Below are 87221 nucleotides of genomic sequence, written 5' to 3'. Positions count from 1 at the left end.
TGAAAGCGGATTGCGAATGTCCGCTTTACTCTAAGTATGGGAATAGAGGGTAAGGAGAATTATTCAGAAATGGATGAGAATGTAACAAATACAGAAGAAACAGTACATGAAAAAGAAAACGAACAAACGGGTAAAGCTGCCGGGAGTTGTCTGCCGCTGGCAGCGGATCAGCTGGATCTGGCAAAACAATACAAGCAGATGATGCTGATCTATGAAGCCGGAATTCGTCAGCTTACCACAAAATTACAGATTCTGAATAGAGAGTTTGAGCAGAGCAATGATCGTAATCCCATTGAGAATATTAAAAGCCGCATCAAATCCGCGGAGAGTATTGCAAAGAAGATGGAGCGGAAAGGTCTTCCTATGACATTAAGCTGTCTGACAAACAATATTTTTGATATTGCAGGAATTCGTGTGATTTGTCCATTTATTACAGATGTATACGAAGTGGCACGGATGCTGCTCAGTCAGACAGATGTGGAACTGGTGCAGGTGAAAGATTATATCCGGGAACCGAAGGAGAATGGTTATCGCAGTCTGCATCTGATTGTAAAAATTAATGTATTTTTTTCCGATGGAATGCGCCAGGTTCCGGTGGAAGTGCAGATGCGTACCATTGCCATGAATTTCTGGGCAAGTACCGAGCATCAGCTACGCTATAAAAAGGACAAGGCGATCACACCGGAAATGCATGCACGGTTGAAAAAGTGTGCAGATATCATGGCAGATGCAGATTATCAGATGCAGAAACTTGCAGAAGAGATACATTTCTGATATGATGTGCGTCAGAAAACAGGGAGAATTTAAGTAGCGTATTATGAAGGAAGAAAAGAAAAATAGAATCGCAGCCTGTAAGGCTGCTAAGAAATGCGGAGGATGCCAGTATCAGGGTATTCCCTATGAAAAGCAGCTGCAGGATAAGCAAAAAGCAGTCCGGCAGCTGATGCAGTCATTTTGTAAAACTACCGAGATTACCGGCATGAAAGATCCGTATCATTATCGTAACAAAGTGCATGCCGTGTTTGCACGGAAAAAGGACGGTACCATCATTTCCGGAGTTTATGAAGAGGGAACGCACCGGGTGGTTCCGGTGGAAGCCTGTCAGATTGAAGATGAAAAGGCAGATGCCATTATCAATGATATCCGTGGCTTATTAAAGTCTTTCAAAATAAAAATTTACAATGAGGATACCGGTTATGGCCTGTTGCGTCATGTGCTGATTCGGCGGGGATTTTCCACAGGTGAGATCATGGTGGTTCTTGTGTTGGGATCTCCGGTGATGCCATCCAAAAATAATTTTGTGAAGGCATTGCGCAAATTGCATCCAGAGATTACAACGGTTGTACTGAACGTGAATGATAAACGCACCAGTATGGTGCTTGGAGATCGGGAGACTACAATTTACGGAAAAGGGTATATTGAAGATGTGCTGTGTGGTTTAAAATTCCGTATTTCATCAAAATCTTTTTATCAGATCAATCCGGTTCAGACAGAGAAATTGTATGGAAAAGCAATGGAACTGGCGGGTTTGAGCGGAACAGAACGTGTGATTGATGCATATTGTGGGATCGGTACTATCGGTATGGTGGCCGCAAAATCCGCGAAAGAAGTGATCGGTGTGGAGCTGAATCCGGATGCAGTGCGGGATGCCGTGAAAAATGCAAAGCATAATCAGATGAAAAATATCCGTTTTTATCAGGAGGATGCCGGACGTTTTATGGAGAAAATGGCAGCTCTGGGAGAGAAAGCGGATGTAGTGTTTATGGATCCGCCAAGAAGTGGCAGCACCGAGCAGTTTATGAAATCTGTTGTGACGCTGGCACCCAAAAAGATTGTATATATTTCCTGTGATCCGCAGACACAGGCAAGGGATTTGAAATATCTGACCAGGCATGGGTATAAAGCGATGGGAGCTTATCCTTATGATATGTTCCCGTTCACTAAGCATGCGGAAAATATCGTACTTTTGACGAAAAATTGATATAATGATGCGAAGATTGCACAAATGTGCAGCAAAGGAGTAATCCGGGAACATGAGCAAATAGCGAAAGCGGATTGCGAATGTCCGCTTTAATGAATTTGTGATTGGGAGAAGAGATTTGGTGAAACAGACGGGTAAAACAGATAAACGTGGAAAGCGTATTTTTTATATATTGATGTTTATCGTTTTTTTCTGGTTTATTGCAGCGCAATTACTGGGAAATAGCGAGCAAAGCAGTGGAATGTCTCAGGCGGATTATGCGTATCAGGGACAAATTTTATGGGAGAAACCGGATGGGAGCAGTGAGCCGATTACTGTTCCGGGAAAGTATGATGTTGCAGAAAATGAGACAATGGTGCTTACTTTGCAACTTCCGGAAACTTACAGAGAACAGAACCTGATGATACGTTCTTCCCTTCAGGATATCCGGTTTTATGTGGATGGAAAACTCCGGATAGAATATGACACATCCGATACACGGATAGTCGGAAAAAATTCTGCCAGTCAGTATGTATTTTGTCCGACATCAGCAGCTGATGCCGGGAAAGAAGTCAGAATTGAACTGACAACCCATACTGGAAAATATGCCGGTGTTGTGAATGAAATATACTGTGGCGATAAGTCAGAACTTTGGGAATACATTTTTGAAAAATATGGAATTACAATGATAATTGCATTTTTTCTGTTATTTGCCGGGGCAGTGACGGTTATATTCAGTATTGCACTTGGAATTGTGTATCATTTGAAATTTGATATGGAATATTTGGGATGGTGTATTCTGCTGGCCGCAGCATGGATGCTAGGAGAGTCCAAACTGCGGCAGCTTTTGGTTCCGAATGCTTCTGCATTGTCACAGCTGTGCTTTCTTATGATCATGCTTGGACCGCTGCCAATTATTTACTATATTGATAGTATACAGAATAAACGGCATTGGAAACTGCTGCGTTGGATGGAGTGTGTGGCAATCCTGGATTTTGTGGTGTGTTGTATGTTGCATCTGACCGGTATGGCCGATTTTATACAGACACTTCCGGTGTCGCAGGGAATTCTGGCAGCAATACTGATTCTTGTGACGGGAACTGTCTGTTACGACCTGTATCACGGTTATATCAGAAAAAATCGTTATATTCTGGTCGGATTGTTTGTGGCAGTCGCATCTGTGGTAGTTGAATCGCTAGCGGTGTATTTTGTGCTTTCCATTTCAGGAATTTTCATTGGAATTGGAATGCTGGTGCTGTTTTTTGTAAATCTGGTCAGAACCATCAGTCAGGTCCGGGATTTGGAGCGCACACGTCAGCAACAGGAAATAAGAAAGCGCAGAAAGCAGATGGAAACCATGTCTCTGCAGATGATTCAGACACTGGTAACAAGCATTGAGGCGAAAGATGAATACACCCGTGGACATTCTCATCGTGTGGCGGAATATTCGGCACTGATCGCAAAGGAGCTTGGATGGAAGCAGAAAGATATTTTCCACCTTCGCAATGCTGCGCATTTGCATGATATTGGAAACATAGGTATTCCGGATGCAATTTTGAACAAACCGGCCAGACTGACGGATGAGGAATATGCAGTAATCAAAGAGCATACAATTATTGGTGCGGAAATTTTGAAGAATATCACGCTGGTAAAACATGTGGTGGAGGTCGCCAGATTCCATCATGAATGTTATGATGGAACTGGCTATCCGGATGGACGGAAAGGGGAGGAAATCCCAATAGAGGCAAGAATTATAGCTGTCGCTGACAGTTATGATGCAATGCGGTCAAGACGCATTTATCGCAATACGCTGAAACCGGAAGCGATTTATGAGCAGTTTCAGAAAAACCGAGGTGTTCAGTTTGATCCGGAGATAACGGATACGTTTTTGCGGTTACTGGACGAAGGGCGCCTGGTGATTGAGGACGAGTATGCCGGTACGAATGCGGAATATGGATTGACGGAAGCAGAAACAGAAATTGAAAAATTTATTACGAATGTCATAAGCACCATGTGTACGCTGGAAGACAGTGAAGGATTTGATTTCCTGACAGGTCTTCCGATGCGGAACCGGGGTGAAAAGCTGGCAGCACAGTTTATGCAGCGCTACAGTGGATTTCTGGTATTTCTGGATATGGATAACCTGAAAAAAATTAATGATATCTATGGGCATAAAGCCGGTGACCGGGCATTGAAACTACTTGGAACCTTGTTATCAGAATATACGCATCAGGCAGTGGTCTGTCGCCTGGGCGGAGATGAATTCCTGATGTTTATGCCGGAATGCGGCCGGGAGGAACTGACAGAAATTGTCAGTGGAATTCTGAGACAGTTCAATGAAAACAAAGAAAAAGATCCTGAAATCCGTTATGCATCTATTTCAGCAGGTATTTGTGAAACTGCTAAAGGTGCTCCTTTTGAGGAGTCTTATACGAAGGCTGATAAGGCACTGTATTATGTAAAACAGAACGGAAAGGGAGATTTATTCTTCTATGATCAGATAGAAAAAGAGCTTATTGCAGAGTGCGGTACAGGAAAAGATCTGGGAATGATTGCAAAAGCTCTACGGGAAAGTGGTAATCATAGTGGGGCATTGAATTATCGTGAATTTTCTATGCTCTACGAATATATAAACAGCCTGGGAGAACGGCACAACTATCAGTGCTATCTGGTAATGATAACTATGGACATACTACCGGAGGGTGCTATACATATTGAAAGCATCGAAGAAGCTCTGGCGTGTATGGAACAGTCCATCCAGCAGAAAATCAGAAAAGTGGATATCTGTACCAGATACAGTGCTATGCAGTATCTGATTGTTTTGTTTGAACCGGATGAAAGTCAGATTCCAATGGTTATGGATCGTATTTTTATGGAATATTATAAAAAATGTGATAGGCGGAATTTTATTCCGCGATATGAGTATAGATCAATACTGGAAGATAAAGACGGGGATGTAAAAAAACTTTCCTGACAGAAAAATCGCTTAGACCGTGAGGCTTAAGCGATTTTTTTATCTTGCTTGGCGTGGAGTAATGCCATATTTGTCTTTGAACTTCCGATTGAAATAAGAAGCATTTTCAAAACCGGATTTCTGTGCGATTTCCAGAATAGACAGATTTGTTGAAACCAGCAGATTTCTGGCATGTGCCAGTCGGACATCATTCAGATAATGGATATAGCTGATGCCCATATGTGTCTTAAAAAATTTCATGAAGTGTGATTCACTGAAATAGCAGGCAGAGGCAATCTGGCGAATGGAAATAGATTCTTCCAGGTGTTCATTCGTGAAAGTGATGATGAATTTCAACTTGTCCAGTGACCGTTGCTGTATGTTGGATAATTCTTTTTTTTCGTCCAGAGAAAGAAGCTGGAACATGAAAAGAAACAGAGAGCCTTTGAGCGCAAGTTGATATCCGGCAGGTTTTTTACTGCATAATTGATCCATTGTCCGGATCAGATCGTGAATTTTCGGATAGTAGGACAGACGTGGATGAATGTGGACGACTGTGTGAATTTGCCCTAAGAACAATGGATACAAAAATTTTTCAAAACAGACGTCGTGGTTATCGGAGGAAAGTAATTCCGGACGAAAAATGATATTTTCATATTCCATTTTCTGACCTGGAATTTCCCTGATGGCATGCAGGTGTTCCGGAAGAACAATAATGATATCTCCGGCTGCGACATGATAGTGCGTCAGGTCTACAAGAACTGTGCCAGATCCCTTCTGAATGACGATAAGTTCTGCTTCTTCATGCCAGTGAACAGGTACTTCCGTAAAATCATCCGGTATCGTGCACAGATAAGTGTTATACGGAAATTGATCTTCCGTATGACGTTTTTTTTCGTGGTATTGTTCTGGTTTTGGCTGTTTCATGCTGGACTCCATTCTGTTTTTGATAGAATTGTACTATAAAAGGATATTATGCTGCAAGAAAAAAAGAACAATGCTGTATAAAATATAAGCAGAAACGCACGAACAGGAAAAAATATGATACAATGAATCAAATGGTTCCTGCGTATCAGATTTTTTTGAAAGAATAGACTATAAGGTCGGGAAGGAATTTTATTATGAAACTGGAAATGTTAGTATCGGAAAAATTAGGAAAAGCAATTTCAGAAAGCAGTAATCAGGAGATTTACCAGGCACTGATGGCTGTTGTGCAGGATATGGCAGAACAGAAGGAATCTAATGCAGGGAAAAAGAAAGTATATTATGTATCTGCAGAGTTTTTGATCGGAAAACTTTTGTCTAATAATATGATCAATCTCGGAATATATGAGGATGTCCGCAAAATGCTTGCTGCAAATGGAAAAGATATCTGTGAAATCGAGGAAATAGAGGCAGAGCCATCTCTTGGAAACGGAGGACTTGGCCGGCTGGCAGCCTGTTTCTTGGATTCGATTGCAACACTTGGTTATAACGGAGCCGGTATTGGACTGAATTATCATCTTGGATTATTTCAGCAGAAATTTGCAGATCACATGCAGAAAGAAACAAAAAATCCGTGGATGGACCGGAGTGGCTGGTTAAAACGTACGGATGTCGGTTTTCCGGTGTCTTTTGGAAATATGACATTGCAGTCTGTCATGTACGAAATTCTGGTAACCGGATATGGCAACCGTACCAATAAATTACAACTTTTTGATATAGATTCTGTGGATGAGAGCATTGTACAGGATGGGATTTCTTTCGATAAAAAAGAAATTGCCAAAAATCTGACCTTATTCCTCTATCCGGATGACAGTGATGAAGATGGTCGCAAGCTTCGTATTTATCAGCAGTATTTCATGGTAAGTAATGGCGCACAGCTGATTTTGAAAGAATGTGAAGCGCGGGGATGTAACCTCTATGATTTGCCGGATTATGCGGTCATCCAGATTAATGATACACATCCAACGATGATCATCCCAGAGCTGATCCGTTTATTAATTGCGCGGGGACTTTCTGTGGATGATGCGATTGATGTGGTAAGCCGCACCTGTGCATATACCAACCATACAATTTTAGCGGAAGCATTGGAAAAATGGCCATTGCATTATCTGCAGGAAATCGTACCACAGCTGGTGCCGATTATTGAAATTTTAGATGATAAAGTACGACGAAAATATGCGGATGAAAGTGTGGCTGTCATTGACCGTAACGATGTGGTTCATATGGCACACATCGATATCCATTACGGATTCAGCGTAAATGGCGTTGCAGCTTTGCATACACAAATACTGAAAGAGACAGAACTTCATCATTTTTATCAGCTTTATCCGGAGAAATTTAATAATAAGACAAACGGAATTACGTTTCGCCGCTGGCTGTTCCATTGTAATCCATTGCTTGCAGATCAGATTACGGAGTGGATTGGTGATGGATACAAAAAAGATGCAGCAGAGTTAAAGAAGCTGGAGAAGTTTGCATCGGATGAACAATCACTGCAGAATCTTTTACAGATAAAAAAAGAAAATAAACATCAATTGTCAGAGTATCTGAAACGGACACAGGGAATAGAACTGAATGAGGATTCAGTGTTTGACATTCAGATCAAACGGCTTCATGAGTATAAACGACAGCAGATGAACGCATTGTATGTGATTTATAAATATCTGGAAATAAAAAGCGGAAAATTGCCAAAGACTCCGATTACGGTGATTTTTGGCGCAAAAGCAGCACCGGCTTATGTGATCGCCAAAGATATCATTCATCTGATCCTCTGCCTGCAGGAACTGGTCAATCAGGATCCGGAAGTGAGCCCGTATCTGAATGTGGTTATGGTAGAAAATTATAACGTTACATTAGCAGAAAAACTAATCCCGGCATGTGATATTTCAGAACAGATTTCACTTGCATCCAAAGAGGCAAGCGGAACCGGAAACATGAAATTTATGCTGAACGGAGCAGTGACACTTGGGACAGAAGATGGTGCAAATGTAGAAATCCATCAGTTTGTCGGAGATGACAATATCTATATCTTTGGTGCAAAGAGTGATGAAGTAATTGCACATTATGAAAAAAGTGATTACAGACCATCCGATTATTATACAAAAAATCCGATGATTCAAAAGGCTGTGGAATTTATCACCGGTCCACAGATGATGGAAATTGGAAAGAAAGAAAATTTAGAGCGTTTAAGCAGTGAATTGAAAAAGAAAGATTGGTTTATGACATTCCTGGATCTGGAAGATTATATCCGAACAAAAGAGCGGGCACTGGAAGATTATACAGACCGAAAAACATGGGCAAAGAAAATGCTGGCGAATATCAGTAATGCGGGGTTCTTTTCTTCTGATCGTACCATCCGGGAATACAATCGGGATATATGGAAATTGGGGGATTAATGTATGTTGACAATTCTGGTAGTAGATGATGAAAAACTGGAGCGGAAGGGGATTCGTTTTCTGCTGAACCGGCGCAGTGAAGAGATGGAAATTTTGGAGGCCGCCAACGGAAAGGCGGCCTGCGAAATTTTGCAGCATCGGACAGTGGATATTATGCTGACAGATATAAAAATGCCGTTTATGGATGGGATTGAGCTGGTTTCTGTGGCTCACAAATTACAGCCGGATCTGCAAATGGTAATTTTTTCCGGATATGGTGAATTTGAATATGCGAAAAAGGCAATGGCTTCCGGCGTTTCAAACTATGTGTTGAAGCCGGTGGATCCTGCCGAGTTCGAAAACACGCTGAATCTTCTGGTGGAGAAAATTACCGAGCGGAGAAACGAAGCGCAGCGCAGTCAGTGGAATCAGGATTCTCTGGAAAATTATTTTCTTTTCAGATACCTTTGTCAGGGAAATGCCGATCTGTTAAATAAAATCAGTGGAAAGATCAATATTGACCGTTGGGATCAGATCAGAGGTTTGTTTTTAATTGAGAGTGAAGATAATTTTTTTGAAGAATCAGAAGAAGTTTTTATTCAAAAACTGACAGAATATAGCAAGCAGAAATTATCTTTTTTAAATTTGGCACAGAATCAGGAACTCTGTGTCCTTTTTGGCGTATGTGAGCAGAAAGTTTTTGCAACAGATTTAGCTGAATGGATGAATCACACGTTTGGAAATCGTTTTTATGTGGCAGTCGGTCAGCCGGTTACGGATCGAAGTGAACTGCCGGATCGTTTTCAGATGCTTGAAAGTCTGATAGAAAATAAATTTTATCAGAAGGAAACAAGAGTATTTTTACCGGATCATGTATCGGAAGATACCGGGAGTGAGCAGTTCCTGGATGAAACGATTAGCCGGATGATATGACTCATCTGTGGGAACATTTTCACCTTTTGAAAAATGGTATGGGAGATATGGGCAGCTATTCGCAGATTTACACGAGATTTTTGTTTTCCAATCTGGTAAAAGAATTTTTCACGCATCAGCATCAGGATAGAAAAAAACTGGAAACAGCGGTTCAGAAAGTATACGAAATGCAATCTGTGCAGGAAGTGATAAGTCTTGTGGAAACACTCATCCAGAATATGGAAGAACGTCTGGCAGCCAGTAAGGATGGTGCCAGAAATGAAGTCGCACAGGCAAAAAGTTATATTTATGAACATTACAGTGAGGATATCAGTGTAGAAAAATTATCCGAACTGGTGTATTTGTCACCGGGATATTTCAGTTATATATTTAAGAAAGAAACCGGGGATACGGTCAGCCGTTTTATTCGGAATTACCGGATGGAACAGGCAAAAAAACTGCTTTCCGATACCTCTATGAAGATTGTGCAGATATGTAAAGAAACTGGTTTTTCAAATGTATCTTATTTTTGTAAAAATTTCCGTGAGTATTGTGGATGCAGTCCGGAACAGTATCGAAAGGGTGGAATGACAGATGCGCAGACTGAAACAGTTCTTTCATAAACTATCCATTCGAAAAAAGATGCTGACCATTCTGTGTCTGGTCGGCATGCTCCCGGTTTTGGTACTGGGCATTTCACTTGGAATTAATTCCTATCGCACCGTGCTCAAGTACAGGGAAAAAGATATGACGAATACACTGCAGCAGGCTTGTGGGATTGTAGATTATCAGATGTATACCTGCCAGCAGATGATGAATTATTTTGTATACAACCAGGATGTCATCAATTTTCTGGAGTGCGATCCGACAAAGAAGACACAGCGTTATGAACTGTATCAGGAAGTATCCAATACCATCGGTGCGTTGAAGTATCAGAATCTGATCATGGAATCTGTTACAATCTACTCCGAGGGCATTCGGCAGTCTTTCGGAAATGAAACGCATCCGCTGAAGGATCTGTATAAAGAGTCCTGGTATCGGGATGGAATCAGGGATAAGGAATGGGTGTTTGACGAGAACACATTAGACCTGATTTCAATATACAAAATCCCAAGTTATTCCGGAATTGAAAGTTATGTGGCAGTACGTACGGATATTCCGACATTATTTGAATCATTAAACCAGCTTGCAGTGGAACAGTATGGTGTTCATGTGCAGACGCAGAACGATGAAATATGGAATTTTTCGGGGAAAAAATGTACAGATAAAAATGGAATATATGTAAGTTTTAGAGAGAATAAAAAGGATTATTTATGGGTGCAGCAGGATCTGAATCAGATGGATGCGACAGTTACTTATTTTCAAAAGAAATCCAACATAAGTCCATTTTCCGGAAGAGCATTTCTAATGATCGCTGTGCAGGTGAGTGCCTGTCTGATCTGCATTATTCTGCTGGGAAGAAGATTTGCAAAATATTTGTCCAGACCATTAGAAGAACTGACAGAAGAAATCCAGTCTATGGATGAAATGAACATTCAGGCAACGGTTCACAGCAACCGTGAGGACGAGATGGGAATCCTGATCAACAGCTATAATCATATGATGCGGCGGATCCAGGAACTGATCCGGGAAAATTATGAAACACAGATTGCCCGGAAAGAATTTGAAATGAAAGCACTGCAGGCTCAGATCAATCCACATTTCCTGTATAATTCCCTGTCGATGATCAACTGGAAAGCGATTGAAGCCGGAGAAGAGGAAATCAGTCAGGTGACGCTTGCACTTTCTGCATTTTACCGGACAACTTTAAATAAAGGAAGAACCTGGATCAGTTTGCGGCTGGCACTTCAGAATATTCAGGCTTATGTACAGTTGCAACTCTGGATGCATGATAATGATTTTAACGTGCATTATGATGTAGATGAAAAATTGCTGGATTATGAACTTCCTTCACTTATTTTCCAGCCGTTCGTAGAAAATGCGTTAGAGCATGGCCTTGATATTAAGGAGGATCCGGATCATCAGATCTGGTTCCGTATCTGGGAGGATCCGCAGACTGATCTGATTTATGTCAGTATCCGTGACAATGGTATTGGAATGGATACAGATACGCTTGCACATGTTTTGGAATATCATGCGACGGGATATGGTGTCAAAAACGTAAACGACAGAATGAAACTGAGCTTCGGGGAAGCTTATACCATTCAGATCAAAAGTGAACAGGGAAAAGGTACGGAGGTATTACTGCATTTCCCAAAGGTACAGAAGGGAGAAAGCAATGAGTCATAGCAAAAGAGGAGCACAGGCTATCGCCATCGGAATGATATGTGTACTTCTCGGTGTGATATCATTTGAAATTGACAGTGGTGTGGCAGAACAGGAAGCGAATGAAAAGGCAGCCACCTCCTGGGAGAAGGCAGAGAGATCACCATTGATACCCTATCCGGAGACAGTGACCTATACACTGGCAAAAATGACGGCTTCCGGCAATTCCGGTATGCCGGATGGCGATACTTATGAGGATAATGCCTATACACGATATTTGAAAAAAACACTTAATGTACAAAATGAAGATGTTCTGGAAGTGTCGGGGGATGAAAATTATTATCTGTATATTCAGCGGATGATTGCTGAAAATAATCTGCCGGATGTGATGTTGGTATCTGGTCCGGAGGAGGTAGAGGAACTGGCAGAATATGGCATGATTGAAGATTTATCAGATGCCTATCAGGAGGCAACTTCCAGTAGGATTAAATCCATGTACAGTAGTTATGGAAAAGAATTACTGGAATCTGTGACCATTGATGGAAAATTGATGGCACTTCCTTCCACGCAGGTTTATTATGGATGCAACCTGTTCTGGGTGAGGGAAGACTGGCGGAAAGAATTGGGACTTCCGGAACCTTCGACGCTTGCTGATGTGGAGCAGATCATCCAGGCATTCCGGGAAAATGATCCGGGAGGAAATGGAAATATCGGGCTGCCCTGTGTGGCAACACTGTATGGAGACGGTTCTTCAAATTTTTCTGTAGATCCTGTTTTTGCCGCATTTCATGCATATCCGGGTATATGGCTACAGGATGGGGATGACAGTTATGTCTATGGATCATTAACGGAAGAGACTAGGCAGGCACTGGAATATCTTCATGGATGGTATGAAAATGGTATTCTGGATCAGGATTATATGATGCGGACACCGGGAGAAATCGGAGAACTGATACGTGATAACCGCTGTGGAGCTTTTTTTGGCTGGTGGTGGGCACCGAATAATCCGCTGATAGAAGCGGTGGAGGCAAATCCGGGGGCAGAGTGGAAACCATATGTGATCGCTGATGAGTATGGAGAAGTTCATTCTTACATATATGGAAAAACATCTCCCTGTATCGTGGTGCGAAAAGGATATGAGCATTCAGAGATTGTCATGAAGATTATGACCGCACTTTTTGACAATGCGCGATACCGTCACGATGGAAGCGAAGAAATTGACCTGTACCAGAAACGTGGGGTTGATATCACGGCACGTCCGCTTGTGGCAAACTGTGATTTCAGCAATGCTGTGTTTACAACAACAGATCATATCTGGCTGGCTTTGCATTATCCGCGACAGACAGATTCCATGAATTCTCTGGAATCGGCTTATTATGACAGTTGCCGCAGATTCCTTGATGGAGACAGAGATCCTGTTTACTGGGCTGCCTATGCTTCACGGATTCAGGCAGTACGGCTGATTGAAGAGGCAGATGTGTCTTATGTTAATGAAGACTATGTACCGTATTCACATCGGGAGTTACCGCAGGATATGACAGATATGGAGACACTGGCTTTTATGAAGATCATTACAGGAGAAGAACCAATCTCTTATTTTGATATTTTTACAGAATCGTGGAAAAAGAACATGATTCTGGAAAATCTTTTGTATTAAATATGACTCTCTTTCTATAAAATTATAAGTATCAAAGAGGTACGCACTTGATACGATAATGAAAAGGAAAGAGGGTATTTTTTATGAAAATGAAAAAATTTTTGGCAGTGTGTCTGTCCGCATTGACAGTAACCGGTATGTTAGCAGGCTGCGGTGGAGCGAAAGATGGAGATACGTCTTCCGCAGGAGCTGAGAAAAAAGGAAGCAGTGCAGAAGGATCTGTATATTACCTGAATTTCAAACCGGAGATTGCAGATCAGTGGGAAGAAATTGCAGCAAAATATACGGAGGAGACAGGTGTTCCGGTAAAAGTAAAGACAGCAGCATCCAATCAGTATGAGCAGACATTGAAATCAGAGATGGCAAAAAGCGATGCACCTACGTTATTCCAGATCAACGGACCGGTTGGATATCAGTCCTGGAAAGAGTATTGTGCAGATCTGAAAGATACTGAATTTTACAATATGCTGGTAGATAAAGACCTTGCGATCACAGAAGGGGATGGCGTATACGGCATTCCGTTTGCAGAAGAAGGTTACGGCATTATCTATAATAAAGAAATCATGGATAAGTACTTTGCACTTCCGGGCGCAAAAGCAACATCCATGGATGATATCAAAAACTTTGATACATTAAAGGCTGTTGTAGAAGATATGACAGCGCACAAAGCTGATCTTGGCATTGATGGTGTATTTGCTTCCACATCCTTTGCACCAGGTGAAGACTGGAGATGGCAGACACATCTGATGAATCTTCCAATTTACTATGAGTACAAAGATGCAGATGTAAAAGATGAGGACGAGATTTCTTTCAAATATAATGAGAACTTTAAAAATATTTTTGACCTGTATCTGAACAACTCCACGGTTGAGCCTACAATGGTTGGTTCCAAGACAGTAGATGATTCTATGGCAGAGTTTGCATTAGGAAAAGCTGCTATGGTTCAGAATGGTAACTGGGCATGGTCTCAGATCAGCAAAGTAAGTGGTAACGTAGTAAAAGAAGAAAACGTGAAATTTATGCCGATCTATACAGGTGTAGAAGGCGAAGAGACACAGGGACTGTGCATCGGTACAGAAAACTACATGTGTGTAAACAGCAATGCATCTGAGGCAGATCAGAAAGCATCCCTGGATTTCCTGAAATGGGTGTTCAGTTCTGATGAAGGAAAAGAGATGGTAACAAATAATCTTCAGTTTATCACACCGTTCAGCACATTTGGCGATGATGAGATTTCTTCTGACCCGTTAGCACAGGAAGTAGTAAGATACATGAAGGAGGATTCCCTTACAACGGTACCGTGGAACTTTACAACATTCCCAAGCCAGACATTCAAAGATGATTATGGTGCATCTCTTCTTGAGTATGCAAACGGTAACAAAAAATGGGATGCTGTAGTATCCGATACAGTGGCTGAATGGGCATCTGAAAAAGAAGCAACAGCTGAGTAATCATATTACATAGAATTCTCAAAGGGAAGGAGGCGGTCATTGGCCGTCTCCTCTTCTGTTTTAGGAAGAAAACATTTGTATCCGTAGGGAGGGAGATTTATGCAAAAGACATATAAAAAATATTTTGCTCTTTTTGTATTACCTACATTGATTGCATTTACCCTGTTTTTTATTGTCCCATTTATTATGGGAATCGTGCTTTCATTCTGTAAATTTACGACAGTTACAAATGCACACTGGGTTGGAATTGCAAACTATGTAAAGGCATTTTCGAACAAAGATTTTATGAATGCACTGTTATTTACCGTGAAATTTACGGTTGTATCCGTAATTACAATTAATGTGATTTCTTTTGCCCTGGCATATGGACTGACACGGGGATTAAAAGGAACCAATATTTTTCGAACCATTTTCTTTATGCCAAACCTTATCGGAGGAATTGTACTTGGCTATATCTGGCAATTACTGATCAACGGCGTGCTGGCACATTTTAATGTAACGATCACAGCAGACCCGAAATATGGTTTCTGGGGCATGGTCATTCTGACAAACTGGCAGCTGATCGGTTATATGATGATCATTTACATTGCCGGTATTCAAAATATACCGACAGAATTGATTGAAGCAGCTGAAATTGATGGTGCCAATAAATTCCAGACATTGTACAAGATTATTATTCCGATGACAATGCCATCTGTTACCATCTGTCTGTTCCTGACACTTACGAACTGCTTCAAACTGTTCGATCAGAACCTGGCATTAACAGCAGGCGGACCGGCAAAGAAAACCGCAATGCTGGCATACGATATTTATACGACATTCTACAACAGGAACGGCTGGGAAGGTGTCGGTCAGGCAAAAGCGGTTATTTTCTTTATTATCGTAGCAGCAATCTCACTGACACAGTTATACTTTACAAGACGTAAGGAGGTTGAGAACTAATGCTGAAAAAGAGAAAACAAAACAAAAATGAGATCATTGAAAATCCGGCAGTATCAAAAGGTACCGGTATTGTGATCACGATTGTGATGACACTTTTAGCTGTGGCTTTCCTGTTCCCGATTTTCCTTGTATTGATGAATTCTTTTAAAAACAAACTTTATATCAGTGATGCACCGTTCGCATTGCCAAATTCGGATACTTTTTCCGGAATGTACAATTATGTGAATGGTATTCAGAAAACAGGACTGCTGGTAGCAGCAGGCAGATCTGCTTTTATTACCATCTGCTCTGTAATCGTGATCGTGCTTTTGACATCCATGGCCGCATGGTGGATCACAAGAGTTACATGCAAATTATCTACAGTATTGTATTATCTGTTTGTATTTGCAATGATCGTTCCATTTCAGATGGTTATGTTTACACTGTCTAAAGTGACAGATTTTCTTCACCTTGGCAATATGTTTGGTATCATACCGGTTTACCTGGGGTTTGGTGCCGGGTTGTCGCTATTTATGTTCTGTGGATTTATCAAGGCGATTCCGATTTCCTTGGAAGAAGCAGCAATGATCGATGGCTGTACACCGGTTCAGACTTATTTTAAAGTAATAGTTCCGATGCTCCGTCCAACCATGATCACAGTTGCGATCTTAAATGCAATGTGGATCTGGAACGATTACCTGCTTCCGACATTGGTACTTGACAGTGAGAAACCGACCATACCAATGGCAGTTCAGTATCTGCGCGGTGGCTATGGATCCATTGATATGGGCGCAATGATGGCAATGCTTGTACTTGCAATTTTACCGATCATTGTATTTTATCTGACCTGTCAGAAATATATTATCAAAGGCGTAGCTGCCGGAGCAGTCAAAGGTTAACAAACGCTCAAAAGTCCTTTTTGTTACAACAGTGCGGCAAAAAGGACTTTTTATAAGTATAAATGAGTAGAACGTGAGGATATAAACTATGAGAACAAGTGGAATTCTGATGCCGGTATTTTCTCTTCCATCCAAATATGGCATAGGATGTTTTTCAAAAGAGGCTTATCAATTTGTAGATTTTTTAAAAGAGTCAGGTCAAAAAAACTGGCAGGTACTGCCCCTTGGACAGACAAGTTATGGGGATTCCCCGTATCAGTCTTTTTCATCTTTTGCCGGAAATCCGTATTTCATCGATCTGGAGCAGCTTGTGGAGCAGCAGCTTCTGACGAAAGCGGAGTGTGACAGTTTTGATTTTGGAAAGAATCCGGAATCCATTGATTATGCAAAGCTATACCAGAACCGATATAAAATTTTGCGTATGGCCTGTGATCGTTTCCTAAAGCAACCGTCAGATGATTTTTTTGCTTTTTGTCAGGAAAATGACTGGTGGCTTGGAAATTATGCATTGTTTATGGTAATAAAAAATATGCATAAAGGAGCAAGCTGGCTTCAATGGGAAGAAAAATATAAAAGACGCGATTTTGCAGCTCTGGACCAGGTATGGCATGGGCAGCATGATGAAATACAGTTTTATCAGTTTCAGCAGTATCTGTTTTTCTGTCAATGGAAAAAACTGCATGCGTATGCGGCACAGGCGGGCATTCAGATTATCGGGGACATTCCGATTTATGTGGCTCTGGACAGCGCAGATGCCTGGGCAGAACCACAGCTGTTTCAATTTGATGAGGAGTTAAATCCTGTGGCAGTGGCAGGATGCCCACCGGATGCATTTTCTGCGACCGGACAGTTATGGGGCAATCCGTTGTACCGCTGGGAGTATCATCGCCAGACCGGTTATGCGTGGTGGATTCGGAGAATCGCACAGTGTCTGAACTTGTATGACTGCATCCGTATTGATCATTTTCGCGGATTTGACGAATATTACAGCATTCCGGCGGGGGATGAGACGGCAGAACACGGACACTGGGAGCCGGGACCGGGCATGAGCCTGATGCAGGCTTTGAAAGGTGCTCTGGGAAATGTAAATGTAATTGCAGAAGACCTTGGATTTTTAACGGACGGTGTACGCCGGTTGTTACATGATTCGGGTTTTCCGGGAATGAAAGTGATTCAATTTGCTTTTGATTCCAGAGAAGAGAGTGATTATCTGCCACATAATTATGAGAAAAATTGTGTGGTGTATACAGGAACGCATGATAATGATACCCTTTGCGGCTGGTATAAAGTTTTAGATCCGGAAGATCTGAAATTATCCCAGAAATATATGAATAATGCAAATACATCAAAATCGGAAATTCACTGGGATTTTATCCGTCTGGCTCTGGCGAGTGTGGCAGATCTGTGCATTATTCCATTGCAAGATTATCTGGGGCTTGGAAGTGAGGCAAGAATTAATACACCATCTACGCTCGGGAATAACTGGCGGTGGCGAATGAAGCAGGGATGTCTGACAAAAGAATTAGCAGATCAGATCAGAGAGTTGACAACATTATATGGGCGATAAATGGGCATCATAGGTAATGTGAACGCAGAATAAGCAATCCCCCGCTTCAAGTGCGTAGAGCACTAAGCGGTGGGTAAGGGGGATGCTTATGTCAGTGGGAGTTAAAAGCTCCCACTGACAGGTCGCAAAGCGACTGCGTTCATGAGCAAGTAGCGAAAGCGGATTGCGAATGTCCGCTTTACGCGTAATATTGTAAAAAACAAGGGCATTTGTAAAATAAATTACAAATGCCCTTGTCGAAATATGAGTCAAAACAAATGCAGTTATTTGCGAAACGATGTACTAGAAGATAACTTTTCCGGCATTGATCCGGTAGGAGCGATTCATCCAGATAAATGTTCCGTTATAAGCAAAGTCCAGTTTACCGTTCTGCAGATACCACCATCCGTAATCATTGTCTGCAAGGCCGGTAAAGGTAAAATCAACGGCACCGTTTACGATGCGCCACCATCCGTAAGCATTCGGAGCGATACCGGTATAAGAGAAATCAACTTTTCCGTTGGATAAGTAGAACCATCCGTATTCGTTCGCTTCCACACTGTTGCAGCTGAAGTCGACAGCGCCATTTACAATACGCCACCATCCGTATTCATTCGGAGCGATGCCGGTGTAGGAAAAATCGACTTGTCCGTTGCGGACATACCACCATCCATAATCGTTTGGAATCAGTGTTGTTACGTCGGTTGCAACAGATCCGTTTTTATAATAATACCAGTTGCCGTCAGCTGCCTGCGCAAGTCCATCAGAAACCGGATCAGGTGTGATGCCAGATGCTTTGGCTGTCAGCTGGTAAGCGGCGACGGTACCGGATACTTCGCAGGCTGCAAGCAGATAGGAGTTTCCGTCAAAACTGTTATCTGCGGAGACAAAACAGAGTCCTTCCGGTGAATCATCGCCGGAAATAGCAGTATTGAAATTACGGGAGTTGATGTAATTGACATAGGTGCTCTGTGTCGGATCTGTAATATCATATACCATGATTCCGCCGATGCGTTCCAGTCCGACGAAGGCATATGTTTTTTTACCAACAGTTCCGATAGTTACACTTTCTGCCTCCGGACCTTTTTTGCCGGAGCGGTTGTCGAGGTCGGTATTGTCGTTGGAACAGTTAAAGAAATTCGGTAAGTAAGCAGCTGTGGCAGATTCAAAATTGCTGCCGCTGTCAAATACTTCTGTTAGTCCATTCGTATCTGCTTTGAAAATCGTGAAGGAACGTCCACCAAAGAGATAGTCAGAATCTGAATCCAGACCGTCGTAATCTTTTGTATCAAAAAATACAACTTTACCATTTAATCCACTGTTTTCGGCAGTGATTTTTCCGGAGGGAGAAGTCTTTCCTTTTCCAAAGTTACGTTCATCTTCATTGGTGTAGCTGCCCCATTCTCTGGAGTCACCCTCATTTGCGATCACAATATAATCGGTTCCATTTACGGTGTAAGTAGCAATACCGTCCGGCATACGGATTCCTTTTAAGGAATCATAGGTCTTGGCATTGTAGCTGCTATTCTTTTTGTCAATATCGACAGCTGTTTTGCTGTAATCTTCAAAACCTGCAGAGTAGATACCAGTAAATTCTTTTTTGTTAAGATCCAGAACAGCAATGGCATTTGCTTCCTGAAGTGTGATGTAGGCAGTGGAATTGTCCGCTGCAATATATTCCGGTTCCAGATCGACAGACGGTACGGTATTTTTTTTCAGGACAATTCCTGCATCGGTAAGCTGTTTGCGATTCGCTTCGCTGTCATAAGCAGTAAAATCTGCTTTTGTGACAGTGTCTGAAGCAAGATCAACAATTGTTACGGTACCTTGTGGATCGGTACTGTTTGTGGAATATCCTTCTCTCGGTTCGCCTTCATCAGCTGTGAGCAGTTTGCTTCCGTCTGGAGTAAAGGTGATCATATCCGGCTGGATACCGGTCTCATAAAGCTTTTTCAGGGAGAGTGTTCCATCTGCATTGCAGTCAAACAGGGCGATGCGGCCATTGGCAGCATAATTTTCAGCCTGGAGTGCTGCTGCGAGACAGGTACCGTCTTCGGAGATGGTTACGGACGTCATATCACCATACTGGAAAGAAGTGTCTGCGGCTTTCACAATGGATTTGATGTCAATCGCATTAGCATCCAGCAGATCAACGGTGTCTTTATATTCCAGAGTTTTCAGTGGGATAGCAGCCAGGGTACCATTCTGACCGTTTATTGCATAAGCCCATCCTGTTTTGGTATTATATTCTACGATTTCCATAACGCCGCCGTCTGCGTTGCTGATACCGGAATCATATCGTGCAGCCTGTGTCAGAGCCAGAGAGGAGACAGTGTTCTGATTTTCAAATCCTTCTGTTTTGGTCCCTGCATCGGTCTGCTTGCTGACGGAAAAGGTATCGATCAGTTTGCTGGTCGGATTGGAACTGTCGCCGTCCAGATTGTATACTTTTACGGAAATCTGCTGATCACTGACATCAAAGATCGCATAACTTGGACTGTAATCCTGATTCCATTCCTGATTTCCATATGGAAGATATTCAGATGGATGTTCAGCAGTCTGCCCTTTCAGATAAGCAGCAGAACCGGTTTCACCATTAGCCAGGACCGGGAAATCGGTGTTGTTGGCTTTGTCTACTTTTGCAAATGGGGTATAGTATTGCATGTCGGACGCACAGTTACCGGTCAGGTAGATCGTGCCGTCCGGATCATGATAACTGCTCAGTCGCTCAGCGTTTCGTTTACCGTCTTTTAATACATAACTTCTGGAGTATACATGATCGTGTCCGCCAAGTACGAAGTCCACATCAAAGTCATCCATTACTTTTTCAAATCCGGCATCGACATAGTTTTCAATATCAGAGTCTGCAGCATGTTTGGCAACCGTCTGTGTTGATTTGTGATGTGTGACTACCAGCCACTGATACTGTCCCTGATATTCTGTGGTAGCAGATGTCAGGACTGTGCGGAAGTTATTTACAATAGCTTCTGCCTCAGAATTATCTTTGGAAGCGCTGGGAACGGAGGCATTATCTGCATTTTCATCATCATTGCCACCCGGATAAGCACCGGTATTTAATGTGACAAACAAAACATTGTCATACAGGTAATAGTAGTTGCCTTTAGTTTCCATTTCACGGCGTTCAGTAAAATCATACTGACCATCAGCATTCGGTGTTACACCGTTGGAAGCGGAATTGTTTCTGATTTCATTTGCAGTAGCCTGGATGTAGTTGCCATGGCTCTGGCTGGTGCCGTTGTTTTGCCCGCGGAAGGTGGTTTTTACCTGGGTCAGAGCACCTTCGCTCCCATCAATGGCAAGTTCATTGGGCAGATTAAAATGATCTTCGAACATGTAGTGTCTGTCATGATTGCCGACAGCAGGTGCATATAAGATCGAAGACATTTCTTCCGGTGCAAAAAAGGAAGTATATTCGCTGGATTTTCCCCAACTCTGATCCTCCACCTGATCACCGGCGGACACAACGAGATTTACATGATTGTCTGCAAGTGTGTTCATCATGGAAGCCCATCCAGTCTGGTTTTTGTCATCAGATGAATTCCATCCACGCTTGTCTGTTTCTCCGTTTTCTTTGATCTGTGGGTCGCTGGTAAAAGCGAAGGTAAAAGAATCCGCGGACGGTGTAGTGTAAGTATGTGCTTCAGACCAGGTCTGACCATTATCATAGGAAATCTGATACTGATAATTGGTATCTGCTGCAAGGTTTTCAATGGTTGCTTTGCAGACCAATTTACCGCTGTCTGTGTATTTGGATGTCATGGCAGTAGGCAGATGGAGAGCACTGATGCTGGCTGTGATAATCTGGTCACCAAATTTCACAAGCGCAGTTTTTGTACCTTCCGGTGCATACCAGTTCAGATTTACGCTGGACTGTGTTTCGCCCGGCTGCAATGTCAGATATTCTGTAGTAACAGCAGAAGATGCTTTTAATGTTGTAATCTGTTCCGCAGAAGCGAAGATGCTCTGAGAACAGGTAAGTGCTGCGATCAGCGAAAGTGCAGCAATCTGTTTCAATCGTTTTTTCATAAGACACTCCTTTTTAAGTAGATTTTGCGCAAGTGTGTATGTGCAATTCTGTTAATTTGCAATTATGCAGTGCTTACTCTAACAGGCAAATGTAAAATCTGAAAGGAAGAAAAATTGAAATGTAGGTAAAATTTCAGATGATATAAGAAAAGAATATAAAGAAAAAGAGGAGTAAAAGTAGACAAGGTTAGTAGGAAGATGCGAATTTCAGGCAGATTTACACTGGTGATTCACATATCAGAAATATTCCGGATCTTCAGTTAGAAAAAGGATGAATTCCTATCTTTACAGTATGATATAAAGGTGCTAGACTAACCCTTAACATCGTCATAAGAGTATTACACAATATGGAAGTGATGATATTTTTGGAAAGAGGGAATGAGCATGACATTTGTACAATTAAAATATATATTGACCATTGCGGAAACGAAATCATTAAATAAAGCAGCAGAGCAGTTGTATGTTTCACAGCCATCGCTGACCAATGCATTAAAAGAACTGGAAAAAGAAGTAGGAATTACCATTTTCTTCCGTACCGGACGAGGCGTGACGTTGACAAATGATGGTGTGGAATTTCTGGCGTATGCCCGGGAACTTTATCGGGAGTATGAACAGCTGTTGCAGCGTTATGGAGAGGGCGGTTCTTATAAAAAGAAATTTGCGGTATCCACCCAGCACTACTCTTTTGCGGTAAAGGCATTTGTTGATGTGGCAAAAAAACTGGATATGTCAAAATATGAACTGGCAATCCGCGAGACAAAGACAATGGAAGTTATTCAGGAAGTAAGCACTATGAAAAGTGAGATCGGCGTGTTGTATCTGAGTGAATTTAACCGAAAATCTATGGAAAAACTGTTAAAATCGGCAAATCTGGAGTTTCATCCATTGATTTCCTGCAAAGCCTATGTATATTTATGGAAAGGACATCCGTTGGCGGATGAACCATTTTTGACAATGGAGCAATTGGAAAAATATCCCTGCCTGTCTTTTGAGCAGGGAGATAACAGTTCTTTTTATCTGTCGGAAGAATTGCTTCCTACCAATGAATACAGTCAGATCATTCATGCAAATGACCGTGCAACGATGTTGAATCTGATGATTGGACTGAATGGATATACGTTGTGTTCCGGTCTGATTTGTGAAGAATTAAACGGCAGTGATTATCGTGCAGTACCGTTTCGGAATGATGGACAGTTTGACGATTCGCAGGAAGAAAATCAGATGGAGATTGGGTATGTGACCAGAAAAAATCTGATTTTGAGCAAACTTGGTCAGGAATATGTGACTGCATTGCGGCAATATCTGGCGGAATAGTAATAGTTTCGGGTAATTGTGTGGTTAAAGAAGTGTGGAAAATTTACAAATATCATTGTGTAGATTAAGACCTTCTGTATTTTTTCTCAAGGAGCGATTATTAGCGACTGAGACAAAATACAGAAGGTCTTATTTTTTTAAACTTAAATCATAAACTTTAAGCCACCCAAATATGCAAGATATAGCAAAAAACTATAACTGGTTATTTTTTTTGTGTATTAGACAGTCACTATTTGATGTGATAGTATCAATGGCATGCAAAACCTATTAAGTAAGTATGAATAATAGGAAATATAAAAAACGGGAGGAAAAACAAATGACAGATGTTCTGATCATCGGAAGTGGACCGGCGGGTATGACCGCAGCGATTTATGCAAAACGGGCAAATCTGAATGTACTGATCGTGGAAAAAGAATATGAAGGAACCGGTCAGATGGCAGAGAGCAGCCGCATTGACAACTATCCCGGTTTTTACGGAATCAACGGTTATGAATTAGGGGAAAAGATCCGGGAACATGCTGAAGCACTTGGAATCAAATTTTTGGAAGCCGAAGTGACCGGTATTCAGAAAACGGAAGAAAGCTTTGATATCACATTGGAAAGCGGTGAAGTACAAAGTAGCAAAACAGTGATCTACACTGCGGGAGCCGCTCATCGGAAACTTGCAGTTCCGGGAAGTGAGAAATTCGAAAACAGAGGAATTTCCTACTGTGCATCCTGTGATGGAGCCTTTTATCACGGCAAAGATGTAGCGGTGATCGGTGGAGGCAACAGCGCACTGGATGATGCGTTACTGCTTTCGGAAATCTGTAACAAAGTATATCTGATCCACCGCAGAGCAGAATTTCGTGGGGATGCATCCACACTTGCAAAACTGGAGCAGAAAGAAAATGTGGAGATTATCCGAAATGCGAAGGTACAGGAGATTACCGGTAATGGAAAAGTGAAAATCCTTCTGTTGGATACGGGAACTGCATTGAATATCCAGGGCGTTTTCGTGGCGATCGGAATGATCCCACAGACAGAAGCAGTCAAAAAACTGGTGGCATTGGATGAGAGTGGTTACATCAAAGCGGGCGAAGACGGGGTGACATTGGTTCCGGGATTTTTCGTGGCAGGTGATGTGAGAACAAAAGAACTCAGACAGATCATTACGGCGGCAGCAGACGGCGCAAATGCAGCGAATTCAGCAATACAATATATCATCAGAAAGTAAAAACAACCCAGTCCGAATATAGGGTGGAGAAATAGAAAGGAAACAACCGTATGGTAAACGAACTGACGAGAGAAAATTTTGACAAAGCAATAAAAAAACACAGCATCGCCGTTGTAGAATTCTATTCTGCAACCTGTAAGCACTGTAAGAAGCTGGAGGCAGGCATTACGGAACTTTCCGAGGAAGCAGGAAATGAAGTATACTTCGGAAAAGTATTGATTCCGGCTCAGCTGTCTCTGGCAGAGGAATATGAGATTAGTTCCGTACCGACATTGCTGTATTTTAAGGATGGAGAAATCAGAGAAAAATCCGTAGGATTTACACACAAATTAATCATTGCGGAGAATATTAAGAAGTTATAGACCGAACTGATTTGAACGCAGAATAAGCATTCCCCCGCTTCAAGTGCGTAGAGCACTAAGCGGTGGGTAAGGGGGGATGCTTATGTCAGTGTGAGTTAAAAACTCCCACTGACAGGTCGCAAAGCGACTGCGTTCATGAGCAAGTAGCGAAAGCGGATTGCGAATGTCCGCTTTACTAAAAGAATTCAGATAAGAACAGGAGACAACATCATGGGATATCCAAGTATTTTTCCAACAGGAACATTAATTTATGATAAAGACAAAACATTCAACGGCTACACCGTTTTTCCATCCGCAAAAGGAGCACTTCTCATCGACATGAACGGCCGTGAAGTTCAGCTCTGGGCAGGACTTGGCGGATTTCCGAATAAAATCCTTCCGGGCGGATATGTAATGGGAACCACAGGAACCAGACCCGGTAAAAAAGCATATCAGGATCAGATCGATCTGGTGCAGGTAGACTGGGACGGCAATATTGTATGGAAGTTTGATAAAACAGAGCTGATCGCGGACGGCGACAAAGATCCGGTTTATATGGCCAGACAGCATCATGATTTCCAGCGAGAAGGATCTACCGTCGGATATTATTATCCGGGCGGTGAGCCGAAGACAGACAGTGGAAATACATTGATCCTGACACATGAAAATTTATACAATCATGACATTTCCGATAAACGGCTGATCGATGACAAGATCATTGAGGTAGACTGGGAAGGAAACATTTTATGGAGCTGGCGGGCGAGTGATCATTTTGAACAGCTTGGATTTGACGAGGCAGCAAAAAACGCACTGTTCCGTAATCCATGCCTGCAGGGCGAAGCCGGTGGCGACTGGATGCACATTAACAGCATGTCTGTGTTAGGCGAGAACAAATGGTACGATCAGGGAGATGAGCGTTTCCATCCGGACAACGTCATCATCGATGCACGTAACTCCAACATTCTTGCCATCATCAGCAAAGAGACAGGCGATATTGTATGGCGTGTGGGACCGGATTTCAACGAGAGTGAAGCAACCAAAAAACTTGGTTGGATCATCGGACAGCATCATTTACATATGATTCCGAAAGGACTTCCGGGCGAAGGCGATCTGCTTGTATTTGATAACGGTGGCGAAGGCGGTTACGGAACCCCGAATCCTGGTGCACTGACTGGTGTTAACAACGCGAGAAGAGATTATTCCAGAGTATTACAGTTCAATCCGGTCACACTGGAGATCACCTGGCAGTACACACCATTGGAAGCAGGCAACCTGTTATTCACAGATGCATCCAAATTTTACAGCTCTTATATCAGTAGTGCACAGAGACTGCCAAACGGAAATACACTGATCACAGAGGGATCTGACGGACGCCTGATCGAGGTAACACCGGATCACGAGATCGTATGGGAGTACATCAATCCGTATTTCAATACCATTCTCGGTCAGTTCACCAACAACATGGTATATCGTGCTTACCGTGTACCGTATGAGTGGATTCCACAGGTGAAAAAACCGGAAGAAATTTCCGTGGAGCCAATCGATGTAGAAACCTTCCGTGTACCGGGATCCTTGGTAGGAAACGGACTTGGAAAAGTGACAACCATTGCTGGTGTAGATCCGAATGCCCGTCTGATGACAGGCGGTGGAGCGTCCGAGGATGAGGACGAGGAAATAAACTTCTGCGTCGCAACCGTAAAGAAAAGTGATCTGATCAAGAAATAGGAGAGTTACCTGTTTTACGAAGAAAGAAATAAGGTAGAAACAATAGAGAAGCAATGCAGACAGGTGTCGAAAGAAATCTGCCTGCAGAGCAAAGAAGAGTTGAAAAAGTAGAATTCCGTGGAAAGGGAGTGAAGAAAAATGAGAAGCAAAAAAATTACTGCAGCAGTTTTAGGTATCGTTCTTACATTAGGTCTGGTGGTCAGCGGTTGTGGAAACAGTGGCACATCATCTGATGGAAGTGCGAAAGCAGAGACAAAAAAAGACGGTTATCAAGTAGTCAACATTGGTTTTCCAAGTGCCGGCTATCAGTGGGCAGAAGGTGCACTGGCAGTGGCAGAGGAAAAAGGATATCTGGATGAATATCTGAATCCACTGGGTTACGATGCAGACCTGATTCCGTTTACAGGAGCAGCACCGGCGATTCATGAGGCGTTAGTATCCGGAGATCTGGATTACGCATATTATGCGGGGTTTGCAGGTATCATGGCAAAATCAAACGGCATTGATACGAAGCTGCTGACCGTGACAAACTTTGGTTCGGTATGGCAGCTGGCAGTCAGCACAGATTCCGGTATCACATCCTTGCAGGATTTAAAGGGAAAAACCATTTCCTATCAGCGTGGCGCAACGCCACAGATGTATATTTTAAAAGTGTTGCAGGAAGCAGGACTGACTGCCGATGACGTACAGCTTGTCAACAGCACGATCCCGGAAGGATTGTCCAGTCTTTCTACCGGAGCAGTAGATGCGGCAGTGGTTACATACGGACAGGCAGACAGCCTGGTGGAACAGGGAAAAGCAACCATTTTACATAAAGGTGTAGAGGCAGATCCGGATACGTTCTATGAGCCAAATGTCCTGACTGGAAGAAGTGATTATATCAGTGCAAATTCGGATGTGACGGTAGCAATCATCAAAGCAATGCTGAATGCATCCAATGATATCATATCCGATCCGGAGGCATTTTATGAGCTGTCTGCCGAGAAGAGTGGAAGAACCTTAGAGCAGGTGAAATCCGTAGCAGTATCTGATGTACAGCTTGGTTATTCCATCAGTCTGGATGATCGCTATGTATCTTCTTTGAAAAACATTGAACAGTTTGAACTTGACAATGGTATCATCACCAATCAGGTAGATTTTGATTCCTGGATTGATTCCTCCTATCTGGAAAAAGCAGTGCAGGAGTATCAGGAAAGCGCACAGTAAGGAGGCTACGTGAGCATGTACAAAGGAAATAACGTATTTATACAAAAACTGCTGATCTTCATCAACATGATCATATTGCCGGTTATCATTGTGCTGGCGTGGCATTTTGCCACATCCACCGGAGCAATGTCCACACTGATCCTGCCCAAGATCAGTACCGTCCTTGAAACTTTAAAAGAGCAGCTTGGAAACGGTACACTGTCAGGAGATATTGGAATCAGTTTGAGCCGTATTGCAAAAGGATATGCACTGGCAGTGGTGGTAGGTATCCTGCTTGGCGTGCTCATGGGAATGAATAAATTTGCAAACCGCTTTTTTATGCTGACATTTACTGCAATCCGTCAGATTCCGATGATCGCATGGGTTCCGATTCTGATCATCTGGTTTGGTATCGGTGAGGAATCCAAAGTAGCCGTTATCTTTCTGGCAGCATATTTTCCGGTTCTGGTCAACACCGTCAGTGGTATTGAGCGCACGGATCCAAAGCTCATCGAAGTTGGAAAAATGTATCATCTGAACTGCTGGCAGCAGTTTACAAAAATCTATCTGCCATCTGCACTTCCGTCCATTTTCGTCGGATTAAAACTGGGGCTGAGTGTATCCTGGATGGCAGTGGTCGGTGCAGAGATGATCGCAGCCACATCCGGTATCGGTTTTCGTATCAACGATGCACGAAGCCTGATGCAGTATCCGGTTGTATTTGCCGGAATCATTGCCATCGCAGTCGTTGGTGTGATCATGGATCTGGCCATTTCACTGATTGGAAAATTATGCACACCTTGGGAAAAAGGCAGGTAAGCACAAATGGGAAAGACATTATCAATTCAGAACGTAAAGAAAAGTTTTACTGTCGATGGACAGAAAGTGGATGTATTAAAAGATATTAACCTGGAGGTTCAGGAAGGTGAATTTATTGCCATTGTCGGTCACAGTGGTTGTGGAAAAAGTACCCTGTTAAAAATCATTGCCGGACTTGAAAAAAACGACACGGGTCTGGTAACTGTGGATGGAAAAGAAGTCAACGGACCAGGCATGGATCGTGGCATGATTTTTCAGGAACACCGCCTGTTTCCGTGGATGAGCATTGAGAAAAATGTACAGCTTGGATTAAAGGGATTGAGTAAGGAAGAAAAAACAAAACTTTCGGATCAATATCTGGAGCTTGTAAAATTGAGTGAATTTAAAAAAGCATATCCTAGTCAGCTTTCCGGTGGTATGTCACAGCGTGCAGCCATTGCCAGATCGTTGGTGAGTCAGCCGGAGGTTCTGCTGCTGGATGAACCATTCGGAGCGCTGGATGCATTGACCAAGATCGAGTTACAGGAAGAATTACTGAAAATCCGGGAACGGTTTCATAACACCATGCTCATGGTTACACACGATATTGAAGAGGCAGTATATCTGGCTGACCGTATTGTGGTTATGTCTGCAAGACCGGGACGCATTAAAGATGTCATCAAAGTAGAACTTGGAACATACCGTGACCGTGGTGGCAGTGACTTTGCCCACTACAAAAAGAAAATCTTTGATTATTTCTTCGAAGAGAAAACTGTGGTACCGGAGTATAACATTTAAATATAATGATGCCAGGGGCAAAAGCATGAAACCACGATGTGCTTGCACAGGAGTGGTTTCATGCTTTTGCTTCTTGCATATTCATAGGAAAAAAGATACGATGTAACTATGCTATTTTTTATAAATAAAGATTTTTTAAGGAAATGTGGAGAGAAAAATGGAGCAGGAAAGAAAACGAGCAGATGATATTGTAAAAAAACTGATAGACACACATACAACGATTTCCACCATGGAGAGTTGTACTTCCGGTCTGATCGCATCCATGATCACAGACACCGAAGGTGCATCTGCGATTTTTCCGGGAGGATACGTTACTTATCTGAATGAAACAAAGATTCTGAACGGTGTGGATGCAAACGTGATTGAAAAATATGGTGTGTATTCCAGGGAATGTGCGAATGCCATGGCAGAAACTGCACAGAAAAAACTGCACACAGACATTGCCATCGGTATCACCGGAACGACCGGGAATGTGGATCCGAACAATGCGGACAGTGTACAGGGACAGGTATATTTCTGTATCCGGATGGGGAAGGAGAATCATACATATGAACTGGAGACTGTTGTGTCAGAAATGAACCGTCATGAGATTAAGCAGATGTATGCAGATTATGTATTTGAAAAATTGGAATTGTTGTTGAAAAAAGAATGATTTTTGCGGCTTGCTATTTGGAACATGTTGGCTTTCTGGTGATCACATGGGCAATATAGAAACTGGCTTTTGTAAAAAAAGTATAAATTCCGGCAAAGCGGTTGAGCTGAAATTGAGTTTACGGTAAAATATTTTGTTAGAATGGATAACTGTTTCTGTGAGAATCTTTCATCAAAACAGGTAATCAGTGATGATTTTTTTGCAGAACGGTTTTGCATGAAAAACGGAAAGATAGAGCTGGAAAGAAGGAAAGAAATGTCAAAATTTAGTGTTAAGAAACCGTACACAGTGTTCGTTGCGGTGGTAATCTGTCTGATTCTGGGGGTAGTAAGTTTTACCAGGATGTCGACAGATCTGCTGCCGGAATTTTCTTTGCCGTATGTGGTAGTAGTAACGACTTATCCGGGAGCATCTCCGGACAAGGTGGAAAGTACTGTGACGGAACCTCTGGAATCCGGTCTTGGAACAGTCAATGGTGTGGAGAATGTCACCAGTACCTCTAATGAGAATTACTGTACGGTTATGCTGGAATTTGCAGAGGAGACGAACATGGATAGTGCCATGGTCAAACTGTCCAATGCACTGGATCTGATCACATTGCCGGATGGTGCCGGTAAACCGATGATCATGGAAGTATCCATGGACATGATGCCGGTGATTTATGCCAGCGTGGATTACGAAGGAAAAGATATCTACGAGCTTAGTGATTTTGTGGAAAATACGGTTGTGCCGACGATGGAACGTCAGAATGGTGTAGCAAGTGTCAATACCACAGGTGCGATTGAAAAAACAGTAGAAATCCGGTTGAACCAGGAAAAAATCGATGCAGTGAATGACCGGCTGGCGGGCTATGTGGATGAACAGCTGGCAGATGCAAAAGCGCAGATTGATGATGCAAAGAGTCAGTTGAACAGTGCAAAATCCCAGCTGGAGAGTTCACAAAAAGCGTTGCAGGATCAGCAGAGTTCTACTGCCAGTGAACTGGCGCAGACCAGCAAAGCGGTGGATGCAGCCGTAGCGACACAGTCTGCATATAATGCACAGTTAGCAGGGCTTCAGGCATCCAAACTGGCACTGGAAACAGAGAAAAAAGCGTATATAGATGCCGGGATTGAGGCACAGTATGAGCAGATCAACGAAAGCTTTGCGTCTGTTCGAAATATGGCATCCGGTTATGGCATGGATGCTTCTGCCTATCCGGCAGATATTTCGGATGCTTTGAAAAGTCCAAAGAAACTGGAAGCTCTGACTGCATTTATGAAACAGATCGGTCAGTCGGATGCAGCAGCATCACTGACCACGGATAACCTGAAACAACTGGATCAGATCGTGAATACCCGGCTGCCGCAGATTGATACAGAACTTGCCAATCTGGCTGTTGAGATCCAGGCGGCACAGGCGATTGCGGATCAGGTGAATGAACAGGTCAAAGCAGCTACAGATAATTACGAAGCACTGGAATCCGGCAAGATTTCCGCTGCGGTTGGTTTCAGTACCGGCGCGGCACAGATTGCGGATGGTCAGGCGGCCCTCAGCAACAGTGAAGAACAGCTGGCGGATGCTCAGTCTTCCTATGAGCAGGGAAGAGATACGGCACTGAAAAATGCAAATCTGGATACACTGCTGAGTCTGGATACCTTATCCCAACTGCTGGCAGCGCAGAATTTTGCAATGCCGGCAGGCTATATTTATCAGGGAGAGGATCAGTATCTGCTGAAAGTCGGTGATGAGTATGCTTCTGATGGAGAACTGGAATCCTCGGTATTATGCAATATCGATGGAATCGGAGATATCCGGGTGTCTGATGTGGCAGATGTGACCTGGATCGATAATTCCGGAGATGCTTATGCAAAAGTAAATGGACGGGATGGAATCGTTCTTTCTATTTCAAAATCCAGTACAGCGGGAACTGCGGATGTATCGGATACCTGTGGCGCAGCTATCCGTCAGCTGGAACAGGATCATGACGGACTGCATATTACAAGCCTGATGGATCAGGGCGATTATATCGATCTGATCGTGAATAATGTACTGTCTAATCTGATCATGGGTGCAGTGCTGGCAATTATTGTGCTTGCAATTTTTCTGCGTTCCGTCAAACCGACGATTGTGGTCGCTTTCAGCATTCCGCTGAGTGTTCTGGTGGCAATCGTACTGATGTACTTCAGTGGTGTGACACTGAATCTGATCTCATTGTCCGGACTGGCTCTTGGAATCGGTATGCTGGTGGATAACTCCATTGTTGTGATCGAAAATATTTACCGTCTGCGTGGATTGGGCGTATCATCTGCGAGAGCGGCGGTCATGGGAGCAAAACAGGTGGCTGGTGCCATTGCATCTTCTACATTGACGACCATCTGTGTATTTTTACCGATTATCTTTGTGAATGGTATGGTGCGGGAACTGTTTGTGGATCTGGCACTGACCATTGCATATAGCCTGGTGGCGAGTCTTCTGATTGCGCTGACTGTAGTTCCGGCGATGAGTTCTACCATGTTGCGTAATACGGAGCCGAAACCGCAAAAATTGCTGGATAAAGTGTTGAAGGTATATGAAACAGCGCTTCGTTTCTGTCTGCGGAAAAAATTTGTACCACTGCTGATCGCAGTTGGACTGTTGGCAGGCTGTGCATACAAGGCAGTAAATACCGGAATGATCCTGTTTCCGACGATGGGCGGTGATCAGATGTCCGTGACACTGGAAGCAGATGAAACATTAACCGATGAGGAGACCTTTGCACTGGCAGATCAGGCAATGGAGAAAATGACATCCATTGATGGTGTGACTTACGTCGGTATGATCTCCGGTTCCTCCAGTGCTTCCGGCAACGCATCTTCCATGATGATGAGCAGCGGCGGTACACATAATCTGAATGTGTTTGTATTATTGGATGAAGACACAGCCAGGGATAACGGCCCGGTGGCAAAACAGCTGGAAAAAATCTGCAAAGAGCTGAAGTTCAAGGATTACAGTGTTTCGACTTCGAATATGGACCTGTCTTCTTATATGGCAAGCGGTCTGACTGTGAATATCTATGGAAGCGATACAGACAAGTTGCTGGAGATCAGCAATGATGTCATGGACATGGTCTCTGATGTGAAAGGATTTACCAAAGTTTCCAATGGACAGGAGAGCGGTGATAAGACAATCCAGCTCACCATTGACAAGGAGAAAGCTATGGAACAGGGGCTGACAGTGGCGCAGATCTATCAGGAGCTGGCAGGCAGTCTCACGACAGAAAAGACAGCAACGACACTGACGATGGATGGTAAGCAGTATGATGTGAAAATTGTAAACGAGAATGATACTGTAGATGTGGATGCTCTGATGGATTACGAGTTTTCCGTAGACAAACAGAAAGCAGATGGTACGACAGAGACAGAGATCCATAAACTCAGTGAGTTTGCAACTATGCAGGAAGGTGTCGGTCTTGCTTCTATAAAAAGAGAAAATCAGAAAACATATATCAGTGTGACTGCGGAAACAGAAGACGGATATAATACCACTTTATTATCCCGCACGCTTCAGGATAAATTGGATGGTTATGAACTGCCGGATGGTTATACCCTTGAGATTGCCGGCGAAAGTACGGAAGTGATGAATGCCATGAGTGATATTTTCCTGATGATCGGTCTGGCCATTGCTTTTATCTATCTGATCATGGTGGCGCAGTTCCAGAGTCTGCTGTCTCCGTTTATCGTAATCTTTACGATTCCACTGGCTTTTACCGGCGGTCTGCTTGGACTGTTTATCGGAAGACAGGAGATCTCATTGACAGCCATGATGGGATTTTTGATGCTGGCGGGTGTTGTCGTAAACAATGGTATCGTATTTGTGGATTACGCTAATCAGCTGCGGCTTGCCGGTATGGAAAAACAGGAGGCACTAGTGGAGACCGGAAGAACCCGTATGCGCCCGATCCTGATGACCATGTTGACAACGGTACTGGCAATGTGTACCATGGTATTCAGTACAGATGCCGCAGCAGAGATGAGTCGCGGGATGGCGATTGTTGTGATCGGCGGTCTGCTGTATGCAACATTGATGACCTTGTTCGTAGTACCGGTACTTTATGATATTCTGTTCCGCAGGGAAGTGAAAACAGTAGAGATCGGTGACGAAGAATTACTGGATGAAAAATGATAAGCAAAATTGTTTAAAAAAATAAAACAAGATATCAGAATGCTTCTGTATCTTTTACAGAAAGAAGGAATTGGTTTGGGAAAAGAAGCAAAAACAAATGCTATGCGTATGTTGGATAAAAAGAAAATTGCATACGAAGCACTGACCTATGAAGTGGATACCTTTATTGATGGAATGCATTGCGCAGAGCTCACCGGTGCACCGGTGGATGCTTCTTACAAGACGCTGGTCATGCAGGGAAAAAGCAAACAATACTATGTGTTTGTAATTCCGATTGCGTGTGAGGTGGATCTGAAAAAGGCGGCGCGCTCCGTGGGTGAAAAATCTGTGGAAATGATCCATGTGAAAGATATCACAAAAATTACCGGATATGTCCGGGGCGGATGTTCACCGCTTGGTATGAAAAAAATGTTTCCGACGGTGATTGACGAGAGTGCGAAAAATTTTGCAGAAATCTATGTGAGCGGCGGTCGCATCGGTCTTACTTTAAAAATGAAACCACAGGATTTGGTTGCTGTGACAAATGCGCAGCTGGTTGATATTCAGGCAGAATAAATTGCCGGAAATAATCATTTGTTTAAAAAATCTGAGTGTACATTAGACTGGAAGGAGTACAAAATGTCTGATTTATTTCAAAAAATCAAAAAAGAGTCTATGATCACATCCATCATCTGTATTGTGTTTGGTGTGATGTTCTGCATCTGGCCGGGAACCATTCTGGTGACGTTGTGCCGCATTGCCGGTTTGGTGTTGCTGGCAGCAGGAATCGTTCTGTTGGTTCAGGGAATTCGGATTCGTGAAATGCTGGGCCGGTCCGTGCGTATGCTTCCGGCTGTCGTATGCGTGGTCATTGGTATCTGGATCCTTGCACGTCCGGGTGTATTCGTATCATTGATCCCGATTCTGATCGGTGTGATGCTGGCATATCACGGATTTAAAGATCTGGTGTTCTGTCTCGAAGTGAAGAAAGCAAGCAGCCCGCGTTGGTGGATCGGACTTCTGGTGGCAATCGCAACCATTATTATCGGTGTGATCCTGATGCTGCATACCTGGCTGGCATTGGAAATCGGTATGATGGCAGTCGGACTTATCCTGATCTATGATGGCATCAGCGGACTGTGGCTGAATGGCCGTGCCGGAAGAGCCTATAAAAGCTACCATAACCCGGAAGATGATATCATTGACGTAGATTATAAGGAAGAAGATTAGGCACTATGCGGAGAATGGAATTTAAAATGGAGCGGACAGGTCTGCTGGAAGTGGGAGATGTCCTTCCGGTAACCGAGAGCAAACTGCCAAATTCCTGGTATTATACACTGGGAAAAGCCTATGCCATGTCTGCCAACTACGAATTTCGTGAGCGGTTAAAAACACGGGAAGGTACTGTCGTGGAAGTCAAAGAGACACCCAAAGGCTACTACGTGATCGTGGAGTTTGACGAGTAGATACAGAGTAAAAAAATTGACACAAGATAAGTAAAAGAGGAATCATTATGTCTGTTGTGGCCACAAGTGTATTTTTGTTGTTCGCTTTGATCGTGCTGGGATTTATATTAGGAAAAAGAAATATCATTCATAAAGAAAGTATACCGGACTTGTCTGCATTGGTATTGCAGGTTACTATGCCGGTCACTGTTTTTTGCTCTATCATTGATCAGGAACGTTCACAGCTGGTATCTTATGGCGTACAGACATTTCTTTTTATTATTCTTTTGCATTTGTGTGCTTTGTTGGTGGGTCTGATTCTGATTCATGCGGTAAAGGTGCAGGATCTGGATCAGGGCGTCTGGATCTACAGTATGCTGTTTTCAAATAATGGATTTATGGGCATTCCGCTGGCATTGTCCGTATTTGGCGGCAAAGGCATGTTTTTGATGGCTCTTGGCAATGTGGTAGGAAATTTTCTGATCTTCTCTGTGGGAGTTAAACTTCTGACCTGGAAATATCCGATGAAAGAGAAGCTGAATATCCGGAAAATGATATGGAACAATATCAATATAGCTGTATTGCTTGGGCTGGTAGTTTGTATCCTGCAGATTCCTGTTCCGGATGTGTTGGGACAGCTGCTGGCGTATCTGTCCAATATTACCAGTGGATTATCCATGCTGGTGGTGGGGCTGTCTATCTCAAGGCTTCCGGTGAAAGCAGTTTTTCAGGATTGGAAAATGCTGTTTCTGACGCTGACCAGACTGCTGATATTTCCATTGCTTATGATAGGATTTCTGCGATTGCTTCCGACAAATCTGGACGAGACATTGAAAAATGTGCTGATCCTGACGGCAGCATTGCCGGTTTCTTCCGCGCAGTCCATGATTACGGAACAATATGGCACCAATACGGCAGCGGCGGGGCGATCGGTGTTTATGACAACGTTGTTTAGTGTGATCACGGTTCCTCTTATCATGATGATCGCATTTGCGTGAAACAATGCGGAAGAAAAAATATGTCTGTCGAAAGAAAAAAAAGTAGATTTCTTTTCACGGAGGTTGTATAATGAAATCTGTATGTAAATTTATCGCTGCTTGGAAATGTTATTCCCTAAAAAGGAAAAGAGAAAGATCGGGCTGCGAAAACACCATGATATCAGTAGAATAACCCCCCGCACTGGGGATAAAAAATAAACACAGGAGGAAGAAACAATGGCAGTAAAATATGTATTTGTTACCGGCGGAGTAGTATCCGGACTTGGAAAGGGAATCACTGCCGCATCACTTGGACGTCTGCTGAAAGCACGCGGCTACAAAGTGACCATGCAGAAATTTGACCCTTATATCAATATTGACCCGGGAACTATGAACCCGATTCAGCATGGGGAGGTCTTCGTAACAGAAGATGGTGCTGAGACAGATCTGGATCTGGGACACTATGAGCGTTTTATCGATGAAAACCTGAGCAAGAGCTCAAATGTGACAACCGGAAAGGTGTACTGGTCCGTATTACAGAAAGAGCGCCGCGGTGATTATGGCGGAGGAACTGTGCAGGTAATCCCGCACATCACAAATGAGATCAAGAGCCGTTTCTTCCGTGATTTTACAACAGAAGAGACACAGATCGCTATTATTGAAGTGGGTGGAACTGTTGGTGATATCGAAAGTCAGCCGTTCCTGGAGGCAATCCGTCAGTTCCAGCATGAAGTGGGACACGATAATGCAATCCTGATCCATGTTACACTGATTCCATATCTGTCTGCTTCCGGAGAATTGAAGACAAAACCTACCCAGGCAAGCGTAAAAGAACTTCAGGGAATGGGTATCCAGCCAGATATTATCGTATGCCGTACCGAGCATGAACTGGACCGCCAGATCCGTGACAAGATTGCATTGTTCTGTAATGTACCGAAGAAATGTGTGCTGCAGAACCTGGATGTAGAATACTTATATGAAGCACCGCTTGCAATGGAAAAAGAAAATCTTGCCCAGGTTGCATGTGAATGCCTGAAACTGGATTGTCCGGAACCGGATCTGACAGATTGGATCGATATGGTACAGGCACTGCGTAATCCGAATAAAGAAGTAGAAATCGCACTGGTTGGAAAATATATCCAGCTGCATGATGCATATATCTCTGTTGTAGAGGCTTTAAAACATGGTGGAATCTTCCAGCATGCTACTGTAAATATCAAATGGGTTGATTCTGAGGAACTGAACGAGGACAACGTAGCAGAAGTGCTTGGTGATGTACAGGGAATTCTTGTTCCGGGTGGATTCGGTGACCGTGGAATCGACGGAAAGATCACAGCTATTAAATATGCACGTGAAAATAATGTACCGTTCCTTGGCCTCTGCCTTGGTATGCAGCTTTCCATCGTTGAGTATGCACGTCATATCTGTGGTCTGGAAGATGCACACAGTATTGAGCTGGATCCGAACACAACAGCGCCGGTTATCGCTCTGATGCCGGATCAGAATGGTGTGGAGGATATCGGAGGTACCCTGCGTCTCGGTTCATATCCTTGTGTACTTGCCAAAGACAGCAAAGCCTATGAGTTATACGGCACAGAGACGATCCATGAGCGTCATCGTCACCGGTATGAGGTAAATAATGATTACCGTGCAATCCTGACAGAGAATGGCATGAAACTCAGCGGACTTTCTCCGGATGGAAGAATCATCGAGATGATCGAGATTCCGGCTCATCCGTGGTTTGTGGCTACCCAGGCACATCCGGAATTGAAATCCAGACCGAATCGTCCACATCCGTTATTCAAAGGATTTGTGGAGGCAGCCATCGAATACAAAAATAAATAATAAAACGAACAGGAAAAGAAGAAATCCTGTGATTAAAAATCAAAAGAACCCTCGGATGAAACAGAAATATCCGGGGGTTCTTTTATAAAGATTTTATAAAAATCAGGAAAAGTTCACGATTAGATTATTGATTTCTATACAAAATAACCATATAATAAAACAATGCAGATTGAGTTCGGAATGAAATGAGTTTCAGAATGGCTGGATCTGACATAGGGGAAACCAAGAGAAAGGATTGTGTGTCGTTACAGTCAGTGAAGGGGAAAACGAAGAATAGGTTGACTGTTGTGATACACAGGAATGAGAGTTTAGTATGGACGAAAACAGAGGAAACAACAGGGGCGGCAATAACAATAATGGACGCAGGAACGGACAGAATATGCTCTGGTTCGTGATCGCAACCGTTGTAGTGCTGTTACTTGTTACAATGATTACCAATGGAATAGGAAGTCTTACCAATCAGGAGATCACATACAGCGAATTCCAGAAGATGGTTAAGAATAATCAGGTGAAAAGTGTTGTCATCACAAATAGTGAGATTCAGATCCAGCCGGTAGAGGATAAAAAGAGCCTGTATCAGGTGACCTATTATACGGTTAATCTGAAAGATGACCGTATGTATGAAATGCTGGATCAGTACAATGTAGATTATACCGGAAAGAACCAGACTACATCCGCATGGATCTATCAGATTCTTAGCTTTGTAATCCCGATCGCCATCGTGTGGATCCTGCTTGGTGCTGCCATGAAACGGATGGGCGGCGGAGGCGGCGTCATGGGTGTCGGCAAGAGCAATGCCAAGATGTATGTGGAGAAATCTACCGGTGTTACCTTTAAGGATGTAGCCGGACAGGATGAGGCAAAAGAATCTTTGCAGGAAGTGGTAGATTTCCTGCATAATCCACAGAAATATACTGCCATCGGTGCGAAGCTTCCGAAAGGAGCCTTATTAGTAGGCCCTCCGGGAACAGGTAAGACGTTACTGGCAAAAGCGGTTGCAGGTGAGGCAGGAGTACCGTTTTTCTCACTGGCAGGTTCTGACTTTGTAGAAATGTTTGTCGGTGTGGGTGCATCCCGCGTGCGTGATCTGTTCAAAGAAGCACAGAAACAGGCACCGTGTATTATTTTTATTGATGAGATCGACGCCATCGGAAAAAGCCGTGACAGCCATTATGGCGGCGGAAACGACGAGCGTGAACAGACATTGAACCAGCTGCTGGCAGAGATGGATGGTTTTGACACATCCAAAGGACTTCTGATCCTGGCAGCAACCAACCGTCCGGAAGTTCTGGATAAAGCATTATTGAGACCGGGACGTTTTGACCGTCGTATTATCGTAGACAAACCGGATCTGAAAGGCCGTGTGGAGACTCTGCGTGTACATTCCAAAGATGTCAAGATGGATGATTCCGTTGATCTGGATGCAATCGCACTTGCAACCGCAGGCTGTGTGGGATCTGATCTTGCAAATATGATCAACGAGGCTGCTATCAATGCAGTTAAGAACGGCAGACAGTATGTGACACAGGCAGATCTGTTCGAATCCGTAGAGGTAGTCATCGCGGGTAAAGAGAAAAAAGACCGTATCATGGGACCGAAAGAGAAAAGACTGGTGGCGTACCATGAAGTTGGTCATGCACTGGTTACAGCATTACAGAAAGATGCAGAGCCGGTACAGAAAATCACAATCGTACCGCGTACCATGGGATCTCTGGGTTACACCCTGCAGATGCCGGAGGAAGAGAAATATCTGGAGACCAAAGCTGAGCTGGAAGCACGTCTGGTTACTTATATGGGAGGTCGTGCCGCAGAGGAGATCATGTGCGATTCTGTGACAACCGGTGCATCCAATGATATCGAGATGGCTACCAGAATTGCTCGTGCCATGGTTACCCAGTTTGGTATGTCAGAAGAATTTGGTCTGATGGGCGTAGAATCTGTGGAGAACAGATATCTGGACGGACGTGCAGTGACAAATTGTGGTGACGATACCATCGCCAAAGTCGATGAGGTTGTAAAAGTAATGTTGCAGAAAGCATACGATACAGCAAAAGAGATGTTGTTGACTCACCGTGATGTGCTGGAACGTATTGCAGGGTATCTGTATGAACATGAAACCATCACAGGTAAAGAGTTTATGGATATCTTCAATGAGATGGCAGAAGCGAAACAGCCAATCGATGTAGACGCGGAAGATGTTACCGTACAGACAGAGGAGCAGACTGCTGAGATGTCAGAGAATGAGACAGAACTTTCCGGAAATGAGCCGGTTGCACCGGAAGAAGCTTTTGAAGAATAAGAAAGCACGGAGCAATCCGTATAATCAAGACAGAAACGGTCAGAGTGGAGAAGTAATTTTCTGCCCTGACCGTTTGGAAATTTCAAGAGGATTACGAAACATATATGGGAACAGAAAAACTATTTGACATTCGGGAGGAACTGAAGAAGCTTCCGGACCATCCGGGAGTTTATATTATGCATGACGACCGGGATGCGATCATTTATATCGGAAAGGCCATCAGCCTGAAAAACCGGGTGCGGCAGTATTTTCAGACTAGCCGGAACAAGGGACCAAAGATTGAAAAAATGGTGACGCATATTGATCATTTTGAATATATCCTGACAGATTCTGAACTGGAAGCACTGGTGCTGGAGTGTAACCTGATCAAAGAACACCGCCCCAAATATAATACGATGCTGAAAGATGACAAGACGTATCCGTATATCAAGGTGACTCTTGGGGAAGCCTATCCGCGGGTGCTGTTTTCCAGACAGATGAAGAAGGACAAATCAAAATATTATGGTCCCTATACCAGTGCCGGAGCTGTGAAAGATACCATTGAACTGGTGCAGAAGCTTTTTCAGATCCGTACCTGTAACCGGACACTGCCGCGGGATATCGGAAAAGAGCGTCCATGTCTGAATTATCACATCCATCAGTGTCAGGCTCCCTGCCAGGGATATATTTCCAAAGAGGATTATCGGACACAGATCCGCAGTGCAATGGAATTGTTAAACGGAAATTTTAATCCTGTGATCCGGGATCTGGAGGAAAAGATGCAGGCGGCTTCCGAGGCACTGGAGTTTGAAAAAGCCATGGAGTTCCGGGATCTGCTGACCAGTGTGCGTCAGGTGGCGCAGAAGCAGAAAATCACAAGTTTTGACGGAGAAGATCGTGATATACTGGCTCTTGCCATGGATGATCGTGATGCGGTAGTGCAGGTGTTTTTTGTCCGGGAGGGAAGGCTGATCGGACGGGAGCATTTTCATGTCACCATCGGAGCAGAGGATACGAAGAAAGAAGTGCTGTCTACTTTTATCAGTCAGTATTATGCGGGAACTCCGTTTGTCCCAAAGGAGATCATGCTCCCTATGGAAATCGAAGATGCAGATGTAGTGGCACAGTGGTTGTCTGCAAAACGAGGACAGAAAGTATATATCCGTGTGCCTAAAAAGGGACAGCGGGAAAAATTGGTGGAACTTGCCGAACAGAATGCCGTCATGGTGCTGACACAGGATAAGGAAAAAATCCGTCGGGAGGAAGGACGTACCATCGGAGCTGTCAAAGAGATTGCAGATCTGCTGGAGCTCGGTTATGTCAAGCGGATGGAAGCGTATGATATTTCCAATACCAACGGTTTTGAATCCGTAGGTTCCATGGTGGTTTACGAACGGGGAAAACCCTGCAGGAGTGATTATCGCAAGTTCAAGTTAAAAACGGTGACGGGACCGGACGATTATGCTTCCATGCGGGAAATGCTGACCCGCCGGTTTACGCATGGAATGGAGGAACGGGTGCAGAACCGGCAAAAAGATCTGGCCCCGGAGTATGGCAGCTTTACAAAGTTTCCGGATCTGATCCTGATGGATGGTGGAAAGGGGCAGGTCAATATTGCACTGGAAGTGCTGGATGAACTGAAACTGGCGATTCCGGTGTGCGGTATGGTAAAGGATGATCATCATAGAACCAGAGGATTGTATTTTAATAATGAGGAAATTCCCATTGACCGGCATTCCGAAGGTTTCCGGTTGATCACCCGGATCCAGGACGAGGCACATCGGTTTGCTATCGAGTATCATCGTTCCCTGCGCAGCAAACAGCAGGTTCATTCTGTGCTGGATGATATCCCGAATATCGGCCAGACCAGGAGAAAAGCACTGATGCGTCAGTTCCAGTCTTTGGAGAAAATCCGGGAGGCAACGGTGGAACAACTGCGGGAAGTAGACGGGATGAATGAGAAAGCGGCACGGTCCGTATACGAGTTCTTCCATAAGCAGTAAAAACGTGCTATACTGTAGCTGTTAAAAAAATAATGTACGTTCGGAGTCTTTTCCATCAAGGATTCTGCGTGTACATATTACAGAAATGGAGAAAATACAATGCAGGGAGTCAGTGTACAACAGTTAGCAGAGAGAATGAAATTTAAATGCTTCACCCCGTGTGTGGATATGTCAAAACGAATGATCGTTTCTTCTGAAATCAACCGTCCGGCTTTGGAGCTGGCAGGCTATTTTGAACATTTTGCAGAAGAACGGATTCAGATTATCGGTATGGTGGAATATTCTTATCTGGAAAGTCTGGAAGATGAGGTGCGGACAGAGCGTTACCGCAAGCTTCTTGGATTTAACGTGCCATGTGTCATTATGTGCAGGGACTACGAGCCGGATGAAGAAGTGTTGCGTATCGCTGGTGAGCGTGGTATCCCAATCCTTGGATCTCCGGATGCGACATCCAATGTGGCAGCGGAAGCCATCTATTTTCTGACCGGCAAGCTGGCACCGTGCATTTCCATTCATGGTGTACTGGTAGATATCTACGGTGAAGGTGTATTGATCATGGGTGAGAGCGGTATTGGAAAGAGTGAGGCTGCACTGGAACTGATCCGTCGGGGACATCGTCTTGTTACAGATGATGTGGTGGAAATCCGTAAGATCAACAACAATACGCTTATTGGTACCTCGCCGGATATTACCCGTTACTTTATTGAATTACGGGGAATCGGGATCATTGATGTAAAGACACTGTTCGGTGTAGAATGTGTCAAAGAGCAGCAGACCATTGATCTTGTCATCAAACTGGAAGACTGGAAGAAGGATAAGGAATATGACCGTCTGGGGCTGGAGGAAGAATATGCAGAGATTTTGGGCAATAATATTGTCTGCCATTCCATCCCAATCCGTCCGGGACGAAATCTGGCTGTTATCTGTGAGGCGGCAGCAGCAAACCACCGGCAGAAGAAAATGGGTTATAACGCAGCGAAAGAGTTGTATCGCAGAGTAGAAAATAATCTGAGGAATGGAAATTCCACAGAAATTTAATAAATTGAGGAGAATGAATATTATGGAACGTAAAAACGCATGGAAAAAGTATACAGAAGAAGAGAAAGCAGCCGTATTCGCTTATGGCGATGAATACCGTCAGTTTATTTCTGACTGTAAGACAGAGCGCGAGTGCGTGACAGAATTAAAGAAACGTGCAATAGCAGCCGGTTTTCAGGATATGGAAGCAGTGATCGCAAAAGGAATCACGTTGAAAGCCGGTGACCGCGTATTTGCAGATAACAAAGGGAAAAGTTTTGCCATGTACATCATTGGTCAGAAACCGATGGAGGAAGGTATGAATATCCTTGGCGCACATATCGATTCCCCGCGTCTGGATCTGAAACAGAATCCGTTGTATGAGGATACGGATATGGCATTGCTGGATACGCATTATTATGGCGGTGTCAAAAAATATCAGTGGGTGACACTTCCACTGGCTATGCACGGTGTCATTGCGAAAAAAGATGGTTCTGTGGTAACTATCAACATCGGTGAAAAACCGGAAGATCCGGTTTTTGGTGTCAGCGATCTTCTGATCCATCTGTCTGCTGATCAGTTGGAGAAAAAGGCCGCAAAAGTGATCGAGGGCGAGGCACTGGATATTCTTGTCGGCAGTATGCCGTTAGAGGCCAAAACAGAGGAAGAGAAGAAAACAAAAGAACTGGTACAGGCAAATGTTCTGAAAATTTTAAAAGATGCTTACGGTGTGGAGGAAGAAGATTTCCTGTCCGCTGAAATCGAGATTGTTCCGGCCGGACCGGCTAGAGATTACGGTTTTGACCGCAGTATGATCATGGGTTACGGACATGACGACCGTGTATGTGCTTATCCTTCTTTCTCAGCAATCGTTGAGATGGAAAAACCGGAGCGCACCAGCGTATGCCTTCTGGTGGATAAAGAAGAAATCGGTAGTGTGGGAGCAACCGGTATGGAGTCCCGTTTCTTTGAAAACATGACAGCAGAAGTAATGAATGCCTGCGGTGATTACAATGAATTAAAATTGCGTCGTGCCCTGCAGAATTCCAAAGTGCTTTCTTCTGATGTAAGTGCTGCTTTTGATCCGAATTACCCAGGGGTTATGGAGAAGAAAAATGCAGCATATTTTGGACGGGGACTTGTATTCAATAAATACACCGGTTCCAGAGGAAAATCAGGTTCTAATGATGCCGGAGCAGAATATGTGGCAGAAATCCGCAGAATCATGGATGATAATCAGGTATATTTCCAGACAGCAGAACTTGGTAAAGTAGACCAGGGAGGCGGCGGAACCATCGCTTATATCCTTGGAAATTATAATATGCAGGTTATCGACAGCGGCGTTGCAGTGCTGAATATGCATGCACCGTGGGAAATCATCAGTAAAGCAGATCTGTATGAAGCAAAATGCGGATATAAAGCATTTTTGAAGGATGCATAATAGAGTGGAGCAGAATATGAAGCAGATATATGAGACATTATGCGGCATCTGTGGTGCAGCGCATGTACTGGTCCGGGAACCAATGAGCAGACATACCACGTTTCGCACCGGTGGACCGGCTGACCTTCTGGTGCAGCCGGAAGCAGAGCAGATTGCACCGATTCTCGAAGTATGTCGCAATGAAGAGATTCCGTGGACCGTCATCGGAAATGGCAGTAACCTGTTGGTGGGAGATGGCGGCATCCGCGGTGTTGTCCTGGAAATTGGAAAACAAATGTCAGACGTTGTAATAGAAGGAACGGTGATTACAGCCGGTGCAGGAGCGATGCTTTCCAGCATCGCTTCCAGAGCCGCTGCGGCAGAATTGACAGGAATGGAATTCGCTTCCGGAATTCCGGGGAGTCTCGGCGGAGCTGTCGTGATGAATGCCGGTGCTTATGGTGGTGAGATGAAGGATATTTTGCAGAAAGTGACAGTACTGACTCCGGATGGAACCGTGCAGACACTTTCTGTGGAAGAACTGGAATTGTCCTACCGTCATAGTATCATCCCGGAGAAAGGATATCTGGTAATCAGCGCAGTATTGAAGCTGCAGCCGGGCAACGCAGATGAAATACAGAGCATTATGGACGACCTGAAAGAAAAACGTGTGAGTAAACAGCCATTGGAATATCCAAGTGCCGGAAGTACGTTCAAACGTCCGGAGGGTTATTTTGCCGGAAAATTGATTCAGGATGCCGGTTTGCGTGGATTCCGGGTAGGCGGGGCACAGGTGTCGGAAAAACATTGTGGATTTATCATCAATCGTGACCAGGCAACGTCCACTGATATCTGTCAGCTGATGCAACAAGTATCTGAAATCGTATATGAAAAATTTGGTGTCCGGCTGGAGCCGGAAGTAAAGAAAATTGGCGAGTTTTAGCAGGAGTGAGTGACGGAATGGAATATGTGATCGTAACAGGAATGTCAGGAGCGGGCAAATCAACAGCGTTAAAAATCATGGAGGATATCGGATATTTTTGTGTCGATAATTTCCCGATTCCGCTGCTGGAAAAATTTGTGGAGTTTGCGGATTCCGGTGAAACTCAGTATCAGAAGATTGCGTTCGGTCTGGATATCCGCAGTGGTGAATCCTTGAAATATCTGGATCAGATCATTACAAATCTAAGGATGAATGGACATATGATCCGAATTCTGTTTATGGATGCTTCCGATCAGGTGCTGGTAAAACGGTACAAAGAAACGAGGCGTGCACATCCGCTGGCCGGAACAGATCGCGTGGAAAAAGGCATTGAGCAGGAACGCAGACAGATTTCTTTTCTGAAAGAGATGGCTGATTATATCATTGATACAAGCCAGCTTCTGACCAGGGAACTGCATGCCGCACTGGGTAATATTTTTCTGGGAAAACAGGAGTATGACAATATCTATGTGACGGTACTGTCATTTGGATTCAAATATGGCATTCCGTCAGATGCAGATCTGGTATTTGATGTTCGTTTTCTGCCCAATCCTTATTATCTGGAAGCGTTGCGGCCGAAAACCGGAAATGATCCGGAGATTCAGCAGTTTGTGCTGAAAGCGCCGGAGGCAAATATCTTTCTGGATAAACTGGAAGATATGATCCGGTTTCTGATTCCGAATTATATCCGGGAGGGCAAGAACCAGCTTGTCATTGCCATCGGATGCACCGGCGGCAAACACCGGTCGGTCACATTGACCAATGCAATCTATCAGAGATTGAAGAAAAATCAGAAATATGGTCTGCGTGTGGAGCACCGGGATATTGATAAAGATGCAAAACGTGGAAAGTAGTTGAGGAAACAGTATGTCTTTTTCAGGTGAAATGAAAGAAGAAATTGCCCGCCTGATCCCGGAAAAGGAAGAAGAGGTCCGGGCAGAACTGATGGCGATCATCCGCTTCTGCGGAAGAATCCTCAGGCAGGAAGAGAGCGTGGCAGTTTTCATGGAAACAGAGAATGTCGTGCTGGCAAAGACGTATGTCAAATTAATAAAAAGAGCATTTGATCTTCAGGTACAGTTGGAGATCCGGCGGCATGGAACCGGAAAATACAATCAGTATTTTATTCTGCTGTCAGAACGGCCGGAGGACATGCTGTATTCGGAAGAACGGCCGGAACGACAGAAACTGCAGCAGGCATTGCAGGCTATCTGTATGTGGAGTGCCCAGGCTGATCCCCGGGGATTCTTAAAGACGCCGGGAAGTATGCGTGCCTATATCCGGGGGGCGTTTCTGTGTACCGGATCCATGAGTGATCCGGGAAAATCCTATCATTTTGAGATGGTATGCGAGGATGAACAGACGGCACAGATTTTAAAGGAACTGATGGCAGGATTTTTTGTGCATGCGAAGGTGATTTTACGCAAACAGCGGTATATCGTGTATCTGAAGGACAGTGAGGAGATCATCCAGATCCTGAATGTCATGGAGGCGCACAGATCTCTGATGGAACTGGAGAATATCCGTATCATCAAGGATATGAGAAACAGCGCAAACCGGCAGTCAAACTGTGATTCTGCTAATATTAACAAAATGGTTCGGACAGCAGCCAGACAGGTGGATGATATCCGATACATAGAAGAGCATTTCGGATTTGAACAGCTGCCGCCGCAGCTGCGGGAGATGGCGCAGGTGCGGCTGGAAAATCCGGATGTATCACTGCAGGAACTGGGAACATATCTGGATCCGCCGGTTGGAAAATCCGGTGTGAATCACAGACTAAGGAAGTTGAAAGAAATAGCAGAAAGCTTGAGAGCCGGGAAGGAGAAATAAAAATGGATAAGAAAAAGTTATTATTTATCTTTAATCCAAAATCCGGAAAGGGTCAGATTCGAAATCAGCTGCTGGCAATTGTGGATACTTTCGTTAAAAGTGGATATGAAGTGACAATTTACCCGACACAGGCAAAAGCAGATGCTGTCCGGAAAGTAGCAGAAGCAGCAGATGAATATGATCTGGTTGTGTGCAGTGGCGGAGACGGTACGCTGGATGAGGTGGTAACCGGTATGATGCAGTGTGACGGTATCGTTCCGATCGGATATATTCCGGCAGGCAGTACCAATGACTTTGCACAGTCGCTGAAAATACCGAAAAATATGCTGCAAGCGGCCGATGTGGCTGTGAACGGACAGGCATTTCCATGTGATGTGGGTGTGTTTAATGAAGATTATTTTGTATATATTGCAGCTTTCGGTCTCTTTACAGATGTATCTTATATGACAAACCAGAAGCTGAAGAATATTTTTGGCCATGTGGCATATATTCTGGAAAGTGCAAAAAGGTTGTATGATATTCCATCCTATTATCTGGAAGTCGAAGTGAATGGCAAGACGATCCGGGACGAATTTATCTATGGCATGATCACAAACTCGGTTTCTGTAGGCGGTATGAAAAATATGACCGGCAGCAATGTGAAGCTGGATGACGGGGAATTTGAAGTGACATTGATCAAGATGCCGCAGAATCCAATTCAGTTAAACGAGATTCTGACAAATCTGGTGATGCCAAAGGATATCGAAACGCCGTATATCTATACGTTTAAGACGGATCACATCCGTATCCACTGCGATGATTATGTACCATGGACACTGGATGGAGAGTTCGGTGGAGAGCATAAAAACGTGGAAATTTATAATCGCTGCAGGCGAATAAGTTTCATGGTTGAAAAATAGTACTTTCTTTTTTGGAAAGATACGGTTATAATGTTATTATATTAACAATATTTTTAAAACAAATGGAGGATCTCATTATGTTAGTTTCAGCAAAAGAAATGCTTGAAAAAGCAAAAGCAGGTCACTATGCAGTTGGTCAGTTCAATATCAATAACCTTGAGTGGACAAAAGCAATCCTGTTAACCGCTCAGGAGAATAATTCCCCGGTTATTCTTGGTGTTTCCGAAGGTGCCGGCAAATACATGACTGGTTACAAAACGGTTGTTGGTATGGTAAATGGTATGCTGGAAGAGTTAAATATCACTGTTCCGGTTGCATTACATCTGGATCACGGCAGCTATGATGCCTGCTACAAATGTATCGAAGCTGGTTTTTCTTCTGTAATGTTTGATGGCTCTCATTATCCGATCGAAGAGAATGTTGCAAAAACAAAAGAACTTGTTGCTGTATGCAAAGAGAAAGGATTATCTCTTGAGGCAGAAGTTGGTTCCATCGGCGGTGAGGAAGACGGCGTTATCGGAATGGGCGAATGTGCAGATCCGGACGAGTGTAAATCTATCGCTGATCTTGGAGTAACAATGCTTGCAGCTGGTATCGGTAATATTCATGGTAAATATCCGGAAAACTGGGCAGGATTAAGCTTTGAGACTCTGGATGCGATCCAGCAGAAGACCGGTGATATGCCATTAGTTCTTCACGGTGGTACAGGTATTCCGGATGATATGATCAAGAAAGCAATCTCTCTCGGTGTTGCAAAAATCAACGTAAATACAGAGTGTCAGCTTGTATTTGCTGAAGCTACAAGAAAATATATCGAAGAGGGCAAAGATCTGGCAGGTAAGGGATTCGATCCTAGAAAATTACTTGCTCCTGGTTTTGAAGCAATCAAAGCAAAAGTAAAAGAGAAAATGGAAATTTTCGGTTCTATTGACAAAGCCTGAGAATTTGTAAAAAATCACGAAAATGTAACTTTTTACAACTCAGAATTGTTGAAATGGACAAAAATGTTTTCGACCTCTTGCAATTTTCAGAAATTTGTACTATGTTAATTGCAAGACATGAATACATGCTGAACAAGGGTGTTCCAACAAAAGGTGGAATACCCTTTTCTGCTATAAAGAGATAACCTTGATCGGTTAATCAAATATTTGCTAGGATATGGCAGAATTGCTCCGGATACATAGAAAAATGAAGAAGGAAGCAGATCAGTATATACTCAGGGGACTGTAAAAATTTGAGAAAAGAGAGGAATCAAGAAGATGAGTGAATATTTCAAAGTCGTTGATATTTTTGGCGAATATGTATTCAATGATACTGTGATGAAGGAAAGACTTCCGAAAAAAGTATATCAGAAATTGCAGGAGACCATCAAAGAGGGAACAGATCTGGATCTTGCAACAGCAGATATCATTGCACATGAGATGAAGGAATGGGCAATTGAGCAGGGTGCGACCCACTATACCCACTGGTTCCAGCCGCTGACCGGCGTGACAGCTGAAAAACATGATTCCTTTATCACTGCTCCGAATGAGCAGGGAAAAGTACTGATGAGTTTCTCCGGCAAAGAATTGATCAAAGGTGAACCGGATGCATCTTCTTTCCCGTCAGGCGGACTTCGTGCAACCTGTGAGGCGAGAGGATATACAGCATGGGATTGTACTTCTTACGCTTTTGTAAGACATGACGCAGCAGGTGCAACGCTTTGTATCCCAACAGCATTCTGTTCTTATAAAGGTGAAGCACTGGATCAGAAGACGCCGCTGCTTCGTTCCATGCAGGCAATCGATACACAGGCACTGCGTCTGTTAAGATTATTTGGAAACACAACTTCCAGAAAAGTCACTCCATCTGTAGGTTCCGAGCAGGAATATTTCCTGGTAGATAAAGAAAAATATTTAAAGAGAAAAGATCTGATCTATACCGGACGTACATTATTCGGCTCTATGCCTGCAAAAGGACAGGAAATGGATGATCATTACTTCGGAAGCATCCGTCCACGTATTGCTGCATTTATGAAAGATGTCAATGAAGAACTGTGGAAACTGGGAGTTCCGGCAAAGACACAGCACAATGAGGTAGCTCCGGCACAGCATGAGCTGGCTCCAATCTATGAGACATGTAACCTGGCACTGGATCACAACCATCTGGTTATGGAAGTTCTGAAAAAGAAAGCAAACGAGCATGGACTGCAGTGTCTGCTTCATGAGAAACCATTTGACGGTGTCAATGGTTCCGGTAAACATGACAACTGGTCCATCACAACCGATGACGGTATCAATCTGTTAGAGCCGGGCAAAACACCGCATGAAAATATTCAGTTCCTTCTGGTACTGGCCTGCATCCTGAAAGCAGTAGATGATCATGCAGATCTTCTCCGCTGGTCCGCAGCTGATGTCGGAAATGATCACAGACTGGGCGCAAATGAAGCACCTCCGGCAATCATCTCCGTATTCCTTGGTGAGCAGCTTGATGATGTGATTACACAGCTGATCAGCACAGGTTCTGCAACACATTCCTTAAAGGGGGGTGTATTACAGACAGGTGTGGCTTCTCTTCCGGATCTGGCAAAAGATGCAACAGACCGAAACAGAACATCACCGTTTGCATTTACCGGAAATAAATTCGAGTTCCGTATGGTTGGCTCCCAGGATTCCATTTCTGCACCAAATGTTGTATTAAATACAATCGTTGCAGAAGCTTTTGAGGAAGCATGCGATGAGCTGGAGAAAGCAGAAGATATAAATGAAAAAGCACATGATCTGATTAAAAAATATCTGACTGAGCATCAGAGAATTATCTTCAATGGTGACGGATATTCAGATGCATGGGTAGAAGAGGCAGAACGCAGAGGGTTACCGAATATCAGATCTATGGTAGACGCAATTCCGGCACTGACTACTGATAAAGCAATCGCTATGTTTGAGAAATTCGGCGTATTTACAAAAGCTGAATTAGAGTCCCGCGAAGAGATTCAGTACGAGATTTATGCAAAAGAGATCAATATCGAAGCAAGAGCCATGATCAATATCACAAACAAGACATTGATTCCGGCTGTAATCAAAGATATTACTGCTTTGGCACAGTCTATCAATGCTGTGAAAGCTGCCTGCGATTGTGACGTAAGTGTACAGACAGAGTTACTGCAGGAGTCATCCGCACTGTTATCTGATGCGAAGGTTGCTCTGGCAAAACTGGAAGAGGTAACAGACAAAGGTCTGACCATGGGTGACGGTGCTGCGCGTGCTGCTTACTATCGTGATGAAGTGACAACTGCTATGGCTGAACTTCGAGCACCGATCGATAAACTTGAGATTATTGTAGATAAGAAAGTATGGCCGATGCCATCTTACGGCGATCTCATCTTTGAGGTTTAAAAAACGGTATTATCTAATCCCCTTAGTTAGTATATACATCAAAAAAGAAAAAGAACCGGAAGAAAATCCGGTTCTTTTTCACGTTATAAAATGTTTGGTTCGTTTGAGCGAAAGTAATCATTCTGGAAATCCAACCGCCGCAGGATTGAAATTATATCCGGCGAATGCCTCTGTCCGTGAATTCGATCAGGCGTTCTTTGTAGAGATGGCCTACAGCACGTTTGAAAGCATTTTTACTCATATGAGCCTCACGTTTGATAATATCCGGGGAAGCTTTGTCATTAAACGGAAGCACTCCGCCGTATTCATCGATGATCCGTAACACTTCTTCTGCGTCTGCATTCATCTGGACATAGGCTTTGGCGCGGATAGTCAGATCGAGTTTTCCATCCGGTTTGCGGTTTGTGACATTTGCTTCAATGATATCGCCTATCTTTAATGTCGTTGTATTTTCGAATCCCGGGATACGGGCAGAATATTTGTCGTCTACGGCAACAAAAGTACCAAAGTTCTCGCTGAATTCGTAAACACGACCGGTTACGGTATCTCCCTTTTTGTAAGGAGAGTCCGTAGAAAGCAGATGGTAAATGCCTTCCATGGTGGCACAGAGACGGTTGCTTTTGTCGATATACAGTGTAACTAATACTTCATCCCCCTCATGTACTTTGCGGAGCTGTTCTTTAAAAGGAAGCAGCAGATCTTTTTCCAGTCCCCAGTCCAGGAATGCACCGATTTTGGTGACCTGTAGCACTTTTAGTACTGCGAAGCCGCCAAGCGTCAGTTTCGGTTCGTTTGTGGTGGCGATCAGACGATCCTTGGAATCTTTATATAAGAAGACTTCCAACTTGTCGTGCAGTTTTGTTCCTTCCGGAACCTGTTTCGCCGGGAGCAGGACACGTGTTTCATCCTCCGGTTGTTCTGCAAGATAGACACCGAAGTCTACCTGTTTTACTACGGTAAGTGTTTGCTTTTCTCCTAATTTCATTTGTGTTTCCGTCCTTTCTTGTTTTGTGTTTTTTTTAATCAGCCTGATCCGAAAGCGGTGCAAGCTGAAATTCAACAATAGCATATGGTTTTCCGTCACTGTCGTTCAGAGACACTTTCAATAGATCTTCTTCCTGGTGGTATACCGGATAGATCGTGTCGCCGTATACGGCAGAATTGCGGTATTCTACCCGCAGCTGACGAATCTGTGCTCCTTCCGGCAGACATTCCATGGCCATAGGTACATAGCGTTCGTTATTGACATGGTTGTTGGAGTCGATATCATAGCGGTGTACCTGAATCGGCGTAATGCCTGTGCCTTTTGCCGGTGGTGTGATCTTGCGGGAGGATTCCTCCATAGGAAGCGCAGGTTCACATTTATAAAGATCGCATATTTCTTTCGGAATCCGCTCCGGATGTCCGGTTCGGATATTCATATAGATCCAGTTTGTATTTGCATAGGCCAGAAGATTACCTTCTGTGTCCTCCAGTTTAAAATTACGATAGCCGAAAAATGCTTTCCAACCGTGTGCCCAAGTGCTGACTGTGATTTCTTCCCCGAACTTTGGATAACGGTTGATGATGATCTGCCAGGAAGAGAGAATCCAGGCATATCCCTGTTCCATCATAACTTCTATCCCATATCCAATGGAATCAGAGTGGAAGGTGCTGCAGTCCTGAAAATAATTGATGATGGAGGGAAGGGTCATATGAAGCTGACTGTCCACTTCGCTGAATCTGACACGGCTTTTAAATTGATACATATCATCGTCCTCCTTAAAAATACTGGGATTACGTAATTTCCTGTGTAACAAAAAAGCACCATTTGCATGGTGCTTTCTAAAGAACTGGCCCACAAGGATTCGAACCTTGAAATGACGGAGTCAGAGTCCGTTGCCTTACCATTTGGCGATGGGCCATTACTTATCGTCGAAGCTCTTTGTTGAGGTGTTTTCCTCAGTGCCTGTCGACAAGTGTTATTATAGGGCAATGTTCCAAAGATTGCAACCCCTTTTTTGAAAAAACTGCGTTTGAATTTTTGGCTGTTTTTACTTAAAATTCAGATAATTAATGTATATACAGCAAAAAACTGTAAATAACAATTAAAAAATAATTTCGCCATTCACAATGCCGAATTCCTCCAAATCTTCAGAATCCATCTGTGCCTGCCCGCTGGTTGCTTCCGTGACCTGTGCACAGAAATCTGCAAATTTCTCTTCCGGAACCATCAGATCAATGGTAACGGAGTCAGTATAACGGGTGTCCAGCGTGAAAACCTGGTTTTGGGCGATCAGATATTGCAATTTCCCGATGCCGGTATAGTCTGTGGTAAGGTGCAGCTTTTTCCCAAACTGTTTTTCTATGATGTAGCTGGCAGCGAGCCCGGCCTGTGTGGCAGCCTGATATGCACGGACGAGCCCCCCGGTGCCGAGCAGGGTACCGCCGAAATAACGTGTGACTACCACGATGCAGTTGTGGATTTCTTCCCGGAGCAGTACGTCCAGGATTGGACGGCCGGCAGTGCCGGATGGTTCTCCGTCATCGCTGCAGCGGGTACATTCATTGTTGCGTCCGATGGTGTATGCGTAGCAGTTGTGTCGTGCATCCCAGTATTCTTTTTTGATCTTATTTAAGAAGGCAACCGCTTCGTCCTCGGAATTGACCGGAAGCGTATGGGCAATGAAACGGGATTTTTTCTCTTCAATTTCATCTTCGCCGGCCTGATAAAGTACTTTATAACTCATAATGACTCCTTTTCGCAGGGCTTTTTTGAACAAGTCTCATGTGTGTTTTATACATCTTTTATAAATGAGCCTGGTTCTGAATATAGACAGTATATCGCATTAATGGTAAGATAGGCAATATAGGAACTCAATTTGGAGGTTTTTTATGAATTATGGTAAAAAGAATGCTGCAAAAATAAAATGGCAGCTGACTTCCCGGGGAACCGTAATGCGGCGGAAGGTAAAATCACTGACGTTGCTGATCATATTGTTATGTTTTGTGCTTGTGCTTGGCTATGGCGGTTACCGCGGATATCAGTATGTGGAACAGATAATCGCGGAAGCACCGGATATCAATGAGATTGATGCGACGCCTTCTGGGTATATGTCTACCGTGCTGGATGCAAAAGGAAATGTGACGGCACAGCTGGTGGGAACCGGTTCTAACAGGGTCTATGTTACTTTGGATGAGATTCCGGAGGAACTTCAGAAAGCTTTTGTGGCAATTGAAGATGAACGGTTTTACGATCACAATGGCATTGATCTGCGGGGGATTGTCCGGGCAGGGATCAAAGGAGTGACTACCGGGCATTTCAGCGAAGGTGCAAGTACCATTACGCAGCAGCTTCTGAAAAATAATGTGTTTGACGGATGGACAACGGAGAATTCCTCTCAGCGTGTCAAACGAAAACTGCAGGAACAATATCTGGCATTACAGCTGGAAAAAAAGGTTTCCAAAGACTGGATCATGGAGAATTATCTGAATACCATCAATCTGGGACAGAATACGCTGGGTGTCCAGGCGGCCTCCAGACGTTATTTTGGCAAGGATGTATCAGAACTCAATCTCTCTGAATGTGCTGTGATTGCAGGAATCACGCAAAATCCGTCCAAATATAATCCAATTTCCCATCCGGAGGACAACGCAGTCCGGAGAGAGAAAGTACTGACGAATATGCGGGATCAGGGTTATATCGATGATGTGCAGTATGAAGCAGCCATGCAGGATAATGTATATGACCGGATCCAGGAGACAAATACCAAGTGGCAGAGCAACGACAGCAATGCGACCTCTTATTTTGTAGATGCACTGACGGAAGAAATCATTGATGATCTGCAGAAGGAACTGGATTATTCAGAAGCACAGGCTTATAAGGCACTGTACAGCGGCGGGCTGACGATTTATTCCACCCAGGATCCGCAGATCCAGGAAATCTGTGATACACAGGTGAATGACGACAACAATTATAATATAGAAAAGAAAATCTCTTTTTCCTATGCACTGTCCGTACAACAGCCGGATGGTTCCGTAAACCATTATAGCGAACAGAGTCTTCTTTCCTATTATAAAAGAAACAATGCGGGTTATAATCTGAATTATAAAAATGAAGCTGCAGCACAGGCTGCTATCGATGCATATCGGGAAGCAATGGTTTCCGATGGAGGAGTTGTAGTGGGCGAGTCTGTAACCTTTACGATTCAGCCTCAGGCTTCCGTAACCATTATTGATCAGAGTACCGGACAGGTGAAGGCACTGGTGGGGGGCCGTGGAGAAAAAACCGCCAGCAAGACATTAAACCGTGCCGCAGATGTGACGAGACAGCCGGGTTCTACATTTAAGATCCTGACAGCTTATGCACCGGCTCTGGACAGCGGTTCCTATACATTGGCAACGACGGTGCTGGACGAGCCGATCACATACAGTTCCGGCCAGGAAATTCATAATGCGGATGGAAAATACCGTGGTTATACCAGCATCCGGGAAGCAATACAGGATTCTGTGAATGTAGTGGCGGTGAAGACAGTACAGGATATTACACCGCAGGCAGGATATGAGATGGCAAAAAAATTCGGTATTTCGACACTGACGAAGGATGATATTGTGGAATCACTTCCGCTTGGTGTCGGAGGTGTGACAAACCTGGAGCTGGCAGCCGCATTTGAAGTTATGCCGAATCAGGGAGTATACAAAGAGCCGGTGATGTACACAAAAATTCTTGACCAGGATGGTAATGTGCTGCTGGAGAAGAAACCGAAGAAACACCGGGTTATCAATGACAGTACGGCGTTTTTACTGACTTCAGCCATGCAGGATGTTGTGCTTTACGGAACCGGTAAACTGGCAGATTTCGGTACAATGCCAATTGCAGGAAAGACCGGAACCGCAGGAACATCTGAGGCTGCCAGAGATGCGTGGTTTGCAGGATATACGCCGTATTATACCTGTGTGGTCTGGGGGGGATACGATGATTACTCCAGATTGGAATCCAGCCGCTATCCCAAGATACTGTGGAATCATATTATGAAACAGCTTCATGAAGGTCTTGCATATAAGGAATTCGAGATGCCTGAAGATGTGGAAGTAAGCAGCGTTTGCAAGACTTCCGGTAAGATTGCCATTGCCGGTGTATGTCCGGAGACAGAGACAGAGTATTTTGCAGAAGGTACAGAACCTTCGGAAAAATGCGATCTGCATCAGACGGCAGTGATCTGCAAAGATTCCGGCCTGCTTGCCGGGGAATATTGTCCGGAGAGCAGCAAAGAGACAAAGACATTTATGAAAAAAGGATCCGGTGAAGATAAGATGCCGACAGAGGTGTGCAATGTGCATACTGGTGAGGGGTGGCTGAACCAGCTCATTCAGGCACTGACTCCGGAAAACAACCATACCGGACAATAAAATAATTTGAATGCGTTCAAGAGCAGGCAGCGAAAGCAGATTGCGAGTGTCCGCTTTACAAAAGAAACAGAATTGTTACAATTCTGTTTCTTTTTTTGCCCAAAATCTTGTGTGAAACATTGACATATTGCGGTTTCGTTGCTATAATGAATTTCGTTGGTGTAACAAAAATGTAACAATTTAAAAATAAAAGTAATATTTATAAAGAGTTTGACTTGAAGGAGTAACAGAACGGATGAAATACAGAAATAAAAAGGCAATCGCAACCTTAATCGTAACAACCTTGATCTTTACCTGCGGAGCGACCGGAGTACAGGCTGCACCGGCAGCAGATCTGAACATTGTGGGCAACGTGGCGGCAGCACCGATTTCCGGTGTATCCCTGGCAGTGGCACAGGCAAATACACAGACAGCAGCAGAGCAGGCTGCATTGGTACAGAATATGGGGGTCGCTCAGATTGATAATTATCTGAATGTCCGCAGTGAAGCGTCCACAGACAGTGAGGTAGTCGGAATTATGAAAAATAACGCAGTGGCTGAAATCACAGGTGCTGTGGATGGCTGGTACCAGATCACATCCGGATCAGTCAGTGGTTATGTTAAGGCAGAGTATCTGGCAGTTGGAAATCAGGATTTACTGAATTCCGTAAAAACAAGAATGGCACAGGTCAATACAGAAACATTAAAAGTCCGCAGTGAGGCATCTACAGAGGCAGCAGTTGTGACATTAGTAGGTCAGGATCAGCAGTTGAAAGTTTTGGATGAGCAGATTCCGGGATGGGTAAAAGTTGAGACAGCAGATGGCGAAGGTTATATTTCCACGGAGTTCGCTTCTGTGGCAGATATGTATCAGTATGCAGAAAAACCACAGGTATCTGAACAGAAGGAAAGTTCCTCCGGTGGTTCTGTTACTTCCTATGCATTACAGTTTCTTGGTAATCCGTATGTGTGGGGTGGTACAAGCCTGACAAAAGGTGTGGATTGTTCCGGATTTGTTATGCAGGTATATGCACATTATGGAATTTCCCTTCCACATTCTTCTTCTGCACTGCGTGGAGTCGGTCGTGGAGTAAGTTATTCCGAGGCACAGCCGGGAGATATCATCTGTTATAGCGGTCATGTGGCAATTTATCTTGGCGGCGGTAAGATCGTTCACGCAAGCAATCCAAAAGATGGTATCAAAGTATCTACTGCGACTTATAAAAAAATTCTTGCAGTCCGCAGAGTGATGTAGTATTTCCAAATTCAAGTCGAACGCAGGTGAGACTTGGTGCGGGATTCTGGTCAGCGAAAGCTGAGATAATCAGATCAGAAAATAGAAGTGTGTGCTGTTTACAAACTGAAACTGAAATGATAAGTTTGTGATAGCACACTTTCTTGTTGATATTGTGCATAACTTTGTGCATAAGTGCGAAAAAAGGCAATGAATGTCCACATTTTTTGAATAAAGAGGGAAATTACTTGACGTATGAGACCAATTATTGTATAAAGGTTCAATGGAGAATAATTCCTGAAATAATATTGGAAGAAATGGGACAAAATGAGTAGTAGAAAAGAACTGGCAGGTGTGCGTATTGATATTTGCAGCCTGCGGGAAGCACTTCATAAAATAGAACATTATATACAGGAAGACGGTCTGCATGCAGTGGAGGCAGTATCTATGAAAACGGTTGTGACGGCAGGGGAAGAGGAAGAAGTCCGTCAGTGTCTGGAGGATATAGATCTGGTTATTCCATCAGATAAGGAGATTTTGATGGAATTGGGAGTGACATCCCACAAATGGCTGGAGGAAGCAAGGGAACACCGATTTGCCAGTGAGGCACTGCGTAATATTGCCAGAGACCGTCATAGCATTTATCTGCTGACAGATACGAGAGCGCAGATGGATGAACTGTGTTCCTTTCTGGATCATACCTATGGCGATGTGGCAAGGATCTGTGGAGATGCAGTCTGGGAAGAATGTGAAGAGGATACAGAACAAATTGTAAATGAAATCAATGCAGTAGCACCACATCTGCTGTTGGTTATGCTTCCGACGCCGCAGCAGGAGATTTTTCTGGCACAGCACAGGAAAATGCTGAATGTACGGCTTTGGTTCGGTGTCGGCACAGAGAATACATTTACAGAAAAAAAGAAAAAAACGGCAGGTCTCTGCAAGAGACTGCTGGCGCGGCGTAAAATGAAGCGCCAGATACAATCTTATGAAGCAGAGGGAGAAGAAAAAGTAAACTGATCATCTCAGCCTGAGATAAGACTCCCACTTCTGCAAGGACGCCACTGAACGGTGATGGTTACAGAATGGGGATAGAGGGGATTTACAGTTATGAAAGACAGAACAAAAAAAGGTCTGCAGGATTTGCTTCTGCTTCTGGCAGGAACATTGCTGCTTGCTTTTGCGGTAAAATGTATTTATGAACCGTTGGATATGGTTACCGGAGGATTTTCAGGTCTTGCAATTCTGATCAAAGCGGTTACAGAACATATGGTACCGGGCGGTATCCCGCTGGGAGTATCGTCATTGCTGCTGAATATACCGGTATTTCTGTGGGCATTTTGGAAGAAAGGAAAGACATTTGCCGGAAAGTCTTTTGCTGCGATGATCCTGTTGTCACTTTGGCTGTCTATCCTGCCGGCATGGAATCTGGCAGGGGATGACATGGTCATCGGTTGTGCCTTTGGTGGCGGTATCATGGGATTTGGTATCGGTCTGGTGCTGCGCACCCGGAGTACTACCGGCGGAACCGATATGCTGGCGGCGTTGCTCCACATGAAATTTCAACAGTATTCGATTGTGCGTATCATGCAGGTCATCGATGCAGTGATCGTGCTGGCGGGATTATCACTGTTTGGATTGAAGAGCGGACTTTATGCGATCATAGCCATCGTGATTACGACAAAAGTGTCGGATCTAACAGTAGAAGGATTCAAAATGTCCAAAGCAGTGTATATTTTGTCAGAGAAGAGCGAGGAGATTGCACAGGCTACTATGATGGAACTGGACCGTGGTATGACCGGTCTGCATGCAAAAGGCATGTATACCCGGCAGGAAAAATGTATGCTCCTGTGTGTGGTATCAAGAAAAGAGATTGTCTGGCTGAAGGAAATCGTCATGAAAACAGACCCAAAAGCATTCCTTATTATCTGTGATGCGAGGGAGGTCTGGGGAGAAGGATTCCAGTCTTACTCCGAGAAAATGTGAACAAAATCTAAAAGTTGGGGAAATGCATAAAAAAAATTGCATTTCCTCTTTACTTTTTTGGGGCTTTTGTCTTAAAATAGAACTGCATAATAAAAATATATGAAAAAAATAGAATTGGTTATTGTGAATGTTGTATAAAATATGCAGGGGGGCTTTTCATTATGATTTCAAATCAGATATTGCAAAATACAATTGATGGATTAAAAAATATTACAAGGATAGATTTGTGTATCATTGATACGGAAGGCAAAATTCTGGCGACTACATTTGCGGAAGCAGATCGCTATGTCAGCCCGGCGATGGCATTGGTAGAATCTCCGGCGGACAGCCAGGTAGTATCAGGATGTCATTTCTTTAAAGTATTTGATGAACATCAACTGGAATATGTGCTGCTTGCAAATGGAGACAGCGATGATGTCTATATGATCGGAAAGATCGCAAGTTTTCAGATTCAGAATCTTCTGGTTGCATACAAGGAACGTTTTGATAAGGACATTTTATCAAGAATCTTCTGCTGGACAATCTCTTGCTGGTAGATATTTACAATCGTGCCAAAAAGCTGCATATTGAAACTGATGTCCGGAGAGTTGTATATATTATAGAGACGAACCGGGATAAAGAAGGCAATGAGCTGGAAAAGGTACGTAGTATTTTTGAAGGAAAAAATAAAGATTTTGTAACTGCCGTGGATGAGAAGAATATCATCGTAGTAAAAGAAGTGGATGATTCTGACAGCGGAGCAGATCTGAACAAGACCGCAGAAGTGATTCTCGGACTGTTCAAGGGAGATTCTGATATCCACATCGCTTACGGCACTGTGGTAGGCGAGATAAAAGAAGTGTCACGTTCCTACAAGGAGGCACGGATGGCACTGGATGTAGGCAAGATTTTCTTTGAGGAGCGCAATATCATTGCATATTCCGCACTCGGTATCGGCCGACTGATCTATCAGCTGCCGCTGCCATTATGTAAAATGTTTATCAAAGAAATCTTCGGCGGTAAATCACCGGATGATTTTGATGAGGAGACGCTGACCACTATCAACAAGTTTTTTGAGAACAGCCTGAATGTTTCAGAGACATCCCGTCAGCTGTATATTCACAGAAATACACTTGTGTACCGTCTGGATAAGCTTCAGAAGAGCACCGGACTGGATCTGCGAGTATTCGAAGACGCCATCACATTTAAAATTGCGCTGATGGTTGTAAAATATATGAAATATATGGAAACATTAGATTATTAATTGCTAAGTGTTTGGGGGCACAAAAGAACAGTTTTTCGTGCCCCCATTTTATGCTGATACAGAAGAGTTGAATGAAGGAGGACAAGAATAAGTATGATTACGTTAAAAGATGTAAGTAAGTCATATACAGAAGGCGCACCGGCGCTGTCTGATATTAATATTCAGATAGATGAAGGCGAGTTTGTATTTGTAGTGGGAGACAGTGGTTCCGGCAAATCCACGCTGATTAAACTGCTGCTTAAGGAGTTGGAGCCGACTTCAGGGACCATTGTGATCAATGACAAGATCCTGTCACAGATCCCGCGTCGTCAGATTCCACGGTTCCGAAGGAATGTGGGCTGTGTGTTCCAGGATTTCCGTCTGTTAAAGGATCGAAATGTCTATGAAAACGTAGCATTTGCACAGCGTGTTATCTCAGCACCGAACCGTGCCATTAAGGAAAAAGTGCCAAAAATGTTATCTTTGGTAGGACTTGCGGCAAAATATAAATCAAAACCGAATCAGTTATCCGGTGGAGAGCAGCAGCGTGTGGCCATTGCCAGAGCACTGATCAATGAACCGAAGATCCTGCTGGCAGATGAGCCTACCGGTAACCTGGATTCGAACAATGCGTGGGAGATCATGAAGCTCCTGGATGAGATTAACAAACGAGGCACGACAGTGCTTGTGGTAAGTCATAACATGGAAATTGTAGAGGCAATGAAAAAACGTGTCATTACCTTGCAGCAGGGGCATGTAGTAAGTGACGTAAAGATGGGCGGTGATGAAGATGAAAATTAGTACATTTGGATATACCATCAAACAGGGTATCAAGAATATCTGGACAAATAAGATGTTTTCCATTGCTTCCATTGCAACCATGGCAGCATGTATCTTTATGTTTGGTATGTTTTATGCCATTGTGGCGAACTTTCAGCATGTTGTAAAAGACGTGGAATCCAGTGTGGCGATCACAGTATTTTTCGATGAGGGAACGACACAGGATGAGATTGATGAGATCGGTCAGAAAATCGCAATGAGACCGGAAGTATCCAGTTTTAATTTCGTGTCTGCGGATGAGGCATGGGCGGAATATAAGCTTGAGTATTTTGATGGAGATGAAGCGGCAGCAGCAAGCTTCGGATCTGACAACCCTCTGTCTGACAAAGCAAACTATGAGATTTACATGGAAGATATTTCCCAGCAGAGCAGTCTGGTATCTTACCTGGAAGGCCAGGATCATATCAGCAAAGTAAGACAGTCTGAGATGGTGGCAAATACGCTGACCGATTTTAATCGTCTGGTAAGTATCGTATCGGCTGTTATTATTGTAATCCTGATTTGTGTGGCAGTATTCCTGATCAGCAACACCGTTCGTACCGGTATTGCAGTCCGCAGGGAAGAAATCGGCATTATGAAGATGATCGGAGCGACGGATTTCTTCGTGCGTGCACCATTCATTGTGGAAGGTATTCTGATCGGACTGATCGGAGCGGTCATTCCATTGTGCATTCTGTATGCTATGTACGGAAAAATTATTACTTATGTGGCAAGCCGTTTTGGTTTCCTGAATAATCTGCTGACGTTCCTTCCGGTGCAGACGGTATTCGAGATTCTGGTTCCGGTAGGTCTGATTCTCGGTGTTGGTATTGGATATATCGGAAGTAAAGCAACGGTTCACAAACATATTAATGTATAAGAGGTCAGACTTCAGAAAAATGCAATGCTGTTTTCAAGTAGAATAGTGGATATATGATAGCGTTGTGATGTTTCAGGCAGAATGACAGACGGCAGAAAAACATAGAATATAGGAGATTGATTTGATGGTAAAAAGAAACATCAGACAAATCATAGGAGTTGTTATGGCGGCGGTATTTCTTTCAACGATAGCAGGAAGTGCCGGCGCTTCTGCTGCTTCTGGGAGTATTTCTGAGGCGCAGAAGCGGAAGACACAATTGGAAAACGACCTGAATGATGCCCAGGCGTTGATTGAACAGTTACAGGATCAGGAGGGAGATATTCAGGAGGCAGTCAGGGAACTGGATGACAGACTGAACGTGATTTCCGGAAATATCGATACTCTTAAAGCACAGACGAGACAAAAGAATAAAGAATTGCTGGATACACAAAATCAGCTGGAGGCAGCCAGAACAGATGAATCCGAGCAGTATGAAAGCATGAAAGTCCGCATACGATATATGTATCAGAACTCCGGTATCGGTTATCTGGAAGCTTTGCTGGAATCCGGAAGTTTTGCGAAAATGCTCAAGCAGGTGGATTATATGTCCACCATGATGCAGTATGATCGGGCAAAACTGGAAGAATATCAGCAGACCCAGGTATTGATCCAGAATGCGGAAGAGACGATCCGGAAAGATAAGGCGGATCTGGAAGCCTTGCAGGCACAGTTGGAAGAGGAGCAGCAGGCAGTTAATCTTCTGATGCAGGAAAAAGAGACTCAGCTGTCTGGTGTGCGTCAGGGAATCTCTGAGGCGGAACAGAATGCTCAGCAGTATCAGCAGGAGATTGAGGCAGAAAATCAGCTGATCCAGGAGATGCTGGCGGCAGAAGCAGCAGCGAAAAAAGCGGCAGAAGAGCAACAGAAACAGCAGGAAGTTCAGAAAAACAATGCTTCTGCTGATTCAAATGTGAATACGAATGACGTTTATGAAGGTGGTGTGTTTACCTGGCCGTGTCCCTCCAGCCATAAAATTACCAGTGGATTCGGATATCGTGATAAACCGACAGCCGGAGCGACAAGTTATCATCAGGGATATGATATCGGAGCGTCTGCGGGAGCGGCTATTGTGGCAGCTGCAGATGGTGTGGTGACATCTACCGGATACAGCAGTGTACTTGGGAATTATGTGATCTTAAGTCATGGTGGTGGTCTGTTTACAATTTATGAGCACTGCTCGGCAGTCCTTGTATCCCGGGGACAGAGTGTGAGTCGTGGTTCGACGATTGCAAAAGTAGGAAGTACCGGTGTTTCTACCGGACCGCATCTGCATTTTGGCGTTCAATTAAATGGAAAGTATGTGGATCCGGGTAATTATCTCAAAGGGTAAAAAGGAGTTAGAAGATCAGAATGAATCAGGATGAACAGGAAATACAGGTAAGTACAGCGGAGCAGCGTTCCGAATATGAAGCTGTACCGACGGGACAGGATGGAAAAAGGGAAAAGCAAAAAAAGAAAAAAAGTGGATTTGGAAAAGGATTTGCCGTAGGTGCAGTGACTATGGCAGTGGTGTGCGGTGTCATGTTCTGGGCAACAAGCGGGCTGGGACTTTTGTCTGCCGGAAGCTCCGGTGATTTGCTCAACCGTGATACGGAGCAGAAGATTGAGTCGCTGGCTTCTTATATTCAGTCCAATTATTATGAGGATGTGGATACGGAGACATTGGAGGAAGGACTTTATGCCGGTCTGTTTGATAATCTGGATGTATATTCCCAGTATTATACAGCAGAGGAGGCGAAGGAACTTTTTGATACCAGTGTGTCGGGTACTTACTGTGGCATCGGTGCCAGCCTGCAGCAGGACGATGACAGCAAAGCAGTGACAATCCTTCATGTATACGATGGATCACCGGCGCAGGAGAGTGGACTGCAGGAAGGCGATGTGATCATTTCAGCAGATTCCTATGAGGCAGCATCCATGGATCTGACAGAATTTGTGAATCATATCCGCGGCGAGGAAGGTTCCCAGGTACATCTCGTAATTGCCCGGAGCGGGGAAGCTGAAAATCTGGAATTTGATATTACGAGAAAAAATCTTGTATTACCGACAGTTTCTTCACAGATGCTGGAGAATCATACCGGTTACATACAGGTGACAGAATTTACCGAGCACACGGCAGAGCAGTTTGAGGAAGCACTGGACAGTCTGCAGGGAGACGGAATGACTGCGTTGATTGTGGATCTGCGTTCTAATCCGGGTGGTATGCTGACATCTGTCTGCGATATGCTGGATGATATTTTGCCGAAAGGGTTGTTGGTTTATACCGAAGACAGAAGTGGAAAACGAGTAGACTATACTTCTACGGATGAGAAAACACTGGATCTGCCGCTGGCGGTTCTGGTAAACGGTTATAGTGCCAGTGCTTCTGAGATTTTTGCAGGTGCGATTCAGGATCGAAAAGCAGGAACCATCATTGGAACTACCACATATGGAAAAGGTGTGGTTCAGTCCATTCTGACTCTGAAGGATGGAAGTGCTTTCAAAATCACAACAAACCGCTACTTTACACCGAGCGGAACTTGTATTCAGGGAATCGGAATCACCCCGGACGAAGAACTGGAGTATGAATTCACCGGTCCGGAAGGTGCCGGATACAGCGTAGAATATGATAATCAGATCCAGAAAGCGTTGGAAGTATTGCAACAGTAAAAATAGTATGTTATGATGCAAGTTGTAGTTTGCTTTTTGAAAGAAAAATATAACTGTTGAAACAAAAGAAAAAAGGGAAATATACAGATGCAGCGTTCGACTTGAAGATGAGTGAAACGCAAAGCATGAAGTGGAAAGGTGAAAGGAGAAATTATCATGTGTGGAATTGTAGGATATATTGGTGATCAGCAGGCTGCTCCAATATTGCTTGCCGGTCTGGCAAAACTGGAATATCGAGGATATGATTCAGCCGGAATTTCAGTCCGTAATGAAACTAACGGTGAGATTGAAGTTGTAAAAGCAAAAGGACGTCTGAAAACACTGATTGAAAAGACGGATGAGGGTCATTCGGTATATGGCAGCTGTGGTATCGGTCATACCCGCTGGGCAACACACGGTGAGCCATCTGAGGCAAATGCGCATCCGCATTGTTCCGAAGGGAAAAATGTCGTGCTGGTACACAATGGAATTATTGAGAATTTCCAGGAATTAAAAGAAAAATTAGTAAAACGTGGTTATACCTTTTATTCCGAAACGGATACAGAAGTTGCCGTAAAACTGATTGATTACTATTATAAGAAAACAGCATCACCGGTGTCTGCCATTGCCACAGCAATGCTGCACATCAGAGGCTCTTATGCCTTTGGCGTGCTGTTCAAAGACTATCCGGACAAATTATTTGCGGCTAGAAAAGACAGTCCGCTGATCATTGGAAAAACAGCAGGTGCATCTCTGATCGCATCTGATGTTCCTGCCATTTTGGATCAGACACGTAACGTATATTACATTGATAATATGGAGATTGCAGAGCTGACCAGAGATGAAATCCATTTTTTCAATACAGATGAAGAAGAAATTGAAAAAGAGATGGTAGAGATCAAATGGGATGCTGAGGCAGCAGAAAAAGGCGGTTATGAGCATTTTATGTTAAAAGAGATCCATGAACAGCCAAAAGCCGTTCAGGATACCATTGGTGCTTACTTGAAAGGAAATCAGATAGATTTTTCAGAGATTGGTCTGGAAGATGAAGAACTGGCTTCTATCGAGCGTTTTTACATCATAGGCTGCGGATCCGCATATCATGTTGCGATGGCAGCAAAATATGTGTTGGAAGATATGACTCAGATTCCGGTAGAAATCGATATCGCGTCTGAGTTCCGGTATCGTAATCCGATCCTGGTGAAAAATTCACTGGTAGTGATCATTTCTCAGTCCGGAGAGACAGCAGACAGTCTGGCAGCCCTGCGTCTGGCAAAGGAAAAAGGAGCAGCAGTTCTGGGCATTGTCAATGTCGTTGGTTCAAGCATTGCCCGTGAGAGCGATTATACACTGTACACATATGCTGGTCCGGAGATTTCCGTTGCCACTACAAAAGCATACAGTACACAGCTGGTGGCTATGTATCTGGTAGCAATGCGTACTGCACAGATCAGAGGGCTGCTCAGTGATGAAGACTGTGAAAAAATGATCGCAGAACTGCAGACACTTCCGAAAAAAATACAGAAAATCCTGGATGACAAAGAGCGGATTCAGTGGTTTGCAAGTAAATATGCAAATGCAAAAGACATGTTCTTCCTTGGACGTGGACTGGATTACGCCATCAGTCTGGAAGGCAGTCTGAAAATGAAAGAAATCAGTTACATTCATTCCGAGGCTTATGCAGCCGGAGAGTTAAAACATGGAACCATCAGCCTGATAGAGGATAATACACTGGTAGTTGGTATCCTGACCCAGAGCAATTTGTATGAAAAGACGGTCAGCAATATGGTAGAAGTGAAGAGCCGTGGTGCATATCTGATGGGACTGACCACATACGGAAATTACAGTATTGAGGATAACGCAGACTTTTCCGTCTATGTACCGAAGACAGATCCGCATTTTGCCACCAGTCTGGCGATTATTCCGCTGCAGCTGTTGGGATATTATGTCAGTGTTGCAAAAGGCCTTGATGTGGATAAGCCGAGAAACCTTGCAAAATCTGTAACGGTAGAATAAAAACATATTTCTTTTGTCGGAGATGCAAAAAAGATAATAAAAGAAGTTTTATAGTGATAGAGAATTGCCCCGGATCCGGATGTTTAAAGCGGAAGGTTCCGGGGCGGTTTGTTCGAGCGTATACTTTGAGTGGATAATTGAATGAATTTTCTGAAAATACAGTATAATTTCGAACTTTATTTTTTTGCGTAAAAATGATTGACAGAAAGAGGGTTATCCTGTATATTATGTCTTGTGTTCAGCAAGAGCACAAAACAATAAGAATTGCGCGAGTGGCTCAGTTGGTGGAGCGCGACCTTGCCAAGGTCGAGGCCGCGGGTTCGAGTCCCGTCTCGCGCTCTTTTCATGCAAAGGGATATCCGATAGGATATCCCTTTTTGCATGAAATGAGCCCTGACGGGCTCAGAACAGGATTCACAGAATCCTGTTCGAGGTCTCGGAGTACATAAAGTCCTCCTCGGTCGGCGCTAACCATTGGTCTCCCAGACCAATAGCGCCGTCTCGCGCTCCTGCCCAACGGAATGTAGTGCAAATTCAAGTCGAACGCACGTGAGACTTGGTGCGTGAATCTGGTCAGCGAAAGCTGACATATTCTTCTCAGAATCACTGCACTCTACACTTCGTTTCGGTCGGCGCAAAACCATTGTCTCCCAGACAATGTGCGCCCTCGCGGAGCGTTTATCTCAGTCGGAGATTGTACTCCCACTGAGAAAGACTTGTTATTACTCACCACTTGCAGAAGTGGGAGTCTTCTCGACTGAGATAAATAGATCAAAGTTTCGGAGAAATGTAAATAAAGAAAAAGGGAACTCTTTCCTTGGCAAGCGATTGTCGCTGCAGAGGTAAGAGTTCCCTTTTTTATTTAATATTCAAGTCGAACGTATGTGAGACTTGGTGCATGAATCTGGTCAGCGAAAGCTGACATATTCTTCTCAGAATCACTGCACATCTACGCAAGCCACAAAACTTACAGGCTTCTCCATGCAGTCTCAAGTGCAATCTCGATCATTTCGTCAAAGGATTCCTGACGCTCAAGAGCAGTCAGTTCTTCATGACGGAACATGTGATCAGAGATGGACAGGATACTTAATGCTTTTTTGTGAGAAGCAACTGCTTCCCAGTAGATACCTGCTGTTTCCATCTCTACACAGAGCATTCCGAGATCACGGCACAGGGACGGGATATTGGAGTCTGCGTTGTAGAATACATCAGTTGTGAATACGTTTCCGACTTTGACACTTGCTTCTCTCTCTTTGCAGACAGATACTGCATCATTCAGCAGATCAAAATCAGCAGTCGGCGCGAGTGTTCCCGGGAAACCATACTGTACATCAAATTTTGAATTTGTGGAAGCACTCATGGCGATTACGACATCGCGTACTTTCATGTCATCGCGGAGTGCTCCGGCAGAACCTACACGGATAATGGAATCTACATCAAAGAAATTGTAGAGTTCATGAGCATATAATGTCATAGATGGGATTCCCATGCCGCTGCCCATTACGGAGATGCGTTTTCCTTTGTAAGTACCTGTGTAACCGTACATATTACGAACGGTGTTAAATAATTCCGGATTTTCCAGATATTTTTCTGCAATATATTTTGCACGCAGAGGATCGCCCGGCATCAGAACCACTTTTGCCACCTTTTCTTTTTCTGCGACAATACATGCGGAAGGTGTTGAAATCATATTGAATTCCTCCTGTTGTTATTTAATGTACACGCAGAATCATGCCCAAAACGACGTGTTTTGAAAGATTCCGGGAGTACATATCGTGTCTTTCTATTACCTATCACACTATACGTGATGAAAAATGAAATGTCAACAAAGTTTCCTGTTACAATTGCCCGTAAGAGATGGTTTCTTTGGGAATCCCGGGTGATCTGATAATCCAAGAAAATAGTCTGCGGATACATGATAATAATCACAGAGTGTAATGAGGTGATGAATGGGTAGCTCATTTGCACCACGTTCATAGCGTGCATACATGGTCTGGGAAGTACCTAAAATGTCTGCGATGTTCTGCTGTGTTTTATCATGATCTTCTCTGAGGTTCCGCATTCGTTGTATGTAATTCATGAAGAAATCACCATCCAGTTTTTTCCATCACATTAACATAGTACAAATATTTACTGATAAAATTAGTAAATATTTGTATTAACAAAAATGAGTAATAATGCAAAATAGACAGAAAATAATTGACTTTAGTAAATAAATATACTAAAATAGACAACATAGTAAAGAAATTTACTAAAAAGAGATGTGAAAAGTCCTAAAAAAAGCCACAAATATCAGCGCTGATTGGTGAAAATTTAAATGTCGACAAAATGATTCACATTTCGAAGAAACCATTCTTACACACACGAGGAGGCAGGGGAATGAAAAGAAAAATTTTAGCTGTTGTATTATGCGGTATTATGGCATTATCACTGGGAGCTTGCGGAAGCAAAGACAATGGTGGAAGTGCAAAAACAGATGATGGTTCTGCAAAGAAGGAAGCATCCGGCGGAGAGACTTACAATTGGCAGATTGGTAACGTTTTATCAGCTGATCAACCGTGGGATCTCGGCCTGAATAAATTTGCAGAATTACTGTCAGAGTATTCCGATGGCAGAATTACAGCTACTGTACAGAGTGGTGGTACATTAGGATCTGAGATTGAGATGCTTGAGGCTGTTCAGATGGGAACACTTGATATGTCTATCGCATCTACCCCTTCTTTATCTGGATTTACCGATTGCATGAACTACTTTGATTTACCGTACTTATTCAAAGCTACGGATTCTGCATGGTCCGTTATGGATGAATGGCTGGGACAGGATCGTTGTGAGGCACTGGAAGGTTCCGGATTCAAAGGACTTGGATTCTATGATAATGGTGAGTATATGATCGGTTCCAATAAGAAGCTTGTTCATCCGGAAGACGCAAAGGGGCTGCGTATCCGTGCACATTCTTCACAGTTACAGTGTGACTCACTTTCTTCCATTGGCGCAAATCCGTTAAGCGTTGCATGGGGCGACATTTATACTTCCTTACAGCAGGGAACCATTGATGGTGTATCAGGAACAACCCTTACAAATATGTATGGCGGTAAATTCTATGAGCAGTGTGATTACATCACGATGACAAAACATCATTTTATTCCGGCACCGGTTGTTATGAACGAGGATTTATGGAACTCTTTATCTTCTGAAGATCAGGAAATTGTTCAGAAAGCATTTAATGACTCTATTTCTTATCAGCGTGAGCAGGCAGCTTCCTATGTAGAGAAAGCAGTTGCAGAAATTGAAGACAGTGGTACAGAGATTGTTGAGATCGATGCAGACGAGTGGGCAGATGCGATGCATTCTACATATGATAAATGGGTAGGTACCAAGGGTATCGAGCAGGATATGATCGATAAGATTCAGGAATCTGAAAAGCAGTATCTGAAATAAAATCAGAACGCCTCTGGCATTCTTGATGGTATACATGTGAGAGGTATTTGGATAACTTTGTATATCAGTAATTAAAGGAGTTTATATGTCGAAAGGATTAAAAAAAGCAGGAAAGATAATCGGTGGGATTGAAGATTGGATGGTAATTGTACTGTTTACAGCAATGGTAGTAGTTACAATGGCAATCGTATTATGCCGTTATGTATTCAAAGTTCAGTTCGTGCCGGGCGAAGAAATTGCCCGTTATCTGATGATCTGGTGTGGTTATGCAGGAGCGGCCATGGGATTCCGCACACATGCTCATGTAGGTGTAGTTGTGTTTGCTGAAAAATTTCCAAAATCCTGGCAGCCGGTTATTATCAAAATCAGACACATAATCAGTACCGCAATTGTAGCAATCCTGTTTCTTGTAAGTTGCAATTGCCTGATGCAGTATATGGATAGTGGTAAGCTGACAACAGCTACTCACATTCCGACGGCAGTTGTATATTTAGTTATTCCGATTTCTATGGCACTGGCAATCGTACATACGATCGTTGATATCAAGGAAGATTTTGCTCCGGCAAAAACGGAAACAGCAGAAAGTGAGGGCGCGGAATTATGATAGGAACAATTTTATTCGTTACATTTTTAGTTTTACTTGTAATCGGTGCTCCTATCGCATTGTGTCTTGGTGCAGCAGCATTACTGGTTGTTTTTACAACCGGAGATGTGAGTCCGATCGTACTTGGACAGCGAATGTTCGGATCACTGGACAGTTTCACCATTATGGCCATTCCATTATTTATGCTGGCAGGCAATCTGATGTCTTCCGGAGGTATCTCCAAAAGACTGACAGATTTCTGTGATGCTATTCTTGGATGGATGCCGGGTGGATTAGGTGTTGTATCGATTCTGTCCTGTATGATTTTTGGAGCATTATCAGGTTCTCCGACAGCAACCTGTGCTGCAATCGGAAGTATTATGGTGCCGGCGATGATTGAAGCCGGATATGACAAACGGTTTGCACTGGCATCCGTAGCAGTCCCAGGTGTATTGGGCTGTATTATTCCTCCATCAACCGTTATGATTTCCTACTCATCTGTTACAGACGCATCCGTAGGAAGCATGTTCATGGGCGGTATCTTGCCAGGTATCCTGATGGGAGTTGCCATGATGATCGTTGCAGTAAAATATGGTATTTCACATAAAGATGTAAAACGTACTCCGTTTTCACTGAAAAATTTACTGCAGAAATTTGTAAAAGCAATTGGTGCGTTATTAGTTCCGGTTATTATCCTCGGCGGTATTTACGGAGGAATTTTTACTCCGACTGAGGCAGCAGGTGTTGCCTGTGCATATGGACTGATTGTTGGTATTTTTATATATCGTGAGTTAAATCCGAAGGAACTGAAGAAAGCGTTTGTTGGCTCCGGATCTACAACAGGTATGGTATTATTTATCATGGCTGCAGCAGCAATGTTCGGATACATTATGACACGTTACCAGTTGACCAATTCCATTGCAAACCTCATTATTGCCGTTTGCGGAAATAAATATTTATTCTTATTACTTGTTAATATCTTACTGCTTGTGGTAGGATGTTTTATGGAGACAACAGCAGCGATTCTTATCCTGGCGCCAATCCTGGCTCCGGTACTTGGTACGTTTGGTATCAACCCGGTACACTTTGGTGTTATTATGTGTATCAACCTGGCAATCGGATGTGCAACACCGCCATTAGGACTGAATCTGTATGTAGCAGCCGGACTTACAAAAGACCGTGTGGAAGTTGTTGTAAATAAACATACCGTGGCATACATTCTGGTAAGTATTGCAATGTTGTTCCTGATTACATATATTCCGGATATTGTTATGGTAATTCCGAACAGTATGATGTAATTGAAACGACCTGAGATAAGGTAAAATTATTTGGCAGATTACGATCATGAGTGATCGTACTCATGATTGTAAGGAAAAGAAAGATATTGAAAGGAGAAAAAATGTACGAATTAACAGGAAAAGTAGCAATCGTAACAGGTGCGGCAGCCGGACTAGGACAGGCTATAGCAGCTACATTCGCAAAACAGGGAGCAAAAGTAGTTCCAACTGACCGTCCGGGAGTTTCTATGGATGAGACCATTGAGATGTGCAAGAAAGCAGGCGTAGAGGAAGTATATACACATGATCTGGATGTTACAGACCAGGATTCCATCGCAAAAGCAATCGCAGATGTAAAGGAAAAATACGGAAGTATTGATATTCTGGCAAGCAACGCAGGATTAAACCGTCCGATGCCGTTAGATCAGGTTACACCGGAAGTGTGGGATTCAGTTATGAATGTAAACTTACGTGGTGCATTCTTCATGGCTCAGGCAGTGGCTCCGGTTATGAAAGCGCAGGGAAAAGGACGTATCATTTTCACAAGTAGCCAGGCAGGATTAGTTGCACGTGAAAATCAGCAGCCATATTGTGCAAGCAAAGGTGGTATCAATGCGATGACCCGTGCACTTGCTTATGATCTCGCTCCATTTGGTATTACTGTAAATGCAGTGGCACCGTGTTTTGCTATGACAGCTTTGACAAAAGCAAGACTGGAAGATCCGGAATATCGTGATATGGTACTTGGTATGATTCCGGTAGGCCGTGTGGTAGAACCGTCTGAAGTAGGGGCTGCATTCAACTACCTGGCATCTGATGAAGCTGCTATGATTACAGGACAGACACTGGTGATCGATGGCGGATGGACCATGTGGTAAAATCATATATTATTTTTTGACATGATTGGTATACCATGAGTATATAACAAGTATGTGCTATGTATATAACAAGTATGTGACGACCCAGAGGAGGCAGACATGGCTAAATATAAAATTACAAAAACAGATGAATATTATACATATGAACTTCCGGCACATAATGAGTGTAAACTGACGAGATTGCATGATCCGGCAGATGTAGAAGGGGGTAAATTGATCTTATCCCGCTCACATTTCCTGCCGGCTGGCGGCGGCACTGATTTCAGTACCAATGCAGCAGAGTCTATTTATTATGTGGCAAAAGGAAAACTGCTCTTCAAAGGCGAGGATGGTCAGGAAACCTTGCTTGAGGAAGGTGACAGTGTTCATATTGCAGCAAATTCTCCGAAATGCGTGACAAACGTAGGGGTAGAGACTGCCATTATGCTTGTGATTCTTCTTCCGGCTCAGTAAAGCGATTATTTACTTTCTTTGGATAATAATTTTCTCGAAAAGAACCTTCGGCTTCCCATTCCGCCGGAGGTTCTTTTTTACCTAAACTCTGTCATATGTTTACGGTACCAGATTGGCAGATGAGTACGTTGGCAGTTTGGGTTGTGGCGTTGTGTAATCTCAATCTGATGGAAAAAAGACTTCCACAGATCTGTAAATGGATCCACCTGATTTTCAACATGGCTGAGCCGGTGAAATTCTTCCTTGGACAATGTGGTCAGATAAGTCGGCGCATCTGCCGGATGGATGGCAGCGGTTCTCCGGGTGGCATCGATAATCATCCAGTTTTCTGATGGCATACGGTCATCGAACGCTGGATAGAGTAGTGTCAGAATATCGGATTTTGGTTTTATATGAGCCAGCAGTACACTGTCCGGAAGTGCCTGAAAGCGCACACATTCCCGGAAGAGATGAGCTTCATTCATAACTTTGCGGTTCAGTTCAAAGACCGCATTGACGTAAGGATGCTGCAGCATATCGGTAAGTTGTGCCGGATAGGCGAATCCAAGTAGCAGAAACCGGTAGATACGGTCCAGCTTATCCGGATGGTCCGACAAGGCGCAGCGATAAACCATAAGGTAGGCAGTGGAAGAAATTTTCTGCTGGATGGAACGGACGACTTTCCGGGCTTTTACAGGATCAGAGGTGACGGTGCGGTACTCACAGAAGAGTTCCATGGTTCCTAGGGGCTCTGTCTTCAGTCGGATGTTCTGGTGTCCTTCTTTGGAAGCCCAGGCGTCATAGATACAGGTCATCATGGCTTCAAAGGTATCTTCACATGTATAGACAATCATAAGATCAGTTCTCCTTCTTGTTTCATTTTTTGTTATGTAAAGCAGACATAAGCATCCCCCTATCCACTGCTTAGTACTCTACACACTTGACGTGGGGGAATGCTTATTCTGCGTTCATAAAATCAAACAGAGATAACTGTTCATAGCGTGTATCCGGGTAGGAGATGGCATACCCCGTGCGGGCATCCAGTCCGGTAAGCTGGCGTGTAATAAAGGATTCTTCCAACCGGATTGGCACATGCATTTTGCCATTACAGGTAATAAAATATTGTGCCCGTTTTAAGACAACACCCATTTTCCGGATACTGTCAAAGGAGAGAGGAGCCATACGGCGGGCTTTCAGAATACGCAGGGCAGATTTACTGCCAATGCCCGGAACACGCATCAGGGTGGCATAGTCCGCAGTGGTAACTTCAATCGGAAACTGTTCCAGATGCCGCAGCGCCCAGTCACATTTCGGATCCAGAGCGAGATTGAAATTTGGACGATCCGGAGTCAGCAGTTCAGAAGCATGGAAGCCGTAATAGCGCAGCAACCAGTCTGCCTGGTAGAGCCGGTGTTCCCGCAACAGCGGTGGTGGTGTGCCGATGGCAGGAAGGGTGGAGTCGTCATTCAGAGGGATGTAGGCGGAATAGAATACACGTTTCAGATCAAAATTCTGATAGAGTGCCTGCGTAGTAGACAGAATCTCAAAATCCGTTTCACCAGTGGCACCGATGATCATCTGGGTACTTTGGCCGGCGGGGGCAAAGGGACGATCCGGGTGACCGGAAATAGCAGCTGATGGAGCGGAGTCTTTGCACACAGAGTGAGGAGTATACTGTTGGGAAAGTTCCGGTGAGGCAGAGTGTAAGTGTCTGGGTTCAGTTGCTAAGGCAGATGGTGACAATGTCTGAATTTTATGATCAGGTTTTTCGGATACATGCAGAATCTCCGGCGTCAGGGCATTCGGTGTAAAAATTCCGTCCGATAAACCATCCAATGGCTGTGTTTCTGAAAAAATGCTGTGTTCCAGGTATTGGTTGCCGGTACTACGCTCCATAAAGGCACTTTTTCCAATGGCAAGGCGATATCCGCTGATCCGCTGCTGCATGCGGCGCATGGGAGTCAGAATGGATGCACGGGTTTTCTGTGGCGCAAGCGTGGCCAGTCCTTCCGCCGTGGGAAGTTCCAGATTGACACTCATGCGGTCAGCCAGATAGCCCACCTGTTCCAGCAGATCATCCGGAGCATAGGGGATGGCTTTGACATGGATGTAGCCGTTGAAATGGTAGCGGGTGCGCAGCAGAAACAGTGTCTGATACATCAGTTCCATTGTGTGTGTCGGATTCTTATACACACCGGAACTCAGAAACAGGCCTTCGATATAGTTGCGTCTGTAAAATTCGATTACCAGCTGACAGATCTCATCCGGGGTAAATGTGGCACGGCGGCAGTCGTTGTCGGCGCGGCTCTGGCAGTAGCGACAGTTATAGATACAGTCGTTACTCAGCAGGATCTTCAGCAGGGAGATACATCTGCCGTCCCCGGCAAAACTGTGGCAGATGCCGGCGGCACAGGAATTGCCAAGAGAGCCCTTTTTTCCGCGGCGGTCTACACCGCTGGAAGTACAGGATACATCGTATTTTGCCGCATCGGATAATATTTCCAGTTTTTCCTGTAAGGAAAGTGTTGTATGATAAAGTTCCATGAATGATACCTCTGTTGAAAAAAAGAACATGTGTTCGAGTATAACAACAGATTATCACGGAGAACAGGAAAAATCAACAGGAAAAAAGATTCTTTTATATAATTTTTATCGTTGCCTGCGCCTGAAAAGCCAGGTTATAATTCTGGGGGGGATTATTGCTTGCAATTATAAAATCTGTGTGTTATAATCCAAAAATGACTGTAAGTAGTAGAAGTATACCTTTTTCTAAGAAAATACAATGACTACATAGATATAAAGGAGGAAATTGTCAATGAGCGTACAGGTGGAAAAGTTAGAAAAAAATACAGTAAAGCTTACCATTGAAGTTCCGGCTGAAGAGCTGGAGAAAGCACTTCAGGAAGCATATAACAGACAGAAGAAAAATATCAGCATGCCGGGATTCCGTAAAGGAAAAGTTCCGAGAGCTATGGTTGAGAAAATGTACGGTGTAGGCGTATTCTATGAAGACGCAGCAAACGCACTGATTCCGCAGGCATATGCTGATGCAGCAAAAGAGTGTGGAGAGGATATCGTATCCAGACCGGTTGTTGATATCACTCAGATCGAGAAAGGCAAACCGTTCATCTTCACAGCAGAAGTTGCTACAAAACCGGAAGTAACACTTGGTAAATACATCGGTGTAACAGTTACAAAAGTAGACGGAACTGTAACAGATGAGGACGTAACAGCAGCAATCGACAAAGAGCGTGAGAAAAATGCAAGAACAATCAACGTTGAGGATCGTGCCATCGAGAACGGTGATACAGCAGTGATTGATTTTGAAGGATTCGTAGACGGTGTTGCATTTGATGGCGGCAAAGGTGAGAACCACTCTTTAGAAATTGGTTCCGGAAGCTTCATCCCGGGATTTGAAGATCAGCTGATCGGCAAAAACGCTGGTGATGACGTAGACGTAAACGTTACATTCCCGGATGAGTATCATGCAGAAGATCTCGCTGGAAAAGAAGCTACATTCAAAGTTAAAATTCATGAGATCAAAGCGAAAGAGATTCCGGAGCTGGATGATGAGTTTGTTCAGGATGTATCCGAATTCGATACCGTTGCTGAGTACAAAGACAGTGTAAAAGCAAAATTAGAAGAGCAGAAACAGAACGAGATTAAACGTGCATACCAGGATGAAGCAATCGATAAGATCGTTGATAAATCTACAATGGAACTCCCGGATGCAATGATCGATACACAGTGCGAGAATATGATCAACCAGTTCGCACAGCAGATGGCACAGCAGGGTCTGTCTATGGATCAGTACCTTCAGTTCTCCGGACTGACACTGGATCAGTTAAAAGAGCAGGTTCGCCCGGATGCAATCACACGTATCAAGAGCAGCCTTGTTCTTGAGCAGATTGCAAAAGAAGAGAACATTGAGATCACAGATGCAGATGTAGATGCTGAGATTGAGAAAATGGCAACTATGTACAACATGGAAGCTGACAAACTCAAAGAGTACATGGGCGAGGATGAGAAAGAGAACATGAAACAGGATCTGGCTGTACAGAAAGCAGTTGAACTGATCACTGAGTCTGTAAAACCTCGTGCAAAAGCAAAAACAAAAAAAGAGAAAGAAGCAGAAGCTGAGACAGAAGCAGCTGAATAATTCTCAAAGAGCAGCAGGAATCAGATATCCTGCATGACAAAGTAAAGATACGAAAGCAGATCGTGCCGGCGAGGCCGGTCTGCTTTTCATGTTTAGGAGGTAGCAATATGAGTTTAGTACCTTACGTTGTTGAACAGACAAGCAGAGGCGAGCGGAATTATGATATTTATTCCCGTCTGTTAAAAGACAGAATCATTTTCCTGGGAGAAGAGGTAAATGAGACCACAGCAAGTCTGATTGTGGCACAGTTACTGTTCCTGGAGTCTGAGGATCCGGGTAAAGATATCCAGTTGTATATCAATTCCCCGGGTGGAGTAGTTTCCTGCGGTCTGGCAATTTATGATACAATGCAGTATATTAAGTGTGATGTTTCTACCATTTGTATCGGTATGGCAGCAAGTATGGGCGCGTTTCTGCTTGCGGGTGGAACAAAAGGAAAACGTTATGCATTACCAAATGCAGAGATCATGATCCATCAGCCGTCCGGCGGAGCAAAAGGACAGGCTACAGATATTCAGATTGTAGCGGAGAATATACTGAAGACAAAAGAACGCTTGAATCGTATTTTATCTGAGAATACCGGTCAGCCTTATGAAGTTGTAGCTGCAGATACTGAGCGTGACAATTATATGACAGCTGAAGAAGCAAAAGCATACGGTCTTATTGATGCCGTAATTACAAACAGACAGTAAAGGTAGCGTGGGAGTAAGATTGAATGGCAGGAAGAATAAATCAGAGCGATAAAATCCGTTGCTCTTTTTGTAATAAAACCCAGGATCAGGTACACAAACTGATCGCTGGACCGGCAGGCATCTTTATCTGTGATGAGTGCATTGAGACCTGCAATGACATTCTCGAGGAAGAGATGCAGGATTACGAGGATAATGACAGCATGGATATCAACCTGTTGACACCGGAAGAAATCAAAGGATTTCTGGATGACTATGTTATTGGACAGGATGAGGCAAAGAAAGTATTATCTGTAGCAGTTTACAATCATTACAAACGTATTCTGGCTGAGCCGGATCTGGATGTGGAACTGCAGAAAAGTAATATTCTGATGCTGGGTCCAACCGGTTCCGGTAAGACTTTGTTGGCACAGACACTGGCAAAAATTCTGAACGTACCGTTTGCAATCGCAGATGCGACGACATTAACGGAGGCCGGATATGTTGGTGAAGACGTGGAAAATATTTTGCTGAAGATCATTCAGGCAGCAGACTATGATGTGTCCAAAGCAGAGTACGGCATTATTTATATTGATGAGATTGATAAAATCACCCGTAAGTCAGAGAATGCATCTATTACAAGAGATGTTTCCGGTGAAGGAGTACAGCAGGCACTGCTGAAGATTCTGGAAGGAACTGTTGCGTCTGTTCCGCCACAGGGTGGCAGAAAGCATCCGCAGCAGGAACTGATCCCGATTGATACCACAAATATTTTGTTTATCTGTGGTGGTGCTTTTGAAGGCATTGATCGAATCATTGAAAATCGTATGGATCGAGGTTCCATTGGCTTTAATGCGGAATTGGCAGGAACGAATGATAAAAATATCAGCGAATTGCTGAAAGATGCACTTCCGCAGGATTTTGTTAAATTTGGTATGATTCCGGAGTTCATGGGTCGTGTACCAATTACAGTATCTCTGGAAGCTTTGGAGCGGGAAGATTTGATCCGCATCCTGAAAGAACCGAAAAATTCTCTGTTGAAGCAGTATCAGAAGCTGTTTTCACTGGATGAAGTGGAACTTGTTTTTGAAGATGATGCCCTGGAGGCAGTGGCAGATCTGACAATCAACAGAAAAACAGGGGCGCGTGGTTTGCGTGCCATCATGGAAAATGTCATGATGGATCTGATGTATCGGATTCCGTCTGACAAAAATATCAAAAAGTGCACGATTACAAAAGCAATGGTGGAAGGAACTGATGAAGCGGTTCTTGAGTACCGCAATGGTGCAATTGAAACTGAGAATTAAAAGAGAGGGAAATACGGCTAAAAAGTGTTTCCTGTTTTGCAGGGGCGGGGTCAGATATGACACCGCCCATTTGTTAAGAGAGAGAGGAACAATATGGGTGAAATTTTGAAAGAATTACCTGCGGTGATCCTGCGTGGGTCCGTACTGCTCCCGGGTGTGGTGTCGCATTTTGATATCAGCACTCAGCAATCCATTCATGCCGTGGAAGCGGCGATGAATGACGACAATCACATTTTTCTGGTGACGCAGAAGGATATGCAGACCGAGCATGCCAAACAGGAAGATGTCTATACTATCGGTGTGGTTGCGGAGATCAAGCAGATCGTAAAAATGCAGAATCATGTAGTCCGGGTAATTGTGGAATCGAAACAAAAGGCGGAACTGGCCTATTTTATAGAGAAAGAAGAATTACTAAAAGCACAGGTTGTGCTGGAAGAGGAAGAGAACGTGCAGGAGCAGCTGCCACCGGAAGTGGAGGAAGCGATGCTGCGCAGTCTGCAGGAAAAATTGTTGTCTTACTGTACTTCCAATCCAAAAATCGGGAAAGAATTAAAGAAGCAGGCAGAGGGGCTCAACAAGCTGAAAAGTTTCATTCAGGTAGTGGGCGGTACACTGCCTCTTGGTTATGAAAAACGTCAGGAACTTCTGGAAGCAGATTCGCTCACTGCACAGTATGAGATCCTGATGAAGATTCTGCTTTACGAAACAAATATCCAGCAGATTAAGAACGAACTGCAGGAAAAGGTAAAAGAGAGGATAGATCAGAATCAGAGAGAATATATTCTCCGGGAAGAGATGAAAGTCATCCGGGAGGAACTGGGAGAAGATAATACCACTTCTGATATCAGGCAATTTGAGGAATCACTGGAGAAACTGGAGGCTGATGACACAGTCAAAGAGCGGATCAAAAAAGAAATTGTCCGGTTTAAAAATGTGGCAAACAGCCCGTCGGAAGGCAGTGTAGTGCGCGGCTATATTGAGACATTACTGGATCTGCCATGGAATAAGAAATCTGTGGACAATACAGATCTGAAAAATGCGGAGCAGATTCTGAATGATGATCACTATGGTCTGGAAAAAGTAAAAGAACGTGTGCTGGAGTTTTTGGCTGTCCGCGGACTGACAAAAGGAGGCGAAAGCCCGATCATCTGTCTGGTGGGACCTCCCGGAACCGGTAAGACAAGTATTGCCCGTTCTGTTGCCAGGGCACTGGATAAAAAGTATGTCCGCATCTGCCTGGGAGGTGTGAAAGATGAGGCAGAGATTCGTGGTCATCGCCGGACTTATGTTGGGGCTATGCCGGGACGTCTGATCCAGGGCATCCGGCAGGCCGGAGTGAAGAATCCACTGATGCTGTTGGATGAAATTGATAAAATGAGCAGTGATTACAAGGGAGATCCATCTTCCGCTATGCTGGAAGTGCTGGATTCTGAACAGAATGCCAAGTTTATCGATCACTATGTAGATATGCCGGTGGATTTATCTGAGGTGCTGTTTATCGCAACGGCCAACGATGTACATACGATTCCACGTCCGTTATTGGATCGTATGGAACTGATCGAGGTATCCAGCTATACGGAAAACGAAAAGATGCATATCGCAAAGGAACATTTGCTGGGCAAGCAGATTGGAAAAAATGGACTGGAGCCGGAACAGTTGACAATTACCGATGAGGCGATGCATCAGATCATCAGCGGATATACCAGAGAAGCAGGTGTGCGTAACCTGGAGCGTAAAATAGGCGAAATCTGCAGAAAAGCAGCTAGAGAGATTTACGAAGGAACCTGTGAATCCGTGTTTGTAGATGAAAAACAGCTGGAACAGTATCTCGGCAAAGAACGGTTTCATGTGGACCGGATCAATGAACAGGACGAGATCGGTATCGTGCGTGGCCTGGCATGGACCAGTGTGGGGGGTGATACGCTGCAGATCGAAGTTAATGTGATGCCGGGCAAAGGCGAATTTAAACTGACAGGTCAGCTGGGAGACGTGATGAAAGAGTCTGCACAGGCAGGCATCAGTTATATCCGTTCTATCGGTGCGTCTTATGATATTCCGGAAGACTTTTTTACAAAACACGATATCCATATCCATATTCCGGAGGGGGCTGTGCCGAAGGATGGTCCATCTGCCGGTATTACCATGGCGACGGCAATGCTGTCTGCTATTACAAAGAAACCGGTGCGTGCGGATGTGGCAATGACCGGTGAGATCACATTGCGTGGTCGCGTGCTGCCAATCGGCGGTCTGAAAGAAAAATTACTGGCAGCAAAGACTGCAGGTATCCGTACCGTATGCGTTCCGGCCCAGAATGAAGCGGATATAGCAGAGATTTCTGAAGAAATCCGGGAAGGTCTTCAGATCTGTTACGTTAAAAAAATGGAAGAAGTGCTGAAAATCGCAATGAATGGAGGAACCAATGATCATTAAAAATGCTTCACTGGAAACGGTGTGTGGCTACACCAGTAAATTACCGAAAAATACAAAGCCGGAGATCGCATTTGCCGGAAAATCAAATGTGGGAAAATCATCTCTGATCAACGCCCTGATGAACCGCAAGGCACTTGCCCGCACTTCCGGTCAGCCGGGCAAGACACAGACCATCAATTTTTATAATATCAACGATGAACTGTACCTGACGGATCTTCCGGGGTATGGTTTTGCAAAAGTATCTCAGAAGGAAAAAGAAAAATGGGGAACTATGATCGAGAATTATCTGAATAGTTCCGAACAGCTGCGGGCAGTATTTCTGTTGGTGGATATCCGTCATGAGCCATCTGCGAACGACAAAATAATGTACGAGTGGATGGTATATCAGGGCTTTCATCCGATTATTATTGCTACAAAGGCAGATAAGGTCAAGCGCAGTCAGCTTCAGAAACAGTTAAAAGTGATTCGTCTGGGGCTGAATACGGAAAAAGGAGCCATTTTGATCCCGTTTTCCGCTGAAACAAAACAGGGAAGAGAAGAAATCTGGAATCTGGTGGATCAGATTTTAGCATCATCAGGAGAGACAGATGAAGAATAAATATGTATTTACCGCAGTGCTGCTGGCAGTAATCCTGTTTGTGGGAAACATGCTGACCATGGCATATGTCAGAACAGAGCAGAGCCGCGAACAGTTGAAAGAAGGCAATCTGCTGGTAGTGACATCTTTTTATCCGATGTATGTTGCTGCAGAAAATGTTATCGGTGATGTGGAAGGCGTGACACTGGAGAACTTAAGTGAGCCTCAGACCGGTTGTCTGCATGATTATCAACTGACAGCGGCAGACATGAAACTGCTGTCCAAAGCAGATGTGTTTATCGTAAATGGCGGCGGTATTGAGTCCTTTTTGTCTGATGTGGCAGAATCTTATCCGAATCTGAAGATTATTCAGGCCTGCGATGGAATTGAGCTATTACAGGCGGCAGAAGGAACGGAAGATGTCGATTCGGATGAAGCGGAATCAGAAGAACACCTGCATGAGACGGAAACAGCAGATACGAAGGCGGAAAGTGATGTTCATGACGAAGAGGCCGATCATGCAGATCACGATCATTCAGAGCATTCACATGGGGATGAAAATGCTCATGCATGGATGAATCTGGCGGATTATCAGATTCAGGTCCAGAACATTTGTGAGGGGCTTTCCGAAGCTGACAGTGTCCATGCAGAGCAATATGCAAAACATGCACAGACCTATCAGGGGAAAGTGCGGGAATTACAGCAGGAAGTAGCAGAACTTTCTTCGCAGATTGCTGCACAGCCGGTGGTGGTTTTTCATGAAGCATATGAATATATCGTACAGGAATATGGACTGACACTGGCCGGTGAGATGAATCTGGACGAAGAACGCCAGGTTAGTGCCGGTGAAGTGGCAGATATTTTGCATGCAATAGAAGAGAACCATGTTTCTGTTGTGCTTGCAGAAAAACTGTATGGCACAGACATGGGAGAAATGGTAGCAAAACAAAGCGGCGTCAAAGTTATTTATCTGGATACACTGACCAGGGGAGATTATTCGGCAGACAGTTATCTGGAAGGCATGAAAAACAATATTGAACAGTTGAAAGAGGCATTCCAATGATGAAAAAAATTATGCAGCCCTGTGGTTTGCACTGTATCAAAATGCAGGATATCGGTGTGACCATCGGGGAACAAAACATCTTGCAGCATGTGAATCTGCATATCCACTGTGGCACCCTGGCGGCGGTGATCGGGAAAAACGGTGCAGGTAAATCCACGCTCATCCGGGCCATTCTCGGAGATATTCCACACACAGGAACCATTGAATTCAAAAATCGGGAAAATGGACATATGCAGAAGATGCGCATCGGCTATGTGCCACAATCTCTGAATATTGAGAAAAAGACACCGATCAGCGTCTATGACATGATTGCAAGTTATCAGAGCCGTTATCCGGTTTTTTGGAAAAAAAGTAAAAAACTATATGAAAAAATAGAAGAACATCTGACAGTTTTCAAGGCAGAAGAACTCATTGACAAACAGGTGTGTAATCTGTCCGGAGGTGAGCTGCAGCGTGTGCTGCTTTCTATGGCTGTTATGGATGAACCCAACCTGCTCCTTCTGGATGAACCGGTGTCCGGGATTGATCAGAACGGTATGGATCTGTTTTACCATACTATCTCTGAGTTGAAGAGGCATTACGATCTGGCGATCATTCTGATTTCCCACGATCTGGATTATGTGGCACAATATGCAGATCAGGTAATTCTCATCGATGGAACCGTGAAAAAGCAGGGGACTGTACGTCAGGTGTATGAAAGTGAAGAATTTCAGGAAGTATTTGGCAAGTTTGATCTGGAAAATTACAAACCGAGCCGTCAGGTAAAGGAACAGAAGGAAAAAGAGATTGCCATGCCGAAACACAACCATAGTTTATGGAAGGAGGACGTGTAAATGAGTGGAATAACCTCCTTGTTTCAGTATGATTTTATGAGGAATGCATTTCTGGCGGTTCTGATTATCACACCGCTGTTTGGTATTCTTGGTACTATGATCGTCAATAATAAAATGGCATTTTTTTCAGATGCATTAGGGCATTCTGCTCTGACGGGAATTGCCGTGGGCGTGGTATGCGGAATCCCGGATACAAATCTGTCCATGGTGATCTTTGGAATTGTTTTTGCATTGTTACTAAACTGGATCAAAAGTAAAAGTACCGCATCGACGGATACGATTATCTCAGTCTTTTCTTCCTGTTGTATCGCTATCGGTCTGGCAATTTTGTCCCGTGGCGGCAATTTCAGCAAATATTCCAGCCTGTTGGTAGGGGATATTCTCAGTATTACGAAGAGAGAACTCGTTTATCTGTTGTTGATCTTCCTGGCAACCATTGTATTTTGGATTTTGTGTTATAACCGTCTGCAGGCTATCAGTCTGCACCGGACGCTTGCAAAGAGCAAACATATCCGGATCCGGTTGGTCGAGAACCTGTTTTCTGTATTTATTGCGCTGATGGTTATGCTATCTATTAAATGGGTGGGAATTCTGATCATCAATGCATTGTTGATCCTGCCGGCGGCGTCCAGCCGAAATATATCGGAGAATCTGAGGGAATATCATTTCTTCTCGATTTTGTATTCTGTTTTTTCGGGAATTGTAGGATTATTTATATCCTATTATACAAATGTAGCAACCGGACCGATGATTGTGATCATTGCATCGGTGATATTCTTTGCGACATATTTTTATGGCAGAAACCGCTAGGATTTTGTGTGAATGAAAAAATTTAGGGTTTTAGGTTGTGAAAACGCCAGTCATCAATCTTACCTCTGCAGCTAATAATCGCTTGCCGAGGAAAGATTGCCTGACTGGCGTTCATTTACATTTACGAATATCCTGAAATTTTTCACCACACGGCACTGCGTGCCACACTCATTGAAAGATTATCGAAAATATCATTTCTTTGTATTCGTGCAATTATCATATTAATTATGTGCATGTGGTATGCAATAGAATTGTACAAATAATTTACACAATTCACACAATAACGATAAAAAACGGGAGATGACCTACTTTAGAAAAAGCGGCCAAAATGTGTTGACTTCTGCCGTATGCAGTGCTATTATAAGCAAGCTGTCGCTGATG

Annotated in this window: 67 protein-coding genes, 2 tRNA genes and 1 pseudogene; 60 read left to right on the top strand and 10 right to left on the bottom strand. The window is 43.9% G+C overall.

From position 1 onward, the window contains the following. Positions 1 to 69: 69 nt before the first annotated feature. The 3 genes from HMPREF0373_RS00345 to HMPREF0373_RS00335 all read left to right on the top strand — a co-directional run bounded on the left by HMPREF0373_RS00345 (position 70) and on the right by HMPREF0373_RS00335 (position 4934). Positions 70 to 774, top strand: a complete 705-nt coding sequence (locus tag HMPREF0373_RS00345; RefSeq protein ID WP_022035742.1) for a GTP pyrophosphokinase — start codon at positions 70 to 72, stop codon at positions 772 to 774. A 43-nt stretch (positions 775 to 817) separates the two neighbouring features. Then, a complete protein-coding gene (gene rlmD / locus HMPREF0373_RS00340) occupies positions 818 to 1981 on the top strand; it encodes a 23S rRNA (uracil(1939)-C(5))-methyltransferase RlmD (protein ID WP_021737531.1) in 1164 nt (387 codons plus the stop codon). A 121-nt stretch (positions 1982 to 2102) separates the two neighbouring features. Continuing rightward, a complete protein-coding gene (locus HMPREF0373_RS00335; RefSeq protein ID WP_242831167.1) occupies positions 2103 to 4934 on the top strand; it encodes an HD domain-containing phosphohydrolase in 2832 nt (943 codons plus the stop codon). A 39-nt stretch (positions 4935 to 4973) separates the two neighbouring features. Here the strand turns inward: HMPREF0373_RS00335 and HMPREF0373_RS00330 are convergent, their stop codons facing one another. Next, positions 4974 to 5840 (bottom strand): helix-turn-helix transcriptional regulator, encoded by an 867-nt coding sequence (locus tag HMPREF0373_RS00330; RefSeq protein ID WP_044962441.1) that lies wholly within the window; start codon positions 5838 to 5840, stop codon positions 4974 to 4976. Positions 5841 to 6034: 194 nt separating this feature from the next. Here HMPREF0373_RS00330 and HMPREF0373_RS00325 point away from each other — a divergent pair, with 194 nt between their 5' ends. The 9 genes from HMPREF0373_RS00325 (at position 6035) to malQ (ending at position 17944) form a co-directional block, all read left to right on the top strand. Then, the gene (locus HMPREF0373_RS00325) at positions 6035 to 8293 is read left to right on the top strand and encodes a glycogen/starch/alpha-glucan phosphorylase (RefSeq protein WP_021737528.1); all 2259 of its coding nucleotides are present in this window, start codon (positions 6035 to 6037) and stop codon (positions 8291 to 8293) included. A 3-nt stretch (positions 8294 to 8296) separates the two neighbouring features. Beyond that, positions 8297 to 9205 carry a response regulator gene (locus HMPREF0373_RS15825; protein WP_021737527.1) on the top strand — a complete coding sequence of 303 codons (909 nt, stop codon included), beginning with the start codon at positions 8297 to 8299 and terminating at the stop codon, positions 9203 to 9205. Then, on the top strand, positions 9202 to 9807 hold the full coding sequence (locus HMPREF0373_RS15820; protein ID WP_021737526.1) for a helix-turn-helix domain-containing protein: 606 nt from the start codon (positions 9202 to 9204) through the stop codon (positions 9805 to 9807). Before HMPREF0373_RS15825 ends, HMPREF0373_RS15820 begins: the two co-directional genes overlap by 4 nt. Then, positions 9779 to 11473: a sensor histidine kinase gene (locus HMPREF0373_RS15815; protein ID WP_021737525.1), complete on the top strand. Its 1695-nt coding sequence runs from the start codon at positions 9779 to 9781 to the stop codon at positions 11471 to 11473. Before HMPREF0373_RS15820 ends, HMPREF0373_RS15815 begins: the two co-directional genes overlap by 29 nt. After that, positions 11463 to 13106, top strand: a complete 1644-nt coding sequence (locus HMPREF0373_RS00310; protein WP_021737524.1) for a type 2 periplasmic-binding domain-containing protein — start codon at positions 11463 to 11465, stop codon at positions 13104 to 13106. The genes HMPREF0373_RS15815 and HMPREF0373_RS00310 overlap by 11 nt, the downstream gene beginning before the upstream one ends. An 83-nt stretch (positions 13107 to 13189) precedes the next feature. Beyond that, positions 13190 to 14557, top strand: coding sequence for an ABC transporter substrate-binding protein (locus tag HMPREF0373_RS00305; RefSeq protein ID WP_021737523.1), 1368 nt, complete (start codon positions 13190 to 13192; stop codon positions 14555 to 14557). A 99-nt stretch (positions 14558 to 14656) separates the two neighbouring features. After that, a complete protein-coding gene (locus HMPREF0373_RS00300; protein WP_021737522.1) occupies positions 14657 to 15499 on the top strand; it encodes a carbohydrate ABC transporter permease in 843 nt (280 codons plus the stop codon). Beyond that, entirely contained in the window at positions 15499 to 16377 is an 879-nt protein-coding gene (locus HMPREF0373_RS00295) for a carbohydrate ABC transporter permease (RefSeq protein WP_021737521.1), read from the top strand. Before HMPREF0373_RS00300 ends, HMPREF0373_RS00295 begins: the two co-directional genes overlap by 1 nt. Before the next feature lie 88 nt (positions 16378 to 16465). Further along, the gene (gene malQ, locus HMPREF0373_RS00290; RefSeq protein ID WP_021737520.1) at positions 16466 to 17944 is read left to right on the top strand and encodes a 4-alpha-glucanotransferase; all 1479 of its coding nucleotides are present in this window, start codon (positions 16466 to 16468) and stop codon (positions 17942 to 17944) included. 282 nt (positions 17945 to 18226) lie between these two features. Here malQ and HMPREF0373_RS00285 read toward each other — a convergent pair whose 3' ends face one another. Further along, positions 18227 to 21970 (bottom strand): choice-of-anchor I family protein, encoded by a 3744-nt coding sequence (locus HMPREF0373_RS00285; protein WP_021737519.1) that lies wholly within the window; start codon positions 21968 to 21970, stop codon positions 18227 to 18229. Between the two features lie 384 nt (positions 21971 to 22354). Between HMPREF0373_RS00285 and HMPREF0373_RS00280 the strand changes: the two genes are divergently transcribed. The 24 genes from HMPREF0373_RS00280 to HMPREF0373_RS00165 all read left to right on the top strand — a co-directional run bounded on the left by HMPREF0373_RS00280 (position 22355) and on the right by HMPREF0373_RS00165 (position 52194). Further along, positions 22355 to 23284: a LysR family transcriptional regulator gene (locus tag HMPREF0373_RS00280; protein WP_044962439.1), complete on the top strand. Its 930-nt coding sequence runs from the start codon at positions 22355 to 22357 to the stop codon at positions 23282 to 23284. Positions 23285 to 23600: 316 nt separating this feature from the next. Then, on the top strand, positions 23601 to 24500 hold the full coding sequence (locus tag HMPREF0373_RS00275) for an NAD(P)/FAD-dependent oxidoreductase (protein ID WP_044962436.1): 900 nt from the start codon (positions 23601 to 23603) through the stop codon (positions 24498 to 24500). A gap of 50 nt (positions 24501 to 24550) precedes the next feature. Continuing rightward, positions 24551 to 24862, top strand: a complete 312-nt coding sequence (locus tag HMPREF0373_RS00270; RefSeq protein ID WP_021737516.1) for a thioredoxin family protein — start codon at positions 24551 to 24553, stop codon at positions 24860 to 24862. 210 nt (positions 24863 to 25072) lie between these two features. Then, positions 25073 to 26566, top strand: coding sequence for an aryl-sulfate sulfotransferase (locus tag HMPREF0373_RS00265; protein ID WP_021737515.1), 1494 nt, complete (start codon positions 25073 to 25075; stop codon positions 26564 to 26566). A gap of 138 nt (positions 26567 to 26704) precedes the next feature. Then, positions 26705 to 27772 (top strand): ABC transporter substrate-binding protein, encoded by a 1068-nt coding sequence (locus HMPREF0373_RS00260; RefSeq protein WP_021737513.1) that lies wholly within the window; start codon positions 26705 to 26707, stop codon positions 27770 to 27772. A 15-nt stretch (positions 27773 to 27787) separates the two neighbouring features. Further along, entirely contained in the window at positions 27788 to 28570 is a 783-nt protein-coding gene (locus HMPREF0373_RS00255) for an ABC transporter permease (RefSeq protein WP_021737512.1), read from the top strand. 6 nt (positions 28571 to 28576) lie between these two features. After that, positions 28577 to 29347, top strand: a complete 771-nt coding sequence (locus HMPREF0373_RS00250; protein ID WP_021737511.1) for an ABC transporter ATP-binding protein — start codon at positions 28577 to 28579, stop codon at positions 29345 to 29347. Positions 29348 to 29504: 157 nt separating this feature from the next. Further along, positions 29505 to 29999: a CinA family protein gene (locus tag HMPREF0373_RS00245; protein ID WP_021737510.1), complete on the top strand. Its 495-nt coding sequence runs from the start codon at positions 29505 to 29507 to the stop codon at positions 29997 to 29999. A 255-nt stretch (positions 30000 to 30254) separates the two neighbouring features. Next, on the top strand, positions 30255 to 34142 hold the full coding sequence (locus HMPREF0373_RS00240; RefSeq protein WP_044962467.1) for an efflux RND transporter permease subunit: 3888 nt from the start codon (positions 30255 to 30257) through the stop codon (positions 34140 to 34142). Between the two features lie 75 nt (positions 34143 to 34217). Next, positions 34218 to 34697: a Cys-tRNA(Pro) deacylase gene (gene ybaK, locus HMPREF0373_RS00235; protein ID WP_172679893.1), complete on the top strand. Its 480-nt coding sequence runs from the start codon at positions 34218 to 34220 to the stop codon at positions 34695 to 34697. Positions 34698 to 34760: 63 nt separating this feature from the next. Further along, positions 34761 to 35351, top strand: a complete 591-nt coding sequence (locus HMPREF0373_RS00230) for an HdeD family acid-resistance protein (protein ID WP_021737507.1) — start codon at positions 34761 to 34763, stop codon at positions 35349 to 35351. A 5-nt stretch (positions 35352 to 35356) separates the two neighbouring features. Next, positions 35357 to 35587, top strand: a complete 231-nt coding sequence (locus tag HMPREF0373_RS00225; RefSeq protein WP_022035761.1) for a hypothetical protein — start codon at positions 35357 to 35359, stop codon at positions 35585 to 35587. Positions 35588 to 35634: 47 nt separating this feature from the next. Next, the gene (locus HMPREF0373_RS00220) at positions 35635 to 36564 is read left to right on the top strand and encodes an AEC family transporter (protein ID WP_021737505.1); all 930 of its coding nucleotides are present in this window, start codon (positions 35635 to 35637) and stop codon (positions 36562 to 36564) included. 216 nt (positions 36565 to 36780) lie between these two features. Further along, positions 36781 to 38388 carry a CTP synthase gene (locus HMPREF0373_RS00215; RefSeq protein ID WP_021737504.1) on the top strand — a complete coding sequence of 536 codons (1608 nt, stop codon included), beginning with the start codon at positions 36781 to 36783 and terminating at the stop codon, positions 38386 to 38388. A 313-nt stretch (positions 38389 to 38701) separates the two neighbouring features. Then, entirely contained in the window at positions 38702 to 40687 is a 1986-nt protein-coding gene (ftsH, locus tag HMPREF0373_RS00210; protein WP_021737503.1) for an ATP-dependent zinc metalloprotease FtsH, read from the top strand. 104 nt (positions 40688 to 40791) lie between these two features. After that, positions 40792 to 42669 (top strand): excinuclease ABC subunit UvrC, encoded by a 1878-nt coding sequence (gene uvrC, locus HMPREF0373_RS00205; protein WP_021737501.1) that lies wholly within the window; start codon positions 40792 to 40794, stop codon positions 42667 to 42669. Positions 42670 to 42768: 99 nt separating this feature from the next. Continuing rightward, positions 42769 to 43707 (top strand): HPr(Ser) kinase/phosphatase, encoded by a 939-nt coding sequence (gene hprK, locus HMPREF0373_RS00200; RefSeq protein WP_021737500.1) that lies wholly within the window; start codon positions 42769 to 42771, stop codon positions 43705 to 43707. Positions 43708 to 43720: 13 nt separating this feature from the next. After that, positions 43721 to 45127 carry an aminopeptidase gene (locus HMPREF0373_RS00195; RefSeq protein ID WP_044962432.1) on the top strand — a complete coding sequence of 469 codons (1407 nt, stop codon included), beginning with the start codon at positions 43721 to 43723 and terminating at the stop codon, positions 45125 to 45127. Between the two features lie 16 nt (positions 45128 to 45143). After that, the gene (murB, locus tag HMPREF0373_RS00190; protein WP_044962464.1) at positions 45144 to 46049 is read left to right on the top strand and encodes a UDP-N-acetylmuramate dehydrogenase; all 906 of its coding nucleotides are present in this window, start codon (positions 45144 to 45146) and stop codon (positions 46047 to 46049) included. A gap of 17 nt (positions 46050 to 46066) precedes the next feature. Then, positions 46067 to 46942, top strand: coding sequence for an RNase adapter RapZ (rapZ, locus tag HMPREF0373_RS00185; protein WP_021737497.1), 876 nt, complete (start codon positions 46067 to 46069; stop codon positions 46940 to 46942). Between the two features lie 13 nt (positions 46943 to 46955). Beyond that, complete coding sequence (gene whiA, locus HMPREF0373_RS00180) at positions 46956 to 47921, top strand: DNA-binding protein WhiA (protein ID WP_021737496.1); 966 nt, start codon at positions 46956 to 46958, stop codon at positions 47919 to 47921. Positions 47922 to 47923: 2 nt separating this feature from the next. Then, positions 47924 to 48820, top strand: coding sequence for a diacylglycerol/lipid kinase family protein (locus tag HMPREF0373_RS00175; RefSeq protein WP_021737495.1), 897 nt, complete (start codon positions 47924 to 47926; stop codon positions 48818 to 48820). A 77-nt stretch (positions 48821 to 48897) separates the two neighbouring features. Continuing rightward, a complete protein-coding gene (gene fba, locus HMPREF0373_RS00170; protein ID WP_044962428.1) occupies positions 48898 to 49761 on the top strand; it encodes a class II fructose-1,6-bisphosphate aldolase in 864 nt (287 codons plus the stop codon). Positions 49762 to 50079: 318 nt separating this feature from the next. Further along, a complete protein-coding gene (locus HMPREF0373_RS00165) occupies positions 50080 to 52194 on the top strand; it encodes a glutamine synthetase III family protein (RefSeq protein WP_021737492.1) in 2115 nt (704 codons plus the stop codon). Positions 52195 to 52345: 151 nt separating this feature from the next. Here the strand turns inward: HMPREF0373_RS00165 and HMPREF0373_RS00160 are convergent, their stop codons facing one another. The 4 genes from HMPREF0373_RS00160 to HMPREF0373_RS00145 all read right to left on the bottom strand — a co-directional run bounded on the left by HMPREF0373_RS00160 (position 52346) and on the right by HMPREF0373_RS00145 (position 54923). After that, positions 52346 to 53179: a CvfB family protein gene (locus HMPREF0373_RS00160; RefSeq protein ID WP_021737491.1), complete on the bottom strand. Its 834-nt coding sequence runs from the start codon at positions 53177 to 53179 to the stop codon at positions 52346 to 52348. A 34-nt stretch (positions 53180 to 53213) separates the two neighbouring features. Next, positions 53214 to 53942: an acyl-[acyl-carrier-protein] thioesterase gene (locus HMPREF0373_RS00155; RefSeq protein WP_021737490.1), complete on the bottom strand. Its 729-nt coding sequence runs from the start codon at positions 53940 to 53942 to the stop codon at positions 53214 to 53216. A gap of 84 nt (positions 53943 to 54026) precedes the next feature. After that, positions 54027 to 54098: transfer RNA gene (locus HMPREF0373_RS00150), tRNA-Gln, on the bottom strand. Between the two features lie 183 nt (positions 54099 to 54281). Beyond that, complete coding sequence (locus HMPREF0373_RS00145; RefSeq protein ID WP_021737489.1) at positions 54282 to 54923, bottom strand: YigZ family protein; 642 nt, start codon at positions 54921 to 54923, stop codon at positions 54282 to 54284. Positions 54924 to 55068: 145 nt separating this feature from the next. On the opposite strand from HMPREF0373_RS00145, the gene HMPREF0373_RS00140 reads away from it, so the two are divergent. From HMPREF0373_RS00140 to HMPREF0373_RS00090, 11 genes and pseudogenes are all read left to right on the top strand, one after another. After that, positions 55069 to 57582 carry a transglycosylase domain-containing protein gene (locus tag HMPREF0373_RS00140; RefSeq protein WP_021737488.1) on the top strand — a complete coding sequence of 838 codons (2514 nt, stop codon included), beginning with the start codon at positions 55069 to 55071 and terminating at the stop codon, positions 57580 to 57582. Positions 57583 to 57817: 235 nt separating this feature from the next. After that, on the top strand, positions 57818 to 58816 hold the full coding sequence (locus HMPREF0373_RS00135; RefSeq protein ID WP_021737487.1) for a C40 family peptidase: 999 nt from the start codon (positions 57818 to 57820) through the stop codon (positions 58814 to 58816). A 306-nt stretch (positions 58817 to 59122) separates the two neighbouring features. After that, positions 59123 to 59815, top strand: a complete 693-nt coding sequence (locus tag HMPREF0373_RS00130; RefSeq protein ID WP_021737486.1) for a WecB/TagA/CpsF family glycosyltransferase — start codon at positions 59123 to 59125, stop codon at positions 59813 to 59815. A 90-nt stretch (positions 59816 to 59905) separates the two neighbouring features. Then, positions 59906 to 60781, top strand: coding sequence for a YitT family protein (locus tag HMPREF0373_RS00125; protein ID WP_021737485.1), 876 nt, complete (start codon positions 59906 to 59908; stop codon positions 60779 to 60781). A 161-nt stretch (positions 60782 to 60942) separates the two neighbouring features. Beyond that, positions 60943 to 62024, top strand: a pseudogene (locus HMPREF0373_RS00120) (PucR family transcriptional regulator). Between the two features lie 93 nt (positions 62025 to 62117). Next, entirely contained in the window at positions 62118 to 62804 is a 687-nt protein-coding gene (gene ftsE, locus HMPREF0373_RS00115) for a cell division ATP-binding protein FtsE (protein ID WP_021737482.1), read from the top strand. After that, on the top strand, positions 62794 to 63702 hold the full coding sequence (gene ftsX, locus HMPREF0373_RS00110) for a permease-like cell division protein FtsX (RefSeq protein ID WP_022035774.1): 909 nt from the start codon (positions 62794 to 62796) through the stop codon (positions 63700 to 63702). Before ftsE ends, ftsX begins: the two co-directional genes overlap by 11 nt. Positions 63703 to 63826: 124 nt before the next feature. Further along, entirely contained in the window at positions 63827 to 65071 is a 1245-nt protein-coding gene (locus HMPREF0373_RS00105) for a murein hydrolase activator EnvC family protein (RefSeq protein WP_021737480.1), read from the top strand. A gap of 20 nt (positions 65072 to 65091) precedes the next feature. Beyond that, on the top strand, positions 65092 to 66390 hold the full coding sequence (locus tag HMPREF0373_RS00100) for a S41 family peptidase (protein WP_021737479.1): 1299 nt from the start codon (positions 65092 to 65094) through the stop codon (positions 66388 to 66390). Between the two features lie 156 nt (positions 66391 to 66546). Beyond that, on the top strand, positions 66547 to 68385 hold the full coding sequence (gene glmS / locus HMPREF0373_RS00095; RefSeq protein ID WP_044962425.1) for a glutamine--fructose-6-phosphate transaminase (isomerizing): 1839 nt from the start codon (positions 66547 to 66549) through the stop codon (positions 68383 to 68385). A gap of 266 nt (positions 68386 to 68651) precedes the next feature. Next, positions 68652 to 68724 (top strand) — tRNA-Gly (locus HMPREF0373_RS00090). A gap of 628 nt (positions 68725 to 69352) precedes the next feature. On the opposite strand, the gene deoD is transcribed toward HMPREF0373_RS00090, so the two are convergent. Then, the gene (deoD, locus tag HMPREF0373_RS00085) at positions 69353 to 70075 is read right to left on the bottom strand and encodes a purine-nucleoside phosphorylase (RefSeq protein WP_021737477.1); all 723 of its coding nucleotides are present in this window, start codon (positions 70073 to 70075) and stop codon (positions 69353 to 69355) included. A 132-nt stretch (positions 70076 to 70207) separates the two neighbouring features. Beyond that, a complete protein-coding gene (locus HMPREF0373_RS16215; RefSeq protein WP_021737476.1) occupies positions 70208 to 70465 on the bottom strand; it encodes a helix-turn-helix domain-containing protein in 258 nt (85 codons plus the stop codon). A gap of 299 nt (positions 70466 to 70764) precedes the next feature. On the opposite strand from HMPREF0373_RS16215, the gene HMPREF0373_RS00080 reads away from it, so the two are divergent. The 5 genes from HMPREF0373_RS00080 (at position 70765) to HMPREF0373_RS00060 (ending at position 75014) form a co-directional block, all read left to right on the top strand. After that, positions 70765 to 71823, top strand: a complete 1059-nt coding sequence (locus HMPREF0373_RS00080) for a TRAP transporter substrate-binding protein (protein WP_044962421.1) — start codon at positions 70765 to 70767, stop codon at positions 71821 to 71823. Positions 71824 to 71908: 85 nt separating this feature from the next. Next, entirely contained in the window at positions 71909 to 72427 is a 519-nt protein-coding gene (locus tag HMPREF0373_RS00075) for a TRAP transporter small permease (protein WP_021737474.1), read from the top strand. Then, entirely contained in the window at positions 72424 to 73704 is a 1281-nt protein-coding gene (locus tag HMPREF0373_RS00070) for a TRAP transporter large permease (RefSeq protein ID WP_021737473.1), read from the top strand. Before HMPREF0373_RS00075 ends, HMPREF0373_RS00070 begins: the two co-directional genes overlap by 4 nt. Before the next feature lie 101 nt (positions 73705 to 73805). Further along, positions 73806 to 74561, top strand: coding sequence for an SDR family NAD(P)-dependent oxidoreductase (locus HMPREF0373_RS00065; protein ID WP_022035781.1), 756 nt, complete (start codon positions 73806 to 73808; stop codon positions 74559 to 74561). 99 nt (positions 74562 to 74660) lie between these two features. After that, positions 74661 to 75014 (top strand): cupin domain-containing protein, encoded by a 354-nt coding sequence (locus HMPREF0373_RS00060; RefSeq protein WP_021737471.1) that lies wholly within the window; start codon positions 74661 to 74663, stop codon positions 75012 to 75014. Between the two features lie 77 nt (positions 75015 to 75091). On the opposite strand, the gene HMPREF0373_RS00055 is transcribed toward HMPREF0373_RS00060, so the two are convergent. Both HMPREF0373_RS00055 and HMPREF0373_RS00050 read right to left on the bottom strand, forming a co-directional pair. Beyond that, a complete protein-coding gene (locus HMPREF0373_RS00055; RefSeq protein ID WP_021737470.1) occupies positions 75092 to 75847 on the bottom strand; it encodes a TIGR03915 family putative DNA repair protein in 756 nt (251 codons plus the stop codon). A gap of 103 nt (positions 75848 to 75950) precedes the next feature. Beyond that, on the bottom strand, positions 75951 to 77537 hold the full coding sequence (locus HMPREF0373_RS00050) for a putative DNA modification/repair radical SAM protein (RefSeq protein ID WP_044962419.1): 1587 nt from the start codon (positions 77535 to 77537) through the stop codon (positions 75951 to 75953). A gap of 271 nt (positions 77538 to 77808) precedes the next feature. Between HMPREF0373_RS00050 and tig the strand changes: the two genes are divergently transcribed. From tig to HMPREF0373_RS00005, 8 genes are all read left to right on the top strand, one after another. Next, positions 77809 to 79152, top strand: coding sequence for a trigger factor (tig, locus tag HMPREF0373_RS00040; protein ID WP_021737466.1), 1344 nt, complete (start codon positions 77809 to 77811; stop codon positions 79150 to 79152). 107 nt (positions 79153 to 79259) lie between these two features. Next, complete coding sequence (gene clpP / locus HMPREF0373_RS00035) at positions 79260 to 79844, top strand: ATP-dependent Clp endopeptidase proteolytic subunit ClpP (RefSeq protein WP_021737465.1); 585 nt, start codon at positions 79260 to 79262, stop codon at positions 79842 to 79844. A 23-nt stretch (positions 79845 to 79867) separates the two neighbouring features. Continuing rightward, positions 79868 to 81127, top strand: coding sequence for an ATP-dependent Clp protease ATP-binding subunit ClpX (gene clpX, locus HMPREF0373_RS00030; protein ID WP_021737464.1), 1260 nt, complete (start codon positions 79868 to 79870; stop codon positions 81125 to 81127). Between the two features lie 93 nt (positions 81128 to 81220). Then, positions 81221 to 83557, top strand: a complete 2337-nt coding sequence (gene lon / locus HMPREF0373_RS00025; protein ID WP_021737462.1) for an endopeptidase La — start codon at positions 81221 to 81223, stop codon at positions 83555 to 83557. Next, a complete protein-coding gene (yihA, locus tag HMPREF0373_RS00020; protein WP_022035786.1) occupies positions 83547 to 84155 on the top strand; it encodes a ribosome biogenesis GTP-binding protein YihA/YsxC in 609 nt (202 codons plus the stop codon). Before lon ends, yihA begins: the two co-directional genes overlap by 11 nt. After that, positions 84145 to 85197 carry a metal ABC transporter substrate-binding protein gene (locus HMPREF0373_RS00015; RefSeq protein WP_021737460.1) on the top strand — a complete coding sequence of 351 codons (1053 nt, stop codon included), beginning with the start codon at positions 84145 to 84147 and terminating at the stop codon, positions 85195 to 85197. The genes yihA and HMPREF0373_RS00015 overlap by 11 nt, the downstream gene beginning before the upstream one ends. After that, the gene (locus tag HMPREF0373_RS00010; protein ID WP_021737459.1) at positions 85194 to 86030 is read left to right on the top strand and encodes a metal ABC transporter ATP-binding protein; all 837 of its coding nucleotides are present in this window, start codon (positions 85194 to 85196) and stop codon (positions 86028 to 86030) included. The genes HMPREF0373_RS00015 and HMPREF0373_RS00010 overlap by 4 nt, the downstream gene beginning before the upstream one ends. Next, positions 86031 to 86840: a metal ABC transporter permease gene (locus HMPREF0373_RS00005; protein ID WP_021737458.1), complete on the top strand. Its 810-nt coding sequence runs from the start codon at positions 86031 to 86033 to the stop codon at positions 86838 to 86840. The last annotated feature ends 381 nt before the right edge of the window (positions 86841 to 87221 follow it).

This window comes from Eubacterium ramulus ATCC 29099, from assembly GCF_000469345.1.
In the GTDB taxonomy this organism is placed as follows: Bacteria; Bacillota; Clostridia; order Lachnospirales; family Lachnospiraceae; genus Eubacterium_I; species Eubacterium_I ramulus.
Note: the sequence above shows the minus strand (reverse complement) of the source record. Positions and strands in the feature narration are given on the sequence as shown.

Bases quoted from the DNA above. Each gene is read 5' to 3' on its own strand.
- HMPREF0373_RS00345 (WP_022035742.1), top strand. From the start codon at position 70: ATGGATGAGAATGTAACAAATACAGAAGAAACAGTACATGAAAAAGAA.
- rlmD (WP_021737531.1), top strand. From the start codon at position 818: ATGAAGGAAGAAAAGAAAAATAGAATCGCAGCCTGTAAGGCTGCTAAG.
- HMPREF0373_RS00330 (WP_044962441.1), bottom strand. From the start codon at position 5,840: ATGAAACAGCCAAAACCAGAACAATACCACGAAAAAAAACGTCATACG.
- HMPREF0373_RS00325 (WP_021737528.1), top strand. From the start codon at position 6,035: ATGAAACTGGAAATGTTAGTATCGGAAAAATTAGGAAAAGCAATTTCA.
- HMPREF0373_RS15825 (WP_021737527.1), top strand. From the start codon at position 8,297: ATGTTGACAATTCTGGTAGTAGATGATGAAAAACTGGAGCGGAAGGGG.
- HMPREF0373_RS15820 (WP_021737526.1), top strand. From the start codon at position 9,202: ATGACTCATCTGTGGGAACATTTTCACCTTTTGAAAAATGGTATGGGA.
- HMPREF0373_RS15815 (WP_021737525.1), top strand. From the start codon at position 9,779: ATGCGCAGACTGAAACAGTTCTTTCATAAACTATCCATTCGAAAAAAG.
- HMPREF0373_RS00310 (WP_021737524.1), top strand. From the start codon at position 11,463: ATGAGTCATAGCAAAAGAGGAGCACAGGCTATCGCCATCGGAATGATA.
- HMPREF0373_RS00305 (WP_021737523.1), top strand. From the start codon at position 13,190: ATGAAAATGAAAAAATTTTTGGCAGTGTGTCTGTCCGCATTGACAGTA.
- HMPREF0373_RS00300 (WP_021737522.1), top strand. From the start codon at position 14,657: ATGCAAAAGACATATAAAAAATATTTTGCTCTTTTTGTATTACCTACA.
- HMPREF0373_RS00295 (WP_021737521.1), top strand. From the start codon at position 15,499: ATGCTGAAAAAGAGAAAACAAAACAAAAATGAGATCATTGAAAATCCG.
- malQ (WP_021737520.1), top strand. From the start codon at position 16,466: ATGAGAACAAGTGGAATTCTGATGCCGGTATTTTCTCTTCCATCCAAA.
- HMPREF0373_RS00285 (WP_021737519.1), bottom strand. From the start codon at position 21,970: ATGAAAAAACGATTGAAACAGATTGCTGCACTTTCGCTGATCGCAGCA.
- HMPREF0373_RS00280 (WP_044962439.1), top strand. From the start codon at position 22,355: ATGACATTTGTACAATTAAAATATATATTGACCATTGCGGAAACGAAA.
- HMPREF0373_RS00275 (WP_044962436.1), top strand. From the start codon at position 23,601: ATGACAGATGTTCTGATCATCGGAAGTGGACCGGCGGGTATGACCGCA.
- HMPREF0373_RS00270 (WP_021737516.1), top strand. From the start codon at position 24,551: ATGGTAAACGAACTGACGAGAGAAAATTTTGACAAAGCAATAAAAAAA.
- HMPREF0373_RS00265 (WP_021737515.1), top strand. From the start codon at position 25,073: ATGGGATATCCAAGTATTTTTCCAACAGGAACATTAATTTATGATAAA.
- HMPREF0373_RS00260 (WP_021737513.1), top strand. From the start codon at position 26,705: ATGAGAAGCAAAAAAATTACTGCAGCAGTTTTAGGTATCGTTCTTACA.
- HMPREF0373_RS00255 (WP_021737512.1), top strand. From the start codon at position 27,788: ATGTACAAAGGAAATAACGTATTTATACAAAAACTGCTGATCTTCATC.
- HMPREF0373_RS00250 (WP_021737511.1), top strand. From the start codon at position 28,577: ATGGGAAAGACATTATCAATTCAGAACGTAAAGAAAAGTTTTACTGTC.
- HMPREF0373_RS00245 (WP_021737510.1), top strand. From the start codon at position 29,505: ATGGAGCAGGAAAGAAAACGAGCAGATGATATTGTAAAAAAACTGATA.
- HMPREF0373_RS00240 (WP_044962467.1), top strand. From the start codon at position 30,255: ATGTCAAAATTTAGTGTTAAGAAACCGTACACAGTGTTCGTTGCGGTG.
- HMPREF0373_RS00230 (WP_021737507.1), top strand. From the start codon at position 34,761: ATGTCTGATTTATTTCAAAAAATCAAAAAAGAGTCTATGATCACATCC.
- HMPREF0373_RS00225 (WP_022035761.1), top strand. From the start codon at position 35,357: ATGCGGAGAATGGAATTTAAAATGGAGCGGACAGGTCTGCTGGAAGTG.
- HMPREF0373_RS00220 (WP_021737505.1), top strand. From the start codon at position 35,635: ATGTCTGTTGTGGCCACAAGTGTATTTTTGTTGTTCGCTTTGATCGTG.
- HMPREF0373_RS00215 (WP_021737504.1), top strand. From the start codon at position 36,781: ATGGCAGTAAAATATGTATTTGTTACCGGCGGAGTAGTATCCGGACTT.
- ftsH (WP_021737503.1), top strand. From the start codon at position 38,702: ATGGACGAAAACAGAGGAAACAACAGGGGCGGCAATAACAATAATGGA.
- uvrC (WP_021737501.1), top strand. From the start codon at position 40,792: ATGGGAACAGAAAAACTATTTGACATTCGGGAGGAACTGAAGAAGCTT.
- hprK (WP_021737500.1), top strand. From the start codon at position 42,769: ATGCAGGGAGTCAGTGTACAACAGTTAGCAGAGAGAATGAAATTTAAA.
- HMPREF0373_RS00195 (WP_044962432.1), top strand. From the start codon at position 43,721: ATGAATATTATGGAACGTAAAAACGCATGGAAAAAGTATACAGAAGAA.
- murB (WP_044962464.1), top strand. From the start codon at position 45,144: ATGAAGCAGATATATGAGACATTATGCGGCATCTGTGGTGCAGCGCAT.
- rapZ (WP_021737497.1), top strand. From the start codon at position 46,067: ATGGAATATGTGATCGTAACAGGAATGTCAGGAGCGGGCAAATCAACA.
- whiA (WP_021737496.1), top strand. From the start codon at position 46,956: ATGTCTTTTTCAGGTGAAATGAAAGAAGAAATTGCCCGCCTGATCCCG.
- HMPREF0373_RS00175 (WP_021737495.1), top strand. From the start codon at position 47,924: ATGGATAAGAAAAAGTTATTATTTATCTTTAATCCAAAATCCGGAAAG.
- fba (WP_044962428.1), top strand. From the start codon at position 48,898: ATGTTAGTTTCAGCAAAAGAAATGCTTGAAAAAGCAAAAGCAGGTCAC.
- HMPREF0373_RS00165 (WP_021737492.1), top strand. From the start codon at position 50,080: ATGAGTGAATATTTCAAAGTCGTTGATATTTTTGGCGAATATGTATTC.
- HMPREF0373_RS00160 (WP_021737491.1), bottom strand. From the start codon at position 53,179: ATGAAATTAGGAGAAAAGCAAACACTTACCGTAGTAAAACAGGTAGAC.
- HMPREF0373_RS00155 (WP_021737490.1), bottom strand. From the start codon at position 53,942: ATGTATCAATTTAAAAGCCGTGTCAGATTCAGCGAAGTGGACAGTCAG.
- HMPREF0373_RS00145 (WP_021737489.1), bottom strand. From the start codon at position 54,923: ATGAGTTATAAAGTACTTTATCAGGCCGGCGAAGATGAAATTGAAGAG.
- HMPREF0373_RS00140 (WP_021737488.1), top strand. From the start codon at position 55,069: ATGAATTATGGTAAAAAGAATGCTGCAAAAATAAAATGGCAGCTGACT.
- HMPREF0373_RS00135 (WP_021737487.1), top strand. From the start codon at position 57,818: ATGAAATACAGAAATAAAAAGGCAATCGCAACCTTAATCGTAACAACC.
- HMPREF0373_RS00130 (WP_021737486.1), top strand. From the start codon at position 59,123: ATGAGTAGTAGAAAAGAACTGGCAGGTGTGCGTATTGATATTTGCAGC.
- HMPREF0373_RS00125 (WP_021737485.1), top strand. From the start codon at position 59,906: ATGAAAGACAGAACAAAAAAAGGTCTGCAGGATTTGCTTCTGCTTCTG.
- ftsE (WP_021737482.1), top strand. From the start codon at position 62,118: ATGATTACGTTAAAAGATGTAAGTAAGTCATATACAGAAGGCGCACCG.
- ftsX (WP_022035774.1), top strand. From the start codon at position 62,794: ATGAAAATTAGTACATTTGGATATACCATCAAACAGGGTATCAAGAAT.
- HMPREF0373_RS00105 (WP_021737480.1), top strand. From the start codon at position 63,827: ATGGTAAAAAGAAACATCAGACAAATCATAGGAGTTGTTATGGCGGCG.
- HMPREF0373_RS00100 (WP_021737479.1), top strand. From the start codon at position 65,092: ATGAATCAGGATGAACAGGAAATACAGGTAAGTACAGCGGAGCAGCGT.
- glmS (WP_044962425.1), top strand. From the start codon at position 66,547: ATGTGTGGAATTGTAGGATATATTGGTGATCAGCAGGCTGCTCCAATA.
- deoD (WP_021737477.1), bottom strand. From the start codon at position 70,075: ATGATTTCAACACCTTCCGCATGTATTGTCGCAGAAAAAGAAAAGGTG.
- HMPREF0373_RS16215 (WP_021737476.1), bottom strand. From the start codon at position 70,465: ATGAATTACATACAACGAATGCGGAACCTCAGAGAAGATCATGATAAA.
- HMPREF0373_RS00080 (WP_044962421.1), top strand. From the start codon at position 70,765: ATGAAAAGAAAAATTTTAGCTGTTGTATTATGCGGTATTATGGCATTA.
- HMPREF0373_RS00075 (WP_021737474.1), top strand. From the start codon at position 71,909: ATGTCGAAAGGATTAAAAAAAGCAGGAAAGATAATCGGTGGGATTGAA.
- HMPREF0373_RS00070 (WP_021737473.1), top strand. From the start codon at position 72,424: ATGATAGGAACAATTTTATTCGTTACATTTTTAGTTTTACTTGTAATC.
- HMPREF0373_RS00065 (WP_022035781.1), top strand. From the start codon at position 73,806: ATGTACGAATTAACAGGAAAAGTAGCAATCGTAACAGGTGCGGCAGCC.
- HMPREF0373_RS00060 (WP_021737471.1), top strand. From the start codon at position 74,661: ATGGCTAAATATAAAATTACAAAAACAGATGAATATTATACATATGAA.
- HMPREF0373_RS00055 (WP_021737470.1), bottom strand. From the start codon at position 75,847: ATGATTGTCTATACATGTGAAGATACCTTTGAAGCCATGATGACCTGT.
- HMPREF0373_RS00050 (WP_044962419.1), bottom strand. From the start codon at position 77,537: ATGGAACTTTATCATACAACACTTTCCTTACAGGAAAAACTGGAAATA.
- tig (WP_021737466.1), top strand. From the start codon at position 77,809: ATGAGCGTACAGGTGGAAAAGTTAGAAAAAAATACAGTAAAGCTTACC.
- clpP (WP_021737465.1), top strand. From the start codon at position 79,260: ATGAGTTTAGTACCTTACGTTGTTGAACAGACAAGCAGAGGCGAGCGG.
- clpX (WP_021737464.1), top strand. From the start codon at position 79,868: ATGGCAGGAAGAATAAATCAGAGCGATAAAATCCGTTGCTCTTTTTGT.
- lon (WP_021737462.1), top strand. From the start codon at position 81,221: ATGGGTGAAATTTTGAAAGAATTACCTGCGGTGATCCTGCGTGGGTCC.
- yihA (WP_022035786.1), top strand. From the start codon at position 83,547: ATGATCATTAAAAATGCTTCACTGGAAACGGTGTGTGGCTACACCAGT.
- HMPREF0373_RS00015 (WP_021737460.1), top strand. From the start codon at position 84,145: ATGAAGAATAAATATGTATTTACCGCAGTGCTGCTGGCAGTAATCCTG.
- HMPREF0373_RS00010 (WP_021737459.1), top strand. From the start codon at position 85,194: ATGATGAAAAAAATTATGCAGCCCTGTGGTTTGCACTGTATCAAAATG.
- HMPREF0373_RS00005 (WP_021737458.1), top strand. From the start codon at position 86,031: ATGAGTGGAATAACCTCCTTGTTTCAGTATGATTTTATGAGGAATGCA.